This window comes from Terasakiella sp. (assembly GCF_048267425.1).
Taxonomy (GTDB): Bacteria; Pseudomonadota; Alphaproteobacteria; order Rhodospirillales; family Terasakiellaceae; genus Terasakiella.
Genome location: NZ_JBLWXN010000007.1, coordinates 34,241 through 148,056 on the forward strand (window position 1 = coordinate 34,241; position 113,816 = coordinate 148,056).

The 113,816-nt window shown below is 48.1% G+C and carries 112 protein-coding genes, 1 tRNA gene, 2 pseudogenes and 1 riboswitch (1 of these 116 cut by a window edge); of the genes and pseudogenes, 49 read left to right on the forward strand and 66 right to left on the reverse strand.

The window, feature by feature from the left end; translation table 11 throughout:
- The 13 genes and pseudogenes from ACN0VA_RS11790 to ACN0VA_RS11850 form a co-directional block, all read left to right on the forward strand.
- Positions 1-285: pseudogene (locus ACN0VA_RS11790) on the forward strand (hypothetical protein); the annotation flags it as partial.
- A 33-nt stretch (positions 286-318) separates the two neighbouring features.
- Positions 319-1,470: a hypothetical protein gene (locus ACN0VA_RS11795; protein WP_417821348.1), complete on the forward strand. Its 1,152-nt coding sequence runs from the start codon at positions 319-321 to the stop codon at positions 1,468-1,470.
- A 14-nt stretch (positions 1,471-1,484) separates the two neighbouring features.
- On the forward strand, positions 1,485-3,308 hold the full coding sequence (locus tag ACN0VA_RS11800) for a peptidase G2 autoproteolytic cleavage domain-containing protein (RefSeq protein WP_417821349.1): 1,824 nt from the start codon (positions 1,485-1,487) through the stop codon (positions 3,306-3,308).
- Positions 3,305-3,796: a hypothetical protein gene (locus ACN0VA_RS11805; RefSeq protein WP_417821350.1), complete on the forward strand. Its 492-nt coding sequence runs from the start codon at positions 3,305-3,307 to the stop codon at positions 3,794-3,796. The genes ACN0VA_RS11800 and ACN0VA_RS11805 overlap by 4 nt, the downstream gene beginning before the upstream one ends.
- Positions 3,797-3,892: 96 nt before the next feature.
- Complete coding sequence (locus tag ACN0VA_RS11810) at positions 3,893-4,243, forward strand: hypothetical protein (protein ID WP_417821351.1); 351 nt, start codon at positions 3,893-3,895, stop codon at positions 4,241-4,243.
- Positions 4,244-4,282: 39 nt separating this feature from the next.
- Complete coding sequence (terL, locus tag ACN0VA_RS11815; protein ID WP_417821352.1) at positions 4,283-5,782, forward strand: phage terminase large subunit; 1,500 nt, start codon at positions 4,283-4,285, stop codon at positions 5,780-5,782.
- A 71-nt stretch (positions 5,783-5,853) separates the two neighbouring features.
- A complete protein-coding gene (locus ACN0VA_RS11820; protein WP_417821353.1) occupies positions 5,854-6,156 on the forward strand; it encodes a hypothetical protein in 303 nt (100 codons plus the stop codon).
- Between the two features lie 92 nt (positions 6,157-6,248).
- Positions 6,249-6,551, forward strand: coding sequence for a hypothetical protein (locus ACN0VA_RS11825; RefSeq protein ID WP_417821354.1), 303 nt, complete (start codon positions 6,249-6,251; stop codon positions 6,549-6,551).
- 2 nt (positions 6,552-6,553) lie between these two features.
- Positions 6,554-6,994, forward strand: coding sequence for a cell wall hydrolase (locus ACN0VA_RS11830; RefSeq protein WP_417821355.1), 441 nt, complete (start codon positions 6,554-6,556; stop codon positions 6,992-6,994).
- A 180-nt stretch (positions 6,995-7,174) separates the two neighbouring features.
- Positions 7,175-7,561, forward strand: coding sequence for a GcrA family cell cycle regulator (locus ACN0VA_RS11835; protein ID WP_417821356.1), 387 nt, complete (start codon positions 7,175-7,177; stop codon positions 7,559-7,561).
- 89 nt (positions 7,562-7,650) lie between these two features.
- Entirely contained in the window at positions 7,651-7,878 is a 228-nt protein-coding gene (locus ACN0VA_RS11840) for a hypothetical protein (RefSeq protein WP_417821357.1), read from the forward strand.
- Between the two features lie 62 nt (positions 7,879-7,940).
- Entirely contained in the window at positions 7,941-8,324 is a 384-nt protein-coding gene (locus tag ACN0VA_RS11845) for a hypothetical protein (protein WP_417821358.1), read from the forward strand.
- The gene (locus ACN0VA_RS11850; protein ID WP_417821359.1) at positions 8,324-8,974 is read left to right on the forward strand and encodes a hypothetical protein; all 651 of its coding nucleotides are present in this window, start codon (positions 8,324-8,326) and stop codon (positions 8,972-8,974) included. The genes ACN0VA_RS11845 and ACN0VA_RS11850 overlap by 1 nt, the downstream gene beginning before the upstream one ends.
- Here ACN0VA_RS11850 and ACN0VA_RS11855 read toward each other — a convergent pair.
- Positions 8,971-9,852, reverse strand: coding sequence for a hypothetical protein (locus tag ACN0VA_RS11855; protein WP_417821360.1), 882 nt, complete (start codon positions 9,850-9,852; stop codon positions 8,971-8,973). The two genes, ACN0VA_RS11850 and ACN0VA_RS11855, sit on opposite strands and share 4 nt — an antisense overlap.
- 134 nt (positions 9,853-9,986) lie before the next feature.
- Complete coding sequence (locus ACN0VA_RS11860; protein WP_417821361.1) at positions 9,987-10,853, reverse strand: DMT family transporter; 867 nt, start codon at positions 10,851-10,853, stop codon at positions 9,987-9,989.
- A gap of 37 nt (positions 10,854-10,890) precedes the next feature.
- On the opposite strand from ACN0VA_RS11860, the gene ACN0VA_RS11865 reads away from it, so the two are divergent.
- Both ACN0VA_RS11865 and bluB read left to right on the forward strand, forming a co-directional pair.
- The gene (locus tag ACN0VA_RS11865) at positions 10,891-11,730 is read left to right on the forward strand and encodes a DUF4743 domain-containing protein (protein WP_417821362.1); all 840 of its coding nucleotides are present in this window, start codon (positions 10,891-10,893) and stop codon (positions 11,728-11,730) included.
- Between the two features lie 71 nt (positions 11,731-11,801).
- Positions 11,802-11,997: riboswitch (cobalamin riboswitch) on the forward strand.
- Positions 11,998-12,046: 49 nt separating this feature from the next.
- Positions 12,047-12,805 (forward strand): 5,6-dimethylbenzimidazole synthase, encoded by a 759-nt coding sequence (gene bluB, locus ACN0VA_RS11870; RefSeq protein ID WP_417821363.1) that lies wholly within the window; start codon positions 12,047-12,049, stop codon positions 12,803-12,805.
- Here bluB and gluQRS read toward each other — a convergent pair.
- The gene (gluQRS, locus tag ACN0VA_RS11875) at positions 12,788-13,621 is read right to left on the reverse strand and encodes a tRNA glutamyl-Q(34) synthetase GluQRS (RefSeq protein ID WP_417821364.1); all 834 of its coding nucleotides are present in this window, start codon (positions 13,619-13,621) and stop codon (positions 12,788-12,790) included. The two genes, bluB and gluQRS, sit on opposite strands and share 18 nt — an antisense overlap.
- 81 nt (positions 13,622-13,702) lie before the next feature.
- On the opposite strand from gluQRS, the gene ACN0VA_RS11880 reads away from it, so the two are divergent.
- Complete coding sequence (locus ACN0VA_RS11880; RefSeq protein ID WP_417821365.1) at positions 13,703-14,263, forward strand: HNH endonuclease; 561 nt, start codon at positions 13,703-13,705, stop codon at positions 14,261-14,263.
- Between the two features lie 29 nt (positions 14,264-14,292).
- On the opposite strand, the gene ACN0VA_RS11885 is transcribed toward ACN0VA_RS11880, so the two are convergent.
- From ACN0VA_RS11885 to ACN0VA_RS11915, 7 genes are all read right to left on the reverse strand, one after another.
- Positions 14,293-15,315 (reverse strand): tyrosine-type recombinase/integrase, encoded by a 1,023-nt coding sequence (locus tag ACN0VA_RS11885; RefSeq protein ID WP_417821366.1) that lies wholly within the window; start codon positions 15,313-15,315, stop codon positions 14,293-14,295.
- Positions 15,299-15,544: a helix-turn-helix transcriptional regulator gene (locus ACN0VA_RS11890; protein WP_417821367.1), complete on the reverse strand. Its 246-nt coding sequence runs from the start codon at positions 15,542-15,544 to the stop codon at positions 15,299-15,301. Before ACN0VA_RS11890 ends, ACN0VA_RS11885 begins: the two co-directional genes overlap by 17 nt.
- 163 nt (positions 15,545-15,707) lie before the next feature.
- Positions 15,708-16,217: a helix-turn-helix domain-containing protein gene (locus ACN0VA_RS11895; protein WP_417821368.1), complete on the reverse strand. Its 510-nt coding sequence runs from the start codon at positions 16,215-16,217 to the stop codon at positions 15,708-15,710.
- Positions 16,218-16,330: 113 nt separating this feature from the next.
- Complete coding sequence (locus tag ACN0VA_RS11900) at positions 16,331-17,272, reverse strand: helix-turn-helix domain-containing protein (protein ID WP_417821369.1); 942 nt, start codon at positions 17,270-17,272, stop codon at positions 16,331-16,333.
- 5 nt (positions 17,273-17,277) lie between these two features.
- Positions 17,278-18,753, reverse strand: coding sequence for a protein rep (locus ACN0VA_RS11905; RefSeq protein WP_417821370.1), 1,476 nt, complete (start codon positions 18,751-18,753; stop codon positions 17,278-17,280).
- Positions 18,750-18,986: a hypothetical protein gene (locus ACN0VA_RS11910; protein WP_417821371.1), complete on the reverse strand. Its 237-nt coding sequence runs from the start codon at positions 18,984-18,986 to the stop codon at positions 18,750-18,752. Before ACN0VA_RS11910 ends, ACN0VA_RS11905 begins: the two co-directional genes overlap by 4 nt.
- Positions 18,983-19,540: a hypothetical protein gene (locus ACN0VA_RS11915; protein ID WP_417821372.1), complete on the reverse strand. Its 558-nt coding sequence runs from the start codon at positions 19,538-19,540 to the stop codon at positions 18,983-18,985. The genes ACN0VA_RS11910 and ACN0VA_RS11915 overlap by 4 nt, the downstream gene beginning before the upstream one ends.
- A 289-nt stretch (positions 19,541-19,829) precedes the next feature.
- Between ACN0VA_RS11915 and ACN0VA_RS11920 the strand changes: the two genes are divergently transcribed.
- The 4 genes from ACN0VA_RS11920 to ACN0VA_RS11935 all read left to right on the forward strand — a co-directional run bounded on the left by ACN0VA_RS11920 (position 19,830) and on the right by ACN0VA_RS11935 (position 23,072).
- Positions 19,830-20,342: a hypothetical protein gene (locus ACN0VA_RS11920; protein WP_188661492.1), complete on the forward strand. Its 513-nt coding sequence runs from the start codon at positions 19,830-19,832 to the stop codon at positions 20,340-20,342.
- Positions 20,343-20,476: 134 nt separating this feature from the next.
- Positions 20,477-21,091, forward strand: a complete 615-nt coding sequence (gene rpsD, locus ACN0VA_RS11925) for a 30S ribosomal protein S4 (RefSeq protein WP_417821373.1) — start codon at positions 20,477-20,479, stop codon at positions 21,089-21,091.
- A 149-nt stretch (positions 21,092-21,240) separates the two neighbouring features.
- Entirely contained in the window at positions 21,241-22,002 is a 762-nt protein-coding gene (locus ACN0VA_RS11930) for an EAL domain-containing protein (protein ID WP_417821374.1), read from the forward strand.
- 74 nt (positions 22,003-22,076) lie between these two features.
- On the forward strand, positions 22,077-23,072 hold the full coding sequence (locus tag ACN0VA_RS11935; protein WP_417821375.1) for a diguanylate cyclase domain-containing protein: 996 nt from the start codon (positions 22,077-22,079) through the stop codon (positions 23,070-23,072).
- Between the two features lie 58 nt (positions 23,073-23,130).
- Here the strand turns inward: ACN0VA_RS11935 and grxD are convergent, their stop codons facing one another.
- From grxD to ACN0VA_RS11995, 12 genes are all read right to left on the reverse strand, one after another.
- Positions 23,131-23,466, reverse strand: coding sequence for a Grx4 family monothiol glutaredoxin (gene grxD / locus ACN0VA_RS11940; protein WP_417821376.1), 336 nt, complete (start codon positions 23,464-23,466; stop codon positions 23,131-23,133).
- A gap of 60 nt (positions 23,467-23,526) precedes the next feature.
- A complete protein-coding gene (gene rarD, locus ACN0VA_RS11945) occupies positions 23,527-24,435 on the reverse strand; it encodes an EamA family transporter RarD (RefSeq protein WP_417821377.1) in 909 nt (302 codons plus the stop codon).
- Positions 24,436-24,447: 12 nt separating this feature from the next.
- Positions 24,448-24,681, reverse strand: coding sequence for a BolA family protein (locus tag ACN0VA_RS11950; protein ID WP_417821378.1), 234 nt, complete (start codon positions 24,679-24,681; stop codon positions 24,448-24,450).
- A gap of 165 nt (positions 24,682-24,846) precedes the next feature.
- The gene (ptsN, locus tag ACN0VA_RS11955; RefSeq protein ID WP_188661519.1) at positions 24,847-25,314 is read right to left on the reverse strand and encodes a PTS IIA-like nitrogen regulatory protein PtsN; all 468 of its coding nucleotides are present in this window, start codon (positions 25,312-25,314) and stop codon (positions 24,847-24,849) included.
- 45 nt (positions 25,315-25,359) lie between these two features.
- Complete coding sequence (hpf, locus tag ACN0VA_RS11960; protein ID WP_188661521.1) at positions 25,360-25,923, reverse strand: ribosome hibernation-promoting factor, HPF/YfiA family; 564 nt, start codon at positions 25,921-25,923, stop codon at positions 25,360-25,362.
- A gap of 232 nt (positions 25,924-26,155) precedes the next feature.
- The gene (rpoN, locus tag ACN0VA_RS11965) at positions 26,156-27,679 is read right to left on the reverse strand and encodes an RNA polymerase factor sigma-54 (RefSeq protein WP_417821379.1); all 1,524 of its coding nucleotides are present in this window, start codon (positions 27,677-27,679) and stop codon (positions 26,156-26,158) included.
- A 13-nt stretch (positions 27,680-27,692) separates the two neighbouring features.
- A complete protein-coding gene (gene lptB, locus ACN0VA_RS11970; RefSeq protein ID WP_417821380.1) occupies positions 27,693-28,454 on the reverse strand; it encodes an LPS export ABC transporter ATP-binding protein in 762 nt (253 codons plus the stop codon).
- 62 nt (positions 28,455-28,516) lie between these two features.
- Positions 28,517-29,338, reverse strand: a complete 822-nt coding sequence (locus ACN0VA_RS11975) for an LptA/OstA family protein (RefSeq protein WP_417821381.1) — start codon at positions 29,336-29,338, stop codon at positions 28,517-28,519.
- A complete protein-coding gene (gene lptC / locus ACN0VA_RS11980; RefSeq protein WP_417821382.1) occupies positions 29,338-30,030 on the reverse strand; it encodes an LPS export ABC transporter periplasmic protein LptC in 693 nt (230 codons plus the stop codon). The genes ACN0VA_RS11975 and lptC overlap by 1 nt, the downstream gene beginning before the upstream one ends.
- Positions 30,031-30,063: 33 nt before the next feature.
- Entirely contained in the window at positions 30,064-31,056 is a 993-nt protein-coding gene (locus ACN0VA_RS11985; RefSeq protein ID WP_417821383.1) for a KpsF/GutQ family sugar-phosphate isomerase, read from the reverse strand.
- A 44-nt stretch (positions 31,057-31,100) separates the two neighbouring features.
- On the reverse strand, positions 31,101-31,712 hold the full coding sequence (locus tag ACN0VA_RS11990) for a ribonuclease D (protein WP_417821384.1): 612 nt from the start codon (positions 31,710-31,712) through the stop codon (positions 31,101-31,103).
- A gap of 59 nt (positions 31,713-31,771) precedes the next feature.
- A tRNA-Leu gene (locus ACN0VA_RS11995) sits at positions 31,772-31,858 on the reverse strand.
- Between the two features lie 229 nt (positions 31,859-32,087).
- Here ACN0VA_RS11995 and ACN0VA_RS12000 point away from each other — a divergent pair.
- Positions 32,088-33,104 (forward strand): complex I NDUFA9 subunit family protein, encoded by a 1,017-nt coding sequence (locus ACN0VA_RS12000; protein WP_417821385.1) that lies wholly within the window; start codon positions 32,088-32,090, stop codon positions 33,102-33,104.
- A gap of 186 nt (positions 33,105-33,290) precedes the next feature.
- Entirely contained in the window at positions 33,291-35,522 is a 2,232-nt protein-coding gene (locus ACN0VA_RS12005; RefSeq protein ID WP_417821386.1) for a methyl-accepting chemotaxis protein, read from the forward strand.
- Between the two features lie 103 nt (positions 35,523-35,625).
- On the opposite strand, the gene ACN0VA_RS12010 is transcribed toward ACN0VA_RS12005, so the two are convergent.
- From ACN0VA_RS12010 to ACN0VA_RS12020, 3 genes are all read right to left on the reverse strand, one after another.
- Positions 35,626-36,093 (reverse strand): PaaI family thioesterase, encoded by a 468-nt coding sequence (locus tag ACN0VA_RS12010; RefSeq protein WP_417821387.1) that lies wholly within the window; start codon positions 36,091-36,093, stop codon positions 35,626-35,628.
- A 99-nt stretch (positions 36,094-36,192) separates the two neighbouring features.
- Entirely contained in the window at positions 36,193-36,549 is a 357-nt protein-coding gene (locus ACN0VA_RS12015) for a MarR family transcriptional regulator (protein WP_188661542.1), read from the reverse strand.
- A gap of 72 nt (positions 36,550-36,621) precedes the next feature.
- On the reverse strand, positions 36,622-38,007 hold the full coding sequence (locus tag ACN0VA_RS12020; RefSeq protein ID WP_417821388.1) for a leucyl aminopeptidase family protein: 1,386 nt from the start codon (positions 38,005-38,007) through the stop codon (positions 36,622-36,624).
- A 153-nt stretch (positions 38,008-38,160) separates the two neighbouring features.
- Here ACN0VA_RS12020 and ACN0VA_RS12025 point away from each other — a divergent pair, with 153 nt between their 5' ends.
- Positions 38,161-38,814, forward strand: coding sequence for a glutathione S-transferase family protein (locus ACN0VA_RS12025; protein WP_417821389.1), 654 nt, complete (start codon positions 38,161-38,163; stop codon positions 38,812-38,814).
- A 74-nt stretch (positions 38,815-38,888) separates the two neighbouring features.
- On the opposite strand, the gene ACN0VA_RS12030 is transcribed toward ACN0VA_RS12025, so the two are convergent.
- Both ACN0VA_RS12030 and ACN0VA_RS12035 read right to left on the reverse strand, forming a co-directional pair.
- Positions 38,889-39,866 (reverse strand): alpha/beta fold hydrolase, encoded by a 978-nt coding sequence (locus ACN0VA_RS12030; RefSeq protein WP_417821390.1) that lies wholly within the window; start codon positions 39,864-39,866, stop codon positions 38,889-38,891.
- On the reverse strand, positions 39,850-40,851 hold the full coding sequence (locus tag ACN0VA_RS12035; RefSeq protein WP_417821391.1) for an ABC transporter ATP-binding protein: 1,002 nt from the start codon (positions 40,849-40,851) through the stop codon (positions 39,850-39,852). The genes ACN0VA_RS12030 and ACN0VA_RS12035 overlap by 17 nt, the downstream gene beginning before the upstream one ends.
- 79 nt (positions 40,852-40,930) lie before the next feature.
- Here ACN0VA_RS12035 and ACN0VA_RS12040 point away from each other — a divergent pair, with 79 nt between their 5' ends.
- Both ACN0VA_RS12040 and ACN0VA_RS12045 read left to right on the forward strand, forming a co-directional pair.
- Positions 40,931-41,113 carry a zinc-finger domain-containing protein gene (locus ACN0VA_RS12040; RefSeq protein ID WP_188661552.1) on the forward strand — a complete coding sequence of 61 codons (183 nt, stop codon included), beginning with the start codon at positions 40,931-40,933 and terminating at the stop codon, positions 41,111-41,113.
- A gap of 137 nt (positions 41,114-41,250) precedes the next feature.
- Complete coding sequence (locus tag ACN0VA_RS12045) at positions 41,251-41,712, forward strand: hypothetical protein (protein ID WP_417821392.1); 462 nt, start codon at positions 41,251-41,253, stop codon at positions 41,710-41,712.
- 38 nt (positions 41,713-41,750) lie between these two features.
- Here ACN0VA_RS12045 and ACN0VA_RS12050 read toward each other — a convergent pair whose 3' ends face one another.
- Together ACN0VA_RS12050 and ACN0VA_RS12055 are read right to left on the reverse strand one after the other, a co-directional pair.
- Positions 41,751-42,506, reverse strand: a complete 756-nt coding sequence (locus tag ACN0VA_RS12050) for a metal ABC transporter solute-binding protein, Zn/Mn family (RefSeq protein WP_417821393.1) — start codon at positions 42,504-42,506, stop codon at positions 41,751-41,753.
- A gap of 43 nt (positions 42,507-42,549) precedes the next feature.
- Positions 42,550-42,954, reverse strand: coding sequence for a DUF2946 domain-containing protein (locus ACN0VA_RS12055; protein WP_417821394.1), 405 nt, complete (start codon positions 42,952-42,954; stop codon positions 42,550-42,552).
- 105 nt (positions 42,955-43,059) lie between these two features.
- On the opposite strand from ACN0VA_RS12055, the gene polA reads away from it, so the two are divergent.
- The 3 genes from polA (at position 43,060) to ACN0VA_RS12070 (ending at position 46,666) form a co-directional block, all read left to right on the forward strand.
- A complete protein-coding gene (gene polA, locus ACN0VA_RS12060) occupies positions 43,060-45,900 on the forward strand; it encodes a DNA polymerase I (protein WP_417821395.1) in 2,841 nt (946 codons plus the stop codon).
- A gap of 23 nt (positions 45,901-45,923) precedes the next feature.
- Positions 45,924-46,232 (forward strand): hypothetical protein, encoded by a 309-nt coding sequence (locus tag ACN0VA_RS12065; protein ID WP_417821396.1) that lies wholly within the window; start codon positions 45,924-45,926, stop codon positions 46,230-46,232.
- An 86-nt stretch (positions 46,233-46,318) separates the two neighbouring features.
- A complete protein-coding gene (locus ACN0VA_RS12070; protein WP_417821397.1) occupies positions 46,319-46,666 on the forward strand; it encodes a hypothetical protein in 348 nt (115 codons plus the stop codon).
- On the opposite strand, the gene ACN0VA_RS12075 is transcribed toward ACN0VA_RS12070, so the two are convergent.
- The 3 genes from ACN0VA_RS12075 to ACN0VA_RS12085 are packed head-to-tail and all read right to left on the reverse strand — an operon-like array spanning position 46,667 to position 47,505.
- The gene (locus ACN0VA_RS12075; protein WP_417821398.1) at positions 46,667-47,041 is read right to left on the reverse strand and encodes a DUF423 domain-containing protein; all 375 of its coding nucleotides are present in this window, start codon (positions 47,039-47,041) and stop codon (positions 46,667-46,669) included.
- A 4-nt stretch (positions 47,042-47,045) separates the two neighbouring features.
- The gene (locus ACN0VA_RS12080; RefSeq protein ID WP_188661563.1) at positions 47,046-47,279 is read right to left on the reverse strand and encodes a DUF1178 family protein; all 234 of its coding nucleotides are present in this window, start codon (positions 47,277-47,279) and stop codon (positions 47,046-47,048) included.
- 22 nt (positions 47,280-47,301) lie between these two features.
- Entirely contained in the window at positions 47,302-47,505 is a 204-nt protein-coding gene (locus ACN0VA_RS12085; RefSeq protein WP_417821399.1) for a SlyX family protein, read from the reverse strand.
- A gap of 94 nt (positions 47,506-47,599) precedes the next feature.
- On the opposite strand from ACN0VA_RS12085, the gene msrP reads away from it, so the two are divergent.
- Both msrP and ACN0VA_RS12095 read left to right on the forward strand, forming a co-directional pair.
- On the forward strand, positions 47,600-48,544 hold the full coding sequence (gene msrP, locus ACN0VA_RS12090) for a protein-methionine-sulfoxide reductase catalytic subunit MsrP (protein WP_417821400.1): 945 nt from the start codon (positions 47,600-47,602) through the stop codon (positions 48,542-48,544).
- Entirely contained in the window at positions 48,544-49,158 is a 615-nt protein-coding gene (locus ACN0VA_RS12095) for a sulfite oxidase heme-binding subunit YedZ (RefSeq protein WP_417821401.1), read from the forward strand. The genes msrP and ACN0VA_RS12095 overlap by 1 nt, the downstream gene beginning before the upstream one ends.
- Here the strand turns inward: ACN0VA_RS12095 and ACN0VA_RS12100 are convergent.
- Positions 49,148-49,579 carry a hypothetical protein gene (locus ACN0VA_RS12100; RefSeq protein ID WP_417821402.1) on the reverse strand — a complete coding sequence of 144 codons (432 nt, stop codon included), beginning with the start codon at positions 49,577-49,579 and terminating at the stop codon, positions 49,148-49,150. The genes ACN0VA_RS12095 and ACN0VA_RS12100 overlap by 11 nt on opposite strands.
- 414 nt (positions 49,580-49,993) lie before the next feature.
- On the opposite strand from ACN0VA_RS12100, the gene ACN0VA_RS12105 reads away from it, so the two are divergent.
- Positions 49,994-51,850: a thiamine pyrophosphate-dependent enzyme gene (locus ACN0VA_RS12105; RefSeq protein ID WP_417821403.1), complete on the forward strand. Its 1,857-nt coding sequence runs from the start codon at positions 49,994-49,996 to the stop codon at positions 51,848-51,850.
- Positions 51,840-52,460: an indolepyruvate oxidoreductase subunit beta gene (locus tag ACN0VA_RS12110; protein WP_417821404.1), complete on the forward strand. Its 621-nt coding sequence runs from the start codon at positions 51,840-51,842 to the stop codon at positions 52,458-52,460. The genes ACN0VA_RS12105 and ACN0VA_RS12110 overlap by 11 nt, the downstream gene beginning before the upstream one ends.
- A 73-nt stretch (positions 52,461-52,533) precedes the next feature.
- On the opposite strand, the gene ACN0VA_RS12115 is transcribed toward ACN0VA_RS12110, so the two are convergent.
- The 7 genes from ACN0VA_RS12115 to ccoG all read right to left on the reverse strand — a co-directional run bounded on the left by ACN0VA_RS12115 (position 52,534) and on the right by ccoG (position 61,561).
- On the reverse strand, positions 52,534-52,962 hold the full coding sequence (locus tag ACN0VA_RS12115; RefSeq protein WP_417821405.1) for a universal stress protein: 429 nt from the start codon (positions 52,960-52,962) through the stop codon (positions 52,534-52,536).
- Between the two features lies 1 nt (position 52,963).
- Entirely contained in the window at positions 52,964-55,564 is a 2,601-nt protein-coding gene (locus ACN0VA_RS12120; RefSeq protein ID WP_417821406.1) for a TRAP transporter permease, read from the reverse strand.
- 104 nt (positions 55,565-55,668) lie between these two features.
- Complete coding sequence (locus ACN0VA_RS12125; RefSeq protein WP_417821407.1) at positions 55,669-56,646, reverse strand: TAXI family TRAP transporter solute-binding subunit; 978 nt, start codon at positions 56,644-56,646, stop codon at positions 55,669-55,671.
- Positions 56,647-56,898: 252 nt separating this feature from the next.
- Complete coding sequence (locus ACN0VA_RS12130; RefSeq protein WP_417821408.1) at positions 56,899-57,732, reverse strand: 3-keto-5-aminohexanoate cleavage protein; 834 nt, start codon at positions 57,730-57,732, stop codon at positions 56,899-56,901.
- A 4-nt stretch (positions 57,733-57,736) separates the two neighbouring features.
- Positions 57,737-59,068, reverse strand: coding sequence for an aspartate aminotransferase family protein (locus ACN0VA_RS12135; protein ID WP_417821409.1), 1,332 nt, complete (start codon positions 59,066-59,068; stop codon positions 57,737-57,739).
- Between the two features lie 37 nt (positions 59,069-59,105).
- A complete protein-coding gene (locus tag ACN0VA_RS12140) occupies positions 59,106-59,975 on the reverse strand; it encodes a MurR/RpiR family transcriptional regulator (protein WP_417821410.1) in 870 nt (289 codons plus the stop codon).
- 143 nt (positions 59,976-60,118) lie between these two features.
- Positions 60,119-61,561 (reverse strand): cytochrome c oxidase accessory protein CcoG, encoded by a 1,443-nt coding sequence (gene ccoG, locus ACN0VA_RS12145; protein WP_417821411.1) that lies wholly within the window; start codon positions 61,559-61,561, stop codon positions 60,119-60,121.
- 207 nt (positions 61,562-61,768) lie between these two features.
- Between ccoG and ACN0VA_RS12150 the strand changes: the two genes are divergently transcribed.
- The gene (locus ACN0VA_RS12150; protein ID WP_417821412.1) at positions 61,769-63,175 is read left to right on the forward strand and encodes a PLP-dependent aminotransferase family protein; all 1,407 of its coding nucleotides are present in this window, start codon (positions 61,769-61,771) and stop codon (positions 63,173-63,175) included.
- A gap of 5 nt (positions 63,176-63,180) precedes the next feature.
- Here ACN0VA_RS12150 and ACN0VA_RS12155 read toward each other — a convergent pair whose 3' ends face one another.
- The 3 genes from ACN0VA_RS12155 to ACN0VA_RS12165 all read right to left on the reverse strand — a co-directional run bounded on the left by ACN0VA_RS12155 (position 63,181) and on the right by ACN0VA_RS12165 (position 68,147).
- Entirely contained in the window at positions 63,181-63,798 is a 618-nt protein-coding gene (locus tag ACN0VA_RS12155) for a hypothetical protein (protein ID WP_417821413.1), read from the reverse strand.
- Positions 63,799-64,081: 283 nt separating this feature from the next.
- A complete protein-coding gene (locus ACN0VA_RS12160; protein ID WP_417821414.1) occupies positions 64,082-64,879 on the reverse strand; it encodes a substrate-binding periplasmic protein in 798 nt (265 codons plus the stop codon).
- Between the two features lie 94 nt (positions 64,880-64,973).
- Positions 64,974-68,147 carry a M10 family metallopeptidase C-terminal domain-containing protein gene (locus tag ACN0VA_RS12165; RefSeq protein WP_417821415.1) on the reverse strand — a complete coding sequence of 1,058 codons (3,174 nt, stop codon included), beginning with the start codon at positions 68,145-68,147 and terminating at the stop codon, positions 64,974-64,976.
- Between the two features lie 197 nt (positions 68,148-68,344).
- Between ACN0VA_RS12165 and ACN0VA_RS12170 the strand changes: the two genes are divergently transcribed.
- Genes ACN0VA_RS12170 through menC form a run of 4 tightly spaced genes read left to right on the forward strand, consistent with a single transcriptional unit; the run spans position 68,345 to position 73,226 of the window.
- Entirely contained in the window at positions 68,345-69,700 is a 1,356-nt protein-coding gene (locus ACN0VA_RS12170) for an isochorismate synthase (protein ID WP_417821416.1), read from the forward strand.
- Positions 69,700-71,391 (forward strand): 2-succinyl-5-enolpyruvyl-6-hydroxy-3-cyclohexene-1-carboxylic-acid synthase, encoded by a 1,692-nt coding sequence (gene menD, locus ACN0VA_RS12175; RefSeq protein ID WP_417821417.1) that lies wholly within the window; start codon positions 69,700-69,702, stop codon positions 71,389-71,391. The genes ACN0VA_RS12170 and menD overlap by 1 nt, the downstream gene beginning before the upstream one ends.
- Positions 71,392-71,417: 26 nt before the next feature.
- On the forward strand, positions 71,418-72,242 hold the full coding sequence (menB, locus tag ACN0VA_RS12180) for a 1,4-dihydroxy-2-naphthoyl-CoA synthase (RefSeq protein ID WP_417821418.1): 825 nt from the start codon (positions 71,418-71,420) through the stop codon (positions 72,240-72,242).
- A 9-nt stretch (positions 72,243-72,251) separates the two neighbouring features.
- On the forward strand, positions 72,252-73,226 hold the full coding sequence (gene menC / locus ACN0VA_RS12185) for an o-succinylbenzoate synthase (RefSeq protein ID WP_417821419.1): 975 nt from the start codon (positions 72,252-72,254) through the stop codon (positions 73,224-73,226).
- On the opposite strand, the gene ACN0VA_RS12190 is transcribed toward menC, so the two are convergent.
- Together ACN0VA_RS12190 and ACN0VA_RS12195 are read right to left on the reverse strand one after the other, a co-directional pair.
- Positions 73,184-74,524: a class I adenylate-forming enzyme family protein gene (locus ACN0VA_RS12190; protein WP_417821420.1), complete on the reverse strand. Its 1,341-nt coding sequence runs from the start codon at positions 74,522-74,524 to the stop codon at positions 73,184-73,186. The two genes, menC and ACN0VA_RS12190, sit on opposite strands and share 43 nt — an antisense overlap.
- Positions 74,525-74,602: 78 nt before the next feature.
- Complete coding sequence (locus ACN0VA_RS12195) at positions 74,603-80,629, reverse strand: cadherin-like domain-containing protein (RefSeq protein WP_417821421.1); 6,027 nt, start codon at positions 80,627-80,629, stop codon at positions 74,603-74,605.
- Positions 80,630-81,171: 542 nt separating this feature from the next.
- Between ACN0VA_RS12195 and ACN0VA_RS12200 the strand changes: the two genes are divergently transcribed.
- Positions 81,172-82,089 (forward strand): DMT family transporter, encoded by a 918-nt coding sequence (locus ACN0VA_RS12200; RefSeq protein ID WP_417821422.1) that lies wholly within the window; start codon positions 81,172-81,174, stop codon positions 82,087-82,089.
- A 22-nt stretch (positions 82,090-82,111) separates the two neighbouring features.
- Here the strand turns inward: ACN0VA_RS12200 and ACN0VA_RS12205 are convergent, their stop codons facing one another.
- Entirely contained in the window at positions 82,112-83,065 is a 954-nt protein-coding gene (locus ACN0VA_RS12205) for a LysR substrate-binding domain-containing protein (protein ID WP_417821423.1), read from the reverse strand.
- Between the two features lie 42 nt (positions 83,066-83,107).
- A complete protein-coding gene (locus ACN0VA_RS12210; protein WP_417821424.1) occupies positions 83,108-84,592 on the reverse strand; it encodes a B12-binding domain-containing radical SAM protein in 1,485 nt (494 codons plus the stop codon).
- Positions 84,593-84,996: 404 nt separating this feature from the next.
- On the opposite strand from ACN0VA_RS12210, the gene ACN0VA_RS12215 reads away from it, so the two are divergent.
- Together ACN0VA_RS12215 and ACN0VA_RS12220 are read left to right on the forward strand one after the other, a co-directional pair.
- The gene (locus ACN0VA_RS12215) at positions 84,997-86,169 is read left to right on the forward strand and encodes an efflux RND transporter periplasmic adaptor subunit (protein WP_417821425.1); all 1,173 of its coding nucleotides are present in this window, start codon (positions 84,997-84,999) and stop codon (positions 86,167-86,169) included.
- An 11-nt stretch (positions 86,170-86,180) separates the two neighbouring features.
- On the forward strand, positions 86,181-89,309 hold the full coding sequence (locus tag ACN0VA_RS12220) for an efflux RND transporter permease subunit (protein WP_417821426.1): 3,129 nt from the start codon (positions 86,181-86,183) through the stop codon (positions 89,307-89,309).
- 62 nt (positions 89,310-89,371) lie between these two features.
- Here ACN0VA_RS12220 and tyrS read toward each other — a convergent pair whose 3' ends face one another.
- Together tyrS and tmpT are read right to left on the reverse strand one after the other, a co-directional pair.
- A complete protein-coding gene (gene tyrS / locus ACN0VA_RS12225; RefSeq protein WP_417821427.1) occupies positions 89,372-90,646 on the reverse strand; it encodes a tyrosine--tRNA ligase in 1,275 nt (424 codons plus the stop codon).
- Positions 90,647-90,823: 177 nt separating this feature from the next.
- The gene (gene tmpT / locus ACN0VA_RS12230) at positions 90,824-91,501 is read right to left on the reverse strand and encodes a thiopurine S-methyltransferase (RefSeq protein ID WP_417821428.1); all 678 of its coding nucleotides are present in this window, start codon (positions 91,499-91,501) and stop codon (positions 90,824-90,826) included.
- Positions 91,502-91,579: 78 nt separating this feature from the next.
- Here tmpT and ACN0VA_RS12235 point away from each other — a divergent pair, with 78 nt between their 5' ends.
- Positions 91,580-92,011: a helix-turn-helix domain-containing protein gene (locus ACN0VA_RS12235; RefSeq protein WP_417821429.1), complete on the forward strand. Its 432-nt coding sequence runs from the start codon at positions 91,580-91,582 to the stop codon at positions 92,009-92,011.
- On the opposite strand, the gene ACN0VA_RS12240 is transcribed toward ACN0VA_RS12235, so the two are convergent.
- The 4 genes from ACN0VA_RS12240 to ACN0VA_RS12255 are packed head-to-tail and all read right to left on the reverse strand — an operon-like array spanning position 91,998 to position 93,873.
- A complete protein-coding gene (locus tag ACN0VA_RS12240) occupies positions 91,998-92,435 on the reverse strand; it encodes a periplasmic heavy metal sensor (RefSeq protein ID WP_417821430.1) in 438 nt (145 codons plus the stop codon). The two genes, ACN0VA_RS12235 and ACN0VA_RS12240, sit on opposite strands and share 14 nt — an antisense overlap.
- Before the next feature lie 11 nt (positions 92,436-92,446).
- The gene (locus ACN0VA_RS12245) at positions 92,447-92,725 is read right to left on the reverse strand and encodes a hypothetical protein (protein ID WP_417821431.1); all 279 of its coding nucleotides are present in this window, start codon (positions 92,723-92,725) and stop codon (positions 92,447-92,449) included.
- Positions 92,709-93,296 (reverse strand): sigma-70 family RNA polymerase sigma factor, encoded by a 588-nt coding sequence (locus ACN0VA_RS12250; protein WP_417821432.1) that lies wholly within the window; start codon positions 93,294-93,296, stop codon positions 92,709-92,711. Before ACN0VA_RS12250 ends, ACN0VA_RS12245 begins: the two co-directional genes overlap by 17 nt.
- A gap of 46 nt (positions 93,297-93,342) precedes the next feature.
- Positions 93,343-93,873 carry an EF-hand domain-containing protein gene (locus tag ACN0VA_RS12255; RefSeq protein WP_417821433.1) on the reverse strand — a complete coding sequence of 177 codons (531 nt, stop codon included), beginning with the start codon at positions 93,871-93,873 and terminating at the stop codon, positions 93,343-93,345.
- 215 nt (positions 93,874-94,088) lie between these two features.
- Here ACN0VA_RS12255 and ACN0VA_RS12260 point away from each other — a divergent pair, with 215 nt between their 5' ends.
- The gene (locus ACN0VA_RS12260; RefSeq protein ID WP_188661618.1) at positions 94,089-94,328 is read left to right on the forward strand and encodes a DUF2061 domain-containing protein; all 240 of its coding nucleotides are present in this window, start codon (positions 94,089-94,091) and stop codon (positions 94,326-94,328) included.
- A gap of 20 nt (positions 94,329-94,348) precedes the next feature.
- On the opposite strand, the gene ACN0VA_RS12265 is transcribed toward ACN0VA_RS12260, so the two are convergent.
- The 9 genes from ACN0VA_RS12265 to ACN0VA_RS12305 all read right to left on the reverse strand — a co-directional run bounded on the left by ACN0VA_RS12265 (position 94,349) and on the right by ACN0VA_RS12305 (position 102,283).
- Positions 94,349-94,807 carry a MaoC family dehydratase gene (locus tag ACN0VA_RS12265; RefSeq protein WP_417821434.1) on the reverse strand — a complete coding sequence of 153 codons (459 nt, stop codon included), beginning with the start codon at positions 94,805-94,807 and terminating at the stop codon, positions 94,349-94,351.
- Between the two features lie 165 nt (positions 94,808-94,972).
- A complete protein-coding gene (locus ACN0VA_RS12270) occupies positions 94,973-96,412 on the reverse strand; it encodes a glyceraldehyde-3-phosphate dehydrogenase (RefSeq protein WP_417821435.1) in 1,440 nt (479 codons plus the stop codon).
- 209 nt (positions 96,413-96,621) lie between these two features.
- Positions 96,622-98,517, reverse strand: coding sequence for an SLC13 family permease (locus ACN0VA_RS12275; RefSeq protein WP_417821436.1), 1,896 nt, complete (start codon positions 98,515-98,517; stop codon positions 96,622-96,624).
- A gap of 74 nt (positions 98,518-98,591) precedes the next feature.
- Positions 98,592-99,053, reverse strand: coding sequence for a GNAT family N-acetyltransferase (locus ACN0VA_RS12280; protein WP_417821437.1), 462 nt, complete (start codon positions 99,051-99,053; stop codon positions 98,592-98,594).
- A gap of 12 nt (positions 99,054-99,065) precedes the next feature.
- Complete coding sequence (locus ACN0VA_RS12285; RefSeq protein WP_417821438.1) at positions 99,066-99,857, reverse strand: PhzF family phenazine biosynthesis protein; 792 nt, start codon at positions 99,855-99,857, stop codon at positions 99,066-99,068.
- A 21-nt stretch (positions 99,858-99,878) separates the two neighbouring features.
- Positions 99,879-100,586, reverse strand: a complete 708-nt coding sequence (locus ACN0VA_RS12290) for an alanyl-tRNA editing protein (protein ID WP_417821439.1) — start codon at positions 100,584-100,586, stop codon at positions 99,879-99,881.
- Positions 100,587-100,605: 19 nt separating this feature from the next.
- Complete coding sequence (locus tag ACN0VA_RS12295; protein WP_417821440.1) at positions 100,606-101,151, reverse strand: LysE family translocator; 546 nt, start codon at positions 101,149-101,151, stop codon at positions 100,606-100,608.
- A complete protein-coding gene (locus ACN0VA_RS12300) occupies positions 101,145-102,029 on the reverse strand; it encodes an EamA family transporter (protein ID WP_417821441.1) in 885 nt (294 codons plus the stop codon). Before ACN0VA_RS12300 ends, ACN0VA_RS12295 begins: the two co-directional genes overlap by 7 nt.
- 2 nt (positions 102,030-102,031) lie before the next feature.
- Positions 102,032-102,283, reverse strand: coding sequence for a DUF1127 domain-containing protein (locus ACN0VA_RS12305; protein ID WP_417821442.1), 252 nt, complete (start codon positions 102,281-102,283; stop codon positions 102,032-102,034).
- Positions 102,284-102,398: 115 nt separating this feature from the next.
- On the opposite strand from ACN0VA_RS12305, the gene ACN0VA_RS12310 reads away from it, so the two are divergent.
- Positions 102,399-103,796: a PLP-dependent aminotransferase family protein gene (locus ACN0VA_RS12310; protein WP_417821443.1), complete on the forward strand. Its 1,398-nt coding sequence runs from the start codon at positions 102,399-102,401 to the stop codon at positions 103,794-103,796.
- Here the strand turns inward: ACN0VA_RS12310 and ACN0VA_RS12315 are convergent.
- Genes ACN0VA_RS12315 through ACN0VA_RS12325 form a run of 3 tightly spaced genes read right to left on the reverse strand, consistent with a single transcriptional unit; the run spans position 103,789 to position 105,739 of the window.
- A complete protein-coding gene (locus ACN0VA_RS12315) occupies positions 103,789-104,505 on the reverse strand; it encodes an LrgB family protein (protein ID WP_417821444.1) in 717 nt (238 codons plus the stop codon). The two genes, ACN0VA_RS12310 and ACN0VA_RS12315, sit on opposite strands and share 8 nt — an antisense overlap.
- Positions 104,498-104,839 (reverse strand): CidA/LrgA family protein, encoded by a 342-nt coding sequence (locus ACN0VA_RS12320; protein ID WP_417821445.1) that lies wholly within the window; start codon positions 104,837-104,839, stop codon positions 104,498-104,500. The genes ACN0VA_RS12315 and ACN0VA_RS12320 overlap by 8 nt, the downstream gene beginning before the upstream one ends.
- A 3-nt stretch (positions 104,840-104,842) precedes the next feature.
- Complete coding sequence (locus ACN0VA_RS12325; RefSeq protein ID WP_417821446.1) at positions 104,843-105,739, reverse strand: hydrogen peroxide-inducible genes activator; 897 nt, start codon at positions 105,737-105,739, stop codon at positions 104,843-104,845.
- Positions 105,740-105,893: 154 nt separating this feature from the next.
- On the opposite strand from ACN0VA_RS12325, the gene ACN0VA_RS12330 reads away from it, so the two are divergent.
- Positions 105,894-106,823, forward strand: coding sequence for a response regulator (locus ACN0VA_RS12330; protein ID WP_417821447.1), 930 nt, complete (start codon positions 105,894-105,896; stop codon positions 106,821-106,823).
- Positions 106,824-106,833: 10 nt separating this feature from the next.
- On the opposite strand, the gene ACN0VA_RS12335 is transcribed toward ACN0VA_RS12330, so the two are convergent.
- The gene (locus ACN0VA_RS12335) at positions 106,834-108,021 is read right to left on the reverse strand and encodes a DUF2478 domain-containing protein (RefSeq protein WP_417821448.1); all 1,188 of its coding nucleotides are present in this window, start codon (positions 108,019-108,021) and stop codon (positions 106,834-106,836) included.
- A gap of 70 nt (positions 108,022-108,091) precedes the next feature.
- On the opposite strand from ACN0VA_RS12335, the gene ACN0VA_RS12340 reads away from it, so the two are divergent.
- The 5 genes and pseudogenes from ACN0VA_RS12340 to ACN0VA_RS12360 all read left to right on the forward strand — a co-directional run.
- On the forward strand, positions 108,092-108,757 hold the full coding sequence (locus ACN0VA_RS12340) for a histidine phosphotransferase family protein (protein ID WP_417821449.1): 666 nt from the start codon (positions 108,092-108,094) through the stop codon (positions 108,755-108,757).
- 211 nt (positions 108,758-108,968) lie between these two features.
- Complete coding sequence (locus tag ACN0VA_RS12345; protein WP_417821450.1) at positions 108,969-111,737, forward strand: chemotaxis protein CheW; 2,769 nt, start codon at positions 108,969-108,971, stop codon at positions 111,735-111,737.
- Positions 111,738-111,863: 126 nt separating this feature from the next.
- Positions 111,864-112,229, forward strand: a complete 366-nt coding sequence (locus tag ACN0VA_RS12350) for a response regulator (protein WP_188661653.1) — start codon at positions 111,864-111,866, stop codon at positions 112,227-112,229.
- Positions 112,230-112,276: 47 nt separating this feature from the next.
- On the forward strand, positions 112,277-113,437 hold the full coding sequence (locus ACN0VA_RS12355) for a protein-glutamate methylesterase/protein-glutamine glutaminase (RefSeq protein ID WP_417821451.1): 1,161 nt from the start codon (positions 112,277-112,279) through the stop codon (positions 113,435-113,437).
- Positions 113,434-113,816, forward strand: a pseudogene (locus ACN0VA_RS12360) (CheR family methyltransferase) (its annotated part continues 451 nt past the right edge of the window); the annotation flags it as partial. The gene ACN0VA_RS12355 and the pseudogene ACN0VA_RS12360, both read left to right, overlap by 4 nt.

Below are 113,816 nucleotides of genomic sequence, written 5' to 3' on the forward strand. Positions count from 1 at the left end.
TGCGTCCCAAGGGGGCGCTTGAGGCTGGTTGCATTGACGCTGAGATTAAAAGATACGCAAGCCTTGAAGCTGGATGTCGGACGCGGTCCAAAAGATGTCCCGTTTAAACAATTTGGACCGCAAGGTGTTTTAGATAGTGCACCGCAATTGTTTACCGGGGATGTCACGGTCCGTGCGTTGGGATGGCGGGCCAACGGTATTGAAAAATTATGGCGGATTGAACAAGACACGCCACTGCCTTTTAGCGTGATGTCTGTGGTCGAAGAAATTACAGCAAACGCTTAATCAACTGAATTTATTGAAGAAGAGGAGAACACGATGAGTGAAAACATCGTGATTGGAGACGTGCGCCCGCGCATACAGGCGGTGGGTGACGGGATTTTGTCCACCTTCGTTTTTCCGTTTGCCATTTTTAAGGAAACGGATCTGGAAGTCTATCTGGATGATGCCCGTCAACTATCTGGTTACAGTGTGATAGGTGCCGGTCAAAGCGAAGGGGGAAGTGTTATTTTTAACGTTCCACCACCGGCAAATACGGTGGTGACGCTACGGCGTTATTTACCCATTGAACGTATGAGTGATTTTGCAGAAGGCGGCGCTTTTCATGCTGCCGTGATCAATCAGGAACTGGATTATCTGGTGGCATTATCACAACAGAATGCAGATGAGATTGTTCGTTCTGTCACCCTTGATCCGACGGATGGGGATGTTGGTCTCGTCTTACCTTTAAAAGAGCAGCGGGCGAATGCTTGTTTGATTTTTGATAATGAAGGGGTACCGGTTGCGGGACCGAATGTGGATGAGATTGCACACGCACAGGCAAATGCCGGGATTGCCACGCAAGCAGCTGCGGCTGCTCAAGTCAGTGCAAGTTCGGCGGCAGTTGATCGTGCTTCTACGGAAACGGCCCGCGACCTTACCCTTTTTGCCCGTGATCAGGCTGTGTCAGCGGCTCAGCATACATTTTCCGTTTTTAAATACACTGCGATTGGTGGTGAAACAGCACTCAGTGGACCGGATGATCACGCCAAAACGTTAATCTATACGCCGGGCGTTGTTATCGTCGATATGAATGGTGCCCTTTGGGAAGAAGGAACGGATTATTTGGCATCGGATGGGGCGAGTATTACCAGTTTTTCTCCGCTTTATGCCGGTGATGTGGTTACAATTCGCGCTTTTGGATCTTTGAGCGTTACCGCTGAAATGGACGCCATTGTTGCGGAGGGTGTGAACCAAGTCGCAAATGTGCAAGCCGAAGGTGCAACGCAGGCTGCGGTTGTTCAAGCCGAAGGCACAACCCAAACAGCCAACATGCAGACCTATGCGCAGCAAATGGCGGATATCGTCAACAATACCTATGACGGCGCTTTCTTCGAAATGGACGACAACGGCGATGTCCAACCAACCCTATCCCCGATTTATTCCGAAACATATGAGCTTGACGGCAACGGCGATATTCAGCCGCTTTAAGGAGATTTTGAAACATGGCAACTAAAAATATTGTTCCTCGCGCCAATGGTGAAGGGAGTATTGGCACAAGTGTAAAACGCTGGTTTAAAGGCTGGTTTAACACCCTTGATGTATCTGGGAATGTGACATTAGGTCAAAACATTTACCTATCTGGAACGGATGCATCTATTCGCACAACTGATGAAACTGCCTTTATTTTGCCAAAGACTTCGGTTGGAGATTCATGGCAGCGTTCGGCAGGGTGGTCGTACACAGATGCTGTTGCACATGTATTCCGCGATAAGGATGGGGCAAACATTAAGCAACATTTTCACCCAAACGGGACTATTACTTCTAATGCTGTGTCTAATATTGAGTCATTTCAATCAGTTGCAACAACAGTAACAGACATGACTCCGTTTATTTCTTATATGAATGGAAATGAACGTTATCGGGTGCGACACGATACAAATTCGACATATCAGCAACTAACTTCTGGAACTGGAACTGTAGGACAAATTACCGAACAAACGGACGGAACTTTATTTATTGGCACGAATGGTCGTCCAAACGATCTTGCATTAAATTCAACCGGAACTGAACTTACTTACCTTGGCTATGGTCAAAACTGGGCCAGCCGATTTATTGTGCAATACGATGCAAATTTAGGCGATGCCGCACTTATGGCATATTCCACGGGCGGTAACACATCTCTTCGTTTAGGGACTTCAAACGCTGGTGTTTATAGCAACCAATTCCATATGAATAATCTTGGAAACGTTGGTATCGGGGCAGATGCTGCATCCGAGTTTAAATTGTTAGTTGCGAATAACGGAAATGTAGGAAATACGCAACTTATTCATCATGCAACGGGTGTTGAAAACTTGCGATTATGGGCGACAAACGCATCTTATGCAAGTGCGATGCAACGTTTCTACGCCGCCCGTGTCCAATCGCCTGATTATTCTTATATTCAATGTTACTCCAGTGGCGGTGCTGACCTTGACTGCATGATACGCCCAGATAATGCTTACCACGATGGAGCATGGAGTGCTAACGGTGCCGACTTTGCTGAATATTTTGAATGGGCTGACGGAAATCCAACGAACGAAGATCGTAGTGGGTGGGCGGTCGTTCTTGAAAATGGGAAAATTCGTAAGGCACTTGCTGCGGAAATTCCATTTGGTGTGATTTCAGCCCGTCCAACTGTCGTTGGTGATGCTGCTGAACTTAAGTGGGCTGACAAATATCTGAAAGATGATTTTAACAAATACATCATGGAAGATTATGAAGTTGTGGAATGGACGGAAACGAAAGTTGTTCAGGACGCAACAGAAGCAGTTTACCAAACGATCACAAAAGAACGTGAAGTTCAAGCAACCGAAACAATTACCGAAGATGTTTCTTCCATTGAATTGATTGATGGGAAATATACTAAGGTTGTCAAAACAGAGACAAAAGAAATTCCGCTGTTTGATGAATTTGATCTTTATGAAGATGGTGCAATCGTTGGTGTTCACTGTGTTCCGCGCATGGTCACGGAAACATACGAGGTTGACGAAATTGTATCACCGGCTCAGGAAGAAAAAACAGAGGATGTCCAACATTCTTATGCGGTTGATGAAGTGCCAGATGGCGTTGTTGTTCCAGTGGATGCAACACGCTCAACACAACAACGTCGTAAACTCAATCCTAATTATGATGAAAACCAAGAATACGTTCCACGTTCTGAACGTCCAGAATGGGATTGTGTTGGTTTGATGGGTAAACTTCGCGTGGTTAAAGGTGAAGTTGTCAGCCCAAACTGGATCAAGATGCGCGATGTTTCCGGTACTGTTGAAGAGTGGTTAGTGCGATGAGCGGGCGCAATCTTGGGGAAATGGCGCGCGGCCTCACAGCGGCGCACATTCCGGCTGGCAGTATCACGTCTGATAAGCTGGCCACAAATGCGGTAGGTGCTGCGGCGCTTGATCCCTCGGTCACGCCTGTCACGACAAAGCGCCAAGTTTCTGGCGAATATGCGATAACGGCAAGTGCTGCTATTGATTGGGAACATGGCCTTGACGTTATTCCCCAAAAACATGGCCTGAAGCTGAAGTGTATTCTTGCGGAACGAGGGTATTTAGCGGGGGAAATTGTAGACTTCCCTAACCAGAACATTGGCGTTGGCGGTAATAACCATAACATCGCGGTCAGTGCTGATGCGACGCATGTCCATACAAAAATAGGCACGACAACGGGTGTCTTTGGTGGCGGTGGACCGATCCTGATTATTCGACGTGATAACGGCGGGAGTGAAACTTTAACCTCGGCAAATTGGAAACTGATTATCTGGGCGGAAGCGTAAAAACGATACGATTAGCCTGAAGATAGGTGGCTGTTGACCCGTTTTGCACATTTTTTGTGTGGGGCGGGTCAATTTAGCTGAAGAGAGGAGAAAGGAATGGAGGAAAGTCCGAAACCCATAAGGCGTCGGCAACGGCGAAAAAAAGCATCATCAATTGAAGATGTGCGTAGTTTACTGGCTGGTTTGCTTCCCAATCTTATTCAAAGTGCGACAACAAGTTATGAAGCGTTTTCACGTGCGGAAGAACCCGAGGATGCGAAAGGTTTCGCAGCACATCACGCCGCCTGCAAGGCCGCTTTATCTCATGTGGAATTATTGACCAAACTTGTGCGCTGGGCGGAAAATACAGAGGAAGAAACAACAAAACCTTTGTCGGAGGATGACGAAATCGCAGGTCTTCTGGCAGGTGCGCGTGCAGCGTTGAAAGGACTGGAAAATGAATGCTGATGAATGAGTGTTCATGCTGGAAAAAGGAGAATAATAACAATGAAACAGCGTGTGGCCTTTCCCGAATTTGTCATGTTATGGGATCAGCTCCAGGGATTGAGTATGCCCCAACATCACCTGAAAATTTGTCGATGGCTGGATGAGGCCTGGATGCAAGGCCGGCGTGAACTTTTACTTATGGCTTTTCGTAATTCCGGTAAAAGTACATTGGTCGGTTTGTTTTGTGCGTGGCTGCTGTATATGGATGCAGACCGTCGCATTATGGTGATGGCCGCTGATTTTGCCTTAGCCAAAAAAATGGTGCGCAATGTAAAGCGTATTATTGAACGTCATCCGCTGACAAAACGATTAAAACCAAAACGCAAAGAACAATGGGCATCGGATCAGTTTACCGTTAATCGCCCCAGTGAATTGCGTGATCCCAGTATGTTGGCAAAAGGAATTGGGGCTAATATTACTGGCTCGCGTGCCGATGTGGTAATTTGCGATGATGTGGAAGTCCCCAATACCTGTGATAGTGCGCCTAAACGGCTTGATCTACGGGCGCGCTTACAGGAAATTGATTATGTGATTGTGCCGGGCGGCTTGCAACTTTATGTCGGTACACCGCACACGTACTATACCATTTATGCTGATGAAGTGCGGGAGGAAAATGGCGAAGATGAAGCCTTTCTCGCCGGGTTTGAAAGGTTCAAACTGGCGTTGCTGGATCAAAATGGGGGCAGTCAATGGCCCGAACGTTTTCCTGACAATAACATTGCCGCAATTCAGCGACGAACCGGAAAAAATAAATTTGAAAGCCAAATGATGCTGCAACCGATGAATATTTCTGAAAGCCGTTTAGATCCTGATCTAATGCAGCTTTACGAACGGGATTTGGACTATAACGAACATAACCGGATGGCTTCCTTGTCGTTGGGGGATCGTCAGTTGGTGTCGGCCAGTTGTTGGTGGGATCCGTCATTCGGATCGCCCAACAAGGGGGATGCCAGTGTTATCGCAGCCCTTTATACGGATGATCAGGGGGCTTATTGGTTGCATGCGTTACGGTACATGACCCATGACCCCACGAAATTGGCAGAAGCTGACGAAGCAACCCAGCTCTGTCGGCAGGTGGTTTCTTTTGTCCGGGAATATTATTTGTCTTCTGTTTGCCTTGAAACAAACGGTGTGGGGAAATTTTTACCGGGATTGTTGCGCCGTGAACTGGAAAAGGCTGGGGTGTCTTGTGCGGTGATTGAAAAACATTCTCGTGTGAATAAAGCGGAACGTATTCTATCTGCATTTGATGTTGTGCTGGCATCCAAGGCGTTGTGGGTTCATCGCAATGTCTGGAAAACAAGGTTTCCAACCGAGATGCGGGAATGGGTCCCTTCAGTTTCGGCAAAAGACGATGCGCTGGATGCGGTGGCGGGATGTTTGCTTAGTGAGCCTGTGCGTTTACCTCGTACCCCTTTGCACGAATTGGATGGAAAGAAGATGGCCCACTGGGGAGGGAATGCAAGTTCTGTAAACGCAGATTGTGAATTTGATGTGTAAAAGAATCCTTGAGAGATAGGTTTGCGATGACCATATATTTCTAAACTGTAAAGTGAATGAAGGAGGATGTCATGCAACGTGTTTTTAGTGCATTTATTCTTTTCTGCGCCGTGATGTCCTTCGCCTTCCCATCTGTAGCACAAAGCCTGTGTGGTGAACGTGTGGACATTATTGATGCTTTGAAAGAACGCTATCACGAAGTTCCCGTTTCAATGGGATTGGCGGGGAACGGTGGTGTCGTTGAAATTTTTGCCTCAAACAAAGGAAGCTGGACCATTATTGTTACAAAACCAACAGGCGTTGCCTGTGTTGTCTCGGCAGGTGAGGCCTGGGAAAGCCTGAAGGGCAGAGGTGATAACGATACGGGTGTTTAGAGGCGCAAGACCAGACTGAGAAAAATTAGCAAAGAGAAACGCTTCGGCAGGTGATGCCGGAGCGTTTTTGTTTTTTTAAGGAGATTTAGAAGATGAACGGAAGTTGGAGTATCGACCTGATCTGGTGGATTACGGCGTTTGAATTGCCAGCGATGGCAGGCTTGTTCTGGATGATTTGGCGAAGTCGACAAGATCATGATGATGATCGCGCTGAAATGCGTGAACATACGGAAACCGGATTTGGGAAATTGCGCGAAAACTTATCTGCTTACAAGCTGGAGGTCGCCAAGAATTATGCCTCGATCGCTTATATGAAAGATGTCGAACGTCGTCTGACTGGGCATTTGGTACGAATTGAAAATAAGCTGGATCAACCTTTGCGTGGCGGGGTGTAAGTATGAGTAATTGTCGTTATTCCCGCACACCGGATAAGGCGGTTGATGTGTTGGCGCGGACCTTGTTTGGCGAAGCGCGCGGGGAAAAAGTGCGTGGCCTTGAAGCGGTGGCTTGTGTGGTGATCAACCGGGTTGAAAAAGCCATTCGCCGCGGCGGTTATTGGTGGGGCAATGATGCCGAAGGGGTGTGTTTACGTCCTTGGCAATTTTCCTGTTGGAATGTGAATGATCCCAATCGAGAGCAGATTTTAAAAATTACGGGTGAGAACAAAGTGTTTGCAAGTTGCCTGCGCGTTGCCAGGCGCGCTTTGTTTGGGGGCGTGAAAGATCCGACACAGGGGGCGACGCACTATCACCGCATTGGGTTGTTACCGGCTTGGGCGCGTAATCGTATTCCCTGTGCGGAGATCGGAAATCATGTCTTTTACAAAGATATTCCTTGATTGTGTATAAATGGAAATAAGGTGTTTTTTCTAGGGAAAGGGCATTTGCGTATTGCTTCAAACTGACTCATTCTGTAATGTGCGCCAACTTTTTTCGTAAAATACTATGTATCCTTTTGTGCGGCTGGGTTATATTGACCGCTTGTACGTAAGGGAATGGAAAATCGTGAAGGAACGGTTATGAGTGTAGATTGGACGCCGGAACGAATTGAGATTTTGACTCAGCTGTGGAATGAAGGTATCGCCACCAGCGAAATTGGTCGACGTCTTGATGTGACGAAAAATGCGGTCGTCGGTAAGGTCCACCGTCTGGGGTTGCCTAAGCGTCAATCGCCGATCCAGCGTAAGCCCGCAAAGAAAAAGAAAGCACCGGAACCGGAAGTTATCACAATGGATAAACTCCGTCCGGGTATGTGTGCATGGCCAATCGGCGATCCAGGCACACCGGGATTTCATTTTTGCGGTGGCAAGGCAGTTGAAGGGAAGCCTTATTGTGCGACACACTGTGAACAGGCTTATGTGCGCAGTGTCAAAGACGATAAAAACAATGCGAAACGTGCCTCCTGATTTCTAAAAATACCGAATAAAAGCGCGCCTTTGGTTATGAAGGCGCGCTTTTTTTTGTCCGCAAACAAGCCATGTAAAGGACGATCGTTATGTCGTCACTTTTCCCGGTTTTTTCAAACCTGTTCAGTGTTGGAAACACAATTAGTCAATCATCTAACACTGACCCGAATGACCTGTTGAATACCAAAAACGCCCTTGCTCAAATCGGGGATTATCAGGTGCCGGATTATGGCATCACGGATATTCCCGATATGGGCATGATTGAAGGTCTTAAGAGTTTCCAGCAGAAAATGGTTTCAAGGTCGATGGGATTCTGAAACCTGGTGGCCCGACTGAAAGAAAGATTGGAGAAACTCTCGCTAACCAAGGAAATTCGACGGTGAATCCACTGGCAACCAAGGTGTCTAATCCCAAACCTAAACCGACAAAAATCGACCCATTGACAGGCTTACCGAAAGTCAAAGTGCCGAAACTCAAGAAGCCAACGAATGCCATGTGGGAGCAGGCTGCCAATCAGCAAAAGCCGGAAACAAGTCCTTGGTTTAAATCAACCAAACTGCAACCTGTTTCTAATGAAGCGCATGCTGAGAATGCCGGTACTATGGATGCTATGCTGAATTATTCCAACAATGGATTTCTACCAACGTTGTACGCTGACGCAGTTAAAAACGGGGGCGATCAGGCGATAGCTGAATATGCGAACTTTCTAAACCAACTATCAGATCGCAAGAAAGAACGTGTGGCGGTTTTGAGCAAGAGGTGATGAACAAACTGCCTGATAATCAAAAACAAGTCCTTCTCGCTCTTGCTGAAGAGGGGCAAGAAACAGGCGGCGATACGGTGGTTTATCAGATATCTGATGGTCAAGCAAAGTCACAAGCGACTAACCAAGAAAAAACAGAGGAAAAAGGTAAGTCATCAGTGAAACGAACAGAAGATACATGTCTAAATCAGAAAGTTGATTTCTGGGCTGCCGAAGCAGAATATCAATATGCGCGAGATGCAATGGACACTGTGCAAGAAGCTATTGATGAAGTGAAAGCTGAGATCAAAAATATGGAGTCCTATTCTGTTGAGTATCCACATCCAGAGTGCAGGAATGGAAAAATGGAACTCAACCTACCTCTTGAGCTTGAAAGCGAAACAGAAATAGAAGAACGAGAAGGTATCTCATTTTCAGTGAATGTACTCAGAGGTCGTCTGAAATGGGTTCAGGTTATGCTTTGCTCGATGGATAGGAATGGCGAAGAAGTATTCAGTAAAGAACAAGCAATTAGTGACCTAGAAAACCATTTAGAAGAACTTGAGAGTGTTGAGAGTGACTTAAGCGAAGAGCTACGCCTCCTTAAGCAAGCCAGTGACAATACACTCGAGATTTACAGTCGTTGCACCAAAAAAGAAGGAGAAGACTAGTCTTTATCTGTAGTAGTCGCGACTTTATCTTCCCATAAATATGGAGGAACCCATCGGCGATTTGGACCGCCGATGACCTTCCAATGACCTTTCGGCTTTTCCATTGCATCGGGGTATTTATTGGTAAAGAATAACTGATCCATTTTGCTAATGGTTTTCTTATCTAAAGATGACTTTATTTCTTTAAGATCACCTTCTACATCTGCACCAATCCAAGCCGCATGCCTTAACCAGAAATAATGTTTGGAGGGGTTCGCGGGTAACGTACCATTAGGCGAGTAGGTTTTAGCCATTTCTAAAATTGCTTTATGTTGTCCTTGCTGTGCATACCTAAAAATTATTTTAAAGTACGCTTCTTTCTTCCAATCCTCGGTTACGTCACCAAATTCCGCAATAGCGTCTTTTATAATTTGAAGATGCTTTTCTTTTCGTGTCCCTTTTTTAGACATCATTACAGAAAGTAACCGATCACCTTCACGTTCAGCCACCTCCTTAATTTTCTCAGAAGGTTGTCCCATTAGATCGACGTACCACTTTCTCATATCGTCAACATCAGCAAGGAATGTAGATGAAACGTTCTTGGATTTTAATGCATTGATGGAAGCTCTTGCATATTGATTAGAGTAAGTCAGGAAGAATGCTTTCAAGAAGCGAGTTCTTTCTTCAATTTTTTCTTCGGGGAACCCGACTCCTTCATAAAGCTTAGCAATGGCAGCTAAGCCACTATGTGGAACCTGCTCTGCATACTCAGGGACCAAAACACTGTCGACATTTGGAGCCTCGCCTTTTCGTAAAAAATCATACTTATCTTCTGCATGCAAATTGTCAGATAACATGACCTGAACCATCACCAGAAAAAGAAATATAGTTAATTTCATTTTAGGCACTCCACATCAAATCAATTATATCATGCCCTATGCATAGCTTAGAGGGGATATTTCATTTGGTTTGGGGCTTACGGGTATGTCTAACGACCCTGCCGGGCGTTTAGAATGTCTCGTTGTCGCTGAAATTATACTCTTTTATGGGCGCGCAGGCTGGCAAGGGAATGCAAGGCCAGAGTGCCAACCACAATCCCACCGCCAATAACAGCGTTGGAAGACGGTATTTCATTTAGAACGGCCCAAACCCAAATGGGACCGATAATGGTTTCTAACAACATTAATAAGCTGACTTCGGCAGAGGGGATATATTTTGCCCCTAACCCTAACATGACAAATGCAAAAGCATTTAAACCACCCATCGCCCCCAATGTGATGAGCGATTGTACATTGACGACGAGATAGGGGGCCAGATAGAGCGTGGGAATACAAACGACGATCCCGCCCCAGGCAAAGACATTCAAGACATTGATGGTTTTTTCACTTCTAATAACGGTCATGTTGGCTGCGGTGACGAAGGCGCAGGCCAAAGCAAAGAGCTTGCCGTTTAAACCTGTTGTGTCCAGATTGTCGATAAAGACGATAACAATGCCAATGATCGCGCATCCCATTGCGATTATTGTTCGTAATGCAATTCGTTCTTTTAAGAAGATCAGCGACAAGAGTGCGGCAAACAAGGACATGGTGCTTAAAATGACCAGTGCGTTGGCAACCGTTGTATGGGTGATGGAAAGAACGAAAAACAAGGTGCCGAAACCTGCCAGAATGATACAAAGCCATTCTTTTAAATGGGCGGGCCAAAGAGCTTTCAGGCCTGCGCGACGGCGAAAGAAAATTTGATAGAGAAACAAACAACAGGCAATGATCAGGCCACGCCAGAAAACGATTGTCCAGTCGTGTGCATCGACAAGACGCACAAGCAATCCGTCCGGTGTCAGGGACAAAGCCCCCAGTGTGGCGAGGATAAGACCTTGAATATGGTCGGGACGTTGTTGCATGGTGTGTCAGTCATTTTTCAAAAAAGGGAATATACCGATGGGCTACATAGATCATATTCGGGCATGTAACAATCACGATTTGTCCCGTTTTGTTTCTTTTCAGGGGCCCGCAGGGCAATTCATCGGATGGGTTCGGCGTGACAATCTGGCACTATTGTCAGAATTTCATGACGTTTTTGATTTTACGCAGGATGTCTTACGCTTAAAAAAAGTCGATGACATAACAGTACATATGGCGCAGGTGACACAGGCGTTACAAGATAAAAAACAAATTAACGGATGGCGTGGGGAACTGTACGCTGTATCGCCACGTTTTGGGGAGGAGCCGTTATTTTTAATTGAACGGGCCGCGACACCGTTATTTGGTATTCGGGCTTATGGTGTTCATATCAATGGCTTTGTTCGTGATAAAGGCCAGATTAAAATGTGGATTGCTAAACGTGCGGCTGATAGGATGGTTTGCCCGGATATGTGGGACAATATGGTGGCGGGCGGTCAACCGGCAGGCCTGAGCCTCATGGAAAATATTATCAAGGAATGTGGTGAAGAAGCAGGGATCCCCGAAGATCTGGCACGTCAAGCTCAATCGGTTGGTACGGTCAGCTATATGATGGAAACAGATGGCGGTTTGAAACCCGATGTGATGTTTTGTTATGACCTGGAAGTCCCCAAAGAGTTCGTTCCGAACAATACGGACGGGGAGGTCGCGAGCTTTCATCTGATGGGCGTGGAAGAGGTTGCCGATATTGTTAAAAATACCTTTGATTTTAAATTTAATTGCAATCTTGTCATTATTGATTTTCTCATTCGGCACGGCGTTCTTAATCCGGACGAGATCAGAGAATATGAAGAATTGGTCCGCGGTCTGAGGTGTTAATTTGGAAATATTATAATCTACTTTTACGTATTGTAATTTCCATTGTGAAGTTGAAGAACAACCTATATAAAAGCCAGACATAGCCCACGGGTGCCTGTTTTGATGAAACCAGACAGGATAATCGGGAAAGCGGTGAAAGTCCGCTGCGTGCCCAACGCTGTAACGGGGACTGTTGTGACAATTTTGACCACTGAGTTTTGCTTGGGAAGGTCGTTTACAACGGAATGAACCGAAGTCAGAAGACCGGCCTGTCGGGAAGTTTGATGAAACGGATTGGACGTTCGTTTCTGAAATAATCCATTTAAGGGGAATGAAAATGGATGGAACAACTTTGCCTATTCAGCCTGAAATCGATTTTTGTGAAAATGACCGTCACGGTGTGTACCGTGCGATTTTTGAACGTCGCGACGTGCGCGGGCAGTTCAAGCCGGACCCGGTTGAAGATGATAAACTTGCCCGTTTAATCACCGCTGCACATTATGCGCCTTCTGTTGGTTTTATGCAGCCGTGGGATTTTATGGTGGTGAAGCAGCAAGAGGTGAAACAAAAGGTTCACGATCTGTTTAAAACGGCCCATGATGAAGCAGCTGATATGTTTGAGGAAGAACGCCGCGAAACCTATCGCAACCTTAAGCTGGAAGGTATTCTGGAAAGCCCGGTCAATCTGGTGATTACCTGTGATCGATCCCGTTCCGGCCCTGTCGTGGTGGGTCGAACCCATCAAAAGACAATGGATTTATATTCCAGTGTATGTGCCGTACAAAATTTATGGCTGGCGGCACGTGCCGAAGGCCTCGGCGTTGGCTGGGTGAGTATTTTTAACGAAAAGGCTGTGAAAGAGGTCTTGGGTATTCCGAAAAATATTACAGTGATTGCCTATCTTTGTATCGGTTATGTCAGCCACTTTTATCAAAAGCCAGAATTGGAAATGGCCAATTGGCGCGAACGTTTGGCCATCGAAGATATTCTGCATTTCGATCAATGGGGCCAAAGTGAACAAAATTCACTGACTCAAACCTTGAAAGACCAACAGGCTGCCGCGCAAGAGGGCCGTTTCTTATCTGAAATCCTCTAGCATGTCCCAGACTTGTTGTGGGCTATAATCTTTGTTACGCAAAGAACGGATGGTCAGCGATTTGTCCCGTTTGGCAAACCGCTTGCCGTCTTTGCCATGTAGCAGTGCATGATGATGATATTGCGGAACATTCAGACCCAGTAGGGCTTGTAGCAAACGATGGATATGGCTGGCGTGGAACAGGTCTTCACCGCGCGTCACCAGTGAAATATCCTGTAAATCATCATCAACCGTGACAGAAATATGATAGCTGGTCGGGGTGTCTTTGCGGGCCAGTACAATATCACCGAAAATTTCCGGCGTGGCCTGTTGTTTGCCATGCGCATGATCTACCCAATGAAGGGGGCCTGCGTACTGGCAGGCTTTGGCCATATCAAGACGCAATGCAAAGGCTTTGCCGTCCGCCAGCAGGTCTTCGCGTTGGCTTTGGGTTAAATTGCGACAGGTGCCGGGATAAAGAAGCCCATCGGGACCATGCGGGGCATGTGCTGAACGGGCAACCTCGGCCTGAATGTCCTTGCGTGTACAAAAACAAGGATACAAAAGACCCTGATTGTTCAATTTGTCTATGGCCTTTTGGTAATCGTCCATATGTTGTGATTGAATACGCACCGGTATTTCCCATGACAGGCCAAGCCAGTCGAGGTCGTCATAAATGGCATCGACAAATTCGGGACGACAGCGCCCTTGGTCTATATCTTCGATGCGCAGCAAAAAACGTTGTCCGTGTTCAGCACTGAAGCGGGCGCTGTAGGCATGGCCTAAATGCAGGTAGCCGCTGGGGCTTGGGGCAAAACGGGTGGTCTCTTTTATCATGACAACTTTTATATATTCTGTAACTCCTTTGTCATAGGGATTTGTTAGGGTATAATCATTGATAGACAGGAGGTTAAACGTATGTATGCCTCGCCGATGCATTACCCGGCCCTCGTCCTCAATGCGGATTTCCGTCCATTGAGCTACTACCCGCTGTCTCTATGGTCTTGGGAAGAAGCCATTCGAAATGTCTTTACCGGGCGGGTACAGGTCGTGTCGGAATATGATACCTGTGTGCATTCTCCCAGCCTTGAAATGAAATTGCCGAGCGTTATTGCGTTAAAAGAATACGCAAAACCGGTTTCTCAGGTTGCCTTTACCCGTTTCAATCTGTTTTTGCGCGATATGTTTTCCTGTCAATATTGCGGGGTGCAGTTACCAGCACAGGATTTGACGTTTGATCATGTCCAGCCCAAATGCAGGGGCGGGCGGACCCATTGGGAAAATATTGTGACGGCATGCAGGCCATGTAATACGCGAAAGGGACATCTCAGTATCAAAGACGCCGGGATGAAGTTGATGACACCTCCCTATAGGCCCAGCAGTTTCGAACTTCAAGAGCACGGCCGCTTCTTCCCGCCCAACCATTTACATGAGAGTTGGCGGGATTTTCTTTATTGGGATACGGAACTGGAAGATTGAGGGAAACCGGGGCTTCCCTCATAGCCTTGTTACACTTTTCCCTCGCTTGTTACACTTTTAGACCATTTCGCCATAGCTGCATTTGCTTGGCGTTCTTGGTTTATTCCCTTGCCATAATGTTCGATCATGGCGGTTGTCTTGTGGCCTGTAATTGCTTTGGTTTCATCGACAGAACAGCCTGCCTCCAAAAGCATTACGGTGGCGTTTTTACGCAATCCGTGGAACACCTTGTTTTCAGGAATACCAGCGTCACGGCTGGCTTTCTTGAACACGCGCTTAAAGTTTGAAATACCCCAACGTTGATTGCTGGAAGTCGTCAGGATGTTGACGTTATCCTTGCTCATAGTCGGGATGATTTCAGACAATTTCGGGTGTAAGGGAATTCGAAGGCGAACCCCTGTTTTTTGCTGAATGACAGTTACCCGACCATCCTTGATGTCGCTCCAAAGCATTTTGATGATGTCACCGACACGTTGCCCGGTGAACAGGGCAAACAGAACGGCATACCGCATTTGGACAGGCGTTGTTTCAGCTTCTAGGAAGGTTGTGATCTCTTCTTCTGTCCAAGGGAGGTGCTCCCCGCCTTTAAGGCGCTTAATGCGCTCGGCTGGCGATACAGGGATGTATTCCATATCTACTGCGAAATTGAGAACTTTCTTCATAGTGCGCAAAAGATTATTTGCTGTCCCCGGTTTGTTATGGAATTCAGCCTGCATTTCCTTGATCAAACCGCGTTTAATTTCGCACAAGTCCATGTGCCCGAAGATTTGGCGCAAACGATCCAAATCAAGGCGATATTCCCGGCGAGTACTTTCTTTGAGGTTCAGGAAGTCAGTGCTTTTCTGATACTGCTCACAGAGGTGGTCGAAACCACCTCTGCAACTTTCTTTGGTATCCTCAAAGCTGGCATGAATACGGGCATAGTTCGCCAAGAATTCATCACTATGACGTTCACCTTTGATCTTTTGGAGTTGACCATTTCGGCGGTAATAAAAATCGGAATAGCCGCCGGGGCGTTTATGCTCTGTTACATACTTAAGCTTTTGCCGCATTTGCCAATTTCTCCCTGAAAAGGTTGATGGATTGCGACTGGAAATCAGAACCGCCTTTGAGTTTGTCAATGTATCGGTCGAGATCCTGAATATCCCAAAGCTTACGTTTAACGTCAGGGTGACTGATTGGTTGAGGTGCAGTATGATTTTTGACTAACTTTAGGAAGCTAGTAATTGACAGGCCACAACGCTTTGCGGCTTTGTTGGCAGATAACATTCGTTCGATCATATCAGTAGTCCTCCGTAGAGCTGGTTCAACGGAAGTGCTTGAAATATGAAATGGAGGAAGTTATATTCTTTAGCCGAAGACATCATATTAAAAACTTTCGTAGTTTGTATGGAAGCGTTGGCGCGTTTCCAGATGTTATAAGGTTTACAGGACGACTCGGAGATTATTTTTCCGAGTCGTTTTTTGTTAATAGTTGCATCATCCGATCCATCTTTTCATTCATTTTTTCAAGACGGTTTTCCAGTAGATGGTTTTCGTATTGAACTGCCTCAAAAGCATTTTGAATGTCTTCCAAACTCTTTAAATTCATCTTCATATCAAGCCACTCATTGTCTGATTTGAAATGATAAATGAATGAAAAAAGACCATCAGTTTCATCTTTGAAGATACTGATTTTAGGGTCGCGATTGATGTATTCAAATGCTTCCCTGGGATCGATTTCTAGGTGGATACAGATGATCATAAGCTTAATCGCAGATGGATACTTTCCACCTTCCAAACCAGCGAGTTCATAACGAGCAAGAGTGTTGGTGGTAATGCCAGTGAACTTTGAAAGCTTGACACGGGACATACCTTTTTCACTTCTCTTTTTCCGAAGTAACCAGCCTAAAGTGTACGGAAACTCGTCACCTTCGACCAAGTAATCGGCATCATTTTCGATCTCTACGTTCATAATCTACTTAATTTGGTAGTTGAAAAGTGTGACTATTTTAACTTTTTCTTCTTTTTGCGCAACCTTTAATTCCTCTGAAAAAAGAACGGACCCCGAAGGGTCCGCTGTAAGCCTTAGATTTCCTGATTTTTTCGTAGTTGAAATAATTTACGGTCTGCCAAATCAACACCATCCCCCGATGTTGCCAAACCGCGCAGAATTGGTCGAAGAATAGGAACAAGCTGCTCATGGTTACCCCATGAAAGGCCTAACATTGCGGGCTCTTCGATGTCGTGATCTTCTTTCAACTCATCAGCAAGCCCTGCTAAATCGTCACGTTCGATCAGAAAAAGGTCACAACCCAACAATACTGTATCAAGAATACGTTCCGAAATGTCTCCTTTAAAGGCAACATTGGTTCCGTTTGAATTGTCTTCTAACATTGCAGATAAACCAAAACCGATTTCGGGTTTTTCGGAATAAAGTTTGCGGGCAATAGCTAGTTTTGTAAGTTCATCAGGTTCCATGATAGTCATCATGTCTTTGGCTTGTTCTAACTTGGTAACCAATTTATTTTGATAATTTGTCATTGTAGTTTTATCGCCGCTGCTAATTTCAAATTCACGTTCGCGCATTTGATCAATGGCATTGAGTACATCATCAATTGTCTCTAGCTCTGGTTTCTCATCCTGAACGTTAACGTTAACGGTTTCCGGTTGCTCACTGTGAGTGCTCTCTGTGATATCCTCAAAGATAGCCTCAGAAACACCTTCTGTGTGTTCACTGTGAGTGTTTTCTTTCTTACGTAACGTATACGTATCGGAATTATTATTTTCAGGAGCTTCTTCACCGAGAAGCCACGGCATAGTGACATGGTATAGGTTAGCAAGGTCAAACAAACGAGATACAGGCACATCGGTAGAACCGTTTTCGTATTTTTCAATGCTACTGAGAGGAATACCTGTTTTTTCGTGAACGATTTTGCGAGTAAGACCTGCTTCGTCTCGTTTTGAGCGAAGACGCGTGCCAAGGTTTTTTGCTGTGAATGTTGATGAGATGTTTGTTGACTGTTGCATGATAATCAACCTTTCCATTTAAGTTTACGCACCACATTGGTGCTTGGATAAAACGGGTCACCGTGCTTGCCCACAGTGCCTTTCAGTGTAATAAGCGGGACTGTTCGTCCTCGCTCTAAGCCTTGGTGCTCTGAGATTTCCCAAGGAATTCCGATGTCGGTAAGAGTTTGAAGGACAGCCTCAAAGCCGCCTTGCTCATTAGCAACCAGTAGGTCTGCTGTTTTCTGCTGCTTAACGATGATCCTGAAAATATCGTTGTGAATGGATGCGGAATGTGTTGCTGCGATTTGATCTTCGACAGCAAGTTCTTCGTCCGTTTTTTCTGGTTCTTCGAGATATAGCGCCCGAAGGCCCCGGCTCCATGTTAGTTGACGCGCACCTTTGAAAGCTTTGCCGTATTGGCGGAACAAACGGGCGTCTTCTTCGGAACCTGTATCCTGATAGCTGCGAAGAATTTGCCACGGTGTACGTCCGCCGCGTCCCTTTTTCATATGTGCTTTTGTTAGCTCGTGAGAGGCTCCCCATTTACTGACGTAATCCGCAGCCCCACTTTCATTTGAAACAGGGTCGAAGCGAAATGCATCACGCGAACAAAGGCCATAACCCATCTTGAAAACGCGCTTTTGCCATGTGCTGAAAAGCCATTCAGCGAGATCGTTAGCATCTTGGTCAGAAGCGTGAGATTTAAATAGGATTAATACATGAATATGCGGGTGCCAGCCGTTTTCGCCGTGGGTGATTTCTAACGCACGAACGTCACCGAGCCAGCCACATTCGTCACGCATTTGCTGCCATTTTTTACCAGCTTTTGTTTTACGCCATGCTTCGGATACTGTGTCTTTCAATTCCTTTGGATGCTGGAATTTATTATGTGGCATGGTAAAGGTTGCCATATAAGCAAACCCGCCAGCCTCTTTGTGAGCTTTAAGCAAAGCGTCCAGTTCTTCCCGGCGACCCTCAGTGATTTTCGCGGCACAGACAGGGCAATGCCAAACCGAACCACAGGTTTCAATCCCGCCGAAGTGGGAAGTCTCGTTTTCATGGTGAAGAGTTACGACTTGAGAAGTTGCCCGTTGTCCGCAGGTGTGAACACGTTCGTTCTGGAGTAAACGACCAGAACTACGGCGGAGGCGGTGGCGCTCTTTCTTTCCAAAACCCGGTTCTACGTCCTTATCGCCATCGTGAGGTGAAACACTACTTGCGTATTTATCAAGGGAACTGACTTTGGCAGGGGAGTTGACCTTATCCACGGCGGTGCCGGTGGAAAGGTCTTTGCGAGGGGTTCCCCTCGCGCTCTCCCACTCGCCGTGTGGCAGGGGTGCAGGCACTTCGCCCGTTGGGCTTGACCTGCCCCCCTTGGGGGCAGTGTGTGGAGAGGCCACCGCATCAAGAACCCACTCACTGCGTTCGCTGGGGTTCTTGACCCGGATGTCAGAAGTGCGGGTCTGGGATGCAATGGAGTGTGAAGGAAAGGCTCTCACTGGCTTTGCCCTCCATTTCCGTCTTCGACGTAAACGAGGGGCAGAAGCTGGTCTAAACCGTAATCAAAGCGTTCGCCGTATTTATCTCGCCATTTGTCCGTTAAAAGCCCACAGGAATGCGCAAGAATGTTTGCATGGGTTTCGTAGCCGTCTTCTCTCAACGACTCTCCTGCGATATCTGAGAGGCAAATCCAAAAGGCTAAAATTGATGGTGGTGGTGTTTGCATGCTCATTTGGCACCACCACGAGTACGTTCAGCAAGTTCGGCTTCTCTGATAAGTCGGCGCAAGGCAGTGATCAAATTTCCTTGGCGTGACAAAATAGTGGATACGTTTCCGACGCTTGTTCCAACACGGCGTCCAATTTCCTTATTGGAAAGACCTTGGAAGTAAAAACGGATTATTTGTGCATCGCGTAATTCTCGCTCAGCTGTAACAACCCTTTCTCGGTAAAGCTGACGAACTGATTTCAGGAAACTGGGGTTTGTGTCATGTTCATCAGCGAGAATTGATAAACGAACACGTTGTTCAGCAGTCGTTTGTCCAGTTAAGGCTTCGTCAACGATGCGTCCTAGATTATGAAAACGCTCTTTTGCTTCTTTGCGGTCTTGTTCCGCTAATGCTGCGAATTTTGCATTACAATCGGTACGCTGCTTTCGCATTTTCAAAGCAAGCGTGATTTCCTTGATAAGTATTGGCCCCTGTTCCACAAGAAGTTCAGCGACTTCCCACGGTAGATCAAGCTCGACTGTGCAGGTGTTGCCATATGGCTTTATAGCATTGCTCATAACGCACCTCGCGCAGTGAGCAATGAGGCGATGAAAATGCGAAATGCGGTCATCACCGATAGGCGGATAATCTTAGGGTTTTTTGTTGAAAAGTACCCTGTAAGGTATTGATGCATTCCATCCTCCATTGGAGGGGAAGTGCAGCAAGGCTTTAATATCTAAGATTAATTCCGTTTTTCTTTATTGGGATACGGAACTGGAAGATTAAAGTTCCTGATCTCGTTTTTTGTTTAACCACAAGCCTCTTCGCTATTCGAAGGGGCTTTTTTTATGTGAGGAGCGTTTATCCATGTGGGTACAGATTATTATGGCTGTTGTACAAATGGCGATGTCGATGAAGCAAGCATCGGACCAGCAAAAGGCTGCGCGTAAAAAAGCACAGCAACAGTTGGATGCTCAGGCAAAGCAAAGTTGGACGGAATATGAGCGTAATGAAAAGGAGCGCAAAGATCGTTTAAAAAAAGCACTGGCTCAAAAACGAGCAAAGATGGGAGCCTCAGGCCTGTCAGCTGCCGATGGCTCATCCGGAGCGATTATTCAAGGGCTACGTACGGACGCAGCAGAAGCAAGCCATGAAGAGTTTGGAGATCGTAAAGAGGCGATAGATAGTAGTGCATCCAGTATTCAAGCCAATTTGTTGGAACAATCAGATCAAAACAAACGTAAAATGTATTCACAATTGGGGTCTTCTATTGGGTCGATTGCAGGGAGTGCGATGGCGGGCGATGATAAGAAGAAACAAGGTCAATACTCTCAGGTCGGGAGCAGTTTTGGCGGTTTTTTGGGAGGAAGTCTGTCGTAAGAATCCTTTTGACAAAGGCGCGGAAACCTATATATTGCGCGCCTTATCACTTCCCGGGAACGTTGGTTGTCGTGCAACCACGCCTTTTGGGCCTACCGGGACAAAAAAATGGTTATAAAAGAAGGATTTAACCTATGTCTAAGCGTATTAGCGCAAAATATAAAATCGACCGCCGTCTGGGCGTAAACCTGTGGGGTCGTGCAAAATCTCCGATCAACCGTCGCGATTCCCGTCCGGGTCAACACGGTCAACGTCGCCGTAAAGTTTCTGACTTCGGTCTGCAGTTGATGGGTAAGCAGAAGCTGAAAGGCTACTATGCGAACATCTCTGAGAAACAGTTCCGTCGCTACTACAAAGAAGCTGTTCGTCGTGCTGGCGATACCGGCGAAAACTTGATCGGTCTGTTGGAAACGCGCCTTGATGCGATCGTTTACCGTATGAAATTCGTACCGACTATGTTTGCGGCTCGTCAATTCGTCAGCCACGGTCATGTTCTGGTAAACGGCAAACGCGTTACTATTTCTTCTTACTTGGTAAAAGAAGGTGACACGGTTGAAATTCGCGCGAAATCCCGCGAAATCCCGATGGTTCTGGAAGCGGTTGCTTCTGGCGAACGTGACGTTCCGGAATATATCGAAGTAGACCACAAGAAAATGGTCGGCAAGTTCATCCGCGTACCGAAGCTGGAAGACGTGCCGTACCCGGTTCAAATGGAACCGAACCTGGTTGTCGAATATTACTCTCGTTAATTTGTACGAGACGAAATCGAACGAAAAACGCTCTGTCTTTTGGACAGGGCGTTTTTTTTATTGGCATCTTATTTTGTGTTCATTTCTTTATCTCATCTGGAATAACCTGTAGTCTAAGAAAACGTGATGATGATGTATGTGTGGGATTGATGTCAAAAGAGCAGATTCAGTCTATTTGTCCGGGTAATTGCGATGATTTGACGCAATTTGCCATTACAATGGCATTTCAACCTGTTGTCGATGTCGAAGCGCAAAACATATATGCCTATGAGGCCCTTGTACGTGGCTTAACGGGAGAAAGCGCCGGAGAGGTGTTGGCGGGGATCTCGGAAGATCAGATGTATGCGTTTGATCAATGTTGTCGTGTAAAGGCGATCGAGTTGGCAGCTAAACTCGGGATGACTTGCCGTTTGAATATTAATTTCATGCCGAATGCGGTTTATCATCCACGGGCCTGTTTGCAAAAAACCATTAATGCGGCAAGAGAGTTCAATTTCCCTGCCGAAATGATTACGTTTGAATTTACAGAAAATGAACTTGTAAGCGATCACGCACATTTGAAGAATATCATTCTGACCTATCAGAAAAATGGATATATGACCGCAATTGACGATTTTGGGGCAGGCTATTCCGGGTTGAACCTGCTTGCGGATTTTCAGACGGATAAGCTTAAAATCGACCGCCAAATTATTATCAATATTGATCAAGATAAACCCAGACAAGCGATCCTTGCCGGTATTTTGTTGATTGCAAGGGAGTTGGGTATTTCGGTGGTTTGTGAAGGTGTCGAAACCGTGCAGGAATATAAATATCTGAAAGAGCAAGGCATTCGTTACATGCAAGGATATTTTTTTGCACGACCAAAAATCGAGGCTTTGACCCCAGCATCAGAAATAGACTGGTCATTTTAAGAGTTTCATCTGGATTTCTTTATCATATCAGCATACGATTATAGTTTAATTATTTAAACTTTATTGATAAACGAATGACTTCCCCCTCTTTGTATCATTTGTCTAAAGAACAGTTAATCACACGCCTTGAAGCCTTACAGGCAGAATGTGATCAATTGCGTTTGAAGTCCCTGTCTCAACAAGCGGGTATGATGTTTGGTGAAGCGGTTGAGCAGATATCCGAAGCTGTTGTTATCTATGATAAAGATGGAGGGTTGCTGGCTTGGAACCAAAATTTTGCGGACTTGTACGGTTATACGCCTGAAGAGTTAAAGCCTGGTGTCCATTTTTCCGAGTTGGGCCGGATTGATCTAGAACGTGGCAATGTCGCGGTTGGCGATGAATATGGGGACGGGCAGGAATATTTAAAACGCAAAGCGGAATATCGCACAAAATTGGAAGGTTCGTTTGTTGTTCGTCTAAAAGACGGGCGTTGGATTAAAACAACGGATCGTCCAATGGGTAATGGTGGCTTTGTCAGCGTTCAAGTCGATGTGACAGAATTGAAAAAGCTGGAAGAGCGGATGCGTTACATGGCCCAGCACGACATGTTGACACAAATCCCCAATCGTAATCTTTTAGTGGAAAAAGGCGCGTTTGTTTTGGCAACAGCGAAACGCAGCAACGAAAAATGCGCTGTTCTTTTTATTGATATTGATGATTTCAAGACTGTAAACGACACATTCGGTCATGCCATCGGGGATGATGTGTTGCGTGAAATTGCAAAACGTTTACACAATCGATTGCGTGAAACTGACTTGATTGCACGGGTAGGGGGGGATGAATTTATTGTTCTGCTTTCCCAACAATTTGACGACGTAACAGCACAAAAAGTAGCAGAAGATCTGATTGATCAGATGAAGCATCCTTTTTATCTGGATGGTTGTCAGGGGACAGTTGGTGTGAGTATCGGGATTTCTTACTTTCCTGCGGATAGCGATAATTTGGACGGTTTGATCCAAAAGGCAGACACGGCAATGTATCAAGCAAAAGCCAGCGGGAAAAATAAATGGGCGGTTTTTAAATCATAAACATAAAAAAACCTTCGCATCCGGGATACGAAGGTTTTTCTTATTCAGGAAAGGTCAATTAGGCAGCGACTTCGATGCCTTTGTCTTTCAACAACTGAGCCAGTTCACCATTTTCGAACATTTCACGCACGATGTCGCACCCGCCAACAAATTCGCCGGAAACATAAAGCTGGGGAATAGTCGGCCAGCTGGAAAATTGTTTGATACCTTCGCGGACTTCCGGGTCAGTCAGGACATCGACGCCTTTGAACTTAACGCCCAGATGAGTCAGGACCTGAACGACAGCAGCGGAAAATCCACACTGCGGGAACATGGGCGAGCCCTTCATAAAGAGCAATACGGGGTTATCGGCAATGTCCTGTTCGATGCGTTCAAAAACGGGATTGTCTGTCATGACGTAAAATTCCTTCATAGCTGTGATCGACTAGGGATATGGCTGGCTTTCATCCATTTGTCAAGTTTGCGACGATTTGATTTGTCGTCTTTGATGTAAGGTGTTCACGCTATATAGCGCCAAGCCACACCAGATCAGGGCAAATGTGATCAAGTTGTGTAGACTGAAAGGCTCTTCAAAAATGAAAATGGCCAATAAAAACTGGCAGGTCGGATTAATATATTGCAAAAGACCGACCGTTGAATATCGCAGTTTTCGGGCACCAAAACCAAATAGAATTAAAGGGATTGCTGTGATGGGGCCGGCGAGCATCAGCAAGAGGCTCATATCCCAGGACCCGGTTGTGAAATAAAGTGCATCCTGTTGGGATAAATAGACCATATAGGCCAAGGCAAAGGGGGTGATCAGGGCTGTTTCCAGAAACAAACCAACAGTGGATTCGGCCGGGGCTTTTTTGCGTAACATGCCATAAGTGCCAAAGGAGCAGGCAAGGATCAGGGCAATCCACGGTAACTGACCGACAAACCATAGCTGATAGACCACACCGCATAAGGCCAGTGCAATGGCAAAAGCTTGTGTCCGGCTAAAACGTTCTGCAAAGAAAACCGCACCCAACATAACGGCAACCAGCGGCATGATGAAATAGCCCATGCTGCCTTCAAGGGCCTGTCTACTGACAACGGCGTAGATGTAGAACCCCCAATTAAGGGCGATTAACGAGGCGCTGAGGGCAAAAATAATCAGCTTCCGAGGGGAGCGGACGATTTGCATGACGGCCACCCAATTTCCTGAATAGGTAATGAGAACGGCCAAAAGCAAAAAGGACCACACAATGCGGTGTGCCAAAATTTCAATGGGAGACACCACGTCCAGTGCTTTGAAATAAAGCCCGAACATGCCCCAAAACATATAAGCCGTCATTGCCGATATGACGGCAAGACGGCTATCTGATGGTGATGTGACGGTCAAATCCGAAAAATCTTATTCAGGTGCGCTGGTTTGTAAAGCCAGTGCATGCAGGTCGCCCCCCATTTTGCCTTGCAGGGCAGCATAAACCATTTGGTGTTGTTGAACACGGCTTTTACCGACGAAGGAAGGAGAAACCACATAAGCGGCATAATGATCACCATCGCCACGCAAGTCTTCAATACGCACCTCTGCATCCGGCAGTGCTTCGCGGATCATGCCTTCAATTTCGTGTGCTTCCATAGCCATGATTTAAGCTCCCATTCTCGGTTTGTGAATTCGTTCCTTAGGATATAAGTGAGCCATGTACCAGCGTCAATCTTTTAGGCATCATTGACGTGTTACAAAGCCCCATAAGAAAAGCGCCCCGTTGAATTCAGGGACGCTTTTCTTTAAAAAAATAGGCGAAAGCTATCAGGCGGCCTGATGGCTTTCGCCTTGCTCTGTTAAGATCGCATACAGCGCTTCCGGCGTATCGGAACCGCGTAATTTTTCGCATGCGCTGTCATCACGTAAGAGACGGGAAACGCGGGCCAGTGCCTTGAGATGGTCTGCCCCAGCCCCTTCGGGTGCCAGAAGTACAAAGATGAGATCGACAGGGTCGTCATCAATAGAGTCGAAATCGACAGGTTTTTCAATGCGCGCAAACAACCCATAAAGGCCATCTAGTTCATTGAGTTTGCCGTGGGGGATTGCAATGCCGTTGCCGACACCTGTGGTGCCGAGGCGTTCGCGTTCCAGCAATACATCGAAGATCGCACGTTCGTTCAAGCCGGTGACGCTGCTGGCATGTCGGGCCAACTCTTGCAGAGCCTGCTTTTTACTCGTTGCGCGCAAGCTTGCAACAACACGTTCCGGTGTCAGAATATCAGAGATTTCCATAGTGTATTAATTCCGGTTCCTAAATATAGATGACGGATATCGACGTTAGCTGTTTTGCGGGTCGATCCAGCCGATATTACCGTCTTCACGACGATATACCACATTTACGCTACCATTTGCACTGTTTCTAAAAACAAGTACGGGTAAATCGGCAAGGTCCATTCGCATGACAGCGTCAGCAACGGCCAGTTTGTGGATTTTTTTGTCCACTTCGGCAACAATAGCCGGACCGGGCGCTTCTTCCGCAATTTCTTCTTCAAAGCCGGAGAAGACGGTATATTGCGCTTCTTCGACTTGTAGTCGTTCTGTGTCGCGATGATGGTCGCGCAGGCGGCGCTTGTAACGGCGCAATTGTTTTGAGATCCGTTCAATCCCTTCGTCAACGGCTGCATAGGCATCTTCTGCCTTGCCACGCCCTTGCACGTGAATTTCTTTCCCAACGTGAACGGTAATGTCAGTTTTAAACAGATGTTTATCTTTTGAGACGGTGACTGTACCCTCAACTGCTTTATCGAAATACTTTTCAGTATTTGATTTCAGCGCATCTTCAATATGTGTACGCAGGCTATCGCCAACGTCCATTTGTTTTCCTTGTACCGCAATTCTCATATCAGAATTTCCTGCTTGGTTATTGGCCATTTAAAACAACCGGCCCTTCAAGCGTGTCGTCAATCTCTACAAACGTTACACGTATACACAGCAATGCCAGACTGCTTGTGTGAAGGCCGGGAACTTAGTGGCAGTGTCCCTATATGTCAACAGTATTAATATATGCCATTTATACCCCCCTCTTTTTGATGTTCATCATAAACATGTGGGAAAAGAAGAGGTGTTTGTCAATTTACTTTCCGAGTAAAGCTTTTTTCTCCCGCCTTCTTTGGACAGATGAAGAGATACCAAGGGCTTCGCGGTATTTTGCGACCGTGCGGCGTGCAATATCAATCTGGTCATTTTTCAAAAGCTGAACGATTTTGTCGTCAGAGAGAATTTTCCCAGGGTCTTCACCATCAATAAGGCGCTTTATTTTGTATTTTACCGATTCTGCACTATGAGCATCTCCGCCGTCAGCCCGATTGATGGCGGAGGTGAAAAAGTATTTCAGCTCAAAAATACCGCGTGGGGTAGCGATATATTTATTGGAGGTTACCCGTGAAACCGTACTTTCATGCATCTCGACAGCTTCGGCAATGTCGCGCAAAACGATGGGTTTTAAATATTCAATGCCCTTTTGAAAAAAGGCATCCTGTTGGCGTACAATTTCCGTTGCGACACGCAATATGGTGGTTGCGCGTTGATGAAGGGATTTGACAAGCCAGTTGGCAGTTTGAAAACATTCACTGATGTAATGTTTCGAATCCTTATCCAAGCTGAGTTGGTTGACTTCGGAGTAATATGTATTATCGACCAGAACGCGTGGCAGATTTTCATTGTTTAATTCGACGCGCCATTTGCCCTTCAGGCCTTGTTTCATCAAGATGTCCGGTGTGATGGCTTGAATTTCACTGGTGTCGAAGGCAAGCGCGGGACGGGGATCAAGGGCTTGTATTTCCGTGATCATGTCTTGCAAATCTTCTTCGTCGATACGACAAATTTTCAGCAAAGCATCAAAATCGCGTTTCCCCAAGAGATCAAGATTATCAATCAGGCTTTGCATCGCTGGATCAAAACGATCTTTTTCCTTGAGTTGAAGGGCGAGGCATTCTGATAAGTTACGCGCAAAGATACCAACGGGATCAAGTCGCTGCAGTTTGCGCAAGACTTGTTCCAGCAGTCTTTCTTCACAAGCGAAACTGTCCGCCAGTTCGCAAAGATTGCCTGTGAAATAACCGCTTTCATCCAGATGTTCGAGCATCAATGTCGCCATCAATCGTTCGCTTGTATCTGAGAAATCCAGATTGATCTGTTCAATCAAGTGGTCGCGCAGTGATAAGATGGTGGAAATATTTTGTTCCCAGTCAAAGCCTTCACCGTCGCCACTGCTGCCCGCTTTGGATAAGGACATATTGTCCAAACCGCCGGACCCGGCCAAAGTTTGATCGCCGGGTGTATCGCTGCTCCATTGATTGTCGACGTCTGCGTCAATTGACTCGCTATGGCTGCCCTCTTGATTATTGAGGTTCAGGTCTTCAAGTGCTGGAGAGTCGGGGCTCTTCTCGCCGTCGTTTTTCTGAGGGTCGGCAGGTTCCTGAAAAGGGGCATCTTCGCTTTCATCACGTTGGAGAAGCGGATTGCGTTCCAGCTCTTGTTCAACAAAATCGTTAAGTTCCAGATTGGACATTTGCAGGAGCTTAATCGCCTGCTGCAATTGCGGTGTCATCACCAGCGATTGCGACTGTTTGAGATCTAACCTGACGCTGAGTGCCATTGTTTATCTCAACCTACAAACTGAAACGTTCGCCCAGATAAACGCGGCGGACGTCTTCGTTGCCAACGATATCACGCGGGTTGCCTTCCATCAGGACGGCGCCATCGTGAATGATATAAGCGCGATCAATAATATCCAGCGTTTCCCGTACATTGTGGTCGGTGATCAAAACGCCGAGCCCACGATCTTTCAAGTGTTTTACCAGTTCGCGAATATCGCCCACGGCAATGGGATCAATCCCTGCGAACGGCTCATCCAGTAAAATGAAATGGGGTTGTGAGGCCAAGGCCCGCGCGATTTCAACCCGGCGGCGCTCCCCCCCGGACAAAGCCAAGGCAGGCGCGCGGCGCAGGTGTGTAATCGAAAATTCTGCCAACAAAGCTTCCAGACGGGCTTCGCGGCGATTGCGCTTTGGTTCCACAACTTCTAAAACGGCGCGAATATTTTGTTCGACGGTCATGCCGCGAAAAATAGAGGCTTCTTGCGGCAAATAGCCGATACCAAGTCTGGCCCGGCGATACATTGGTAAGTCTGTAATGTCATGGCCATCCAGCGTAATGGAGCCATAATCAGGTGCAATAAGACCGGTAATCATATAGAAACATGTCGTTTTCCCGGCCCCGTTCGGCCCCAGCAAACCGACGACTTCACCACGTTGGATTTTCAGGCTGGCGCCACGCACGACCGGACGTTTTTTAAAACGTTTCCCTAAACCGTCTGCGACCAATCCTTGATTATCAGTGACGACGTGCGGTGACATCTTCTTTTGTTTCATTCTTTTTTCCGACATGTGTTGCGGTATAGAACCGCTTTTTCGTTCCCAAAGAGATGGCACTATTATTGCATAGTTTTCCCGCTTGGCAAGACTAACCCGCGTACCCGGCTATCTTTTGTTCCGGCGCAAGATTTCAATCGGCTGACATTTGTTTTTAAATTGACGGTTGCCGAACACCCGTTGAGCAGGTTCCCATTCCGTTTGATTTTAACAGAACCGGTCAGTGTCGCAACGGCGCTTTTGACATTATAGACGCCTTTGTCTGCGGTGATATGTTCGGTTTTGGTAGTAATAATCACATTGCCAAATGCGTTTACCCGATTAATTTCGCTGTTGCCTTGTTTGTTTTTACTGAACAGAGAAACCAGAACGTCGGCCTTAATTTGACGGCCTTCCCTGACGGCTGTGGCATTGCCACGTGCAACGGCTTGGGCACGTTCTTCCCAATATTCCAGTGTATCGTCAGCGCTGATAATATCTTGCGGGGTGACCAGTTGTGGTCGCGTGCCAGATAAGACCATAATTGCACGTTTCAGGTCATAAACGGCCTTGTCACCCGTGGCTGTTTCTGTTGCGGATGTGATTTTTACGTTGCCGACGGCTTCTAATCGATGGATGTCTGTCTGACCTTGGGCGCCATCTGCCATTTTATCATTATAGTAGGCACGCAGTTCATCGGCTGTGATGGTTACATCTGCGCGTTTTGCGGTTGCGTTTCCCTGGGCAATAATCAGTTGTTGATTTTGCTGCCATTCAATCCCGTTATCGGCATAGATTTCCAACGGTGCGTTGGGCGACCCGCTGGCGAGGTTAAGGTCTTGGGCCTGCGCAATGGATGTCAAGAAGACCAAGGCAGCAGCAAGGAAGGGTACAGATTTAAACATTAATTTTGTCGTATCCGGTTTAAATAAAGTTTGGCTTGCGACTTGCCTGTGAAGATGATGGTTTTCCCTTTGTCGATCAAGCGAAAACCTTCGGCCTCGATCCGACCAAACGGGCCTTGGCCTGTGACGGGTGTATGTCCCTCTGCCGAACCGTTGGATAAATCAACCCCGGCGGCATCGGTATGCATTTCATAACCGGAGTCGTGAAAGAGGTTAACGGCACCGCTAAGTTCCAGATATTGACTGGGGCGATCATACAACCCGGTTTCCGAGGTCAGGACCAGCCAACTGCCATCATCCAGCGTGATATCTGCTTTGGGCAGTTCCAGCAAAATGCTTTGGGTTTCATCATCGGTTTTTTTGGCAATGTCGGCGGTGATTGCGAAGGGTTGGTTGTCGTCGTCGGTGCCAATATAGCGTGCGTTGATCATGGATGGATCTTTGGCTTCGCTGATTTCGATATTTGAAAAACCAATACTGAACCGCCGGGAATCGGCCTGTAGGTGTGGCCAGATAACAATCATAATAATCAGGATTACGGCAACAGCGGGCAAAAGCAGTTTCATCAGCTGCACGAAACGGGTGTAGCTCCGACTTGCTTTTGAGCGTTTGGTGATGGAAATAGCGTGCAGATCACTGTAGGCCTTGCGAGCGGGCGGTGTCTCGCGTTGTGATGTGCTAGCCAAAGCCATGAAAGCTGTCCATCCTCAGTTTAAAAATATCAATTAAGCAATACCTGCACGCAGGCAATCGTGAATATGTAAAACACCATCAACTGTACCGTCCTCATTCAGAACGAACAAACTGGTGATTGATTTATCGTTCATAATCGCGAGCGCTTCAACGGCTAATGCATTTGCGCCGATTGTTTTTGCGCCCACAGTCATAACGCTTTCTGCTTTTTTACAGATTAAGTCATCCGTCATGTTGCGTCGTAAGTCACCATCGGTGATGATTCCCAACAGTTTTCTGGTGTCATCGACAACGGCAACACAGCCAAAATGTTTGGCGGTCATTTCGAGCAATGTCTCACCCATTGCGGTGTTGAGGCTGACCAGCGGCAGGGCATCACCCGTATGCATCAGGTCTTTTACCTTCATCAATTGATTGCCGAGACTGCCGCCGGGGTGAAATTCTTTGAAGTCGGAGGCAGAAAAACCACGTCGTTCCAGCAAGGCAACGCTTAGGCAATCGCCAAGGGCCAAAGTCATGGTTGTGGATGTGGTCGGGGCCAAGCCAAGGGGGCAGGCTTCTTGGGCGTTGGGTAAAACAAGACTGATATCTGCAGCTTCGGCTAATGTGCTGGTGGCACGCGAAGTGATGGAAATCAGCTTGATTGAGAAACGCCGCGTGTAGGCAATGATATCTGAAAGTTCCGCTGTTTCACCGGAATTGGATAAAGCAAGAATCGCATCTTCCCGCGTCACCATACCCAGATCACCATGACTGGCTTCGCCCGGATGGACGAAGAAGGCTGGGGAACCGGTCGATGCAAGGGTTGCTGCGATTTTACGCCCAATATGGCCGCTTTTGCCCATGCCTGTTACAATAATGCGGCCCTTTACATGGGCCAGAATATCGACGGCGCCAGCAAATTCACCGTTTAAGGAGTCTGCCAGGGCTTTTAAGCCATCAGCTTCAAGCGTGAGAACGCGTTGTGCCGATGCTATATCCTGTTCGGCGGGGCGGGCTTTCGCAGTGCGGGAATGTGGTGCCATTTGAATGGGTCTTCTGGTTATGGTTTTCGACCGATTTTCCCGATTTAATGGGAGAAAATATCAATGTCAGGCCAGCCGCCCAAGTCAAGGCGGGCGCGCGTCGGCAAAAAGTCAAAACAGGCTTGTGCAATGTCTTTGCGGCCTTCACGGATCAACATATCATCCAGAATTTTCTGGAGTTGATGCAGGTAAAGAACGTCCGAGGCGGCATATTCAACCTGCGCCGGGGAGAGTTCTTTTTTACCCCAGTCGGAGGATTGTTGCTGTTTGGACAGGTCAATATCAAGCAGTTCCTGACACAACGCCTTTAATCCATGTCGGTCCGTATAGGTACGCACCAGTTTTGATGCAATTTTTGTGCAGTAAACCGGGGTGCATGTCACACCGAGATACTTTTCGATAATCGCGACATCGAAACGGGCAAAGTGGAAGAGCTTTTCCACGTTCTGATCGGACAGGAGCTTTTTCAAGTTTGGTGCGTCATAGGTTCCTTCGTTGAAATGAACCAGATGTGCATTTCCGTCACCTGATGACAACTGCACAACGCACAGGCGATCACGATGAGGGTTCAGCCCCAGTGTCTCGCTGTCAATCGCAACAGATTTACCAAAATCGATATCGGAAGGAAGGTCCCCGTAATGTACTTCAATCGCCACAGCTAAAACTCACTTTAAATTGAGATGAGAATGGATGTGTTATCCACTTTACAGAAGAATGGTGCCCAAGAGAAGAGTCGAACTTCCACGGCCTTGCGGCCACAGGTACCTGAAACCTGCGCGTCTACCAATTCCGCCACCTGGGCATTCTTCAAAGGGGCGTTGTCCGAGGGACGAGCGGGGTTTTAGGGCTCTGACGCATCGTTGTCAATAAAAATTCTGAAAGTTCCCTTATTTTTTTCAAAAGCAGTCTTTTTTGCTCAAGTCGGAGGTTGTCGACCCGTACGATCAGGTATATAACCACACAAGGAAATCAGTGGCCTTTGATCTGATGTGTCAGAGGTTTTAGTAGTTTTGTTGTAGGAGTATTCAGGTATGGGGCGCCGTATAGCGACAGTCTTTGGGGGATCCGGTTTTCTGGGTCGTCATATTGTAAAACGTTTGGCCTCTCAGGGCTATACAGTTCGAATTGCGGTTCGCGATGTGGAAGCGGCCATGCATCTTAAGCCCAACGGTAATCCGGGGCAGATTATCCTGCAGGCCTGCAATGTACGTAACCCTGAAATGGTTGCCAATTCCGTACAGGGTGCTGATGTCGTGATTAACCTTGTCGGTCTGTTGTCACAATGGGGCAAGCAGACATTCGATGCGGTTCATGTCGATGGCGCAGGCAATATTGCCAAAGCTTGTAGCGATGCAGGTGTTGCCAATTTGATCCATGTGTCTGCAATTGGTGCGGATGAAAATGCTGAAGCTCAATATGCCCGCACAAAAGCAGCTGGCGAAAAGGCTATTATGGCGGCTTATCCGAATGCGACGATTCTGCGTCCAAGCGTTGTCTTTGGTCCCGGCGATGGTTTCTTCAATAAATTTGCCAGCATTATGCGCTTCACACCGGCGTTGCCGGTGATCGGTGCGCCGATGTTCCCAAAAGTCTCTTTCGAAAATGGCGAACTGGATATTAACCTGTACGGGGATGGCGGTGCCAAGCTTCAGCCGGTTTATGTCGGTGATGTGGCGCAGGCGGCGATGAACGCGATTGATAATGCGGATGCCAAGGGCAAGACTTATGAACTGGGCGGACCGGAAGTGATGACTTTCATGGGGATTATGAAACGCATTTTGAAACATACCGGGCGTAAGCGTTACCTCGCCCCGGTATCCTACCCGTTTGCAAAAATTCTCGGTGGGATCATCGGGTTCTTGCCAAAACCGCTGCTGACCGGCGATCAAGTGACCATGCTGGAAACAGACAATGTGGTTTCTGAAGGGGCGCTGACCCTTAAGGATTTGGGGGTTGAACCGACTTTGGCGGATGCTATTTTGCCGACCTACCTGTTCCGTTTCAAAGAATTGAAGAATCAACCGCGCCACGTGGAACGCCGCGTTTAAGGTCTATTTTTCACTTTCTTAAAAAGCCCTGATCGGGAAATCGATCGGGGCTTTTTTTTAGGTTTAAGAAAGAGGGCGACGGTATAAAAAACGATACTTTGAAAAAAGGGTGTTTATTTTATAAAAATTTTAAAGTAACGTTAATAAAATATCAGTGTTATATCGATGTTATAATCGGAAATCATCATGGAAAAGTTTTTTAATAAGACACCCTTTGGCAATATCATAAAGTTTTCGTTCGGCGTTCGTCAGAAGTTGATCGGAGCATTCGCTGTGGTTTCTGCACTTGCGGTGATTTCCGGTATGGTTGCTTTTTTGGCCTTTGATATGGCCGGAGCAGAGTTGAAGAATATTACAGATGAACAAGTCCCTCCGATGTTGACGGCGAGTCGCTTATTAAAACAAAGCGAGCGATTGGCATCTGATATTCGCGCTTATGCATCTGAAACGGAGGCTGAAAAATTAACGCAAGCCAAATCCCATATTGCAACATTGTTTTCGATTGTTCAGAAAGAATTGAATGTTTTGATTGCGACTTTTCCGCACAATGATGACGTCAAAAAAACAAAAGAAATTATGGAGAAGATCGAACAGAGTTTTGATGAAATTTCCGTCTTGCAGATCAAAAGAATTACGGATCAAGCGCAGTTGATCATCAATTTTGATGCGCTGGAACAAGAACGTAAAAAAATTACGGCCAATTTGGCGCCCGCTTATTCATCAACGCGGGGGCAAATCGAAAATGGCAAATTTGTTTTGCAGGAAAAACCGGCTGATTTGAATTCCCCCATCGTTGCGCAACAGCTGTTAAAAGAGGTTTTGACGGCAACGGATGATCGTTTGAAGTATTCAGAACTGGAACGTTTGAGTTTTGAATATGAAAGTGCATTGAAAAATACATTAAAAGAAAACGATCCTGCGAAATTGGCGTTGGCAGGCATTCAAACGTCCGTTCTTTTAAGCAGTGCGCGCGAAATTGCTGACAGCTTCACCCCGAAAATGAAAAATGTTTTCGATGAAATCATTACAAACTTGGCTGTTTTTGCGGAAGGCACGGATGACAAACGTTCCTTGATTGATTTGCGAAGTGATGTCTTGGAAACATCGCAAAATGCGAAAGATTCGATTGCGCGATTGTATGAAAATCTAAATCAGTTGGGTGAGACAGTAGGGACGTTGGAAAGTCGTTTTAATCAAAATATTCAAAATGCGGGTCGGGCTGCGCGTAAAGTCAGCGACCAGATGCTGTTGGCGGTGGCGCTGGCAACGGCGACCAGTCTGCTGGTCTCGGTTTTAACCGTCTGGCTTTATGTTATTAGAAATGTTGGTGCACGCTTAAGCCATTTACATCAAACCATGCGCGCTTTGTCTCGCGGGGATTTAGATGTTGTTGTGAATAGCACAGGAAATGATGAAATTTCAAAAATGGCAAATGCTGTTGAAATTTTCAAAACCAATGCCAAACAGATTGAGGCAATGAAAGAAAGTGAGCGCCATAAAGCCTACAGTCAAAAAATTGAATTGGCAGATGAATTACAGAAAATCGCACATACATTGGAAGAAGAAGTGCAGGACCTTGCCAAAGGTGTGAAAGATCAGTCCTCTTTGCTGCAACAGGCGGCGGATGCGTTAGATGTGGTTGCCGGGGATACCCGTTCACGAAGTCAGGAGGCGGAAAATGCCTCTGAGGAAACGTTTCGGGCGGTGGGGACGGTTGCTGCTGCGATGGAAGAGTTATCGGCAACGATTGAGGAAATTCAACGTCAAGCAACCTATTCTTCCGAAATATCGGTGGCGGCACAGGGGCAATCTGATGACGCAAATCTTAAAGTTGAAGGGTTGATGCAAGCGGCCTTGAGTATTGGGGAAGTTACAAAATTGATTTCCGATATTGCGGAGCAAACCAATTTATTGGCCTTGAATGCGACCATTGAGGCAGCACGTGCCGGTGAACATGGCAAGGGATTTGCCGTTGTTGCGGCGGAAGTCAAGACACTGGCGGATCAAACAACCAAAGCGACAGGCCAAATTTCGAGCCATATTTCACATATTCAATCGGCAACACAAGAAGCGGCAGGCAGTATTTCAAGTATTTCTGAGACCATTGCCAAAATCAGTGAAATTGCACTGACTATTGCCGATACAGTGAAAGAGCAAGGCCAAGCCACTGAGGAAATATCGCAAAACATGCGAACCGCAGCAGAGCGCACGGAAGAAGCCCATGCAGAGATTAATACGGTGTTTCAGGATGCAGAAAAAACCAAATCATTGTCGGCACAGGTTCGTGATGCCTCCGGTAATGCGGCCCAACAAATTGTCGCATTGGATGGCAATGTCAAAATGGTGATTGATCAATTGCGCCAATCTGCCCAAGCGCAAAATAAATCCGCTCAAGAAGCAATAGGGCAGACTGCTTAAGTCGTTTCTCCCGTCCTGTTGTGCCCTTTTTATAGGGGGGCAGGCGTTAAACTAATGGCCTCGGAATTACTCTGAGGCCATTTTTTTAAGAGAACTTGATGATTTAGCTGGCCATGCTGGCGGGCATTTTTACCGCAATGACACGCCCTTTTGCGCAAACGGTTTCACCTGCACTGACGGTGATATCGACAATAACCTTCTTTTCTTTACATTCGATGATTGTCCCGCGCAGTTTCAGCGTTTGGCCCATCGGGGTCGGGGCTAGAAAATCAACATTCAGGTTGGCTGTGACAAACCGCAACGCTGGTTCGCTGCCCAGTTCACGACCGGCGGCCTTATAGGCGGCGGCGGATGCGCTGCCTGTTCCGTGACAGTCGATGAGGGAAGCGATCAAGCCGCCATAGACAAAACCCGGAATGGCGGTGTGTTCCGGCAACGGGTTAAATTCTGCAACTGTTTCTTCACCATCCCAAAAGCTTTTGATCTGATGACCGTGTGCGTTGTTGTTGCCACAACCGTAGCAATGGCTTAAATCGGCGGGATAATAATCCTGAAAGGCTTTCTCAGACATTTCTTATGGTCTCCTTGTTCCTATATGGCGGGCATCATAGGAGGTGTCGTCAAAAAAATAAATATAAGAAATATATAATATTGTAAGCGACCGAGAAGGCTAGGCGTCTTCACCCAATTTGGCACCACTTTGTACAATGATTTCGCCAAACTCACGCAGATAAACAGACCCTTTGACGGTGCGTTGAACCAAGACGCTGCGACGGTCTGTATCATCAACTTTGCGACGCAGAAGCTCCATTTGACCAAGGCGGTCAAGGGCGCGCGTTATGGCGGGTTTGGAAACGTTTAAGCTTTCTGCCAAACCACGCACGGTATGGGGTGGCGGTGTCAGGTAAACGGTCAGGAGCAAGGCCATTTGACGGGCGGACAGATCAGGACCATCACGACGTACGCTTTCGATAATCGCTTTACGCCAAAGGTCCAGTGCCTGAACGGGTTCTAGTTCTACAGCCATTTTACTCGCCATTTGTTACGGGTTCGAACATATTTACTAAGCTATGCAGGGCAGGGCAACGTTTAATATTGATTAAGTTCGATTTTTTATCATGGCAAAGGCCGCGCGAAGGCCCATTGCCTCCCCGCCTTCGGGGCGTCCGGCTTTGGTTGCGGTATTCCAGCCCATGACATCCAGATGTGCCCATGCGATGTCTTTTTCGACAAATTCCTGTAAAAACAAGGCTGCGGTGATTGCTCCGCCATAAGGGGCCGACGATTCGTTGGAGAGATCGGCTGTCTTGCCATCAATCATTTTGCGATAAGGTGCCCAGAGCGGGAGACGCCACATATTGTCGTCTTCTTCCTGTCCGGCATTTAAGAGATCATTTGCGAGTTCGTCATTGTTGGAGAACAGGGCTGGAAGTTCTGTACCCAAGGCGACACGGGCGGCGCCTGTCAGGGTGGCGAAATCCAGAACCATATCGGGTTTGTCTTCGCAAGCCAAAGCCAGCCCATCGGCGAGTACGACGCGACCTTCTGCATCGGTATGTCCGATTTCAATGGTAAGGCCTTTTCGCGAATCGACCACATCCAACGGGCGCATGGCCTTGTCTGAAACGGCATTTTCCACAGCCGGGATAATGACACGCAAGTTTACAGGTAGTTCTGCGCGCATAATGGCTTTGGCCAGTCCCAAAACATGCGCGGCACCGCCCATGTCTTTTTTCATCAATTTCATAAACTGGGCCGGTTTAATGTCCAGTCCGCCGGTATCAAAACAAACCCCTTTGCCGACCAATGTGATTTGAGGACCATCTAATGTCCCCCATTTCAGGTCGATCAGGCGGGGGCGGCGTGTGCTTTCGGCCCCTTTTCCGACGGCATAAACGGCTGGGAAATTTTGTTCGATAAGGTCTTGATCAATGATGACCTGGCAATCGGCCTGAAATTCGTCTGCCAAGTCCTGTGCCGCCTGCGCCAGTTCAACCGGGCCCATGTCTGCGGCGGGGATGTTGATCAAATCGCGTGTTAATTCGATACCTTCAGCCAAGGCGGTGACGCTGAGTTCATCGGCAAACTTTGGTTTGATCAGGCGGGCAAAGTCTTTTGTCGATTCTTTATACCAATCAAAACTATAACAGCCCAAAGCCCAGCCCAAACATGCGCTTGTGGCTTCTTCGCGGCCCAAGCGCCCTTTAATCTTGTAGGTTGCGTTGGGAAGTTTTGCGGGCAGTGCGGCATAATCCCACATGGGGTTATGGATGGAAATACCAACCAAAACATCCTCGATGGTGCCTTTCTTGCCGGGCAGCGCGAGCGTTGTCCCGCCTGTGGCCTTGAACTCGTTGGCTTCGATCCAGCTCTTTGTCTCTTTATCCTGCTTTTTCAGCCATTTCTCGAATTCTTCAGTTGGGACGGGAACCAAAGTAATGGTTTTGTCGTCGCTTTTATCCAGCAGATAATCCAGAGAAGGCATGGAGGCATCCTTTTTCAAATGAGATGATTTGCCGCCATAATGACCGGATTACATTAATCCGACAATCCCAAATGTGAAGGCGATGTAATCTGTATTGTCCTGTGAATAGAACTCTTATAAGTTTATTTTCAAATAAGCGAAAAGGAATGGATAATGTCTGCACTTTGTTTGATTTTGGGAAATAAAAATTATTCTTCTTGGAGTTTGCGCCCCTGGTTGGTGATGAAACATTTGGGGTTGGATTTTGACGAAATTATTGTGCCCTTATTGCAAGGTAATTTTAAGGAAGAACTTCTCACGCATTCTCCATCAGGCAAAGTGCCGGTTTTAAAGGTAGATGGGCAGGAAATATGGGATTCTCTGGCGATTTGTGAATATTTGAACGAAGAATATCCCAATGCAAACCTTTGGCCGATTGATAAATCAGCCCGCGCCCATGCCCGTTGTATTTCATACGAAATGCATTCCGGTTTCTTTAATATCCGCAATGATATGCCGATGAATATGCGTCGTGCGCGTGGTAACTTCCAAGCCAGCCCCATCTGTCAGGCAGAAATTGACCGGGTCCTCGCGATCTGGACAGACTGCCGGGAAAATTACGGACAAAATGGTCCGTTCCTGTTTGGTGATTTTTCGATTGCAGATGCCATGTTCGCCCCTGTCGTCAGCCGGTTTGAGACTTACGATATTGCGGTTGAGGGGTCCGCGAAAGCGTATATGGAAACCATCTTGAATATGGCTCATTTAAAAGAATGGCGCGAAGCGGGTGCTGTGGAAGAATGGGTTATGGATGTAGCGGAAGTATAAAAACGGATGTTTCCTGCTGCTTCCTTATCGCGGGATGAGGAAGACCGACAAGGTCGGTTTTTGTGATGTGATGATCAGGGCGCAAGACGTGCTCGGGCGTTGAGATCCATGAGGGAGGGAAGCGGCGCCTTTTGATCGTTCATCCATGCGAGAATATCTTTCCAGACAAGGGGGCCGTTTTTATCGCGCGGCAACCAGTGCCAGCCGTTTTCATAAAGGGCAACGCGGTGCTGGACCGGCAGGTTTTTAACCATCTTTGCGGTGGGAATGCGCGGGATCACTTCGTCTTTGTCCCCATATAAAACAAGACTGGGTGTTTCTAATTTGGCTGCATTGTGTAAGGCGCGTTCCATTGCTTGTGAAACACCGTAAAGGGCGTCAACGCGTGTTGCGCGAATGACAAGGGGGTCCAAGCTCCAATTTTTCCAAGTTTCTAGGGCATCGGTGGGTTGCACGATGCCACCACCGCTTAGCTTTATCCACGGGACGCTATAGCTGAACATATATAGGGCGGCCTTTTGATACCACGGCCATGTGCTCATGCCCCAAACGGCAGGCGCGGAGAGAATTGCCCCGGCAACAGGCAGGGGTTTAATTTCCGCCAATGTATTTAAAACAATCGCACCGCCCATGCTTTCACCCATGACGTATAAAGGCAGGTTTTCATAACGGCTGTGTACCAGATGAATAAGGGTGGCGAGGTCATTGACCATTGTGTCGGTTCCGGCCCAAATTCCGGGGTGCGGGCCTTTTCCGAACCCGCGCTGATCATATGTAATCAGTAAGATGCCGTTTTCTTGTAAGAATGTCGGCATGTCTGGCATTAAGAAATTGCCATAATCGTTAAATCCATGAACTCCCAGCAAAACGGCCTTGGGTGCCCCATCTGGTTTCCAGATACGCAAGGGCAGTCTGGCCCCATCGGCAGCAACATAAAAATCGCCGTCCAAATTGGGCACGTTTTTCACTGGGCCTGCACCTTCCATATAGGGGGTGCAGGCAACCAGAAACAGGCAAAGGCCAAGGCAGAAAAATTTAAGCGATTTTAGCATTATCTTCCCTGGTCAGACGCAGGAAGAGGTCTTCCAAATCGCTTTCTTTTGTGACGAGGTCGGCAACGGTCAGTTTGGCTTGGGAAACCAGATCCAAAATTTTGGCGATTTCCACCTTGCTAGGACTATATTGGAAGGATAGCTGATTTGGACCTGTCAGGGTGACGTTATAGCCATGTCCGCGTAAAATATCGGGGACGTCGTTCAACGTTTCTGCGACGGTGACGATCAATTCCTTGGCATCCATTTTACTGAGCAAGGTTTTGGTTTCATCACAGGCCACCAAGCGACCGTGGTTGATGATTGCGACTTTATCACACAGTTCTTCGGCTTCTTCCAGATAATGCGTTGTCAGCAGGACGGTGGTGCCTTGACGGTTCAATTCCCGCACATAATCCCACAATTGAATACGCAGTTCGATATCCACCCCGGCGGTCGGTTCATCCAAAACTAAAATTCTGGGGGAATGGACCATTGCCTTGGCGACCAAAAGGCGGCGGCGCATACCGCCAGACAGGGTGCGGGCATATGAATTGGCTTTATCCGCCAAGCCGACAGCCTCCAAAATTTCATCGGTGCGACGTTTGCTTTGCGGGACACCGTAGAGGCCAGCTTGAACTTCCATCAATTCACGCGGAGTGAAAAAAGGATCGAGGTTGAGTTCCTGCGGGACAATACCGATGGCGCGACGTGCGGCGCGCATCTGGTCTTCGATATCGTAGCCCCAGATTTTGGCCTGCCCGGATGTTTTAATAACCAGTCCGGCAAGAATATTGATGAAGGTGGATTTCCCTGCGCCGTTTGGCCCCAATAAGGCGAAGAAAGAGCCTTGTGGAATGGTCAGGGAGACATCGTTCAGGGCATGTTTTTCCGGTTGTCCGTACTGCCCCTTATAGGTCTTGGATAGATTTTTTACCTCAATCGCCCCATTCGGGGTGGAATTAGAGGTGTCATTATTCTGATTTTGCGCTATAGAAGCTGTCACGAAATTTGCTCCGGTTGTAATCCTTTAATGCAATCGGTATCATCCAGTTTAGTTTATGACAATGTTTTTAGGGGGCATTATGAAGCCTGAAGAAATCATCGAGGTTGAAACTGCATCCGTTGCTTGTGATGGTGACGGCGGCGCTGCGGGCCACCCGCGTGTATTCTTGAGCTTGAAACAGGAACACGGCTACGAAGTCGTTTGTCCGTATTGCTCCAAACATTATAAGTTAAAAGAAGGCGTGTCCCTGCACGGTCACTAAGACACGTTTTTGAATAACTGATTTATGCTGAAAAGGATTCCCGTCAAGAGTGGGAATCCTTTTTTGTTGCTTGCAATTTGCGCCTATAAACTTAAAAGTGTTTTTATGGTTTTGTTTGTGACTTTTAAGGGGGCGTCATGCGCTGGTTTATTTTATCTCTTGCGTTATTCATGTTGGTTGTTTCACCTGCAATGGCGCAAACCAGTTGGGAAAAGCTGATAAAGGACATTGAAAAACCGGATATGAGCGCAAATCAACCGGCAGACAACGCAAGCGGTCCTCAAGTATCTATGCCGGATATGGCGGCGCAGTCGTCAGCAAAGGCAGACACCAAAGACGATGTGGGGATGAAAATAGTCAGTTCCTATAAATGTGAAAATCCGGATATCCCGGATTGCCTGTTTGATCTGCGTTATAAACCGCGTTTGGTGGATGTTGAAAATTGTCGGGATATGACCGCGTTATATTTGCAAGCGGTTGCAAGTTATAATCGCTGCGTTGATCGTCGTTCACGCAAACATGCCCGCCGTATTGTGAATTTCTTCAACTGTGCGGCGGCAAAGCGTGAAGAATGCCCAAGTCTTTATGGGGATGATTAAGAAGGCGTCCCTGATATAGAGGCGCCTTCTCTTGAGCTTTAAACCTGATGAAGCTGGCAAACACGTAAATCTTCCAAAATATCGTCCATCATGTTGAAATATTGGTCCGGCCCGCTTGTGCGATCAAACCCTTGTAGTTTGGTTGCGGCTTGCGCACAGTTGGGGGCTTCCAGATTAAAACGCCACGCCAGATAGAGAACATCTGATTTGGGAACGTTGATGGGGACGCTTTTATCGCTCTTTAAGACCTGATGCATTTTGCTTTCCAGCTTTTTAAGCTTGGCAATCAAGGTGATTTCATTATCCAGAATATGTTCGTAATTGTCGGGAAACTGTGTGACCAACATGGCGGACATCCGACGCACAGCCATTTTTGCCAAACGCGGGTCCAGCCAGAATTTCATATCCCCGAAATAGTCTGCATTGTGGGCCGCTTGTGCGATGGGTTTGTGAAAAAGGGGAATGTTATCACTGAGGGTCAGTTCCTTGCGAACCAGTTCAGGATGAGACAGGCGCAAGGGGATGAGGTTGCTTTCATATTTCGGCCCCACCCAAATCATCATATCGGCGCGGTCGATTTTGTTTTTTTGGTCATTGCTCAGTTGCGGATTGTTTAGATCATCTGCATGGGCAAATAATAGGCCGGGTGTCGCAACCCCTGCCATCAGATCGGATACGAGGGAATGAAGGGCGGGGACACTGACCAGAATGTTCTTTTGTTCGGTTGCATGGGCCGTGTGTAGGGGTGATAAGATAGTGAACAGGGCCAGCAGGCCAAGCATAAATATACGCAAGGGAAATCTCCTTGAAGAAAATGAATTTGAAAAGAGGAATAAGTCAGATCAAATTCGTAGGAGGAGATCGTGGAGTCGCAATGCGTGCGTGGCGCTGAGTTGCCGGTTCAATACGGTGAATAAAGGCTTGCTTGATTTGCAGGACATGGGCGCGTCCCAAAAGGGGGAAATCCTTGGGCGCAATGGCTTGACTAAGGTGCTGAAGCTGACAGTAAGGGCAGAAATTCGCAAGCTTGCTTTCTTCGTCTGTTTCACCTTCAGGCAGGGTAACCAAGCCATAGGCGCTACAGATAATTCTGAATTCCGGTGGAAGATCCTGATTTGCGGTGTTTTGTGCCTGAATGGCCAGCGGTGTGAGAACCTGAAACAAAAACGCAAAGACACCAAGGCAAGCGCAGAACAGGCGCTTGTCTAAAAGACGGTGTTCAAGTTTTCGGGTTCCGTGCAAGATTTTTGTCCCTATCTTTATTATGGTTTTAATCTATAGCGAAAAACGCAATCCGGATCAACAAGCTCTCTTGCTCTCTGTAAATTGGACGCTATAGTCTGGAGTATGACTGATCAAGCGACACCACAGGCCAAGCCGGAACACGTTTATCTCATTGACGGGTCCAGCTTTATTTTTCGTGCATATTTTGCCAATATGCGCCACCCGATGAGCCGTGCTGACGGCACCCCTGTTGGGGCTGTTTACGGTTTTTGTTCCATGTTGATGAAGCTGTTGGGCGATACGGATGCAGACCATGTGGCCGTGGTGTTTGATACGGCGCGTAAAACATTCAGGAACGATATTTACGGGGAATATAAGGCGCATCGTCCACCACCACCTGATGACTTGATCCCGCAATTTGCCTTGGTCCGTGAAGCCGTAAAAGCTTTTAATGTCGCCAGTGTGGAAATGGAAGGTTATGAAGCCGATGACCTGATTGCGACTTATGCTAAGCAAGCATCCGCAATGGGCGCGCAAGTAACGATCGTGTCTATCGATAAAGACTTGATGCAGCTTGTCGATGATAATATTTCCATGATGGATACCATGAAAAACCGCATCATCACCCATGATGAAGTGGTGGAAAAATTCGGGGTTGGCCCGGACCGGGTTGTAGATGTTCAGGCCTTGGCGGGCGATAGTTCGGATAATGTACCCGGTGTTGCGGGGATTGGTCCGAAAACAGCGGCGCAGCTGATCAATGAATATGGTGATCTGGAAACCTTGTTGGAACGCGCTGGCGAAATCAAACAGACTAAACGCCGTGAACGCCTGATCGAACAGGCGGAAATGGCACGTATTTCCAAGCAGTTGGTGACTTTGTGTCAGGATGTGCCGATCGAACAAACATTGGCAGATTTTGCAACACGTCAGATCGATGCGGAAAAACTGATCGCCTTTTTTGAAGAACAATCGTTTAAGTCCCTGATCCCGCGCATTACCGCCAAGTTCGGTGTGGAACTGAGCATGGATGAAGACGGGCAGACGCAGGAACGCGCAAGTGGTGAAGTGGCATTGCCCAATATGGCAAGTCTAAGCCCGAAAGAAACCACATATGAATTGGTGCAGGATGAGGCCACATTATCGCGCTGGGTCGAAGGTGCGCGTTTATGTGGGACGGTTGCGGTTGATACGGAAACCGATTCTTTAAATGCCATGTCGGCTAATCTTGTCGGGGTGTCTTTATCGTACGAGGTTGGCAAGGCCTGTTATATCCCCTTGCGTCATAAATCAAGCCAAGCCGCCCAGACGTCTTTGTTTGGCGATGATGAAGGCGATGTGAGTGCCCCGCAACAAGTACCGTTTGATCGGGCGGTTGAACTGCTGAAAAGCCTGTTGGAAGATGAGGCCGTTTTAAAAGTCGGGCAGAATATCAAATACGATATGCTGGTTTTATCGAACCCGGATAATGGCGGGATCAATGTGACCCCAATCGATGACACGATGGTTCTGTCCTACATCAATGAAGGGGCCATGCATGGTCACGGGATGGATGAATTGTCCGAGCTTCATCTCGGACTGAAACCCATTGCGTTTAAAGATGTCTGTGGCACCGGGAAAAACCAGATCACCTTTGATTTGGTCGAACTCGACAAAGCCCTTGATTACGCTGCAGAAGATGCCGACATCACATTACGTTTGCACAAGATTTTCAAACCACAATTGGCGGCACAAAAAAATGTGACGTTATATGAAACGATGGAACGCCCATTGATCCCTGTTTTGACGATGATGGAACAAAACGGTATCCGGGTTGATGTGCAGGAATTGCGCGGGGTTAGTGAAGAATTTGCAGGCCGTATGGCGCAATTGGAAATTAAAATCCACGAACTGGCCGGGCGCGAATTTAACATCGGGTCGCCCAAGCAACTCGGCGAGGTCCTGTTTGATGACCTGGCGCTTCCCGGTGGGAAAAAAGGCAAAACAGGTGCGTATCAGACAGGCGTCGGGGTTTTGGAAAAACTGGTGGATGCGGGACATGAATTACCCGCCAAAGTGCTGCAATGGCGTCAGTTATCAAAATTAAAAAGTACTTATGCCGATGCCTTGATTGCACAGGTTAACGCCAAAACCGGGCGGGTGCATACGTCGTTCCAGCAGGCGGTGACATCGACCGGGCGTCTCAGTTCATCTGATCCAAACCTGCAAAACATTCCGATCCGTACGGAAGAAGGTCGTCGGATCCGCCATGCCTTTATTGCGGATGAAGGCAAGATTTTGATGGCAGCGGATTATTCGCAAATCGAATTACGCCTGTTGGCCCATGTTGCCAAAATTGATACCTTGAAAGAAGCCTTCCAAAACGGCGTGGATATCCACGCTTTGACCGCATCACAGGTCTTCGGTGTACCGGTGGAAGGGATGGACCCGATGGTCCGTCGCAATGCAAAGGCCATTAATTTCGGCATTATCTATGGGCAATCCCAATATGGTTTGGCAAAACAGTTGGGCATTGGTAACGACGAGGCCAAAGAATATATTCAAGCCTATTTCGAACAATATCCCGGCATTCGCAAATTTATGGATGATGCCAAGGAAGAAGCCCGTGAATATGGCTATGTCACCACGTTCTTAGGGCGGAAATGTTTTGTTCCCGGTATTAATGATAAAAACGGGGCGCGTCGTGCCTATGGGGAACGCGCTGCCATTAACGCCCCCATTCAGGGCGGGGCCGCCGATATTATTAAACGTGCGATGATCCGCTTGCCCGGTGCGTTGCAGGATGCTGGTCTATCCGCCAAAATCTTGTTGCAAGTCCATGATGAATTGGTGTTGGAAGTCACGCCGGAAGAACAGGAGAAAACGGCAGAGGTTTTACGTAACGTTATGGAAAGCGCTGTTGATCTGGATGTGCCCTTGGTGGTGGACATTGGCACCGGTCACAATTGGGAAGAAGCGCATTAGAATGATGGTTTCGGGGGCGGATCATGGCAACTGAGATTCGAAAAATAGGTTTCAGTCTGGAAGAGGTCAAAGCAGCATTGATTGCTTATGCCAACCGGACGGGGCGCAAGGTTCCCAAGCGCCCCATTCATTCGATTGAAGAAGAAACGGGTGGGCGAATTGTCCTTTATTTTGGTGAAGACAAATCTGCCCATGTGGGGCTGTCTGCACGTGAAATGATCACGGTCTTGCTGGTTTTTTGTCAGGATCATAAGTTGCCGGTGCCACGCAGCGCGAAAAAAGCGCTGAAGTTGGAAGGGAATATTCTAACCCTGATGATCCGTTCGGTTTGATTGAAACCTGAAATTGCATGTTTCTTTGTCGGAAACTCTGCGCTATATAAACGCGCAGACGAAATTGCTTTGGAATAAAAAGAAGAATGCCGGTCGAGATCAGACGCATTGAATATACCGATATCGAATTACGCAATGCGCTGGCCTTTTTTCATGGTCGAAAAGAAGGTGTCAGTGGCAATCAAACAAATGTGTCTGCCGTCAAAGTCATGGGGGGCGATGAATTCAGCATTGTTGCCAAGGTCTCAACGGCGATTGATGATGATGTATCGCGCAAAGTGTTTGATCATGCGACGACTGTGGCCGCGATGGTTCTTTATTCCAAAAAAGTAGGCATTCCGTTACCGCGCGAGGCCGTCAAGGCTTTAAGCCCAAATGGTTATGGCGGGGTATCCATGACCATTCGCTATGAACATCGTTTTGATTTGGGATAATCAGTTTTTGGCTTTGAACCCGTAAAAAGCCAGTACACACCAACCGCCAATCAAGCAAAACCCACCCAGTGGTGCCGACATGGGGAAGGGGGTTATTTCCCAAAATCCCTTCATGTAAAGCGTACCGCAAAACAAGGCGACACCTGCGGTAAACAGCACACCAGATAAGGTGAGAAGACGGGAACTTTCGCGCAAGGATAACAGGGCTACAGCCAAAAGAGCGAGGGCGTGCCAAAATTCATAACTAACCGCCTTGTCTACCCATAAAACAGCCTGTTCGGATAAGCCCGCATGCGCAGACAGTGCCCCCGCAATAACGGCTTCGGCCCCCATTAATCCGGCGAGTACGATCCATAAACGGCTGGTTTTTGTCATGGCTTTAACCTTGCATCGCCGGACAACCCATGTTGGAACACATTGGGGCAGAAGCACAGGACGGGGCTTGGGGCGCTGTGGAGACACTTGGGGCCATAATGGTTTTTTTGACGTGGCTGGACCCACATTCCGGGCAGCTGTGTTCGCCTTTTTCGCTCATGTCATCAAATTTGGATGAACTGGCAAACCAGTCTTCAAACACATGGCCTTGATCACATTGCAGCTTATATTTGATCATCTTTTATTTCCCGGATTTGGTATTAATAATGTGGCGGAAGGTAAGGGGTATCGTCAATTTCACTGGGGGCAACGGCCTTGACCCGATCTTTCATGGATAGTAGTTCCTTGGTCAGTTTTTCAATAGTCTGCCATTGTTCAAAAACCGTTTTGTTCAACTCATCAATTGTGCTGTCTTGATGGGTGATGCGTATTTCCAATTCGGTTAAACGATCTTCGATGCTCATCAGGTGCTCACGAAATTGTTATTTAATGTGGGGCGCGCGCAAATCATTACCATATTACTATAAGAAACCGGTAACGATTTATGTGAGTACTGATATGTTGATTAAACACACGATTGCAAGCGATCCTAAATCTTTTGAAATTACATCCAAAGCCGCTTACCTGAAGCGACGCGATTTTTTAAAAGCGACACTGGCGCTAAGCGCTGCGGCCATTTTGCCAACATCGGCACAGGCTTATTTGCCGCAAAAGATTGAAGGGGTCATCAAAAGCCCGTTCAGTACCGATGAAAAGCTAAACAAATATGATGAAGTCACCGGTTACAACAATTTCTATGAATTTGGCACGGGTAAGGGAGATCCTTTGGATAACTCCGGTGATTTTCAGCCCAAGCCTTGGACCATTAAGGTTGACGGTTTATGCAACAATCCCGGTGAAATTGGTATTGAAGACCTGATGGGGCAATATCAACAGGAAGAACGCATCTATCGCATGCGCTGTGTGGAAGCGTGGTCTATGGTCATCCCGTGGGTGGGTGTGGAATTGGCCAGTCTGTTGAAAAAGTTTGACCCGAAAACGGAGGCCAAATATGTGGAATTTACCACGCTTGTTGATCCAAAACAGTTTCCGGGGCAGAAATATCCAATCATCCCGTGGCCCTATACTGAAGGTTTGCGTATGGACGAAGCTATGCACCCTCTGACGTTGCTGGCCACCGGGATTTTTGGCGAAGAGTTGCCCCCGCAAAATGGCGCGCCGATCCGCTTGGTTGTGCCGTGGAAATACGGGTTTAAAAGCATTAAATCCATCGTGCGTATTCGCTTTGTCGATAAAATGCCGACATCTACATGGATGCAACAGGCCCCAAGTGAATATGGCTTTTATGCCAACGTCAATCCTGATGTGGATCATCCACGCTGGACACAAGCCAAGGAACGCCGTATCGGTGAATTTTTCCGCCGTCCGACATTGGCCTTTAATGGGTATGCGGAAGAAGTCGCCGATCTTTATAAAGGTATGGACCTGAGGAAGAATTTCTAATGGCAGGAAAAAGAAAAATACCGATCAAACCGTTTGTCTTTCTAGTGTGTCTGCTTCCAGCGTTCTGGCTGGTCTATGGCATTTTCGCGGGCAGCTTGGGAGCCAATCCGATTGAAACCATCCTGCGTGATCTCGGGGATTGGACCTTACGATTTTTGTTGTTGGGTTTGGCGGTTAGCACCGTGCGCCGCCTGATGGGTTGGGCATGGGTAATGCGTTATCGCCGGATGATCGGTCTTTTTGCCTTTTTCTATGCTTTTTTACATTTGGCGGTATATATCGGCATTGATCATTTCTTTGACTGGGCGACCATTTGGAAAGATATTGTCAAACGCCCCTATATCACCATTGGGATGACGGCCCTTTTACTGTTGATCCCCTTGGCGGTGACGTCCCCGAAAATCATGGTGCGTAAACTGGGCGGGGCGCGTTGGAAGAAACTACATAAACTTGTCTATCCCATCGCAATTATGGGTGTTGTCCATTTCTATCTGTTGGTCAAAGCCGATGTGCGGGAACCCTTGATCTATGGAGGGATCTTGCTTTTCTTGCTGGGGGAACGTCTCTATCGACGCTACGGAGAAAATTTTCAACTGGCTAAATCTATCCGTTAATGGCATGAAGCTCCACGGTTTCGCAGGTTGCCGGGGAAGGCAATGCAGGCAGGCTCAGGTGGATGTTATGAATACTTAAAAGATGCGCAATCACTTGGAATTTTTGCTGTACGCTGTCACGTGCCCAGACGGGAACCAGCCATTCCAAAATATGTAGAAATCGATCCGGTCTATTGTTTTGAACGGCAGCCAATCCATTAAGGATGCAACGTTCATGGCTGGAGATGGACGGCGTGTTCATATGAGAAAGTTCAAGTGTGGTGCGGCTGGTCTTTGCCAATTCAAGGCGGAACTCACATAACAATTTACATTCCTGCGGCGCCATATTCATGGAAGCGGCGGCACGTGGGCAAGCGCGTAAAATGCGCAATGCCAGTGTATCACTAAGCGAGATGGTATGGTGATTATAGGGATGGGACATGGCATATCCTTATTGGGAGAAGTTCTTCTTTCTTTAATAGTGCAATTGATAATTATTATCAAATACTTTCTTGAGGCTTGTATTTATGTGGGTTCGTATGGTGGGCAAAGCGTGCGAGAATCGGTAAGTAGTCATGACCTATTTGGGGATTATGCCCGCTCGTTCGGCATATGGAATGAAAGTGGTTGCATATGTGACGAAATGTAATCATTCCAAAATGTGTAACATCAACGTGGGAATAATGGCTTAATTTGTAACGCTTTGTTTTATTTGTTCGTTATCAAATGTTTTATGTAAATAAAATTACAAAAAAATTGCGAAAAATAATGCTTTTATCGTATCTTGCCTGGCGAGGGGGTGCGCTAGACGCGCTTCTTTTTAGTGAGGAATTTAAAAAGAGTCAGGTGCAAAAACGTGAACGCAATTGTTAAAGCCATCGCCGACAGCAGGCATTTGTTGTCCGGTAACGAAGCCCTAGCACGTGGTGTCTGGGAAGCCGGTGTTCAGGTCGCGACGGCCTATCCGGGGACGCCGTCTACCGAAATACTGGAAAACCTAGCCCTCTATCCAGATATTCACGCCCAATGGTCGGTGAATGAGAAGGTCTCTCTGGAAGTTGCCATTGGAGCCTGTGTTGTTGGATCACGATCTTTCTGTGCGATGAAACATGTTGGCGTCAATGTGGCCTCTGATGCGTTGATGTCACAAACATTGGCCGGGGTCAACGGCGGGCTGGTGATTGCCGTTGCTGATGACGTGGGGTTATCGTCATCGCAGAATGAACAAGATACACGTTTTTGGGGCCGGTTTGCCCACCTGCCGATTTTGGAACCTTGTGATTCACAAGAAGCCTATGAAATGGCTATTCGTGCCTACGAACTGTCTGAAAAATTCGGCATTCCGGTTATCATCCGTATGACAACACGTGTCTGTCATGTGAAAGGCCTTGTAACGGTCGGGGAACGCCAAGCCTATGAACATAAAGGATTTTTGGATGATCCGACCAAGTGGGTCATGGTGCCGAACCATGCCAAGGAATTATTGAAAAAACAAGGTTCACGCGACGTCATTTTGAAAGCCTATGTCAATGAATGTGATTTAAACCGCATTGATGAAGGCAGCGATAAACGTATTGGGTTTGTGACGTCCGGTCCGGCTTATTTACATGTTAAAGAAGCTTTCCCCGATGCTCCGGTCTTTAAAATGGGTATGTCCTACCCGGTGGCGATTGAGGCAATCCGCGCGTTTGGGCAAACAGTGGACAAACTGGTTGTGGTTGAAGAAACCGAACCGCTGGTCGAAACGGAATTAAAGGCCGCAGGTGTGGCTGTACATGGCAAGGATATCCTGCCAAAAACGGGCGAACTCAGCCCCCTTATTCTGGATAAACCGATCCGCGAGCTATATGGCGAAAACGTCGATGATCTTGCCGATCCCGATTTGCCGGTTTTCCCGCGTCCGCCAACCATGTGTGTGGCCTGTCCGCATTTATCGCCTTATTATTGCTTGTCCAAACTGCATAAGAAAATCCGCATCGCAGGCGATATCGGTTGTTACACGTTAGGGGCTGGGCACCCGTGGAAAGCACTGGATACGACCACCTGTATGGGGGCGTCTATCTCTATGGCGCTGGGCATGACGCTGGGCGCGTCTGATGAAGATAAAGACAAGCCTGTTGTGGCGGTGATCGGGGATTCAACCTTCCTGCATATGGGCATGCAACCATTGTTGGATGTGATTTACAATCGTGGGAACGTCACCGTGATGTTGCTGGATAACCGCACAACAGGTATGACGGGCGGGCAGGAACATGCCGGAACCGGGTTTGATATTCACGGCAATGAAGCACCGCGGGCTGATTTTGAGAAGATCGTTGTGGCACTTGGGGTGAATCCAGAACGTGTCCGCCGGGTCAACCCTTATGAAATGCCGACCATGTTCAAGGCGATTAAGGAAGAGATTAATCAGAACGAACCGTCTGTCATTATTACCGATCAGCCCTGTGTGTTGACGACACGCTTTAAACGTCAAAACCCATTGAAAGTGATTGATGGCTGTACGGGCTGTGCCAACTGTTTGAGCACAGGCTGTCCGGCAATTATCGTAACGCGGCGTGAAACCGAAACACGTAAATCCGGGAAAGAGGTCGAAAAAGCCTATGTCGAGATTGAAACAACCGCTTGTACAGGCTGTAACTTGTGTGTCAGCACCTGTGGTCCCGATGTGATTAAACCTGTTAGCTTTCTGGAGGTAGCCAAAAATGTCCAATAATGCGGAACTGACCAATATCCTCGTTTGCGGCATTGGTGGACAAGGGGTGATGACAGCGTCTGAAGCCCTGTCAATGGCTGCCATTCAATTAGGGCTTGATGTGAAAAAGACCGAGGTTGCCGGTATGGCGCAACGCGGTGGTGTTGTCACATCGCATGTGCGTTTTGGTGAAAAAGTACTTTCGCCTGCGATCCCGAAAGGCGAGGCCGATATTCTCGTCGGGTTTGAACCGGCAGAAGCGATGCGGTGGGCCAAACATTTGAAAAAAGGTGGTGTTGCGATGGTCAATACATCGCGTATCAAACCCCCTGTGGTCAATGTTGGTCTGTTTGAATATCCAGATAATCCTGTGGAAGAAATGCGCAAAAACGGGGTGGAAGTCTATGACTTTGATGCCGGTGAAATCGCCCGCGAACTGGGGGAAATGCGTTTGGTCAATACCATTTTAATGGGCGCGATTTCTGAACATTTGCCGTTTGATGCACAGGTTTTGAAAGACATTATTGTGGAACGTTTCCGCCAGAAAAAACCTGAACTGGCCGAACTAAACGATAAAGCTTTTGAAGCCGGTCGTAAGGCTGCTGCAAAATCGGCCCAAAGTGCGGCCTAAAATCTTAGGTATAGACAAAGAAAAAGCCCATTGCGTTTTTGCAATGGGCTTTTTTTGATGTTTGTTTACCGACTTAATCGCGAACGACAAAGACGGAACATTTGGCATGGCGCACAACCCGTGCGGAGTTGGGACCAAGCAGATAGTCTTCGAGTTTGGGGCGATGGGCGGACATGATAATCAAATCAATATCAACATCATGGCAGACCCGTAAAATTTCATCATAAACAGTCCCGTTTGCAATGACGCGCTGGACTTCGATCCCATCCGGGATGTTGTCGGCCACAAATTGTTTTAAGATCTTTTTGGTTTCTTCCAGTGCTTTTGCTTCAAAACCTTTCGGGAAGAAAGATCCAACGAGCGAGCTGCCGAAGTCCGGCACCACGCTCATTACGTGAAGTTTACTGTTGAAAGTTTTGCACATCTCAATGGCAGTTGGCAGTGTTTTGTGCCAGGAACTTGGTTCTGCCAAATCGATGGGGAGGAGGATATCTTTATACATTTTACGCTCCTTGTGCGCGGGCTGCGGATGAAGGGACTTCTTTTCGACGACGCGCACGTTGCGCCAGAATAACAAGCCCCAGCAGCACAAATGCAGGGATAAACATGATTTGCTTGGTCGGTCGGTCTGTTTCCACCTGAACGCCACTGATTTCAAAATCGAAATCAACGCCCAATTTGGCTGCCGGACTGTCAAACATGACATTGTCGACAATGGCCTTACCGTCTTCATTGCGCAGTTCAATACCGGCAAAATTCAGACGGTCCGTACCGCTGGCTTTTGGTCCCATCGGGATCATGACAGCTTTGGAAACATCGTTTCCTTGAAGGTCGATACCATTGATTTGAATAGTCAAGCTTCCGCCGTCTTTGACGCCTTCTGCCAAACTCATTAATTCCGTACCCGGACGTTCTTCATAAGGCGGGATGATCATATCCAGCCAGAAGGCAGGACGGAACAATGTGAAGGCAATGAGTAACAAGGCCGCCGTTTCCCAAATCTTGCTTTTGACAAGGAAGTAGCCTTGTGTTGCTGCGGCAAAGGTGAGCATCCCAATGACTGCGACGACAATCACGGTTATAAGATGGAAGGGCCCGGTTATCCCGATCATCAACAATTCGGTGTTGAAGATGAACATAAAGGGTAAAATGGCCGTTCGGATATCATACATGAACCCTTGCAAACCCGTTCGAATTGGATCGCCCTGTGAAATGGCAGCCGCGGCAAAGGCGGCCAACCCGACAGGGGGCGTATCATCGGCTAAAATGCCGAAGTAAAAGACGAACAGATGAACGGCAATCAGCGGGACAATAAGGCCGCTTTGCGCCCCCAATGCCACAATCACCGGCGCCATCAAGGAAGACACAACAATATAGTTGGCGGTTGTCGGTAAACCCATACCGAGGATCAAGCTGATAATGGCGGTGAAGATCAACATCAGCATAACAGAACCGCCCGAAATCAGTTCGATAAATTCTGTCATCACAAGGCCGATCCCTGTCAGGGTGACAGTGCCCACTACGATCCCGGCGGCAGCGGTTGCGACACCGATACCGATCATATTACGCGCACCGGAAACCATGCCATTGAACAAATCAGACAGACCGGTTTTATAGGCCGTTTGAACATCATCGCCCTTGTTGCGGAAATATGCCATCAGTGGGCGCTGTGTGATGACGACAAACATCATAAAGACGGTTGCCCAAAAGGCCGATAATCCCGGTGACATACGTTCAACCGTTAAACACCAGACCAAAACCACAACAGGTAACAGGAAGTACAAACCGACTTTGACGGTCGGGCCAACAGGCGGAAGTTCGTTAATTTCCGGTGTTGTATCCAGTTCCGGGTAACGTGCGGCAAATTTGACCAAAGCGATGTAGATAATCGCCAATCCAAGGGCAACCACCCAACCTGTTGCATCCCCGGCCATGACTTTGACCCATCCCAGCAAGGGCGGCATAATCCAGATCAGTCCACCCAGGATAATAAAGATACTGAGGGCACCGATCAAACTGCCTTTCAAACCGATTTTATGAATGCGGGGCAAGCCTTGCATGTTGGCTTTCATCGCTTCAAGGTGAACGATATAGACCAAGGCGATATAGGAAATAACCGCAGGCAAGAACGCATGTTTGATAACGTCGATAAAAGGAACGCCTGTATATTCCACAATCAGGAAGGCCGCAGCCCCCATGATCGGTGGGGTTAGTTGACCATTGGTACTGGAGGCGACTTCGACCGCACCGGCCTTTTCAGCCGAAAATCCGACTTTTTTCATTAAGGGGATGGTGAACGTTCCGGTGGTCACAACGTTGGCGATGGAGGAACCCGAGATCATACCAGTCATGGCAGAGGAAACCACTGCGGCCTTGGCCGGTCCACCGCGCATATGTCCCATCAGGGCAAAGGCCACGCGGATAAAATAATTGCCTGCACCGGCTTGTTCCAGAAGGGCACCGAACAGGACAAACAGAAACACCATTGAGGTTGAAACCCCAAGGGCCACGCCAAATACACCTTCGGTTGTCAACCAGTAGTGCGACATCCCTTTATTGAGGGAGGCCCCTTGGTGAGCAATTACGTCCGGCATGTAGGGTCCGGCAAAAGTGTATGTCAAAAAGACACACGCCACGACCATTAAGGGCGGGCCCAAGGCGCGTCGGGTGGCTTCGAGCAACAAGATCATGCCGACAACACCGACAATGACATCGAATTGCGTCGGATTACCGGGACGATCTGCCAGTTGATTGTAGAAAAGGAATAAATAAGCGGCGCAAAAAGCACCGATCAAGGACATGATCCAGTCTTGGATGGGAATATAAGACTTGGGGGAATGCTTGGTTGCGGGAAAAGAGGTAAAAGATAAAAAGACAGCAATCGCCAAATGGATGGCGCGGGCTTCGGTATCATTGAGAACCCCAACCCCGAAAATAAAGGGCAGCGGTGAAGCGTACCATACTTGGAAGATCGACCAGCCGAGGGCGGTGAATAATAAAATTTGTCCGGCAAGTCCGAAAGGACGGCGCCCGCCTGTATCGGCTTCAGCGACCAGTTCTTCGGCACTCATCGCCGGATTTGTATTTTCTGTATTTTGACCCATCGCGAATACTCCTTTGCGTCAAAACGATCTGCGCGTATGTAGATGGAAAAAAGGGGGAGCTTGCACACAAGCTCCCCCTTTTTGTTCGCATTTAAAGCATATACTTACTTCAGAAGACCAGCTTCTTTGTAGTACTTGGCTGCGCCGTCATGCAACGGAGCGGACAGGCCATCTTTGATCATTTCTTCTTTTTTCAGGTTCGCAAATGCCGGGTGGAATTTTTGGAACTGATCGAAGTTTTCGAACACAGCTTTGACAACCTGATAAACAGTGTCTGCCGGTGTATTTGTGGAAGAAACGAATGTCGCGCCGACACCAAATGTTTTGGTATCTTCCGGGTTGCCGCGATACATACCGGCCGGAATAGTGGCGATACGGTAGTAGTCATTGTCAGCAACCAGTTTTTCAACAACAGGTCCGTCAACGGTTACGACAACGCTGTCACAAGATGTTGTGGCTTCTTTGATGGAGCCATTCGGGTGACCAACAGTATAAACCATCGCGTCGATTTTGTTATCACACAAGGCTTTGGATTGTTCAGCGGCTTTCAACTCGGACGCCAAGGCGAAATCGTCTTTGGTCCAGCCCAGTGCTTTCATCAAAACTTCCATTGTGCCGCGTTGACCGGAACCGGGGTTGCCGATGTTTACGCGTTTACCTTTGAGGTCCATAAAGTTTTTAATGCCGCTATCTGCGCGTGCGATAACCGTGAACGGTTCCGGGTGTACAGAGAAAACAGCACGTAATTCTTTAAACGGACCGGCTTCTTCAAATTTGCTTGTGCCGTGATAAGCATGATATTGCCAATCGGACTGGGCAACACCCATGTCCAGCTCACCTGCACGAATGGTGTTGATGTTATAAACAGAACCACCTGTGGATTCTGCGGAACAACGGATACCGTGAGTTTTACGATCCTTGTTCACCAGACGGCAAATCGCACCGCCGGTCGGATAGTAAACACCGGTTACGCCACCTGTACCGATTGTGATGAATTTTTGTTCTGCCTGAGCAACCCCCATAGATGCAGCAGCGAAACCGATAACTGCAGCTGTTGCAACAAAGGCTTTTTTAAAGATCATATTTAACTCTCCCGTTTCGGATATGAATCCTGACTTATGCCCGTTTTCACGGGCCTTTATCTGAAATGGCATTTCATTACGCCACTTCAGTATGACTTTGGTTGTTTATTGCCCTAACCGGACGAAAAGCATTTTTGCTTTTTTAATCATTAATGGTAATACCTAAGCATAGTTGAAATAGAACTGCAACAGTTGTTTCTTTCAAATGACTATCAAAACAAATATTTCAACATCCCTTTGAAAAATATTTTTTTATTCTCCAATTGGTCGTTTAATGCGCAAGGATCGTAAAGTGGTGGCACTCATCGGTTCGCGTCCTGTCAACCGGGCGCTGAGGGCAGCTTGTGCGACCAGTTCCCCATTGTTGGGGGCTGTTGATCCATCTGCAAGTAGGCGATTGTTTTCAAAGCCGATTCTCCCATGACCGCCAAGGGCAGCTGTCAGTGAAATACAGGCATTTTCATACTGTCCAAACGCGCAGACGCTCCAATCCAGATCTGGTTGGTCTTTGATCAGGTGATAAGAAGGCAGAAGGTCTTGCGGCTTGGCCAACTGTTGTCCATAGCGCCCCAAAACGATCAGGATGGAAAGATGGCCTTGTCCAAAGAGACCTTTGTTGCGCAAAGTCAGAAAACGTTGAATGTCGTTTTCATCGTAAAGGATAACTTGAGGCCAGATTCTTTCATGGTTCATCCATTGCCAAAACTTAGCAAATGTCTGCTCATCTGCGCCTTCTGGTAGAAGCTCGCGCAGGCCCAAGGAAACAGCTTCGGGCTTGAGGGATTGGACCATATCGCGTTGTTGTTCTGCTTGATACTGTCCGACGGCCTCTGTTGTGACCTGAATAACAATATTATCGCCCATGCGATCCCGAATCGCACGTATGGCATCATTATAACGTTCTGCATCTAAAACATGTCGTTCATTAGAATCACGCACATGCAGGTGGATCATTGCGGCCCCGGCTTTCACGCAATCTTCGGCACAATCAGCCAGTTCGTCCGGGGTGATGGGCAAGGCAGGGTGATCGGCTTTGCCAAGGCGCGCCCCATTTGGGGCAACGCATAACATCATATCGTTTTTCATGAGACTATTCCCGCCCGGTGACACGGTTAAGGGCACGAGCCAAGCGTGATACGATTTCGTTAATCAAGGCTTCATCTGCAATGAAGGGAGGGGCAAGCAGGACATGGTCACCAAGTCGTCCGTCAATGGTGCCGCCATTGGGGTAGCAAATCATGCCTAAATCCATTGCCGCTTTTTTGAGTTTTGTATTTAAAGAAAACTCAGGATCAAACGGGGCTTTGTTTTTTTTATCTTCGACAAATTCGACAGCACGGAACAGGCCACGTCCGCGAATGTCGCCAACGTGAGGATGCTTGTCGAAGGCCTCATGGAGTTTTTTATCCAAGTAGCTCCCCATTTTTTGAACGTTCTCGATCAGATTGTGTTTTTCGATCTCTTTCTGAACGGCCAAGGCGGCGGCACAAGCGATTGGATGCCCCAGATAAGTATGCCCGTTCATAAAAACGCCGGAACCTTGTTGAAAAGCGCGATAGACTTTGTCTGAAACCAATGTGGCCCCAATCGGTTGATAGCCGCCGCCCAATCCTTTGGCAATGGTGACAATATCGGGGACGATGCCTTCCTGTTCATAAGCAAACAGACTGCCGGTGCGACCCATGCCGCACATGACTTCGTCAAGGATCAGCAGGATGTCGTAACGATCACAAATGTCGCGGATTTTTTGGAAGTAGGTTTTTACCCCGGTTTGTGCACCCAATGTGGCCCCTGAAACGGTTTCCGCAACAAATCCGATGACGTTTTCAGCCCCAAGACGTTCGATCTCGTTTTCAAGTTCATCAGCAAGGCGGGTTGCATACTCTTCTTCGCTTTCTTGCGGTTTTTGGTCCCGGTAAGGATAGCAAGGGGAGACGCGGCCCTGTTCAACCAGCAAGGGGGCAAACTGTTTTTTGCGCCATTGGTTGCCGCCAACGGACAATGCGCCGAGTGTATTACCGTGATAGCTTTGCCCGCGTGCGATAAAATGTTTGCGTTCAGGTTGACCGATTTCTAAAAAATATTGCCGCGCCATTTTAAGGGCCGTCTCCACGGCCTCGGATCCACCGGAAACGAAATAGGCGGCTTCCATATTGCCCGGCGCGCGGGCAATGAGAAAATCGGCAAGGTCTTCCGCCGGTTTGGAGGAAAAAAAGCCAGTATGAGCATAGGCCAATTGATCGACTTGGGCGTGAATGGCTGCACGCACGGCTTCGTTGCTGTGACCAAGGCAGGAAACGGCGGCACCACCGGACGCATCTAGATACCGTTTACCGTTTTCGTCGATAAGATAGGGACCGTCACCGCGAACGGCGAGGGGGAGTTTGCTTTTTAAACTGCGATGAAAGACATGTGTGGCCATCGCTTGTCATCCTTATAGTAGGGTGGAAGGGGGGCTATCAGGTTTGATCTTCCCAATAGGCATCAAATTGATCGAGCTGTTCTTTACTTTGGGCAACAGTTTCAACCAGTTCTTCGCCACCTTTTGAAATCATAATGGCGATTAGGCTTTCCACCAGCGCAATACTGGCGCTGGCAGAAGGGAAAAATGTGGGTGAGACATTACGGATCATAAGATTACGATCGCCGGGGCCGACAATGGGGGAAATTTCAGTATCGGAAATCGCGACAATCGTTGCGCCTTTTTTGCGGGCATATTGTGCCGCCTGAACGGTTTCACGGCTAAACGGTGCGTTTGAAATGGCAAACAGCACATCCTCGGGGCCGATATCGCGCAAGGTGTCTGCTGCAATACCGGCTTTGCCGTCGATTAAATGAGCGTTGGCGCGAAACATGGAATAGGCATAGTAAAAAGCAAAGGCAACCGGAAAGGAAATGCGCATTCCCATCACATAAATTCGTTTGGCGCTGAGCAAAAAATCAGCCGTTTCGTCCAAAACATCTGCGCCGATCCCGTGCAGGGTACGATGAATATTTTTTTTGGATGTTTCTTCGATTTCCTCGATCAATTCAAAGGCATGCCCGGCTTGGCGTTGCAAACCGCGTGCCCGTCCGACATAATCTTCCGGGGACAGGCGCAAACGATGTTGAAAAAGATCGCGCATGTCGTTGAAACCTTCGAAGCCCAAAAACTGTCCCAAGCGTACCATCGTTGTGGGGTGAACGTTGGCTTCTTTGGCAAGTTGTCGCATGGAGACAAGGGCGACATCCTCGGCATTGTCTATAACATAACGCGCCGCCAGTTGAACCTGTGGGCTCATATTCTGGTAGCTTTCGTTAATGCGCTTTAGAAGCTCGTCATACGTCATTGAAGGACACCTTTGAATGTGATCTTCAAAAGAGTAGCGCCAAGCTTTTAGTTTTGCAACAATTGTTGCAAAATTATTTCATATGAAGCAATTGTTTTTGGTAAAAGGGGAGGAGACGGGAGCCTCTTCCCCTTTTATCCCGGTTAATGTTGAGGGCCGATGAACAAGGTTTCTGCAATCTGAATATCGTTCTTTTCGGGGTCTGAAAATTGGACATGAATGGGCAGGCGAGCCTGTGTATTTCCCGGAAGGTCGCTTTTGACAATCATGCGGAAAGTCCCGACCTCACCGGCTTTTAGGTGAAGTTTATCGTCTTTTTGCCCGATGATGCGCACTGTAGGATTTGCCAAACCGATCAGGTGTAAAGTGTAGTTTCTGTCTTGTGTGGATTTGTTAATCAATCGGATGGTATAGGCGTTTTGAATTTGTCCGGAACTGAGTTTAACAAAGAAGGGTGCGCGGTCGCGCAGGATTGAAACAGTTGTTTCAGCCCGCATGTTTATGCTGGCGATTGCGGCGATAATGGTGACCAGTAAGATGGTGATATAGACCAGTACACGCGGGCGCAGCAACGGGTTTTGTGTCGCTTCTCCCTTGGATGCCTGTTGGATGTTATAGGCCGAGTCGTAGGTGATCAGGCTGGTGGGAAGGTTGAATTTTTGCATGACTGTATCGCAGGCATCGATGCATAAGCCACAACCGATACATTCCATTTGTTGTCCGTCGCGAATATCGATCCCGGTCGGGCAGGCCTGTACACACAAGGAACAATCAACGCAATGGCCCCGATCGGAAAAATCCCGGCTTTTGCCTGGTTTGGCACGCCCTTCGCCTCGCCAGTCCTGATAGGTGATGACCTTGCTGTGATCATCAAACATGACGCCTTGAAAACGCCCGTATGGGCACATGTAAAAACAAACTTGCTCGCGGGCAAACCCTGCCATCATGTAGGTCATGCCTGCCATTGTCGCAAATGTTGCCAGTGTCCAGCCCGTAAGATTAGCCTGAAATAGATCTTTAGTGATTGTCAATGGATCGTGAAAGTACCAGAGAAAGGACAAGGCGAAAAAGCATGAGATTGCAAGCCAGACGGAGTGTTTTGCAATGCGTTTGATGGTTTTGTTCATGCTGTTTGGCGCCTTGTCCAACCGGATGCGGGCGTTACGGTCGCCCTCGATCCATGCTTCGACCTTCATAAAAAGGTCGGTCCAAACGGTTTGAAAACAGGCAAATCCGCACCATGCGCGTCCAATCAAGGTGGCTGAGACAAAAAGACCGATGGCGGCAATAATCATCAAGGCGCTGAGGATGTAAATATCCTGCGGCCAGATCTCAAGATTAAACAAGTAAATGCGTTCACCTGGTATATCGAACAAGATGGCCTGATCGGGTTTGTCCCCTTCACGTGCCCACGGCAGAAGAGGCGTGAAATGATACAAGACAAGAAACCCCCACAAGGTTGCGTTTTTTAAGGATCGGTAGAACCCTTTGACGGCCTTTGGATGGATTTTTTGCCGGTTGACATAAAGGTCTCCGCGTGCGGCTTCTGTGTCGGCGGAAAGGGAGTTGGGTGACATGGGTTGCATTGTTCATTCCACGATATTCATTCAAACTTGAGGGATAGGCAAAAGCACACAATCCATTCAATTTCAATTTTTTGATCGCAATATATGTATTTGTATGTAAATTAGGATGCATACAAATTGTTATTTCAAAATGGAAACACCAGTCTTTGCCGTCTGTATATGGAAAAACTTATATATCGGAAGAGATGTCTGGAAAGAGAGTTGCATATGGTCGAAATATCCCCGTCTTTTTGGAGTCCGCATCAACTGGACCCGACCCTGCCTGTTTATCTGGCAATCGTAGAAGCGTTGGAAAGCGATATTTTGTCAGGTCGGTTGCAAGCCGGGGAGAAGCTGCCGCCGCAACGCCTTCTCGCACAAAAAATCGGGGTGGATTTCACAACCGTTTCAAGGGCATACAAGCAGGCGGTTGCGCGTTCTTTGGTGTATGCGCAAGTTGGCAAAGGAACCTTTGTACGCGTGGGGGCGCAACCGGGACCGACTATGCAAGGTGGTGTCGGTTTTCGTGAAATTGACATGGGGATGAATATTCCCCCCTTGCCGGATGATACAGCCTTGATTGCCCGCATGAAACGCGAAATGTCCAAGGCGGTTGCCCGGTTGTCAACGCAAGCCTTGTTCGGATATCACGATTTTGTCGGGTCGTCTGCGGAACGAGAACAGGCCGCCACATGGGTTTCACGGCGCTATAAGAGGGCAATAGCGGAACGGATTATGATCTGTCCGGGTACGCAAAGTGCCTTATTGGCCTTGATGATGTATTTGGTGAAACCAGAAGACAAGGTGTGTTGTGAGCAATTGGTTTATCCCGGTTTTAAATCCTTGTGTCAGCGGTTGAATATTGATTGCCTCGGTCTGGAAATGGACGAGGATGGTTTGTGTCCGGATGGTTTTCGAACGGCCTGTCGTGAAAATCGTGTGCGGATGCTGTATTGCACACCGACAATGCAGAATCCGACGTGTGTCACTTGGTCACATGACAGACGCAAAGAAATTGCTGCGATTGCGCGTGAATTTGATGTCTTGATTGTTGAAGACGATGCCTATGGATTTATTTCTGGCTGGGATATCCCTGTTTTGTCGTCTTTTGCCCCGGAACGCAGTTTTCATATTGCAGGGTTGGCAAAATGTGTGTCCAGTGGGGTTCGTATTTCGTTTTTGACGGTGCCGGATGTGAAATATTTTTCCGCGTTATCGATGGTGATGCGTTCCAGTGCGATGATGGTGTCTGCCCCGGCAAAAGCCATTGCGTTGCAACTGTTAAAAAGTGGATGTGCTGAGCTTATTACGCAAGCGATTCGCCAAGAAGCGCGCGCCCGTCAGGATATTTTACAGACGGTGTTCCCCGAAGGCGATATCAGAACAGACCCGGATGGTTTTCATGCTTGGTTGTCATTGCCTGAACATATGGCAGCGCGTGATTTTGTTGCTGCGTTGCGCGCGCGTGCTATCCGTGTGGTGCCCAGCGATGTTTTCGCCCTTATGTCTGATTATCCAAATGGTGTTCGAATTTGCCTAGGGGTGCCGGAAAACAGGTCCCAGTGCCGTTCAGTACTTTTGGAAATCCGTGATGTCTATTTGAATGGGATTGTAAATGATCATAATTTTGTATGAACCGCTTACTCGTAGTTAAAAGGGGCGTCTACGTAGCGGGTCTTCATTAAGTCATCGGTGAGGATATTTTTTTCATTCAACGTCCCGTTTTTTTGCATCAGGGCATAACCTGCATTCAATTTGGTGAGAATATCCGGACGATCTTTGCGGACCCATATGACGGTGGCGTAGCTCAGAAGCGGGCGAAAGTTAAATCGGTTCTGAGCATGCTGTTTTTCAAAATACCAGGTAAATTCTTCAGAACCCCACAATAAATCAGCCCGGTTGTTGATGAACATACGTGTCGCTGTAAAAATATTATTTGCGCTAAAAAGACCGACTTTTTTGTCTTTTGCCCATTGGGTGAGGTCGGGCATGAATTCATAAGGTGATTTCATACCTGCAACCGAGATGAGTGTTTTCCCTAAAACCTGATCCGGTGCGCTTGGGATTTCATCCAGAGGTTTTTCCGAGAAAAAACCGGCAATCCAAGCGGTGTGCCAATCACTTGAAAGGCAACAGTCTTGGAACGTGTTTACATCAATGGTGATTAAGCCATCCACTTGATTGTTGAAGAGTTTTTGATACGCTCGTTTATAGGGCAAGGCCTCAATATGGCATGTGATCTGGGATTGCTCACACATGTAAGCAACAGTTTCACCAATCGTTCCTGAAAATTTACCGTTTTTTGTACTATGAAATAAAGGGGGATATTCAAACGTGGCCAATTTTATATCGTTGTTCTGCGCAAATGAGGGCGTGCTTGTGCAAATAATGCCCAATAAAAATAAAATTAAGGGTTTTATGTTGGATGATTTATGCATTTTCGCCCAATATGTGAAAATCCTATTTTTAATTTTATTTTATAATTGAAGTATATTCAATTTAATTAATTTATGAAGCGCTTTGGTTAAGGTTTATACTCGTTTATTGCTTGTCAAAGGGGGCATCCTGATAACGGATGTCCATAAGCTCGGGGATCAGTAATTTTTTGTAATCCAGAGTTTGTGTCCCCATGAGTTGTTCATAGGTAGCGTTGAAACGGGCCAGAATATCCGGCCGGTCTTTTTGTATCCAAACGACAATCGGACGCACGACCAAAGGTAAAAATGTAAAATTTATATCGTCTGTTTGTTTGTTGAAATACCAATAGAAGTCTTCTGATCCCCATAAGTAATCCGCCCGTTTGTTTAAAAACATACGGGTGGCTGTATAGGCATTGTTGGCGGAAAACAGGGTGAGTTTCTTTTGCTCGCTCCATTCATCCAGTCTGGGCATAAATTCGTAAGGGGAACGCATACCGGCCACGGTGATCAGGCGTTGTCCGAGTATTTCATCGGGCAATTTCGGGATTTCCACGATGGACTTATGAGAGAAAAAACCCGCAATCCACGGCGTTTCCCAATTGGTATGGGTACAACATTTTTCAAATTGGTCAACTTTGATGGTGATTAACCCATCGACGAGCTTATTTTCCAGTTTTTGATAGGCCCGTTTGAACGGTAGGATTTCAATTTGGCAATCCATGTCTGCCAATTCACACATATAAGTGACTGTTTCAATAACAGTCCCTGAAGGATCACCCTTTTCACTGCTGTGAAAAAGGGGCGGATAGGAAAAGGTCGCAAGCTTGACAACATCGTTTTGAGCGTACGTAACCTTACTCGCACATAGGAAGGCAAGGCAGAAGCAGACTAAAAGGGCATAGTGAATTATTTTTATCATTTTATTGTGTTCTTGCCACTGGTCGTTCGATTGTTTTAGATCATACGACTATTGCCTTCAAGTTTATGCTGCGTACCCGTTGGATTAGATAGTCTTAAATGATCGTAAAATCATTTTCATCGACATCGACACCGTTTTCGATATTGGCGATATGGGAATATCCCCCGGCGGTTTGCCCGTTGTTGTCTACATAAATGTCGTTGTTACTATCGCGAATAATAGTGGCGTTTGTTGAGGTGGCGTTGGTGCCGTCATAAACTGTGTCGATGGTTTCAAACGTGAGAGTGGAAATGGAAAAATCATCTCCTTTAATTTGAATATGATCAATCCCGTGTGAAAAATCGCGAATGGAGTCGTCACCGTCGCCGAGTTCAAAATAAAATGTATCGCTTCCAGCCCCCCCGCTTAAAACATCGGCACCACTTCCACCTTGCAAGGTGTCATCACCGCTTGCGCCAAATATATAATCCAGTCCGCTTGCCCCTTTTAACAGATCGGTGTTGGCAGATGGGGCAGCAATGATTTGTCCAACAACGCCTGAGGTTTGCCCCGTCAGGCTGAAATGATCCGAACCGGAGGCAAAAACTTCGATTTCGTTATTTGTCAGGAAATGATTTTTCAGAGTGATGCGATCCCCTGTTTTAAAATCCAGAATCAGATCATTTCCGTTTTGGCTGGCCTGAGACAAATTTGCAATGCTGAAACCCGAGATCGTGTCATTGTTTCCGCCACTGTCTGTGACGATATCGTTGCCGGATGTTTTGGCGAAAACGAAAGTGTCGTTCCCGGTGCCCCCCTCCAACAGGTCATTGCCTTCATGGCCTGTAAGGGTGTCATCCCCGTTACCACCAGACAGGGTGTTGTCCAGAAAATTACCGATTAATTGGTCATTGCCCTGTCCCCCTTTGGCATTTTCAATAAAGGTGCCATAGGCAATGGCAACATTGTCTTCGCCGCTGTAAGTGGGATTGTAAATGCCTGCGTACCAATCGGGCAACTGATCGGAGACGGGATTGTAAATGCCGATGGAACTAAAGGACCCCGGGGTTAAATCAATGATATTGTTGCGGGTGAAATTGCTGGCATCCAGGGTGTCGGACCCGCCCGCATCCCAAATCGTTTCAATAAATCGCCCGTTGGGGTCAAAATTATAAGTGTCATCCCCGGTGCGTGTGGTTGTATTGCTGCCATATAAATGCTGCAAAGTCGCAACATCGTAGAGCATCAGGCTTTCGGGATTCCAGTGATAGGTTGTGTAACTGTAACTGCTGGAATCACCCGTTATATCCACGACTTGTGATTTAGGGTGATTGGTATAGGACATGACCGAATATTGTGTGCTGTCGGTTGCCGAAGTTAATTGATTGTCGCCTTCAAATGTATGGGTCAGACCCGTTGCGTGACCAATTTCATGCAGCAGTGTGTAATAACCGTGGCTGCCATCGCTTAGGGTTTGGTTGGAGGTTTGATTGTTGGCAATAAAGACATCGCCGGATTTATCATTGGCCAGATATGTCACCCCATTGCGTGTGTAGGTCACGCTGGGGGCATAGGCCTGCCCGGCAGATGTGCTTTGGCTACTATTGCCAAAACGAAGAAGCCCACCATCACCCGTGTCGGCAACTTCGGTAAATGTGATGTTGGTAATTTCGCTGAAATGTGCCAATGCTTTGCGCACGGCGTTTTCCTGTGCGCTGGACATGACACTGAAACTATCGACTTCCCCCGGCGCATAATAGGAAGGTAGACTGTCCATGAAACTGTAGGTCAGATTGACAGATGTGCCCACGGATGTATCGGCGTTCCAACGGGAATAGGGATCATCATACAGAACACCTGTGACATAATCGGGTTGCGTAATTGCATCTTTAAGGGCCAGTGTTTGATCGGCAAATTCCAGATTTTCAATATTTTGAAGCGTGGTTGTGCCATCGCGATTGACAACCGTATCGGTGACAAGATAGCCATCTTTAAAAACGGCGACGGTGTATTCGTTGAAGTTTCCGTTAAAGACAGCATTGTCAGTACCGCTGCCCCCATCGAGAAAGTCATTGCCGCTTAGACCCTGGAGCTTATCATCACCATCACCACCAAATAGGCGATCATCGCCAGTTGCGCCGTTTATGGTATCGTTTGTGCCACTGATCCCGGCCAGAATTTGTCCTTTTACCCCGTTTGTTTGCCCGCTTAGCCCGAAATTGTCATTGCCAGAAACAAGGATTTCAACCTCGCTACCGTTTTGAAAATGGTTTTTGAGTGTAATTGTGTCCCCGGAATAAAAATCAAGGATCAGGTCATCGCCTTGGCGTAGGGCATTGGATAGATTTTCAATGGTAAAACCTTCGATCTTATCGGCTGTGCCTGCGCTATCGGTAATATTGTCCTGCCCAAAACCGACCGAAAACAGATATCTGTCATTGCCATCCCCCCCTGCCAATTCGTCATTGCCTGCGCCACCCAACAATAGATCGTCAGACTCACTGCCCGTCAATGTATCTGCATTGTTGCTTCCGGTTAAAAATGTGCGGGTTGCGGCACTGATGTTGGTGCCGCTGCCATTATCGGTATTATCCGTGTTATCCGTGTTATCGGTGCCGTTTGTGTCGGACGCAGGTGATGATACATTTTGAGGTGGGGGCAGATCATTAAGCGGGTTTGTCGGCTTTGGTGCCTCTGGGAAGGGCGCAGGTGGACGCAGGGACGGCAGAATGCTTTCTGTCAGTTCAATTTCGTGCGCGAAATCACCCGTTTGGTCAAAATTCTGCGGGGGTGTTAATCTGGTGTCGTCAGGGTGTGGAGCCTCAAAGCCACTTTGACCCTTTAAATCATGGAGTTGTGGCGGCTCTGTCACGGGATGAGGATCGCCTGCATCATTTTCTGTAAAAAAGATCGATTTTTCAGGGCTGAAAAGATGTGAAGACGGGGCGGATTGCGGGTCCGCAGGTATGTCATCGGAGGAATTGTCTGGCGAAGGGGCATCCGGTGCGAAAAAGGCCCCTGTGTTTTTAAGAAAGTCTTCGGGTTGTGTGGTTAAGAAATTTTGTGCAGCCGAGAGAACCAAGGATTTGGCTTGTTCCGGTGAACTGCCAAAGCTTAAGGCTGTTTGTAAGGCAAGTTTGCTGGCTTCTTGCGGGGATGCGCCGTTTTCAATGGCATTCTCAAAAATAGCATCGACGAAAGCAGCAACTTCCGGGGAAGGGCCGTCTATTCCCTCTCCCGTAATATCAGTTGCTTGAGTGCGCTGTTGTGTTGTGTTCTGCGTCGCCATTTTAAATTTTAAAATATCAATAACAATATACCCAAAGTGTACGTTATCATAAAATAGTTAGGGTTTGTTTAAAGAAAATAGCGACTTCACCTGTGTGACTTGTCCATTATCAACAACGCCTTGACGCGTAGGACTTAAAATGGTTGATAGGCTATATCAGCCGTATATGAAAAAATTCGCAATTACTGATTTGATCCATGTCTCCGCTTTCTTCATTGATGATTTCCCGTATTGAAAACCGATTGGAAGCGGCGCGATTTTTGTTGGATGTTGGGACGACTGGGTTGGTCAGTCTGACTTTGTCTGTGCCAAATCTGACGTTTGATCAGGTTCCGCAGAATTTGGAGAACATGCGTTATTGGGCCCGCCCACAAGAAGGACATTATGTGTTGGGGATGGGGCACGTGGTCATAAAACGGGCAGCTTGCGAAAATAGATTTTTAGACCTGTCGGCGTATCATCGCCAATTAAGGGAAAACTGGCAATGTCTGGACCCGGACAAAACAGGCCGGGGGCCATTGTTGTTTACTGGGTTTGCGTTTTCTGATGATCAAAACCATGAAGTTTTTCCCAATGCCTCGATCATGCTGCCTCTGCTGTTGTTGGAACGCCGGGATGAAATGACGAGTTTGACATTTTCATGGGATATGAAACCGGATGATTGCGCCCATTCGGTCTTTCTACACTGGAAAAAAGCCGTTCGCGATGTGATCGAAGCACTGAGTGTGACGCGTACGCCCCCGATATCTGAAAGCAATCAGTTAACCCGCGTGTCCAGTCATCCTCAGGACGATATCTGGTTGGCGCGTGTTGAGCAGGCTTTGGCAAGCATTGCAGAGGGGGAATTGGAAAAGGTCGTCCTGACACGCCGTATCGCGGTACAAGGCGAAAGACCATTTTCACTTTCCCGGTTGATTTCGTCGCTGTCGGATCATCATGCAAACTGCACCATTATTGCACAATCCGGTGCGCGCGGAATTGCTGTTGCGGCGACACCTGAAGGATTGATCCGACTGGTAAACGGTGTGGTCAAAAGTGATGCGCTGGCTGGGACGATGGGCAACGGATGTCAGGATATTACAGGCAAGGACCGACACGAACATCAGCTGGTTGTTGATATGATCTGCGCACGTCTCATACCCTTATGCGATAATATCGTGGCAGCAGATGAACCGTCTATTTTGAAATTACGCGCGTTGCATCATTTATGGACACCGATACAGGCACAAGCCAAACCGGGGGTGAACTTGCTTGATCTTGCTGCTGCCTTACATCCGACACCGGCCGTGGGTGGCACACCGCAAATCGCAGCTTTGAAATGGTTGCAGCGCCATCAGGAAGATCGTTTGGGATGGTACACAGGTGCCTTTGGCTGGATGACCCCGCAAGGGGACGGCGATTTAAATGTGATTTTGCGTTGTGCGCTGATCAACGGGGATCGGGCTGAACTTTCAGCCGGGGCCGGGATTGTGTCCGGGTCCGATCCGCAAGCAGAACTATGCGAAACAGAATTGAAATTAAAAACCATGCTTGATGAGTTGGAGGGCGCCTGATGGAACAAAGCGATCAGGGGATGCTTAATTATCGTTGGGCCTTTGGCGTGATGGATGGGTTGGCATGTGCAAAATGTTGTCATGTGGTGATTTCACCGGGGGCCCGTTCCACCCCCTTGGTTTTGGCAGCACATAATCATCCGAACATGACAACTCATGTGGTTTTGGATGAACGCAGCGCGGCCTTTTTTGCTCTGGGGCTTGCCAAATCAACAGGTTTGCCCGTGGCCCTTGTCTGTACATCGGGGACGGCGCCTGCCCATTGGCATCCGGCGGTTTTGGAAGCAGATGCAGCCCGTATTCCCCTTGTGTTGTTAAGTGCAGACCGCCCGCCGGAATTGCGCGGATGTGGGGCGAACCAGACAACGGACCAGATTAAACTTTTCGGGTCTGTTGTGCGTGCCTTTTCTGAATTGCCCCCGGCAGAAGATGATTGCATCCACTTGGCCCCGCTCTGTGCACGTCTGGTCAAACAATCGCTTTTCCCCAAAGCAGGGCCGGTTCATTTGAACCTTTCTTTTCGGGAACCCTTATTACCATCATCTATTCCCCAACTTGTGCCCCGTAAAAATGCCGTACAGGTGATGCATCCGCGTATGGTTCTGCAAGATGAACAGATCCATGATCTTGTGCAGGTGATGGAACTGGGCGATGGGGTGATCGTGTGTGGGGAAGGGCCGTTTGATGTAGGTTTTGGCGAGGCCGTCTGTCAGTTGGCAGATCGTTGTGATGTCCCGGTTCTGGCGGATCCCTTGGCAAATTTGCGCTCAAGGGGCGGGCGGGTGTTATCTTGTTATGATGCCTTTTTAAAGAATGAACAAGTGACACAGGCGGCAGCCCCCCGCTGGGTTTTGCGTTTCGGGGCACAACCTGTGTCCAAATCCCTTGGTCTTTATTTATCCGGTTTGTCAGATAGTCACCATTTGGTTGTGGATGGGGGCGGTGGATGGTCTGATCCTTTTGGGCTTGTGGATGATATGATCCTGTGTGATCCACTTGATTTTTGTCTGCGTTTATTTGCACAGCTTAGCCCCCGTAGCGGTGGACAGATATGGCGGACGTTTTCTGCACAAGAACAACGATGCCTGAATATTCAAAAAGAGGTGGTATTGCCCCAAGAAGCGGAAATTATTCAGTCGATTGTGCAAAAGATGGATGCGGAAAACATTCTGTTCTGTGGAAATTCTACGCCTATCCGTCTGCTGGATAGTTTCCTCAATAGCGGAGAGGGGGCGTTTGATGTTTTGTGCAATCGGGGATTAAGCGGGATCGAAGGCAATATGTCCACGGCCTTGGGGGTTGGGGCTGCGCGTAAGACAAGTGTGGTTGCGTTGGTTGGGGATTTAACGCTGACACATGATATCAGCGCCTTGGGGATTGATGAAGGTGTCAATCTGACCCTTGTTGTTCTGAATAATGGCGGTGGCGGAATTTTTGAATATCTTGCTCAAGCAAACCTCGATCCCGATTGTTTTGAACGGTACTGGATCACGCCATCGGCCCCTGATTTTGCACAGGTTGCCCGGGGATATGGCCGCGCCTATTATAAAATTGAAGGTATAAAAGATTTTTCTGATGTTTTTCAGGCTTGTTTGACCAATGCGGGTATAGATCTGATTGAAGTCGTGATAGACAGAAAACAAAGTACGGCGGCACATAAGGCCTATTGGCACGCCGTCACCCAAGCTTAAAACAAAAAAACAGGAGTAAACAGCCCGTGTCGATCCAATGGCAGGAAATCACCGATCCCCAGTTTACAGATATTGAATATCATGTGGCGGATGGAATTGCGAAAATTACGATTAACCGCCCTGAAGTTCATAACGCCTTTCGTCCCGAAACGGTACGCGGCATGTTACATGCCTTTAAAACCGCCCATCGTGATAAATCCGTTGGTGTGATTATTTTAACTGGGGCAGGCGGTAAGGCATTTTGTTCCGGTGGGGATCAACGTATCCGTGGCGAGGCGGGCTATACCGATGAAGACGGAAGTGAAGGTCTGGATGTTTTGGAACTGCAACGCCTGATCCGCACCATTCCCAAGCCGGTTGTGGCGATGATTGCAGGCTGGTCTATTGGTGGCGGTCATGTCTTGCATCTGTGTTGTGATCTTGCCATTGCCGCAGAAAATGCCCGTTTTGGACAAACCGGGCCACGGGTCGGCAGTTTTGACGGTGGTTTGGGGGTTGCCCTGCTGACCCGTTTGGTTGGGCAACGTAAAGCCAAGGAAATCTGGTTCTTGTGTCGCCAATATGATGCACAACAAGCCCTTGATATGGGGTTGGTGAATACGGTTGTGCCGTTGGAAAAACTGGAAGAAGAAACCGTGCAATGGTGTCGTGAAATGTTGGCCTTGTCCCCGACAGCCCTGCGTCTGTTGAAGGCATCGTTCAATGCCGATACCGATGGGGCCGCAGGTTTGCAGGAACTGGCAGGCAACGCGACCGGTCTGTTTTATCAAACAGCGGAAGGTCAGGAAGGGCGCAATGCCTATCTGGAAAAGCGTGATCCTGATTTTACCAAATATCCGCGTATTCCCTGATTAGCTTTGATGAAGATCATTTCATTGACCTATCAACCCTATGAACGGGCGCTACGTCAGCCGTGGCGAACGGCGCATGGGGTCTGGTCGGTGCGTCGCGGCTGGACGGTTGCGCTTTGTGATGACACAGGCCGTACCGGGTGGGGGGAGGCCGCGCCCCTGCCCGAAATCGGCACGGAAAGCTTTTCTGATTGTGAAGCCGGTTTGAAACATATGCAATCGGCCCTGTCAGGACAGGAAGGGGATACGGTCTTAAAGACATTGCCGGCCCTTTTGCCAAACTGCCCTGCGGTGCGGTGTGCGATTGAAACAGCGCTCGTAGACCTTTTGGGATGTCAATTGAATGTGCAGGCGGCATCTCAGGTGCGGTTGAATGTCAGTGCAGGCACTTTGTGTGATTTTTCATCGGATCAATTAAGCACGTTGCATGCCCAAGGGTATCAGGTCATCAAATTGAAAGTGGGTGTGCAGTCGGTTGAAGACGAAATCAAGGCGTTAGAAGCTCGTCATAAAGAACTTCCAGACGGGGTTTGTTTGCGACTGGATGCCAATGGGGCATGGGACTTTGAACAGGCTGAACGTTTCTTAAGTGGCATTGCCGGGTTGGCGATTGAAAGTCTGGAAGAACCCTTGGCACATCCGAATGAACAGGCATGGACTGAGCTGCAAAACAAGGTTCCTTTTGTTTTGGCCCAAGATGAAAGTTTGCAAAATGGCCTTTTCTCAGTGACGCGGCGCGTGGTGTTGAAACCGATGGCCCACGGGGGGCCGTTATCATCTTATCAATTGGGCAAAACGTTACAGAAACAGGGTGTTGAAACCATTGTGACCACAAGCATTGATGGCCCGATTGCAACCCGCGCGGCCTTGATGACGGCTGCTGCGTTGGATCCGGTGGGGCGCTGGGCACATGGGCTGGGCACAGCGGTATTATTTGAGGATCAATCCGGTTTTGATCCGGTCAAGGCCGTGATGAGGGCCTGACGGTCCAGTTTACCCATTGCATTTCGGGGCAAAGCCGCCTGTTTTATTGTTTCTGTTGGACGGTACGGCCCTTTTAAATGTGCATTGGCAAACTGTTGAACACTTTCTTCGTCCGTGTCGCCGGCATAAAGGATAACAAGGCGCTTGCCCCATTCACGGTCATGGCGCGCAGTGACGGCAATTTCGTCTACATTGGGGCAGGTTGATAAGGTGCGTTCGACGGTGGCGGGATGAACGGTTTCCCCCCCGATTAAAAAGGCATCATCGGCACGTCCCATAATTGAAAGTTGCCCGTTTTTGCCAATGTGACCCAGATCATTGGTAATGAACCAGCCGTCCTCCAATCCTTGCCCCATCGTGCGGTCAGGATTGATATAGCCTTTCATAACCGACGGGCCGCGGACTTTCAGGCGCATGTCGTGCAGGCCCACGTCAAAACCGTCCAGCGGTGTGCCAATTTGTCCTTCGCACCAGTCATCGGGCAATTGTTCAAATGTCGAAAATTGCGAGGATGTTTCGCTCATGCCATAGGTTGGGCAAATCGGCCAGCCCAGATCAAAAGCGCGGCGGGCCAGATCAGTGGAAATCGCGGCCCCACCGACCAGTACTCGTTTTAAACGGCCCGGTGGCTTGCGGTTTCCCAGTTTTTCAAGGAAACGATGCAACATAGTGGGGACAAGGGAAAGATGGGTGACGCCATAATCATCCATTGCCGCCAAGGCCATGTCCGTATCAAAACCATCTTGCAAGACAACGCATGCGCCCGCTTCGGCACAGCGCGATAAAATAGACAATCCCCCGATATGAAATAATGGCAGACAGGCAAGCCATCTATCATCCGCATCAAGCCCAATGCGTTGACGTGATGCAAGGGCAGAAACGGCAAGATTACGCCCGCTTAACATCACGCCTTTGGGGACACCTGTTGTGCCACTGGTGGCGATGATCAGGCGGACCGCGTCGAGTGCAGGCGGATGGGGGGCAAACGGCATATCCAGGGAAACCTTTTCTAAAAAAGCCTCGCGGGTGTTTGCCGACATATTCGGATCAAGGGGCAGGAAAGGGGAGCCCGCCATTGGGGCGGCATGAAACATCAAGGTTGTTTGTAATGGATCGCGTGCCTCAAGAACCTGAATAAGGCCCGGTTGTTTTAATTGTTGACTGAGATGCGTGACTTGCACAAAGAGGTCACGATGAGTGAGGCGGTGAGACTTGTAAATAACGGCATTCGCATTTGGATAAGTCTCGCGGTTATGCGCAAGCCATGTGCTTGGGTCTGTTATTTTTATGTCTGCCATTGTCCCGGTGCACCATGTTCCTAGTAAACGTAGGACTGGATTTTTACCAATCAGGACAGAAAGTCAATAACTTACGCTTTAGGCCAAACCATTGTTCAAAGTGACATTGATGTTTTCAGCAACACTGGCCTGCGCCCCGGATGATGAATGGTCGTAGGTGGTATATCCGTTGGACGTTGTCCCCTGTGACCATCCGCTATCTGCAAAAGTAACACTGTCAGAAGATGTTCCATCGATGATGACACTGTCGTTGTTGCTCATGGATGTAATATCGCTGGACTCAAATATCAGGCTGTTGGCATTGCCGTCTGTTTGCAGGTCGATCTGTTCAATGGAATAGATTTGAACACTGTTTGTCGTCAGATCTAGATTATCACCATTGTCCAGGCGTAGCGTATCAGTGCCGCTGCCCCCGTTTAAGGTTGCATCCCCGTCACTGTAGATGATCGTATCATCCCCATAGCTGGTGTAAATGATATCGGCCCCTTCCCCACCGCTGGCGGTGTCGCCATCACGGCCCGTCCAGATGAAATCGTCACCACTGCCGCCATAGACGGTATCAGCGCCTTTCCCTGTCCAGATATTATCATTATCGCCTTCGCCATAGACAGTATCATCGCCATTATCCGTCCAGATGAAATCGTTACCGGACCCGCCATAGATGACATCGTTGCCATTATGCGACCAAATGAAATCGGCCCCGTCCCCACCGCGAATAACATCGGCACCATTGCCGCCGGAAAGCTGGTCGGAACCGCTTGATCCCACAATTTCGCCCGGTGTTCCGGTGATGACTTGATCGGCAAATTGATAATTTTCGATATCGATCAAAGTGTCCTGACCGTCATCCCCATCGGCGGTGTTGTTGTCTGTGATGGTTAATTCGCCGTTTTCGTTGGTGGCAAAGGTATAGTCATCGCGGTTGCCATTAAAGACAGCCGTATCATCCCCATCACCACCATCCAGATAATCATTGCCGCTTCCTCCGGTCAATTGATCATTGCCGGCCAAGGCGGTTATGGTGTCGCTACCTTCTGTGCCACTTAATGTGTTGGCCGTACTGGTCCCTTCTGTAATGCCATCTTCGGCAAAGCTGGCAACGGCTTGTGTCGAAACACTCTCCAACCCATCGGAGACCGTATAAGTAAAGGTCACATCATCGGTGGAATTGGCAACGGGGGTGTAGGTCCAACTGTCATTAGCGTTGTAGGTCAAAGTCCCGCCTGCGTTGGTTTGCAGGTTCTGAATTTGTAGGCTATCGTTATCCACATCTGTTGTATTTGCCAGTAATTGTGCCTTGGTAAAGGTCAGGCTGGTATCTTCTTGTCCGTTCAAGCTTATCGGGGCACTGACAATCGGGGCATCGTTCACGTCAGCAAAATGGACCGTGGCAGTTGTCGCCAATGTCCCACCGTTATTGTCACTGATGGTGTAGCTAAAAGTGACATCATCGATGGCATTTTCAGCCGGGGTAAAGGTCCAGCCGTTTTCTGTTGCAACCAGTGAACCCGATGAAGCCGTCAGGTTTTGAATGACCATGTCATCCCCGTCCACGTCGGTTGCATTGGCGAGCAATTGCGCCGCCGTCAGATCAAAGGCGGTGTCTTCCGTCGCGTTAAAGGACACAAGGTTGGAAATGGTCGGGGCATCGTTGACCGGACTAAGAGTCAAGGTTGCGGTCTGCTGTGCCGATAAAGCTTGTCCATCAGAAATATTATACGTGAACGTTACCGGGGCTGTGCTGTTTGCTGTCGGTGTGAAGTGCCAGTTTCCGCTTTGGCTGTTGAAGGCAAGGCTGCCTGTGCCACTGCTGATGGATAGATTGGCAACACTGATACTGTCTTCGTTCTGATCGTAACTGCCGTTTAAAAGCTGCGCAGGTGTAATCGTAATATAGCCTGCTTCGCCGCCGTCTTCCAAACCACTCAAAGAAACAGCATCGCCAAGGGTGGGGGCAATGTTCGGGTTTTCACCTTCCTGACCTTGGTAGTTGTTATGTACATTGATGGTGGCCGTTGTGGCGGTTTTGCTGGTTCCGTCATAGACGTTATAGGTGAGCGTGACATTATCAAAACATTGTGGGGTAAAGGACCATCCGCCATCGGTTTCACTTGTGTAACCGCTTGAAAATGAAATATCGGTGATGGACAGGTTTGCACTGTCGGTATCAATATCGGTTGCATAAGCCAGCAGTTGCGATTTACTGAGGAAAACGGTGTCTTCAATATAAACGCTGAATGTGGCAGTTCCGGTGATGATAGGCGCATCGTCGACACTGGCAATGTTTACAACCGCATGACCATCGGTTGTGGTGGTCCCATCGGAGACTTTAAATGTGAAAGAGACTTCCCCATTTGCGTTTGCGGCTGGTGTATAGGTCCATGTGGTTGCGTTCATTTTTTGAACGCTGCCCCCATCGTTTGTTGCCAGGTTTTCAATGTTGAGCGTATCGCCGTCCACATCGCTGGCATATTCATTTAACAGTTGATCTTGTGTAATCGTCAGAACGGTGTCTTCCGTCCCACTTAGACTGACAGGTGTGCTTGAAACCGTTGGGGCATCGTTGACAGCACCAAATTTGGCTGTTGCCGTGGTGTCAATTGTCCCTCCGTTGCCGTCGCTGATGGTATAGGTAAAGGTGATATCGGAGGTGCTGTTTTCGCCGGGGGTATAAAGCCAGCCATCAACTGTTTCTTCAAGGCTTCCTTGTTGATCACGACCATCTATCGCAAAGTTTTCGATGCTGAGCGTATCACCATCCACATCGTTGGCATAAGCCAGCAATTGTGCTTTGCTAATGGATAGCACTGTATCTTCTGTGCCATTTAAGATGACGGTGTTGGAAAGGGTTGGGGCGTCATTTACGTTTTCAATTTCAAGCGTAGCCGTCTGCTGTACGCTCGCGCCTTTGCCGTCACTGACGGTGTAGGTCAGGATGACATCGTCGGTTGAATTGAGTGTGGGCGTAACTGTCCATGTGCCATTTCCGTTATCGACAACGGCCCCACCAGAGGTGGCAACGACATTCAAAATATCCAGACTGTCCCCGTCTATATCACTGGCATGGGCCAGTAATTGCGATTTGGTCAGATTAATTGTGCTGTCTTCTTGATAATTGCCTTCGCTGTCACTGGAAAGAGTCACGGGGCCACTTAAGACGGGTGCATCATTCACCGGTGTTATTGAAATTTGTGCCGTCGTGGGCGTTGATTTAAAACCGTCGGAGACTTCATAAGACAGGGTAAGGGTCTCGGTTGAATCCGCATTCGGAGTAATGGTCCATGTCTGATTCCCATTATCTTGTACGGTTGCACCGCTGACCGTAACCTTGCGTACATGCATTGTTTCTGTATCGCTGGCGTTGGCAAGCAATTGTGCTTCACTGAGTGTGATGGCCTTATCTTCCAATGTGGTGAAAGATGTTGGCTCACTTATGGTTGGTGCAGCATTGCTGGTGTTGGTTGAACCGTCGCCATTAACATCCCCGATTGCGGCCCCTTCAATTTTGTTGGTTAAGCTGCTTGCGCTATATTGATTTTGCAGATCGTTAAGGTTGCTATTGTCGCGCACTGCCGTTTGCAGGTCACTGGCGGCATTACTGGCAACCACGGCAACTTGCGCCAGACTGGACAGGAAGTCATTCCCCGTTCCCCCCAGTGCGATATAATCATCAACGACACTGTTTGAGGCACTGATAATCTGCGCACTGTTGGCGGCGGCGGCGTTGGCCTTGGTGAGGTCATCCCCACTGAGCAAATCACCTGCGGCTTGTGAAATAACGGACTGGATTTTTGAAGCGTCTGAGATATTAAAGCTGCTGCCTTGGGTTTTGATGGCATCAGCAATGGCACCGAACAGGGTGTTGCCTGTGGCTCCGGCATCCAATGTTGTACTACTGGAGCCTTCCAGAACAGAAGCCGCTTGAACAATGGTGTTTTGAATTTGTACGCCGACAGCCGCCAGTTTTGCAATATCACTGTTGGATGCCCCGGCAACGGGGTCGGTCGTTGTTAGATCAAGATCGGCGCTGAGACCAAAGGCGGCTTTAAGATCGCTTTCAGAAACACCGTTGGCAAGCAGGGTTGTTAACGGGGTAACGACCGTTGACCTTTCGGGGGCTTGCAAAACACCATAGAAGGCTTTGCCCGTTGCGATGTCTGTTCCGCCGGACATGGATATAATGTAATCATTGGCGCTCGTGCTGAGGGTATAATTCCCGCTGCTATCGGTGATGGTGCGGTCTGTTTCGTTGGCATCCATGACGCCGTCTTTATCCAGATCAATCCAAACGTCAGCCCCGCTGAGATAACCATCCACACCTTTACCGCTTAATGAGACCGGCTCGGGGTCATTATTGACGGGTGTGGTGTTTTCTTCTTCCTGTTTGCCTGCGTTTTCGTCCTCGTCGTTCTGGCCTGTCTCGCCTGTGTAATTTCCACTTTCACCATTATCTAATTGTGCGACAACAATGGGGCCGGATGATCCGTTGTCGTCGTCATTTTCATGGGGGACAAAAACGTGATTGCCGTCTTCGTTGCCCTCTTCTTGTTGTTCGCCATTTTGGGGGCCATCTGTTGTTTTGTCGGCAAATTGGTTGTTGCTTTCCCCCGGATTGGCGTTCGTATTGGCTTCATAGCCGACATATTCACGCGCGCGTTGGAATGCATTTTGCGTGATTTCATAGGCCCCTTGTGCGGCATTTTGTGCGACTTCTGCGGCGGCATTGGCTTGTTGGGCTTCCTCGCGCGCTTCCAGCATAAATTGATAAGCCTGAGTTGCCTTGTCTTCGGCTTGCAGCGCAGATTGCCTTGCGGTCTCTGCATTTTGCCAGATTTGTTGCAGGTTGAATTCCAGCTTGCTGAGCGCCTGTTGCAACTGCAAAATTTCCTGATCCGTCGCGCCGGAGGCTATCAATTCCTGCAATTGTTCTTGTAAAAGCTGAAGTTTTTCTTCTTCTGTTAAAGCTTGTTGTGCCAAGGCATCAGCTTCGAGCTTGGCGTCATCGGCAGCTTGTTTCAAGGCTTGTGCATCGGCTTCGGCCTGTTGGGCCTGTGCTTCGGCATCCTGTGCTTCACGGGCTGCGATTTCGGCGGCTTCTTTCAAGGCGGCTTCAAGTTCTTTTGCTTCCAGTGCTTTTTCCGCAAGACTGGGGGGCAGATGGTTTAACGTGTCGCGTGTGAAACGGTTGATTTCATCTGTGCTGAATTGGGAAGATCTGAAATCATTGGCAGATCCGCCGTCCCAGCTCCACCCCACATTGGCCTGATTGGTGGACCCTAATGGAGAACCGTTTAAGGCAAAAATAACAATCTCGCCCGGGGTGTCGCCTTCCAATGTGGTTTCAATCAGGTTAATCGCGCGGAATTTCCCTTCGGCATATTCCAGAAAGACTTTGGTTCCGCGAATACCAATGGTGGCAACCGGTGTGTTGATGGCGACAGCGTCAGGATTGATTTTGGCGATTTGTCCACTGACATAGCTGGCGGTGCCTTCAATAAGGGAAAGGACCGAGCTGCCTTCTTGGTTGCCGGGATCATAGACCAGTTCATCCAACACCATTTCGGAGTTCTCACCGAGGGAGAATGTGCTTGTGTCTGCAAGGGTAATACCGACACCGCCATCGGTGGATGTTTCCAAACGGTCACCTTGGAAAACGGGATCACCTGTATTTAAAATGGCGCTGCTGCCATCGGCGCGCACAACGCTGACGCTTCCACTGATTTCTTCGACAAGGCCGATTGGCTCGCCTAACGCAACATCACCTTGTGGTGTGGCTTGTGCCGTCTGTAATCCGGGGATGTCAAGAACGGGGGCGGCTTGGGTATATTGGTTGATGCTGTCAATGTCGGGCAGGTTATCATAGGCCTGTGTATTCAGCCATTCGCCGTTTGCTTGTTGTAAATTGGGGCTGTGTTCCTGCTGGTAATATCCCTGAATGAGAAAATGATCACCTTGGGCTGACTCAATAATCATATCGGTGCCATCACGAATGACGGTGGCATCAGACATGCTTAACCCTTCCGGTAATTGAATGACCGGCGTACTCCCTTGAGGTTCGAGCACGTGAAAGGGGTGACTGTCGCCTACATCAAAAACGGTTTTCATAGACAATCCTCATATTGTCTATACCATTCGTTCAGTCTTCGTTTATCGATGCTTTGTTTTCTGACCCTCAAGACTTGGCCCTATTGGACCTCCGCATCTTTTGATAAAAAATACATAACGAAATAGTATTTACTCGGTATTACCTATTTCTAAAGATATGTATTTTTACGTATGTTTCCTAGGTTTTATTTTAAGATTTATAAATCGCTTAATAAGTGTGTAATGTTTACTCTTTATTTCAATGCATTGATGGAAAAAACGTGGGCTTTTAAGGTTATGTCCCGTACTTTTACGAGTGCCTTATTTGAAGGGGAGGCGCCTCTTTATTTTGCGAATCGTTCTTGTTGACGTATTGAAAATCTCTCTCTCTTTATGTCGGTTTGCCTTAGTGACGTAAGTTTTACTTCACGTGGTTTATTTTTTTGAAATAGGCAAACTATCGCTGTTTATGCAACCTAAGCTCACCAACACAATAGTTCTTTTCAAGTAAAAGAGTTTGCCTGTTGCCGCGCTCTCTAAATTTTCATTATGGAGGCTGACAGATGTCTGTTCGCAAACTGGGTTGTAATATGTCTGAAAGCATGAATGAGGGGCATATTCATTCAATCGCTTTTCCCTTTATATTTGTTATGTTGTACGGCACGGGATTTGTTGGTGCAAAATATGGCTTGCCTTATGCGGAACCTGTAACTTTTTTGGTTTGGCGTTTTGCCATTGCTGCCTGCGTTGTTGCAGGGATAGGTTTGTTTTTTAAGGCGAATTGGCCAAAAAGTTGGAGAGAGGCTTTCCATATCAGTGTTGCAGGCATGTTGACGGTCGGTACTTTTTCTCTTGGCGTTTTTGTCGCGATTGACATGGGATTGTCGCCGGCCTTATCCGCATTAATTATTGCCTTGCAGCCTGTGCTGGTTGCTGTTGTTGCCCGTCGTATGTTGGGTGAAAGCCTGAAGCTGTTTCAATGGTTGGGGCTGGTCTTCGGTTTGATCGGAATTGTGTTTGTCGTTAGCCAGAAATTGGATTTTACCTCTGTTCATATGACCGGTCTTGGCATGGCGGTGATTGGCTTATTAGGGTTAAGTTTCGGCAACCTGTACCAAAAACGTTTTTGCGCAGATATGAACATTTTTTCAGGAGGCGCCATCCAGTCATTTGCGTCTTGTGTAATGTGTCTGCCATTCGCTTTTGCCTTTGAGACAATGCAGGTGGAATGGTCCGTGCAATTCATCGGGGCGTTGGGCTATATGTCTATCGGTGTATCTGTTGGTGCGCTGAGTTTGCTCTATGTGATGATCCGCCGTGGCGAAGTCAGCCGGGTGGCCAGTATCTTTTACTTTGTTCCGGTTTCTGCAGCTCTTGTTTCCAGTTTTCTATTTGAAGAAAAGATTGATCTACCAGTTGCAATTGGTATTTCGATTACGGCGCTGGGGGTGATGCTTGTCAATCGTCAGTCAAAAAAATAGGCAAATGAAAAGAATTGGAAACTTATGGCGAAAATATCTTCTGATGACGTGGATCGTTTATCCATTCTTTGGCGGTATTTTTAAGCCAGTTGAAAAAGACTTTAACAGATGGTCGCATGGGACGTTGAGCGGAATAAACGATGTAATAGGCGGTTTCCTCAATTTCCCATTTATTGATGGGGGTGATCAAATCACCTGTTTCTAGCCAGTCGGCAATGAGACAGGCCCGTCCCATAAGTAATCCTTTGCCAAGGCGTGCCGCTTCACAGGCAATATGGCTATCAGAAAAGTGTATATGTTCTTTAAATTGGGGATTTTGGATCCCTTGTTCTTCCAGCCATTTTCGCATGTTGTACTTTATTCCCTTAAGATTGCCCTCGTCGTCGATGATCGGCAAGCGTATGAGATCTTGTAAGGTGATTTCATGTGCTTTTTTCCCCAACATATCTTCCAATAATTGGGGGTGGCAGGCCGGGGCAACTGCTTCTGGCAGGAGTTTGTAGGTTTCTAATCCAAGATAGTCACCCGTTCCATACCGAATGGCAAAATCGATATCATATTTGTTAAGATCACAAAGTGCTGTCGTGGACGTCAGATCAATTTCAATATCAGGGTGTTTTTCTGTGAAATCGTTTAGTTTAGGTAATAACCATAATGTTGAAAAAGAGGGCAAGACGGAAATTCGAATGAGGTTGTTGGAAGATGTATCCATGCCAATAATATGGGATGTTGCTGTTGTAATTGCATTGATTGCGCGCGAGACCTCTTGAAAATATTCACGTCCGCGCTCTGTCAAAATCAACTCGCGCGTTCTGCGATCAAATAGGGAAATTCCAAGCCAATTTTCCAAATTTCGAATTTGCTGACTGATCGCTGAACTTGAAATCCCCATTTCTTTGGAGGCAGCGGCAATGGTGCCGGATCTTGCGACAATTACGAAAGTACGAACGGCATTGAGTGGGGGGAGGTTTTTCATTGCAGGTTCTGTGGCTGTTTTAGGAATTTTGTTACTTAAAAGCTATTGTTTATCGTGAAGAAAGGAAGCTTCAATATGGCCCTTGATCTGTTGAAGGTCATCAAGTATCTGGGGTTGACGTGCATGCCAAAATGTTTCGACGGTTGAAAAGTGTTCTAGAATAAATTTCTTAAGACGATTGGTTTCTTGCAAAATATCGATGCGACTACGCTCGGCGGTATTGTGGGTGATGGTATCGCCAAAATGCTGCGCTTCTTTCAGGCTGACTTCGGAAAAGAGGCTGTAATCTTCAAACCGTTTAAAACGGGGATAAATTCCGAAATCTTGTGAACGCTCATGCATGGGGGTGCGGGGCAAAAGGAGAAGGGGATTGACCCAGCGCGGGATAGCCCCCCGTACCATCGTTTTTTTTATAAAATTGCAGGTATCTTCTTCTGCCCGAGGGGCATCGGGTAAGCCAGATAGCCACCATGTGTAAGGAACAATGCCCGCTTCGACGGCATCGTGGATATTTTCAAGGATGGCATCCATATCACTGGGGCGTTTGATGATTTCTAAAACATGGCGGGAGCCGGACTCCACACCAAAATCAATACTGGCGTGTTTTGCCATGCGGTTTATGGCGTGAAAGCCTGTTTTTGAAAAACTGTTCGGGTGGGCGAAAATGTTGATATGGTCCAGATATATATTTTGCCGGGCCATTTCATCTGCGATTTGAGACACCATTTTATCGCCGCCGATAAAAAGATTGTCTTGAATGGAAATTTGCCGGATACCTTGGCCCATAATATGTTTCATATGGGCGACGATCCATTCGGGGGAATGAAAGTGCAGTTTGTTTCGGCCTTGTAAATTCCCCATGACATGTTCAAGACAGAAAGCACATTTAAGGGGGCAACTTCCCCGGCCTGTGCTGAGCGCGGCGACATGCAGGTTTTTATCTCTGGCTTGTAAAAAACTGTAATCGTAGAAGGGGAGGCTATCTATATTCTGGACCACCTCGGGGGCGATGACGCGGGCGTGAGACTGATTATGACTACATAAAAACAGTCCGGGTATTTGCAGGGGCATTTGTCCTTCGTTTTCCAAATGCCGACACAGGTTCAGAAGCGTTCTTTCCGCTTCTCCATTAACGACGCCATCTGCATATCCTTCTGCGGCCTTTGCCAACTGCCGGGTAAAGAGGGTTGCATGCTGCCCACCGATAACGATTTTAGTGTCCGGGTAGTTTTGGCGGATCATGCGGGCCAGCTCTATGGCCCCTTTGCTGAAATGTACCCAGTTCAGGGCGATGGCAACCAACAAGGGCCGGGCTTCACCAATTTCGGTTATAAGATCATTCAGGCTATGGCTTTTGTTCGCCAGCAAGTTTGGAATATGTAAGCCTTTAGCATCAAAACCGTTTTGATTGAGATAAGCACCCACGCTAAGAAGACCCAAAGAGAACTGCTGATCATCAAGACAGGGGGTGACGTGCGGGATGTTGACGGGGGGCTGAATGATATAAACGCGAGATCGTGGGGCCATTTTCCGAACTTTGTTGTTAGATATTTTTTAAGATCGTGATTTCTTGCGTTTTCAGGAGAAATAAAGAAAGGGATAGGGTCATAACATAGTATGAGAGGTTGAATATCTACAATATCCTGTACGTGATTGTTGTTTTTGGTACGAAATACTTGTAAAATATACAACTTTAAGAAAAAATCATCAATGAAAATATGATATATTTCGATGAATGGCAGAGGCTTTTATGAGCTTTATCTGGCATGTGCGTCTTAACTGTGAGGTGGATAACAAAAGTTTAAGCGTGACTGTGTCAGATTACGCGCAATCTATAAAAATCTTGATTTGGAAACCATTACTGTTTCAGGTACGGTTTCTCTCCAATGTTAAAAATTTGCGGGCATTTCGCCACTAAAAGGATTCGTGATTTGTTTATTCGATCATTTACAAAAATCGCAAGTGTTGCAGCTATGGCTTTGGTTGTTGCTTCCTGCGGTGAAGAACAAAAAGGAAGCGCCGGTGCGGGCGCGCAGCGTCCCGGGGTGGCGGTCAATACAATGGTGTTGAATGCCACAAAAGTCCGTTTGTCTGAAGAAATGCCCGGTCGTACTGTTGCCTTTCGTAAAACCGATGTACGCCCACAGGTGGACGGGATTATTGAAGCCCGCAAATTTGAAGAAGGCGCGTATGTCGAACAGGATCAGGCCTTGTACGTGATTGATCAGGCTGTTTATGTCGCTGCCCTTGATGCGGCAAAGGCGGAACTTGATCGTCAAAAAGCGACATTGAGCCAAGCGGTCAAAACGCGTGTCCGTTATGAAAAATTGATCAAAACCAAGGCGTTGAGCGAACAAAAGTATGATGACGCTGTTGCTGTTGAAGCTCAGGCGCGCGCTGCTGTTGCTGCGGCCAAGGCTAAAGTTGATCAAGCCCAAATCAATATGGAAGATACAACGGTGAAAGCCCCGATTTCCGGCCAGATCGGCGCATCTGCCTTTAACGAAGGGTCCCTTGTTATCGCAAGTCAAGGTAATGCCTTGGCAAGCATTACACAGCTGGATCCGATTTATGTCGACGTTATTCAGGCTGGCGGTCGTTTGATGAAAATTAAACACGCGGTTCAGTCTGGTCGCTTGCAAGGTGTTGATGCCGGTAAAATTGATGTGACATTAACGGTTGATGCAACGGGTGTGGAATATCCCCATAAAGGAACGCTTAAGTTCTCTGATGTGAGTGTGAACGAAACAACAGGGACGGTGCGTTTGCGCGCAGTCTTCCCAAATCCAAAACGCGATTTACTGCCGGGTATGTTTGTGCGTGGAACCGTGTATCAAGGGGAATTGGACGGTGTTTACGTCGTTCCACAAAAAGCGGTGATGCGTCGCCCGGACGGGTCAGCCTTTGTTTATGCTGTTGAAGAAGGTAAGGCGACGGTCAAGCCGATTACAATTGAACAATCCCAAGGTAATGACTGGTTGGTGACGGCTGGTCTCACGGACGGTGTTGAAATTGTCGTTGAAGGTTTACAGCGTATCGCACCGGGCGCAGCGGTTATTGCACAGCCGCTAAACGCGGCAAATGACGCAAAACCCAGTAAATAGGAACAGCGAATATGGCAAAGTTTTTTATTGACCGCCCCGTATTCGCATGGGTTGTTGCCCTTGTGATTATGTTGGCGGGTGGCTTGTCGATCTTTCAGTTACCGGTCGAACAATACCCGACGATTGCGCCGCCTTCGGTTAAGATTAATACGTCTTATCCCGGTGCTTCTGCCAGTACGGTGGAAAATGCCGTTACACAGGTGATCGAAGAACAAATGAATGGTCTGGATTACTTGCGTTATATCTCTTCTGCAAGTGATGCCAACGGTTCCGTTGAAATCACATTGACCTTTGAAGCAGAGGCAAACCCGGATATTGCACAGGTTCAGGTGCAAAATAAACTGCAAGGGGCGATGTCCCTGTTACCGGCAGAAGTGCAGCAACAAGGGGTGACGGTCTCTAAATCCGGCGGGTCTTTCCTGATGGTTGTCGGGATTGTGTCATCTGATAACAGTCTGGATCGTTCAGATTTATCTGATTTTGTTGTGACATCATTACGTGATCCGATCGCACGGGTAAACGGTGTTGGCAGTGTGCGTGTCTTTGGGGCCAAGCATGCGATGCGGGTCTGGCTCGATCCTAACAAGTTGATCAGTTATAACCTGACCGTATCTGACGTGACCTCAGCTATTGCGGCCCAAAACACCGAAGTCACAGCTGGCCAAATCGGGGGGATGCCTGCGGTTTCCGGTCAACAATTGAACGCGACAATCACCGCACAAAGCAAGCTGCAAACAGTTGAAGAATTTGCCAATATCTTACTGCGGGTGAATACAGACGGCTCACAGGTTCGTCTTGGTGATGTTTCCCGACTTGAAATCGGTTCGGAAAATTATGCGGTGACGGCCCGTTATAACGGGCAACCCGCAACCGGCATCGGTGTCACCTTGGCGACTGGGGCAAACGCCTTGGATACGGCTGAGGCGGTCAAGGCCCGGATGGAGGAATTGAAACCCTTCTTCCCGCAAGGCGTTGAAGTGGTTTATCCCTATGACACAACCCCGTTTGTGAAGGTTTCGATCAAGGAAGTGGTCAATACGCTGTTTGAAGCGATTGTGCTGGTTTTCCTCGTGATGTTGCTGTTCCTGCAAAACTGGCGCGCAACCCTGATTCCGACGATTGCGGTTCCGGTTGTCTTGCTGGGGACGTTTGCTGTTCTGTCCGCGTTTGGATATTCCATCAATACCTTGACCATGTTCGGTATGGTACTGGCCATTGGCTTGTTGGTGGATGATGCCATTGTTGTGGTGGAAAACGTTGAACGGATTATGCACGAAGACGGGTTATCCCCGCGTGAAGCGACCCGTAAATCAATGGATCAGATCACAGGTGCCTTGATCGGTATCGCGCTTGTTCTTTCCGCCGTGTTTGTCCCGATGGCCTTCTTTGCCGGGTCTACCGGTGCGATTTACCGCCAGTTTTCCATCACGATCGTTTCGGCGATGGGGTTCTCGGTTCTGGTTGCGATTATTCTGACACCGGCCCTTTGTGCCACGATGTTAAAACCGTCCAAACATAATCCTTATGAAAGAAAAGGCTTCTTTGGTTGGTTTAACCGTGGTTTTGATAAGACGAACCTGTTTTATCAAAACAGTGTCAGTTACATCACGGTTCGGAAATTCCGTTTTCTGGTGATTTACGCGGCATTGGTTGGGGCGTTGATCTTCTCTTATAACCGTTTGCCGGGGTCCTTCCTGCCGGATGAAGATCAGGGGATCATGTTCTCCATGCTGCAATTACCAGCCGGGGCTTCTCAGGAACGCACGGTCGAAGTTCTCAAGAAAATTGAAAAACATTTTCTGGAGAATGAGACAGAAAACGTCAATGGCCTGTTTACTGTTGCGGGTTTCTCGTTCGCGGGTAGTGGTCAAAACACGGGGATTGCCTTTATCAACCTGAAAGACTGGTCGGAACGGACGCGTCCGGATCAATCGGTCAAGGCGGTTATCGGACGGGCCTATGGGATGTTTGGCCAGATCAAGGAAGCAATGGTGTTTGCATTTGCCCCACCTGCCATCATCGAACTGGGGACAGCAAACGGCTTTAATATGCAGTTGGTTGATCGCAGTGGTATCGGTCACGAAGCCTTGATGGCAGCACGTAACCAGTTGTTGGGTATGGCTGCACAAGATCCGCGTGTTGTGGGTGTGCGCCCGAACGGGATGAACGATACCCCCCAATTTGATATCAATATCGATCAGGAAAAAGCCAGTGCACTGGGTGTCAATATCGCCGATATCAATCGCACATTGGCAACCGCGTGGGGGTCCAGTTACGTCAATGATTTCATTGAAAAGGGACGGATCAAGAAGGTTTATATTCAAGCCGACGCCCCTTATCGGATGATGCCGGAAGATATTGCCCATTGGTATGTCCGCAATAACCAAGGGGAAATGGTTCCGATCTCGGCCTTTTCCAGCACGCAATGGACTTATGGCTCCCCGCGTCTGGAACGTTTTAACAGCTTGTCGTCTTTGAATATTCAAGGTCAGGCGGCACCGGGCGTTGCCTCGGGTGAAGCCATGGCGGCAATGGAAGAAATGGTTGCCAAACTTCCCGGCGGGATCGGTTTGGAATGGCAAGGTTTGTCTTATGAGGAACAAGAAGCCGGTGAACAGGGACCAACCTTGTATCTGTTGTCTGCAATTGTAATTTTCCTCAGCCTTGCGGCCCTTTATGAAAGCTGGACCATTCCGGTATCGGTTATGATGGTTGTGCCATTGGGGATTTTGGGCGCCGTTCTGGCGGTGATGTTGCGGGGTTTGCCTGGTGACGTTTACTTCCAGGTTGCTATTTTGACGACGATTGGTCTTTCGGCGAAAAACGCGATTTTGATCGTGGAATTTGCCCGTGACCTTTACGAACAGGGAATGGATGTGGTTGCTGCAACTGTCGAAGCTGCGCGTCAACGTCTACGCCCGATCGTTATGACCTCTATGGCCTTTACCTTGGGGGTTCTCCCGCTGGCCATCAGCAGTGGTGCCGGTGCCGGTGCCCGTATTGCGGTGGGGACAGGCGTTATGGGCGGGATGATTGCAGCAACAGTGCTGGCGATTTTCTTTGTTCCGTTATTCTTCGTGCTGATTATCGGCCTGTTTGGTCGAAAGAAAAAGCCGGAAGATGAAAGTTTAGCTTCATAAGAGAAGAAGCTGAAAAGATAAAAAGGGAGGCGATTATGCCTCCCTTTTTTTATGATGTGATCCTAAATTTCCTTTATGAACAGACCATGTGATTTACGACCGACTGTGATTTTAATCTGATTGGTTTCTACAAAATCGGACATGGTCAGTTGTTGTACTTCATCTGTGACACGACAATCATTCAGCCGGACACCACCGTTTTTAATCAGGCGCCGACCTTCGCTTTTACTTTTGCAGAAACCGATTTCATGCAGAAGGTCATTCACCCGAACGCCCGTGTTTAATCGCTCGTTTGAGATGGTCAATCGTGGTAGGGCTTGCCCGATTTGACCTGTTTCAAAAGTTTGTCGTGCGGTCTCTTCCATTTTTTGTGCAATCGCAGTTCCGTGGCACAGGGCCGTGACTTCATTTGCCAGTCGTTTTTTGGCTTCATTGATCTCGGCCCCTTTCAAGGAGGCCATTTCGTTTATTTCTGATAAGGGAACCTCGGTAAATAACCGCAAAAAGCGTAAGACATCATCATCTTCCGTATTGCGCCAAAATTGCCAGAAGTCCCAAGGGGAAAGCCGATCTTCATTCAACCAAACAGCCCCGGAGGCCGTCTTGCCCATTTTTGCACCGGAGGACGTGGTTAACAGGTTGGTTGTCAAGCCAAACAGGTTTTGTCCGTTTATACGGCGACCCAATTCGATCCCATTGACGATATTACCCCATTGATCGGATCCGCCCATTTGCAGGACACAGCCGAACCGTTTGGAAAGTTCGACAAAATCAAAGGCCTGCAAAATCATGTAGTTGAATTCTAGAAAAGTCAGGGGTTGTTCCCGGTCCAGCCGTGATTTGACGGAATCAAAACTCAACATTCTATTGACGGTGAAATGGGGACCCACATCGCGCAGAACGGACAGGTATTTTAAATTATCCAGCCAATCGGCGTTATTCACCAAAACGGCATCGCTTGGCCCATCGCCAAAGGTCAGGTATTTTGAAAACACCTTTTTGATCCCGGCGATATTGGCGGCAATTTGGGCGTTATTTAAAATGGGACGTGTTGTATCGCGAAAACTGGGATCGCCAATACGTGTGGTGCCACCACCGATCAACACGATGGGTTTGTGTCCGCATTTTTGTAGCCAACGCAATGTCATAATGGACATGAGATGACCGACATGCAGGCTATCAGCCGTGGCATCAAACCCAATGTAAGCGGGTGTTACCTGCTTTGATAATGTGTCAGCAAGTGCGCCTGTGTCACTGCATTGATGGATGAAACCACGGTCCTGCAAAACCTGCAGAAAGTTCGGCGTGTGTTGATTAAGTGTAGATTGGGTCGTCATGGAAACATTCTCCGATTAAACGGCCGATGTTCGGAAAAAGAATGTTTGCAAAGAGGACATGCTACCGAACGTCGGCAGCATGTTGATCAATTTTTAGGAATCGAACGAAAACACCGCCATATGTGGCAGCGCATAATATGTAGTACTATGGAATATACGATCGATCATGGGGATGTCCTACGCCTCTTTTGCATCAAGGTCCAGTAAAATTTTATTCAGTTTTTTTTCCAATCGCCAGATGCTTTCTTGTGCGTTGTGTTTGCCATGAACGCCCCCATCAACATCTATGCGATCCAGAAGTTCGAAGGTATAGAAAGCATCGTAATGAAGATGAACTTCCTCGGGATGAATGGAAAACGGCGGGCCTTGCACAAGGTCTTGATTATATTCGTAGGTAATCAGTAATTGCGGGGCGCATTGGGTTAATGCCATCAAGTGCTTACTATATTGACGGCGCATGCTTTCGGGAAGGGCGACCAGTGCGGCACGGTCATAAACCGCATCAATCGGGGCGATTTGTTCGGCTTTCAGGTGAAAAATATCACCGACAAAAATATCAATATTCGGCGCGTTGTAATGGATCAGATCGTCTTGGATCGTGCGTGTTGGTGTGATTTCCAATTCTTCGAATAACTGGATGATGGCGCTTTCGATTAATTCGGCTCCGACCACACGATAGCCATGCCCCAACAACCATGCAATATCGCGGGTTTTGCCGCATAAGGGCAAAAAGACGCTTTGGTTTGGGGAAAGGTGAAGTGTGTGAAAGTAATTGGTCAGCAGTTCGTTGGGTTGACCTTCATGGAAGCCAAGTTTGTTGTTGTCCCATTTATCCTGCCAAAAATGATGTTCCATATATTTACTCCTGACGTTGTTTATTTCTACAAGTTACTGTAAGCTACAAGCTCAAGTTAACTTGAGGTCAAGATAAAAATGACATCACCTATCATTTTAGATATTGGTGACGTGTCCAAACAATCGGGTTTGGCCGTTTCCACTTTGCGCTTTTATGAAGAAAAAGGCTTGATTCAATCGTGCGGTCGCCGGGGGATGCGTCGTTTGTTTGAAGCCAATGTCCTATTACGTCTGGCCTTAATCTCGCTGGGTAAAAATGCGGGCTTTTCATTGGATGAAATGGATGAAATTTTCACCTTTCAGGATGGTGTGCAGATTGATCGTGATCGTCTTATAAACAAGGCTGAAGAACTGGACCTGAAAATCCGCCAGCTTAAAGCCGTAAGTGAGGGGTTACGACATGCGGCAGATTGTTCTGCCCCCAGCCATTTGGAATGTCCATCATTTCAACGCTTGCTGGATGGAGCGTTGAAGAAAAACAAAGTCAAACGTAAAATTAAGGGCGTTTAGGCGGTAAAAGCCGTAAGGACTTCCGTCCATCAACTGACAAGGCAGGCAGCATTTCGTAAACGAAGGCTTCAATCGCCGTATCGGTTTTCTCACGGGATTGGCGCATCGTGTTGTGGATTTTTTTGATACTCTCCAGATCCAGTGTATCTCGTTTAATCACCTCGGCCAGTTGACTCATAGTCTGATCCATATCTTTGGCACCGACGCGCATGTTTGGGGCATGCTTAGTCAGTAATTGTTCGAAGATGATTTTATCTTGGCCATGCAGGTCTTCACCAATGCGTTTAAACATATGTTCGGGTGAAGGGGGGCCGGGGGGCGGCCTGTGAAATTGTGTGGGGCTAAGAATAATATAGCCAATTAAAATGACATTGAGGAACAAGGATCCCCATGCCAAAAGATTGCGCCAATGGTTTCTCAACATGCCAACCATTCCTAGAAGCCTCCATATAAATAGGAGCCAGCCAAAACGTAGGAGGCGGTTTCTGTATTTTGTAAAAGATGGCCGGCCCATAAGACGCAGGTTGCAAGCCCAAGTACACCGAGGCCAACAAACAACCCATCTTTGAAGGAGAGTGCCCGGAATATTGGAGAGGCCTTGCAGGGGATAGACAAGAGGATACGATCTTCCAGACGCGACAGGCGCGGGGCGGATGTATCGACCTTAAAGGCATCAAGCCAGCGTTTGAGTTGTTGATCAGTTGTTTTTGTCATCGGCCCAGCCTTCTATACCCAAATCAGTCAGCCTTGCTTTTAAAGCATGTCGTGCGCGATGAAGCAAGGCAGTTACCGCACCGGGGGTGAGATCCAATATTTCTGAGATTTGCGGAGCGTTCAATCCTTCGTAATATGAAAGGACAATGACGACACGCTGTTGGTTTGTTAGTTCAAAAAACAAATTTTGGATGATTTCCTGCAATTGTTTTTCGTGGATATGCGATAAAGCATCTTTTTGGCATGAGGGCAAAATATCGATTTGTTCAATCGGTATATGTTTGGTTTGTCGAAATTTATCGATACACAGATTAACAGTTACGCGATAGAGCCATGTCTTAAGTTGTGCGCTGCCTTTTTGGTTCCACGTGGCTGCTTTATGCCACAATTTAATCATGACTTCCTGCGCGATATCTTCGGCACCGTGGCTGTCCATGATCATACGTTCTGCGGTTTTCAAGACGTAAGGGAGGTGGCGTTGTATCAAAGAATGGAAGGCTTCTTGATCACCTATGGCCATGCGATCAAGAAGCTCGGCATCCGTCTTTTGTTTTCCAAAAGCTGCCCTCAAAGCCTTACTTCCATCCTTTGGTACAAACGTGTCTCACAAGTGCATCTTATAAAGATGCAAGGGTCTGTTGCTGCAAAGTTGCCAAATTAGCTGCATTTGCATAGGCGCTACTGGCGTCAGAATAAGCGGAATTGCGATATTGTTCCAATTCCTTCTGGATGAGTTCAAGAATGTCTTCTTCGGTTGATGTGCTTTCGCTTTCATCGGTATCATCCGTTGATGACACAGTGGTGGTATCGTCTTCATCGTTTGTGGTCGTACTGCTTTCTTGCAATGCTTCCAATAAAGCAGACATCATGCCACCTCCCATCATACCTCCGGGCGGGGGTGGGGGAGGTGGTGCAGCGTTTGCAAATTCTTCTTCTGAGACGGAACCATCGCCGTCGCTATCCATTTGGGAAAAAAGTTCGGCAGAAGACGGGCCGCCAGTCGGAGCATCTGCGGGTTTTGCGGCCTCGAATTCTTCCAGTGTGAATTGTCCATCACCATCGCTATCAATTTTGGCAAACATTTCTTCACGACGCTGACGGGCATAGTCAAGCGCACTGCTGGAGCCATAGGAACTAATAGAGTCCATTTTACTCTCCTCTAAGGGCAAAGGAACATGTTCATTCTGAACAAGATGCATACCGAATGGGATGCACAGATAGTTACACGGATGACAAAGTAAAAAACTTACGCAAAAAAATGATTTTTTTGGGCGCAGTAAAAAAAACTTGAATGAAAGAATAAATCCTATAAATTAATAATGATTATTAATTGCAAATAAGTGATTTGAAAACGAGGTGTAGGATGCAATCCGTTCAGGCTTATTCTGTCAGGCAATTTCAGCAGTGGGTCAATAATAATGCCGGATCGTTATTACGGGCGGTGATTTATACGATCGGTCACTTTTTTATCGCAGCAACCTGTGTTTGGTATTTTACCGGAGCCAGCTTCTCGGCAGCAATTACCGATGCGGTTGTGGAACCGTTGATCAATGGCTTGTGGTATTTTGTTCTGGATCGATTTTGGGCCAGTCGGTTTTCGTGATTGAGGCCCCGTTAAATCATTCACACTTTGAGATCACGACTGGGGACCCATGTTGTTGCAAAGCCTTCAACAACGATCTCGCCATCGACTTCGCAGGTTGTGTCCAGTTCGACAAAGTTCTTTTCCGGGATTAATTTACGAACGACCACACGGGCGTTGACAGCATCCCCGATAAACACAGGTTTTCTAAACTTAATCTCTTGATTGACATAAAGGGCCCCCGGACCGGGTAGGCGACAGCCAACAAGGGTGGAAATCAAACTTGCGGATATAAAACCATGTGCAATGCGGGTCTTAAAACGGGTATGTTTGGCAAAATCTTCATTCAGATGAATGGGGCAGGTGTCGCCTGACACGCCGGCAAACATATTAATGTCAGCTTCGGTGACAGTTTTACCGAAACTAGCGGACATGCCAACTTCGATATCTTCAAAACAATAACCGAATTGTTCCTGAATATGGACGGGAATATCGTTCATGGCAGCCTCGCGTTTGCTTGATTATCGGAATGATTATGATAAGCAAGACAAGAGGCAAAGGGCAGCGAACAATTGTGAAAAATTGTATAGGCATAAAAACGGCCCCTTCCTGTAATCAGGAAAGGACCGTTTTTAACATAGATTGTGTCCGCGGACCGGGGAGAATTATTCCGCCGGAACCGTTTGCATTTTCAGGCCGACAACGTCCTGCATCATGCGGATAACCTGTGCGCTGTAACCGGACTCGTTATCGTACCAGACGTACAGTACGAGACGGTTGCCGTCCACGATGGTTGCCAAGGAGTCAACCACACCAGCGTGTGTCGAACCCACCATGTCTGTAGAGACCAATTCAGAAGAGGTGGTGTAATCGATCTGGTCCTGCATTTCGGAGTTTAGCGAAATATTACGCAGGTAGTCGTTCATTTCTTCCTTGGTGGTTTCTTTGCCAAGGTTCAGGTTCATAATTGCCATAGAAACGTTCGGTGTCGGTACGCGAACGGCGTTCCCCGTCAGTTTACCTTTCATTTCCGGCAGACATTTACCAACGGCACTGGCAGCGCCTGTGCTGGTCAGAACCATGTTCAACGGTGCAGAACGACCACGACGATCACCTTTGTGGTAGTTGTCGATCAAGTTCTGGTCGTTGGTGTAAGAGTGGATGGTTTCCACGTGACCGTTTTCGATACCAAATTCGTCGTTGATGGCTTTCAAGACCGGTGTGATGGCATTTGTTGTACAGGATGCCGCACTCAAGATGGTGTCGGTTGCTTCGATGTCACCGTGGTTTACACCGTAAACGATGTTTTTGATGTTGCCTTTACCTGGTGCTGTCAAAAGGACCTTGGAGGCACCTGGACATTTCAGGTGTTGGCCAAGACCTTCTTCATCGCGCCACATGCCGGTGTTGTCAACGACCAGTGCGTTTTTGATGCCGTACTTGGTGTAATCAACTTCTGCCGGAGAATTGGCATAAATAACTTTGATATAAACGCCGTTTGCGATGATGGCGCTTTCTTCCTCGTCTACCTTGATGGAACCGTTAAAGGCACCGTGGACGGAGTCGCGACGCAGCAAGCTGGCGCGTTTTTTCAAATCACCTTCTTTACCGCCACGCACAACGATGGCACGCAGGCACATTTTATTGCCGTCACCGACACGTTCAATCAACATACGGGCAAGCAGACGACCGATCCGACCAAAACCGTACAGAACGACATCTTGCGGTTCATCCAGAATTGTGCCTTTACCGGTGTTGATGCAGCCCAGTTGATCTTTCAGGAAGGTTTCAGCGTCGCCGCCTTTTTGCATGAAATCATAGCACAAACGACCAAGGTCAACGCGTGCCGGTGCCAAATCCATGGTAGACATGGCTTGAACCAGTTCCAGACTTTTGGGAATATCAAGCTCTCCACCAACCATTTGCAAAGCATAACGGTGAGCTTTGATGATATCGATGGCGGAGTTGTTCAGAAGACGGCGACCGAAGATTCTGATTGTCACGCCATTGTCGCGATAGAGTTGGCCAACCAGCGGAATCATTTGTTCAGCAGAGCTTTGCTGTTCTTTCCACTTCGCGAAGTGCGAGGCACTCGAATTCGTCATGCTCAATTTCCCTTTGTCATATAAAGCACATGTAATTTACATGCAGAAATAACCATCACGGAAAAAGCTGCCGAACAGACGCTGTCAGTGTTGCCAGTGCCGATCTTGCGTTTCCAGATGGCTCCAAATTCTGTGGGGTAGATAGCAAAACTGACACAAAAAAGAAACCCTAAACTGCATGGGCCGTGCAGAGGTTGAACGGGATTTTTCTAGAAACCGTAGAAAAGGGGAATAAACAGGCTGAAAACAATCCAGATAATAAAGACCAGCGGGGTTCCTGCGACAATAAAATCTTTGAAACTGTAACGCCCCGGTGCCATGACCAGCAAATTGGTTTGATAGCCAATCGGGGTCGCAAAGGCACAGTTGGCAGCAAAGACGACCGCGACGGCAAAGGCGCGCGGATCCACCCCCAGTTTGTTCGCCATTGAAACGGCGATTGGCGTAAACAGGACGGCACAGGTTTGTGTCGAGAGCACGTTGGTCAATATCGCAATCAGCAAGAACAAGACCGATAAAACGGTACGTGGGCCTGCCCCGTCCAGCATATCGACAACGCCATGGGCCAAAGAACTGGCGGCCCCCGTTGCTTGCATGGCCGCACCCAAGGCAAGAGCAGCTCCTACCATTGTCACAATTTTTGAATCAACAGCACGCACGGCTTGGCGCACATTTAGCGCACCAATTGCCACCATTGCCGTTGCCCCCATCAGGGCACAGGTCACGGTGGGGAGGATCCCTGTACCGGCCAGCACGACAACACCGAGGAAGATACTTAAGGCGCGGCGGGCGTGATGAACAGCGGGAAGTTCTTCTTTTGACCATTCCAGTAAAATCACGTCGCGGTTTGAACGCAGATTGTGAATGTCCCGGGGGTGGCCCTGAACCAGCAAGACGTCGCCTGATTGCAGGCGGATGTCGTCCATACGCGCCCGGATCATACGTGAACGTCGTTGAATACCGATGACCTTGCAAGCGGAACGCTGTGCAAACGTGGTGTTTTGTAATGTTTGCCCGGAGAGTTGCGAAGTTGGCGGCAACATAACTTCGACCAGCATGCGGTCCCGGTTGCGGATAACGTCGTCTTCGCTGTCATTAACCGTTTCATCACCTTCCATTGAGGCAAAGGATTTTTCGACCAATTCGGGATGGTGAGGTTCCAAAAGCCCATTGTTTTGGGTGAGAACTTCGGTAATGACTTTACGTGTAGCAGCAACCACGAGAATGTCGCCGGGTTGGATTTTATGATCTTCAAAGGGCGGCAGAATGGTTAACCCCTGATGCTGGATCATACGTACCGTCATATCGGGCAGTTCTTTGAAAAAACCACCCATAGACCGTTTGCCAACCAGTTTGGCGCCCGGTGCGACGGTCAATTGTGCAATAAAGTGTTTGCCACTGTGTCGGTTTTCGTTTTCTTCACCACTTCGATCCGGCAGCAGGCGAGGCATAACAAAGACGACATAAATCAGCCCCGTTCCGGCCAGAACCAGACCGGGGATGGTAAAATCGAAAAATTTAAACGGCACTTCACCCAGCTGGATCAGGGCGGAATTCACCAGCAGGTTTGTACCCGAGCCGATCAAGGTGATCATGCCGCCTAAAACGGCAGCGGCGCTCAGTGGCATCATGACCTTGGATGCGGATTTGTTAATGCGTGCGGCCAGGGCTTGCATAATGGGAATGAAGATGACAACAACGGGGATATTGTTCAGCATGGATGAAATCAACATGCCGACAATCAACGTCAATAAGATGGTAAGCCATGTATTTTTCCCGCCGAGTTGCAGCAGGAATTGGGCACCGCGTTCCAAAACCCCGGTGCGGACCATGCCTTGGCCGACAACCAGAAGGGCAAGCACGGTAATCAGGCCGGTATTGGCAAACCCCAGCAAGAGATTATTGGGGGACAAAAGGTTGTTGCCTTGGTCATCCAAGACCGGGAACACATGGAAAATAACCATGATGACGCCTAACGTCACCAGAGAGGTCAATTCAACAGGGATGTCTTCAACCGCATAGGCGACCAGGGCTGCGAGAATAATGATGTAGGTTAACCACATCTGGAAGTTCGGCCCGAAGATGTCCATGACGAGTTGCTGCATAGTGCCCCTTGTTTTCTTATTCTTTGTGAATATCAGATATCGCCTATGGCGGGGCTCTACACAAGTATTTTTCGCTATTTTCCTAAAGTTAATCCCATCGGGACGATGTCGTCATGTTCTGTATGATGGGCTTCTTTATCAATTTGAAAGCCGTGTTTTTGATAAAAAGACAGTGCAGGTCCAAGTCGTTTGAGTGTTTCAAGTTCAACTTTTTCAACATGGTTTTCGCGCAGGATGTCCAAGGTATATCTCAAAAGCTGGTCTGCAATTTTCTGCTTTCGATAAGAAGGCAGGATATAAAGACGTTTCATTTCATAGACATTATTTGTCTTGGGACGATAAGCGATGCATCCGCACATATGTTCATCTTTTTTCGCCAAAAAGATAAAAGTTTTATCCGCGCCATATGTGGTGCGTTCTTTTTCATAAGCTGGAAAACAAACGTTTTCATTCAGTTCAATGCGGTATTGTTCGACCAGATCAAAAAACTGATCCAGTTCCTTATCGCTTTGGGCGCGGATAAAAGTCAGAGACATTTTTTAGACCTTCTATGAAATGTTGATATGGCCTTCCAGATAGAGAACAGCTTTGCCGAACAAGTCGACACGATCACCACGCAAACTGCACAGGATATCACCACCGCGTTCAGAAACCTGACGGGCGGAAAGTTCTGTTTTTCCCAGTTTTTCTGCCCAATAAGGGGCAGACACACAATGGGCGGACCCTGTGACCGGGTCTTCGGGGATACCGTGTTCGGGAACAAAAACGCGCGAGACAAAATCATATTTTTCAGAAGGGGCTGTTAGGATAAAGTTGCCCGGCGCGATTTTCATCAGTGTGTTGAAATCCGGTTTTGCTTTGATTACGTCTTCTTCGCTGTTGGTGAGCACAAGGGAGAAAATGCTCTGTTCACAGGTCAGGACAGCGTTCACTTTGGCATCAATGATCTTTTCCAACCCGTCCGGGGTGGCGACAGGATGGGCTTTGCGTGTGGGGAAATCCATGATGAAACCGTCGTCTTTGCGTCGAACGATTAAATCACCGCCCATGGTTTCAAACGTGACGGCGTCAGCGCTATAACCCAGTTTATTATAGAGGAGAAAGGCGCTGGCCAAGGTGGCATGCCCGCACAGGGGGATTTCGACGGTTGGGGTGAACCAACGCAGATGAAAGCCTTTTTGTGTGGGAACGAAGAAGGCGGTTTCTGCCAGATTATTTTCAGCGGCAATCTTTTGCATAAGGTCGTCCGGCAGCCATTTTTCCAAGGGAACAATGGCTGCCGGATTTCCACCGAATAATTCATCGCTAAACGCGTCAACTTGGTAAATTGGGAGATTCACGGGATAGGTCTCCTGTTAGAATTATTCGGCGAAATGAATATTGATACGACGGTTTAATTTGCCTTTTTTTTCGATCTTTCCGATGCGAATGGGGCCAATTTCACCTGTGGATTTAACATGTGTGCCACCACAGGGCTGATAATCCACCTCAGCAATGCGAATGGTGCGCACCTGTCCTTGCCCCATAGGCGGTTTGACCGACATGGTACGGATCAGATCCGGGTTTGCCTCCAGTTCGCTATCTGAAATGGCGGAAACTTCAACGGGTTTATTCGCGGTGATTTCGGCATTGATGGCATTGGCAAGTTCGTCTTTGTCTGGAACTTCCGGCAAGTCAAAATCCAGCCTGCTTTTTTCCAACCCGATGGAGCCACCGGTTACCGCACCGTCCACTTTAGAACACATAATGTGCAGGGCGGTATGCATGCGCATCAAGGTGTAACGACGGTCCCAGTCAATCTGCGCGGTGAGGGTTTCGCCGACGTCTGGTAATGGTGTGCCTTCTTCAACCAAGTGCAAGTGCGCCCCAGTGTCACGATCTTTAACCGTATTGGCAATGGTAATGGTGCGCCCATCGCTGAGGGTGAACGTCCCGCTATCACCGGGTTGACCGCCGCCTGTGGGATAAAAGACGGTTTGATCCAGAATGATGGCATTGTCCTGCACGGCGCTGACAGTTGCGGTGCATTCTTTTAGATAGGAATCATCGCGGAACAATTCTTTGGTCATTATTTTCTTCCCCTCTTTGTTATAAGACGATCGACAGCACCATAATCAGTGCCAGTGATACATAAAGTATGCGGGTTCTGAGCGGATTATCAATGAGAAAGCCGCGCATATAACTGCCTGCGAAAATCCATGTACCACAAACCATGTTGGCGATTGTAAAAACAGCAGCACCGGTCACATTGTCCAACCCGAACGAGGTGGCTCCGGCAAAGGCCATCATCAACCCCTTGGGATTGATCCATTGAAAGGCAGCGGCTTGAAAAAAGCCCCACGGGCGATCATCCGCTTTTTCATCACGGAAGTCGGTTGAAGCCGTGGCGATCTTAATGGCGATATAAATGAGCAATGCCATTGCGACATATTCCAAAACCTCAATGGTTCCTTTGGGCAGCAGGGGTAAAATGCTGCCGACACACAGAAACATAAACCCAAAACCCAGATTGATGCCGAGAAGGTGCGGCAGGGTCCGGCGTATACCGAAACGCAAGCCCGAGGCCATTAACATGGAATTATTCGGTCCGGGCGTAATGGATGTGATGAGGGCAAAAAGGGCGAAATTCAACATGGCGTTTTACTTCTTTTTAGAAAATCCAGCTTTAAGGTATTCAGTGCCAATCCGGTTAAAATAAGCATTGCGGCAAGAATGGTCAGAGTGGAAATCTCTTCGCCCAGTAACAGGGCGGCGGAACTCATACCGAAAATCGGCACAAGCAGGGAAAAGGGGGCTACATAGGCGGCTGGATAGGTCCGCAACAAGAAGGCCCAGACCCCGAAGCCCGCCAGTGTGGCGACAAAAGCGAGATAAAACACACTGAACGCCCCCATCGCATTAATATGACTTAAGGCTTGCCCCATGACATCGCCACCTTCCAGCCAATAAGAGATAGCGAACAGGAAGGGGGCGCTGAGTGCGCTCACCCAGATCATTAAATGAAGCGGGTTTTTACTGGCTGCCTGTTTCATGGCAAGGTTGGCAAGTGCCCAACAGATTGCAGCCGTAATGACAAATAGCAATCCACCAATGGCCCCGTATTCCTGCATACGTTCGCTGACGATTAATCCCAAGCCACCAAACGCAAATCCCATGCCGAGAAGTTGACGAATGCCCGGTTTTTCGTCCAGCAAGAAGAAGGCGAAAATAACCGTGAAGAAAGCTTGGGTTTGCAACACCAACGAGGATAGCCCCGCACCGGCCCCCAAATTCATGCCTATAAATAATAAGTTGAACTTAAAAATGGCGAGGCTAAGTGCAATCGCGACAATCCATTTAAGAGGCGCTGGAGGTGTTTTCCAGATAAAAACGATGGGAAGGCCCGCCAATGCAAACCGCAATGCGGAAAGCAAAATGGGCGGGAAACTGTCCAGACCGACTTTAATAATGACGAAATTGACCCCCCATGCCGCCATGACGCATATGGCCAAAAATATATGTAATGGTCTCATGGTTAGGCTTTCCAAAAGGGTTTGTCAGCTTCGGCCTGAATTTGTGCACGGGTTAAGCCGACATCTATCAATGTCGTATCTGTTATGTGTTTTAATTTTTGGCGATGATGCCAGCGTTCGTGCCAACTCATCACGGTTGTCACAAGCTGGAGAATGTCCGCACGTACCATGCGCAGACCTGCCTTTGCCCAATCGCCCCAGCTTGGCAGCGGGGCAGTTTTTGTTTCGAATGTATCGATACAATCCTGTCTCATCGGTCTAAACTCCGCTTGTGTTTTAAAAATACTTGATGACATTTAACGTAAAATCGATACAATGAGCTGTCAAACATTACATTGTCACCGTGACAATTTTTTTAGGAATTCTAAAATGACCCAATGGAAACCGCAAATTGATCACCGTAAAGGCCCGCGTTACCTTGCGATTGCCGATGCAATCGGGGAGGCTATTCGCGAAGGTAACTTGAAAACGGAAGAGCGTTTGCCCACCCATCGGGATTTGGCATATGACCTTGGTGTCACGGTGGGGACTGTCAGTCGTGCCTATGCCGAAGCGGTACGTCGGGATTATGTGGTCGGTGAAGTCGGGCGTGGGACTTATGTGAAACCGAGTATTGATGAACCTGATATGCCCTTTCATATTCCGGATAATCTGGACCCGAACCTTATTGATTTCAGTATGAATATTCATACCGAAGGCGAAGGCGTTGAGATTCTGCGACGCGCCTTGATGGTGTTGGCGCAAGACCCTGGACTGGGGGCTTTGATGCGTTATCAAGCGGAACAGGGGATGGAACATCACCGGGTTTCAATGGCCAAATGGGCGCAAATGCATGGGGCACCTTATGACCCGGATCGCATTATTGTTTCCTGTGGGGTGCAACATGCTATGACCTTGGCCTTGATGTCGCTGGTTAAAGCGGGAGACACGTTGTTATGTGAGGAATATTCCTATCCCGGTATCAAGACGCTTTCCACCCAATTGGGGGTGAAGATGCAAGGCTTGCCTATGGATGAATATGGCCTGATACCGGAACGCTTGGAAGAGGCCGTGATAAACACGGGCGCACGGGTTCTTTATTGTATGCCTAACTATCAAAATCCGACCAGTGCGACGATGAACCTGCAACGCCGTCGTGATATTGTCGGGATTGCGCAACGTCACGGGTTATGGATTGTAGAAGATGATATCTACGGATTTTTGCATGAAGAACCGGGCAAGTTTCCGCCATTTGCCAGTTTATTGCCTGAACAGACGTTCTATTTGAACGGGGCCTCCAAAAGCGTCAGCCCGGGGTTGCGCGTCGGCTATGTTTTAGCACCGAAGAAAAAAGTACCAATGGTCGCGGCCTGTGTGCGCCTGAGCAATTGGATGGTGGCGCCTTTGAATGTGGAATTGATGTCACGCTGGATCGAAGATGGCACAGCGGAATATTTTATGGATTGGCACCGTAAGGAAGCCGCCGTTCGTCAGGACATTATGCTGGAACATATTACGCGCGGCACCTTGCACCGCGCGCCCAATACTTACCACACATGGCTTGAATTGCCCAAACCGTGGACGGCCGAAATGTTTTGTCTGCGTGCGCGCGAACGTGATGTTTCGATCATGCCCGCCCATGTTTTTTATATCGGCAAAGGCACACCGTTGAATGCGGTTCGCATTTGTTATGGGTCACCACCGACCCGTGAAATGGTGGAAGAGGGTATGTCGAGTCTTGCTCAATTGTTAAGCGAGGAAATTCACGCCTTTCATAATGTTATGTAAAGAACAGGTATAAAAGAGGTAGTAAAACCGCTGTAGCCAAGGCGTTTAACCCCATGCCAAGACCAGCAAAAGCACCGGTGGTTTCATGGACGCTTAATTTACGGGCTGTTCCAATCCCGTGCGAAGCGATACCGATGGCCAGCCCGCGTGCTTTTTTATTTTTAACGCCGACCAGATTCAGAACCATCCCGCCAAAGACAGCGCCGATAATCCCGCACAGAATAACCAGAACAGCGGTCAGGGACGGGGTGCCGCCGATGATTTCGGATAATCCCATTGCAACGGGCGCTGTTACGGATTTTGGGGCGAGTGACAAAAGTGTCTCGCGCGATCCGCCCAATAAAGCAGCGATACCGACACCGCTGAAAATGGCAAAGAGGCAACCCGCGATGACCGTCACAATTATGGGCAAAAGTGCCGCTTTGACATGATGGATGTTTTTATAAAGCGGGACAGCAAGCGCCACTGTGGCAGGGCCAAGCAGGAAATGGATGTATTTGGCCCCGTTGAAATAGGCCTGATAATCGGTTTTGGTGATCATCAGAACGGCTGAGACCAAGACGATGGAAATCAAAACAGGGTTGGCAAGCGGGGATTGCTTGCATTTTTTATTGATCCAGTCCCCCAGAACGAAACATGCGAGCGTCAGGCAAATGCCCAGCAAAGGGGTTTGCGCCAAATGATCCCAAAGTGTGTATAACCTATCCATTGCGTCGATCCATAAAACTCATCATCAGGCCACAAAATGCGATTGTCAGTAAGGTGGCGATAATCAAGGATGCGGTGATCGGCAACCATTCACGCGCAATGAGGTTGAAATGCAAGGTCACACCGACCCCTGCCGGAACGAACAATAAGGCAAGATATTTCAAAAGGCCGCTTGCGGCGTGATCCAGCCCTTGCGGTAAACCTTTGTTGATTAGTAATCCTGCCAAAAGAAGGGCCATGCCGACCACAGGACCGGGAATGGGCAAGTCGGTAACATAGACAATGGCCTCGCCCACCAATTGCAGCAGGCAGATGAGAAAAAAGAACGGGAGCATAGGTTAGAGAGCCTCTTTTAAAAAATCTGCGAGCATTCGAAATTCATCACGGCGCCCTGATGTTTTGCGCCAAACCAGCCCGATATCGCGTGGCGGGGAATCTTGATCTAACGCGATGGTTTTTAGTCCGGTGCCTTGTGTAATGCCTGCCCGTACGGCCATTTCGGGCAACAGGGTCAGTCCCAAACCGTTTGCGACCATTTGAACGATTGTCGATAGGCTGGTGGCGGCAAATTCATTGGCATTTTTGTTTTTGGGCCAGGAACACGCGGCAAGGGCATGATCGCGCAGACAATGCCCTTCTTCCAACAAGAGCAGGTTTTCTTCGAACAGGTCTTGATTGTGAATGGTCTTTTTCTTGGCGAGATGATGGTCCGGTGCAAGCGCGCAATAAAAAGGGTCCTGCATAAAAACCTGACTGTCAATGCCGTCATGTTCGTATGGCAGCGCGAGAATCAGCAAGTCCAGCTGTCCGTCATGCAGGGCATTGAGCAAACGTTCGGTTTGATCTTCTTTTAAATACAGCATCAAATCAGGATAGGCGCTGCGAACCTTTGTCATCAAATTGGGCAATAGGTAAGGGGCAATCGTGGGGATAACCCCGACACGCAATTCCCCTTGCAAGGGCTTGCCTTTGGCATGGGCCAATTCCATCAAGGCATCGGCTTGCAGGGCGATCTCTTTTGCGCGCTCCAGAATGTCGTGGGCCTGCGGTGTCAGCAGGACGCTGCGTCTGGTGCGTTCAAACAGTTGAAGGCCGAGAATGTCTTCCAGTTCTTTGATGGCGGCGCTTAAGGTTGGTTGCGTGACAAAGCAAGCCTGTGCCGCATGGCCGAAATGTTTTAATTCGGCCAAGGTGATAAAATATTTAAGGTGCTTCAGTGTGTAAATCGCATTCATAGGAAATATCTATAAAATATAATGAATTGATTGGCAAACTTGTAGTTGGTGTATCTTCTCTGCAATGTGCGCTTTTTTATGTTCTTTTCAGGTAAAAGGTGGCATAAATTTCTCCATAACAAAAATAGAGAAACTGTCGGAGATAGAGGGTGACATGGGTCAAGAACGATTTAATGAAGTGACGGTCGTTGTGGCGGACCCTGATCCGCGCGCGCGTACAATTGCAAAAAAAACATTGATCCAAGCAGGGTTTCGCAAAATTTTGACAGGGCATTCCTTGGCCTTTGTCAAACAAAGTTTTGATATTGAAATGCCTGAGCTCCTGATTGCTGAAACAGAATTGCCCGATGGGGATTTTAGTGAATTCGTCAGTGACCTGCGCCATCACAAAATCGGCAATAACCCTTTTCTTGTTGTTTCTGCACTGACATCCAATCCGACACCGGAGATTGTGAAGAAGGTTATTCAGGCCGGGGCGGATGATTTGTTGTCCAAGCCATTTTCCGTCGATACATTATTGCGACGTGTTGGGCGCTTGATCCATGAACGCAAACCTTTTATTGTAACAGGGGATTATGTCGGGCCGACACGGCAGGCAAAATCACAAAAAGAAGCCAATGCCGAACGTTTCAATGCGCCCAATACATTAAAAGCCCGTGCCTTGAATGAAGGCAGTGTGGATGAGGTGCAGGCGATGGTGGACGCCGCCATCTCACAAGTGAATAACAAAGCCTTGGAAGCGCATGCCGAAGACGTCAACGAATTGGTGACAATTCTTGCCCCACGTTTGATGGAAGGTCAAATCGATGCCACATCCCGTTTGTGTCTGGACCGTCTGCGCTATGCGTCTGAAGATGCCAACCGTCGTTTGGGAGGTACGGAATATGACCATGTTTCGGATTTATGCCAGACGTTGTTGGGAGTTGTGAACAGTATTCGCAATAGCGGCAGTGTGCCAACCCCGAAGGATGTGCGTTTACTTGATCCGTTGAATAAAGCCATCCAATTGGGGTTTGATAAAAATGCAGATAAGGCAACGGCACGTCAAATCTCGCAGGCAATTTTAGCAAAAATTAACGTCTGAATTTGACGATCTATTCCTTTTCCAATGTGATGTAACGGCTGACTTTTTTGAGCTCGTTCACGCTGGCACCGTCTTTGATCATAGCCTTGGTTTTGGCCGGGTTTTCAATGATGCGGGCGCATAACATATCGATCCCATAATTGAACAGGCGGGGACTTAAAGGGGTCATCGGGCCGACCAGCAGGGTCTGGGCATTTCCTTTGGCATTCAGGAATAACGGCAGGCTATGATCCATAAAAGTATGAGCCGGCAGGATCAGGCCATCATAAGCGTGTGTGCCGAGATGAGGCAGGGCGTTTTCTGTGGAAGTAAAATTAACCTGCGCCGCATAGTCGCGATGGCGCGGGAAATCTCCGACCACCAAAACACTGTCGGTACTGTCTTTAAAGTGATCAAGCCCGCTTTTATCGGGTCCTTTTTGATCGTATCTGTTGGTATGCGCCAACAAAGCGGCACAGCCCAAGGCGTGATCCAGCGGGTCTGCATCTTGATGAATTTTCAAGGCCAGTTCGCGTAAAGAAACCGTGGCAGGAATATCCGTTGTTTCCATTGCGTTTGGATTGGGCGCTGCGCCACATCCAAACGCTGTTTCGATCAAAATGGTTTTTGGGCCGATGGTCAGGCTGTGCACGGCGATGTCCGGGACATCAAGGCATAGGTCTTTATAAAGGTTTGATTTGGGCCACCAGTCCCAAAGCTGATCCATGTCGTGCGGAAGTAAGGTTCCCAGACGTCCTGTAAAGTTATTCCATGTTTCAAGCGCACTGGCGGGTACAGCGACCAGTGTAGGAACGCCGGCGAGGGCAGCAGCGACGATTTCTTCGGCTAATCCATTTCCGTCTTGTTCGCGTTCCCCGAATTTTTCTACGATTAAAAGATCGGCTTGTTCTTCTATGGCATTGTTTAAAACTCTGGAAGTGTCACACAGGCGAGACACGTCAAATCCACAGCTTCCAGCCGCGCGATCTTCTTTGCTGGGGCGGGCAAGGGCAAATCGTTCGCCGGTCTTGATGTCGATGGCATCCAAACCGATTTTTTCACCGTGGCTGTCGTAGGCTAATTCCTGAGTTAAACCGCAGACGTGCCAGCCGCGTTTTTGTAAATCGGTGGCAAAATCAAGCAAGGCATTGCGTTTTGGGGTGTCGGCGGCATAAAGTACACCGCCAAGGCGAATCGGTTTTGCGGTTTGTGTTGACATGAAAGCCTGTTCGCTTTTCTTCTAGAGGTGAACCGAGAGTCCAATCTAACAAAAGAAGGATCAAATTTCTATGGGTGTGCAAGTCGAAATGAGAGTGGCGGAGTTGTTATGTTCACGTTTGTGCCATGATCTTGTGGGTCCGGTCGGCGCTGTCAATCATGGAATGGAACTGATCGAAGAGGAAAATAGCCCGGTTTTACACGAGGCGGTTGAAATGATTGGACAAAGTGCAAGACAGGCCTCTAATCGGCTTGAATTTTTCCGCTTGGCGTTCGGATTGTCGGGCGGGGGAAGCGGTTTGGCATCGATGGAACAAGGGCGAAAGCTCGCGACGGGCTTTCTGGAAAAACACATTCGCCTGGATTGGCCGAAAAATACGGAATTGCCGTGGCAGGATAGCGAGGTGACCGTCCCAAAAGATGTGGTGAAAGTTATTTTGAATCTGATCATGTTGGGCGTGGATTGCTTACCGCGTGGCGGCGTTTTGACCTTGAGCCAAGCTGTTTTACCCGAAGGATTGGGAATTGCTTTGGTGGCGGAAGGGCAAAAAGCCCATGTCCGGGACGATATTCAAAGCGCAATAGAGGCGAATGCAAATTGCGATTCTTTAAGTGCGCGAACGGTTCAGGCCTTCTTTTTAGCGCGGCTGGCAGATGACCTTGGGTTGGATTTCGAACTCTTTAGTCCGCAGCCTGATTGTGTGCAGATTGCCGCAATTATTCCATTAGACCTGTAGGGTTTTGCAGATATATGCACTGCAGCAATAAAATAGTTTCATTGCTAAACTAAAATAAAATAAATATTTCGAATGAGGAATGAAGTGCATTTTTTCTTTTGAACTCAGCAGTTTTTAAGTTATTGCTTGTGGTAAGAGAAATGGTAAACGCGCTTCTTGAGCGTCTTAAATGCGGCCGGATACGCCGGCGTGACAGTAGAAAGGTACAGTCATGGATGATCTACTCAGTGAATTCATAACGGAAACGTCCGAAAGCCTGATGGTGTTGGACTCTGAACTGGTAAGATTTGAACAGGACCCGAATGATACGGAAATCCTGTCCAATATTTTCCGTTTGATGCACACGATTAAAGGGACCTGTGGGTTTTTGGGGCTGCCGCGTCTGGAAAAAGTCGCACATGCCGGTGAAAACGTACTGGGGAAATTCCGTGAAGGTACATTGGAAGTTACACCTCAGGCCGTGACCCTGATTTTGCACGCGATTGATACAATTAAAGAATTGCTGCAAACGTTGGAAGAAACAGAAGCCGAACCGGATGGGAATGATCAGGAACTCATTGATCAACTTAACGCAATGGCTGAGGGCCGTGCCGTTGAAGCGGCTGCACCGGCTGCCGCACCGGAACCTGTCGCAGAAGCTGCACCTGCACCGTCCAGTGGCCCGATTACAAATGATCAGGGCTTCCCTGTTGCCGCTGAACTTCTGGCCGAGGTTGAACAAGCTGTGGCCGCCGGGGTAACCGCCCCCAGTCAGGCAGAAATTGAAGCTCAGATGCAAGCAGAAATGGAAGCGGAGAAAGCGGCAAGTGCGCCGGTGACACCAGAACCGCCTGCGCCAACTCCCCAAGTTCCTGCTGCACCGAAAGAGGCGCCGAAACCGGCTGCGAAAAAAGAAGAACCCAAGAAAGCCGCAGTACCGAAAGAAGCCTCTGTTGCCAGCCAGACCATCCGTGTGAATGTCGAACTGCTTGAAAACTTGATGACGTTGGTGTCCGAGCTTGTTTTGACCCGGAACCAGTTGTTGCAAATGGTGCGTGGGTCCGATGACAGTGTCTTCAAAGTACCGCTGCAACGTTTAAGCCACATTACATCGGATTTGCAGGAAGGGGTTATGAAAACCCGGATGCAACCGATCGGGAATGCTTGGGCGAAATTGCCGCGTATTGTCCGTGATCTGTCGGTTGAATCGAATAAGAAAATCGACCTGCAAATGATCGGTGCTGAAACCGAACTGGACCGTCAAGTCCTCGAATTGATCAAAGATCCGTTGACACACATGGTGCGGAACTCTGCTGATCACGGTTTGGAACAACCGAGTGAGCGTGTAGAAATAGGTAAACCGCAAGTCGGTACCATTACACTGAATGCCTTCCATGAAGGCGGTCACATCATCATTGAAATTACCGATGATGGTAAAGGGCTGAATACAGATCGTATTAAAGCCAAAATAATTGAAAACGGTCTGGCCAGTGAAGCCGATCTGGAGGCGATGTCAGATCAGCAAATCCACCAATTTATTTTCCGCGCCGGTTTCTCAACCGCGCAAAAAGTGACCAGTGTTTCCGGTCGTGGTGTGGGCATGGACGTTGTACGGACCAATATCGAAAAAATTGGTGGTACGATCGAGCTGAAATCCATTGAAGGCAAAGGGTCAACCTTTACCATCAAGATCCCGCTGACCTTGGCAATTGTGTCTGCGTTGGTTGTAGAATGTTCAGGTGAACGTTTTGCCATCCCGCAAATTAGTGTTCTGGAGCTTGTGCGTACGTCTTCTGGCACTGATAACGCGATTGAAATGATTAACGATGCGCCTGTCTTGCGTCTGCGTAATCGTCTGTTGCCGCTGGTTTCCCTGCATGATCATTTGAAACTGGATGAAACCAAAAAAGACCTTGCCAATGATGAGCTGTTCATTGTTGTGACGCAGGTCGGGACCTACCAGTTTGGTATTATTGTTGATCGCGTCTTCGATACAGAAGAAATCGTTGTGAAGCCTGTTGCGCCGATCCTGCGTCATATCTCGCTCTTCTCCGGGAATACAATTCTGGGTGACGGTAGCGTGATTATGATCTTGGATCCGAACGGTATTGCGGCGACAACCGGTGAAGTTGCGATGGGTGGCAGTAATGATGCACACAATACGGCGATGACAACACGCACAGACGGGGAAACAACTTCCATCCTCATCTTCCGTGCGGGCAGCGAAGAACTCAAAGCGGTTCCGTTGGCTCTGGTTGCGCGTCTGGAAGAAGTCGATGTCACGAAGATCGAATATTCAGGTACAAACCCGGTTGTTCAATATCGCGGTCAACTCATGCCGTTGATCCCGATCGATCCGAATCATGTCTGGAAGGAAGAAGGTCGTCAGCCGGTCCTCGTCTTTACGGATCGTGATCACTCTATGGGTCTGGTTGTTGATGAAATCGTCGATATCGTGGAAGACCACCTCAATATCGAGCTGGCGTCTGAGCGTGACGGCTTTGTCGGTTCTGCGGTGATTAGCGGTAAGGCAACCGATCTGATTGACGCCGGTTACTATCTGACCAAAGCCTTCCCGGATTGGTTTGGTCGTGCAGAAACCACTATCTCCTATGGTGATGATTACCAAGGTGGACCGCGCGTCCTGTTGGTTGATGACAGCCCGTTCTTCCGCAACTTGCTGACACCGATCCTATCGGTTGCCGGATATAAAGTTTCCACGGCTGAAAATGCGAAGAAAGCTTTGGAACTGCGTTCCGCCGGTGCCTTCTATGATGCGATTGTCAGTGATATCGAAATGCCGGAGATGAGCGGTTTTGAATTTGCCGAAGCCGTACGCAGTGATACGCGTTGGCAGCATACACCGATGGTAGCAATGTCATCGCATGCAACAGAAGCAGATTTCGAACGTGGACGTGAAGTCGGTTTCAACGACTATTGCGCCAAATTTGATCGTGATGCTTTGTTACAAACCTTGTCTGAATTGCTCGCGCAAAAGTAAGAAAAGTTTCGAACGTTGTTGAGTTTGACGGCCCGCTGCATTAACTTATTACATATGTATGGGGGCCGTCTCTAACCAGAGGAGCCGGTGCGCCAAGGTTATAATGCCGAAGGGAGCCGTAAAATAATGAAATCTTGTCTGATTGTTGATGATTCTAAAGTCATCCGTATGGTGGCCCGTAAAATTCTCCAGGAATTAAGCTTTGAAACAATCGAAGCAGCCGATGGCCAGCAAGCTCTTGATGAGTGCAAAAAAGAAATGCCGACAGCGGTACTTCTGGATTGGAATATGCCGGTGATGAGCGGCATTGAGTATTTGCGCGAATTACGCAAGCTTCCGGGTGGAGATGAGCCGGTTGTTGTTTTCTGCACGACGGAAAACGATATTGAGCATATCCAGGAAGCCATTGAAGCAGGTGCAAACGAATATATTATGAAGCCATTTGACAGCGAGATTATTCAAGCGAAATTCTCTCAAGTCGGTCTTTTGTAATTCTTTTATGAATTGAGGTTCTCTTGTCGAGTCTCATTGGAAAAACGATGTCGGTTAATCAAACGCAAAAAAGTAATAATCCAATCCGGGTCATGGTGGTCGATGATTCTGCTGTGGTGCGCGGGCTCGTTACGCGTATGCTTGAAGCCGATGCCGACATTTCAGTCGTTTCTTCTGTTGGCAATGGAAAAATGGCGGTGGATAGTCTGGCTCGAAACGAGGTTGAAGTCGTTGTCCTTGATATCGAAATGCCGGTTATGGATGGGCTGACGGCCCTGCCCAAATTGTTGGAAATTGACAAATCCATTCGTGTCATTATGGCCTCGACCTTAACGGCGCGGAATGCAGATATCAGTTTGCGGGCACTACAAGCCGGTGCGGTCGATTATATTCCGAAACCGTCTTCCTCGCGCGAATTGTCGGGCGGGCGGGACTTTTCCAAGGAATTGGTCGATAAAGTTAAAATTCATGCCAATGCGCGACGTAAATCAAAAGGTTCCCCAAGCATTTCGATTTCGCGACCGCGCACGACGTTAGAGAAACCATCACCGACGACACCTGCGCATGCCGGATCAAGCTTGCATAAGCATAAAGAGGTGGTTCTACGGGCCCCTTCTTTGAAAGAGCGCCCCGATGTGATTGCGATCGGCAGTTCGACAGGTGGTCCGCAGGCTTTGTTCAGCGTTTTAAAAGGTATGTTCGGGAAAGTGAAGCAACCCGTCATTATTACGCAGCATATGCCGGCGACCTTTACAAAGATTTTAGCCGAACATATCAACCGTATGACAGGGTGGACCTGTTCGGAGGCCACAGACGGTATGGTTGTTGAAGCTGGTAAAGCTTATTTGGCACCAGGGGATTTCCATATGGTGGTGGAAAGTCAAGGGGTGCAAAAGGTTCTAAGACTAAATCAGGATCCACCGGAAAATTTCTGCCGTCCTGCCGTTGACCCAATGTTACGCAGTATTTCAGCCGCCTATGGTCGAAAAGTTTTGAGCGTTATTTTAACGGGTATGGGGGCCGATGGACTTAAAGGTGGCCGTGTCATCGTTGAAAACGGGGGTGACTTGATCGCACAAGATGAAGCCAGCAGCGTGGTCTGGGGGATGCCGGGCGCGGTTGCGCAGGCCGGCCTTTGCAGCGCGGTTCTGCCCTTGGACGAAATTTCTTCATATGTCGTTAAAGTCGCTGCGGGAGGTGCGTCATGAAACCTGATGATTTTCAGTTTCTCGCAACATTAGTTAAGGATCGGTCCGGTCTTGTTTTAACGCAAGATAAAGCGTATCTGCTTGAAAGTCGGTTGATGCCGGTGGCGCGAAAGCGCGGTATGAAAGGTTTGGAAGATCTCGTTTCCTCGTTGAAAGCGCGGATGGATCATGCGTTGGCCGACGAAATTACCGAAGCAATGACGACGAATGAGTCCTTCTTCTTCCGTGATATTAAACCCTTTGATATTTTCCGCGATACGGTTTTACCAAACCTGATCAAAACGCGGGCGGCAAAAAAATCATTTCGAATTTGGTGTGCGGCTGCCTCCAGTGGGCAGGAACCATATTCGATTGCAATGGTGTTAAAAGAGGCTGCTGC

Excerpts from the sequence above, each read along its gene's own strand:
- ACN0VA_RS11795 (WP_417821348.1), top strand. The coding sequence starts at position 319 with ATGAGTGAAAACATCGTGATTGGAGACGTGCGCCCGCGCATACAGGCG.
- ACN0VA_RS11800 (WP_417821349.1), top strand. The coding sequence starts at position 1,485 with ATGGCAACTAAAAATATTGTTCCTCGCGCCAATGGTGAAGGGAGTATT.
- ACN0VA_RS11805 (WP_417821350.1), top strand. The coding sequence starts at position 3,305 with ATGAGCGGGCGCAATCTTGGGGAAATGGCGCGCGGCCTCACAGCGGCG.
- ACN0VA_RS11810 (WP_417821351.1), top strand. The coding sequence starts at position 3,893 with ATGGAGGAAAGTCCGAAACCCATAAGGCGTCGGCAACGGCGAAAAAAA.
- terL (WP_417821352.1), top strand. The coding sequence starts at position 4,283 with ATGAAACAGCGTGTGGCCTTTCCCGAATTTGTCATGTTATGGGATCAG.
- ACN0VA_RS11820 (WP_417821353.1), top strand. The coding sequence starts at position 5,854 with ATGCAACGTGTTTTTAGTGCATTTATTCTTTTCTGCGCCGTGATGTCC.
- ACN0VA_RS11825 (WP_417821354.1), top strand. The coding sequence starts at position 6,249 with ATGAACGGAAGTTGGAGTATCGACCTGATCTGGTGGATTACGGCGTTT.
- ACN0VA_RS11830 (WP_417821355.1), top strand. The coding sequence starts at position 6,554 with ATGAGTAATTGTCGTTATTCCCGCACACCGGATAAGGCGGTTGATGTG.
- ACN0VA_RS11835 (WP_417821356.1), top strand. The coding sequence starts at position 7,175 with ATGAGTGTAGATTGGACGCCGGAACGAATTGAGATTTTGACTCAGCTG.
- ACN0VA_RS11840 (WP_417821357.1), top strand. The coding sequence starts at position 7,651 with ATGTCGTCACTTTTCCCGGTTTTTTCAAACCTGTTCAGTGTTGGAAAC.
- ACN0VA_RS11850 (WP_417821359.1), top strand. The coding sequence starts at position 8,324 with ATGAACAAACTGCCTGATAATCAAAAACAAGTCCTTCTCGCTCTTGCT.
- ACN0VA_RS11855 (WP_417821360.1), bottom strand. The coding sequence starts at position 9,852 with ATGAAATTAACTATATTTCTTTTTCTGGTGATGGTTCAGGTCATGTTA.
- ACN0VA_RS11860 (WP_417821361.1), bottom strand. The coding sequence starts at position 10,853 with ATGCAACAACGTCCCGACCATATTCAAGGTCTTATCCTCGCCACACTG.
- ACN0VA_RS11865 (WP_417821362.1), top strand. The coding sequence starts at position 10,891 with ATGGGCTACATAGATCATATTCGGGCATGTAACAATCACGATTTGTCC.
- bluB (WP_417821363.1), top strand. The coding sequence starts at position 12,047 with ATGGATGGAACAACTTTGCCTATTCAGCCTGAAATCGATTTTTGTGAA.
- gluQRS (WP_417821364.1), bottom strand. The coding sequence starts at position 13,621 with ATGATAAAAGAGACCACCCGTTTTGCCCCAAGCCCCAGCGGCTACCTG.
- ACN0VA_RS11880 (WP_417821365.1), top strand. The coding sequence starts at position 13,703 with ATGTATGCCTCGCCGATGCATTACCCGGCCCTCGTCCTCAATGCGGAT.
- ACN0VA_RS11885 (WP_417821366.1), bottom strand. The coding sequence starts at position 15,315 with ATGCGGCAAAAGCTTAAGTATGTAACAGAGCATAAACGCCCCGGCGGC.
- ACN0VA_RS11890 (WP_417821367.1), bottom strand. The coding sequence starts at position 15,544 with ATGATCGAACGAATGTTATCTGCCAACAAAGCCGCAAAGCGTTGTGGC.
- ACN0VA_RS11895 (WP_417821368.1), bottom strand. The coding sequence starts at position 16,217 with ATGAACGTAGAGATCGAAAATGATGCCGATTACTTGGTCGAAGGTGAC.
- ACN0VA_RS11900 (WP_417821369.1), bottom strand. The coding sequence starts at position 17,272 with ATGCAACAGTCAACAAACATCTCATCAACATTCACAGCAAAAAACCTT.
- ACN0VA_RS11910 (WP_417821371.1), bottom strand. The coding sequence starts at position 18,986 with ATGAGCATGCAAACACCACCACCATCAATTTTAGCCTTTTGGATTTGC.
- ACN0VA_RS11915 (WP_417821372.1), bottom strand. The coding sequence starts at position 19,540 with ATGAGCAATGCTATAAAGCCATATGGCAACACCTGCACAGTCGAGCTT.
- ACN0VA_RS11920 (WP_188661492.1), top strand. The coding sequence starts at position 19,830 with ATGTGGGTACAGATTATTATGGCTGTTGTACAAATGGCGATGTCGATG.
- rpsD (WP_417821373.1), top strand. The coding sequence starts at position 20,477 with ATGTCTAAGCGTATTAGCGCAAAATATAAAATCGACCGCCGTCTGGGC.
- ACN0VA_RS11930 (WP_417821374.1), top strand. The coding sequence starts at position 21,241 with ATGTCAAAAGAGCAGATTCAGTCTATTTGTCCGGGTAATTGCGATGAT.
- ACN0VA_RS11935 (WP_417821375.1), top strand. The coding sequence starts at position 22,077 with ATGACTTCCCCCTCTTTGTATCATTTGTCTAAAGAACAGTTAATCACA.
- grxD (WP_417821376.1), bottom strand. The coding sequence starts at position 23,466 with ATGACAGACAATCCCGTTTTTGAACGCATCGAACAGGACATTGCCGAT.
- ACN0VA_RS11950 (WP_417821378.1), bottom strand. The coding sequence starts at position 24,681 with ATGGCTATGGAAGCACACGAAATTGAAGGCATGATCCGCGAAGCACTG.
- ptsN (WP_188661519.1), bottom strand. The coding sequence starts at position 25,314 with ATGGAAATCTCTGATATTCTGACACCGGAACGTGTTGTTGCAAGCTTG.
- hpf (WP_188661521.1), bottom strand. The coding sequence starts at position 25,923 with ATGAGAATTGCGGTACAAGGAAAACAAATGGACGTTGGCGATAGCCTG.
- rpoN (WP_417821379.1), bottom strand. The coding sequence starts at position 27,679 with ATGGCACTCAGCGTCAGGTTAGATCTCAAACAGTCGCAATCGCTGGTG.
- lptB (WP_417821380.1), bottom strand. The coding sequence starts at position 28,454 with ATGAAACAAAAGAAGATGTCACCGCACGTCGTCACTGATAATCAAGGA.
- ACN0VA_RS11975 (WP_417821381.1), bottom strand. The coding sequence starts at position 29,338 with ATGTTTAAATCTGTACCCTTCCTTGCTGCTGCCTTGGTCTTCTTGACA.
- lptC (WP_417821382.1), bottom strand. The coding sequence starts at position 30,030 with ATGGCTTTGGCTAGCACATCACAACGCGAGACACCGCCCGCTCGCAAG.
- ACN0VA_RS11985 (WP_417821383.1), bottom strand. The coding sequence starts at position 31,056 with ATGGCACCACATTCCCGCACTGCGAAAGCCCGCCCCGCCGAACAGGAT.
- ACN0VA_RS12000 (WP_417821385.1), top strand. The coding sequence starts at position 32,088 with ATGGGGCGCCGTATAGCGACAGTCTTTGGGGGATCCGGTTTTCTGGGT.
- ACN0VA_RS12005 (WP_417821386.1), top strand. The coding sequence starts at position 33,291 with ATGGAAAAGTTTTTTAATAAGACACCCTTTGGCAATATCATAAAGTTT.
- ACN0VA_RS12010 (WP_417821387.1), bottom strand. The coding sequence starts at position 36,093 with ATGTCTGAGAAAGCCTTTCAGGATTATTATCCCGCCGATTTAAGCCAT.
- ACN0VA_RS12015 (WP_188661542.1), bottom strand. The coding sequence starts at position 36,549 with ATGGCTGTAGAACTAGAACCCGTTCAGGCACTGGACCTTTGGCGTAAA.
- ACN0VA_RS12020 (WP_417821388.1), bottom strand. The coding sequence starts at position 38,007 with ATGCCTTCTCTGGATTATCTGCTGGATAAAAGCGACGACAAAACCATT.
- ACN0VA_RS12025 (WP_417821389.1), top strand. The coding sequence starts at position 38,161 with ATGTCTGCACTTTGTTTGATTTTGGGAAATAAAAATTATTCTTCTTGG.
- ACN0VA_RS12030 (WP_417821390.1), bottom strand. The coding sequence starts at position 39,866 with ATGCTAAAATCGCTTAAATTTTTCTGCCTTGGCCTTTGCCTGTTTCTG.
- ACN0VA_RS12040 (WP_188661552.1), top strand. The coding sequence starts at position 40,931 with ATGAAGCCTGAAGAAATCATCGAGGTTGAAACTGCATCCGTTGCTTGT.
- ACN0VA_RS12045 (WP_417821392.1), top strand. The coding sequence starts at position 41,251 with ATGCGCTGGTTTATTTTATCTCTTGCGTTATTCATGTTGGTTGTTTCA.
- polA (WP_417821395.1), top strand. The coding sequence starts at position 43,060 with ATGACTGATCAAGCGACACCACAGGCCAAGCCGGAACACGTTTATCTC.
- ACN0VA_RS12065 (WP_417821396.1), top strand. The coding sequence starts at position 45,924 with ATGGCAACTGAGATTCGAAAAATAGGTTTCAGTCTGGAAGAGGTCAAA.
- ACN0VA_RS12070 (WP_417821397.1), top strand. The coding sequence starts at position 46,319 with ATGCCGGTCGAGATCAGACGCATTGAATATACCGATATCGAATTACGC.
- ACN0VA_RS12075 (WP_417821398.1), bottom strand. The coding sequence starts at position 47,041 with ATGACAAAAACCAGCCGTTTATGGATCGTACTCGCCGGATTAATGGGG.
- ACN0VA_RS12080 (WP_188661563.1), bottom strand. The coding sequence starts at position 47,279 with ATGATCAAATATAAGCTGCAATGTGATCAAGGCCATGTGTTTGAAGAC.
- ACN0VA_RS12085 (WP_417821399.1), bottom strand. The coding sequence starts at position 47,505 with ATGAGCATCGAAGATCGTTTAACCGAATTGGAAATACGCATCACCCAT.
- msrP (WP_417821400.1), top strand. The coding sequence starts at position 47,600 with ATGTTGATTAAACACACGATTGCAAGCGATCCTAAATCTTTTGAAATT.
- ACN0VA_RS12095 (WP_417821401.1), top strand. The coding sequence starts at position 48,544 with ATGGCAGGAAAAAGAAAAATACCGATCAAACCGTTTGTCTTTCTAGTG.
- ACN0VA_RS12100 (WP_417821402.1), bottom strand. The coding sequence starts at position 49,579 with ATGTCCCATCCCTATAATCACCATACCATCTCGCTTAGTGATACACTG.
- ACN0VA_RS12110 (WP_417821404.1), top strand. The coding sequence starts at position 51,840 with ATGTCCAATAATGCGGAACTGACCAATATCCTCGTTTGCGGCATTGGT.
- ACN0VA_RS12115 (WP_417821405.1), bottom strand. The coding sequence starts at position 52,962 with ATGTATAAAGATATCCTCCTCCCCATCGATTTGGCAGAACCAAGTTCC.
- ACN0VA_RS12120 (WP_417821406.1), bottom strand. The coding sequence starts at position 55,564 with ATGGGTCAAAATACAGAAAATACAAATCCGGCGATGAGTGCCGAAGAA.
- ACN0VA_RS12125 (WP_417821407.1), bottom strand. The coding sequence starts at position 56,646 with ATGATCTTTAAAAAAGCCTTTGTTGCAACAGCTGCAGTTATCGGTTTC.
- ACN0VA_RS12130 (WP_417821408.1), bottom strand. The coding sequence starts at position 57,732 with ATGAAAAACGATATGATGTTATGCGTTGCCCCAAATGGGGCGCGCCTT.
- ACN0VA_RS12135 (WP_417821409.1), bottom strand. The coding sequence starts at position 59,068 with ATGGCCACACATGTCTTTCATCGCAGTTTAAAAAGCAAACTCCCCCTC.
- ACN0VA_RS12140 (WP_417821410.1), bottom strand. The coding sequence starts at position 59,975 with ATGACGTATGACGAGCTTCTAAAGCGCATTAACGAAAGCTACCAGAAT.
- ccoG (WP_417821411.1), bottom strand. The coding sequence starts at position 61,561 with ATGCAACCCATGTCACCCAACTCCCTTTCCGCCGACACAGAAGCCGCA.
- ACN0VA_RS12150 (WP_417821412.1), top strand. The coding sequence starts at position 61,769 with ATGGTCGAAATATCCCCGTCTTTTTGGAGTCCGCATCAACTGGACCCG.
- ACN0VA_RS12155 (WP_417821413.1), bottom strand. The coding sequence starts at position 63,798 with ATGTGTGAGCAATCCCAGATCACATGCCATATTGAGGCCTTGCCCTAT.
- ACN0VA_RS12160 (WP_417821414.1), bottom strand. The coding sequence starts at position 64,879 with ATGATAAAAATAATTCACTATGCCCTTTTAGTCTGCTTCTGCCTTGCC.
- ACN0VA_RS12165 (WP_417821415.1), bottom strand. The coding sequence starts at position 68,147 with ATGGCGACGCAGAACACAACACAACAGCGCACTCAAGCAACTGATATT.
- ACN0VA_RS12170 (WP_417821416.1), top strand. The coding sequence starts at position 68,345 with ATGTCTCCGCTTTCTTCATTGATGATTTCCCGTATTGAAAACCGATTG.
- menD (WP_417821417.1), top strand. The coding sequence starts at position 69,700 with ATGGAACAAAGCGATCAGGGGATGCTTAATTATCGTTGGGCCTTTGGC.
- menC (WP_417821419.1), top strand. The coding sequence starts at position 72,252 with ATGAAGATCATTTCATTGACCTATCAACCCTATGAACGGGCGCTACGT.
- ACN0VA_RS12190 (WP_417821420.1), bottom strand. The coding sequence starts at position 74,524 with ATGGCAGACATAAAAATAACAGACCCAAGCACATGGCTTGCGCATAAC.
- ACN0VA_RS12195 (WP_417821421.1), bottom strand. The coding sequence starts at position 80,629 with ATGAAAACCGTTTTTGATGTAGGCGACAGTCACCCCTTTCACGTGCTC.
- ACN0VA_RS12200 (WP_417821422.1), top strand. The coding sequence starts at position 81,172 with ATGTCTGTTCGCAAACTGGGTTGTAATATGTCTGAAAGCATGAATGAG.
- ACN0VA_RS12205 (WP_417821423.1), bottom strand. The coding sequence starts at position 83,065 with ATGAAAAACCTCCCCCCACTCAATGCCGTTCGTACTTTCGTAATTGTC.
- ACN0VA_RS12210 (WP_417821424.1), bottom strand. The coding sequence starts at position 84,592 with ATGGCCCCACGATCTCGCGTTTATATCATTCAGCCCCCCGTCAACATC.
- ACN0VA_RS12220 (WP_417821426.1), top strand. The coding sequence starts at position 86,181 with ATGGCAAAGTTTTTTATTGACCGCCCCGTATTCGCATGGGTTGTTGCC.
- tyrS (WP_417821427.1), bottom strand. The coding sequence starts at position 90,646 with ATGACGACCCAATCTACACTTAATCAACACACGCCGAACTTTCTGCAG.
- tmpT (WP_417821428.1), bottom strand. The coding sequence starts at position 91,501 with ATGGAACATCATTTTTGGCAGGATAAATGGGACAACAACAAACTTGGC.
- ACN0VA_RS12235 (WP_417821429.1), top strand. The coding sequence starts at position 91,580 with ATGACATCACCTATCATTTTAGATATTGGTGACGTGTCCAAACAATCG.
- ACN0VA_RS12240 (WP_417821430.1), bottom strand. The coding sequence starts at position 92,435 with ATGTTGAGAAACCATTGGCGCAATCTTTTGGCATGGGGATCCTTGTTC.
- ACN0VA_RS12245 (WP_417821431.1), bottom strand. The coding sequence starts at position 92,725 with ATGACAAAAACAACTGATCAACAACTCAAACGCTGGCTTGATGCCTTT.
- ACN0VA_RS12255 (WP_417821433.1), bottom strand. The coding sequence starts at position 93,873 with ATGGACTCTATTAGTTCCTATGGCTCCAGCAGTGCGCTTGACTATGCC.
- ACN0VA_RS12260 (WP_188661618.1), top strand. The coding sequence starts at position 94,089 with ATGCAATCCGTTCAGGCTTATTCTGTCAGGCAATTTCAGCAGTGGGTC.
- ACN0VA_RS12265 (WP_417821434.1), bottom strand. The coding sequence starts at position 94,807 with ATGAACGATATTCCCGTCCATATTCAGGAACAATTCGGTTATTGTTTT.
- ACN0VA_RS12270 (WP_417821435.1), bottom strand. The coding sequence starts at position 96,412 with ATGACGAATTCGAGTGCCTCGCACTTCGCGAAGTGGAAAGAACAGCAA.
- ACN0VA_RS12275 (WP_417821436.1), bottom strand. The coding sequence starts at position 98,517 with ATGCAGCAACTCGTCATGGACATCTTCGGGCCGAACTTCCAGATGTGG.
- ACN0VA_RS12280 (WP_417821437.1), bottom strand. The coding sequence starts at position 99,053 with ATGTCTCTGACTTTTATCCGCGCCCAAAGCGATAAGGAACTGGATCAG.
- ACN0VA_RS12290 (WP_417821439.1), bottom strand. The coding sequence starts at position 100,586 with ATGACCAAAGAATTGTTCCGCGATGATTCCTATCTAAAAGAATGCACC.
- ACN0VA_RS12295 (WP_417821440.1), bottom strand. The coding sequence starts at position 101,151 with ATGTTGAATTTCGCCCTTTTTGCCCTCATCACATCCATTACGCCCGGA.
- ACN0VA_RS12300 (WP_417821441.1), bottom strand. The coding sequence starts at position 102,029 with ATGAGACCATTACATATATTTTTGGCCATATGCGTCATGGCGGCATGG.
- ACN0VA_RS12305 (WP_417821442.1), bottom strand. The coding sequence starts at position 102,283 with ATGAGACAGGATTGTATCGATACATTCGAAACAAAAACTGCCCCGCTG.
- ACN0VA_RS12310 (WP_417821443.1), top strand. The coding sequence starts at position 102,399 with ATGACCCAATGGAAACCGCAAATTGATCACCGTAAAGGCCCGCGTTAC.
- ACN0VA_RS12315 (WP_417821444.1), bottom strand. The coding sequence starts at position 104,505 with ATGGATAGGTTATACACACTTTGGGATCATTTGGCGCAAACCCCTTTG.
- ACN0VA_RS12320 (WP_417821445.1), bottom strand. The coding sequence starts at position 104,839 with ATGCTCCCGTTCTTTTTTCTCATCTGCCTGCTGCAATTGGTGGGCGAG.
- ACN0VA_RS12325 (WP_417821446.1), bottom strand. The coding sequence starts at position 105,739 with ATGAATGCGATTTACACACTGAAGCACCTTAAATATTTTATCACCTTG.
- ACN0VA_RS12330 (WP_417821447.1), top strand. The coding sequence starts at position 105,894 with ATGGGTCAAGAACGATTTAATGAAGTGACGGTCGTTGTGGCGGACCCT.
- ACN0VA_RS12335 (WP_417821448.1), bottom strand. The coding sequence starts at position 108,021 with ATGTCAACACAAACCGCAAAACCGATTCGCCTTGGCGGTGTACTTTAT.
- ACN0VA_RS12340 (WP_417821449.1), top strand. The coding sequence starts at position 108,092 with ATGGGTGTGCAAGTCGAAATGAGAGTGGCGGAGTTGTTATGTTCACGT.
- ACN0VA_RS12345 (WP_417821450.1), top strand. The coding sequence starts at position 108,969 with ATGGATGATCTACTCAGTGAATTCATAACGGAAACGTCCGAAAGCCTG.
- ACN0VA_RS12350 (WP_188661653.1), top strand. The coding sequence starts at position 111,864 with ATGAAATCTTGTCTGATTGTTGATGATTCTAAAGTCATCCGTATGGTG.
- ACN0VA_RS12355 (WP_417821451.1), top strand. The coding sequence starts at position 112,277 with ATGTCGGTTAATCAAACGCAAAAAAGTAATAATCCAATCCGGGTCATG.